Genomic DNA, 115,343 nt, shown 5'->3' with positions numbered 1-115,343 from the left:
GGAAGAAGACCACGACGCTCGCGACGAGCGCCCCGCCGAACGCGAACCACACGTAGCCGTACAGCGAGGCCACCCCGAACACCCCGACCGCCACGACGATCGCGAACGACGCTCCCGCGCTCACCCCGAGAATTCCCGGGTCCGCGAGGGGATTTCGGGTCAGGGCCTGCATCAGCGCACCGGACAGACCGAGCGCGGCGCCCGTCGTCAGACCGAGCAGCGTGCGGGGCACGCGCACCGACCAGATGACGTTGTCGACGAGACGGCTGGGCGGATGCCCGAGCACCGAGCGCACGACCTGGTCGAGCGGGACGCTGAGCGCGCCGAGAGCGACCGACAGCAGGGACAGCAGGACGAGGAGGGCGACGATCACCGTCACCAGCACCGTGGTGCGAAGCCTTCTGCCTGAAGCCACGTGCCGGTCTCCATGTCGTCTTCCGGGTCATCTTCCGTGCTCTGGAGCCCTGTTGGCGGACCACCGGACAGCCCGGCCAGCAGCTTAGGTGAGCATAACCTCAGTGGCTGTGACATGGGCCTGTGGTTCCGGGGGAGGTCTATCAAGTAAGGCAATGCTTACCTTACTATGCGAGCGGTCGCGGCTCCGCTGAGCCGTTCCATACGCATGGGGAGGCACGGGCAGCTGTGGCGGGCAACACGCTTTCTTCCGCACGGGCAACGGAGACGAACGACTTCTGGCGACGGCGGTTCGCGTCACCGGTACCGGAGACGTCCCTGCCGCTGGACTTCCCCCGTCCGCCGCGCCAGGACGGCACGGCGCCCCGCGCACGACGCGCGACCGTCCTCGCCGTGACAGCCGACGAGGCCACCCAACTGACCGCCTTCGTCGCCCTGTTGCACCGCTACGGCGGCACCACGGCCACCGAGACGGCGGTGGCCCACGAAGGCCTCCCGCTCCGCGTCACGATCGACGGCGACACCCCGTTCGCCCAACTCCGCGACCAGATCACGGCCGTTCGCGCGGAGGCCGCCGCCCACCACCTCCCGACCACCGATCTGCTACGGCTGCTCGCCCCCGAACCCTTCCGCGGCGGCGGCCTGTTGTGCGCCACGGGCTTCGGCCCCGCCCCCTGGGACGAGACCGGCCCACTGGACCTGGCCCTCACGGTGACCGACGGCGAGGTGTCGGCCGACTACCGCACCGACCTCTTCTCGCCCGCCACGGTCGACCTGATCCTCGGCCACTACGGAACCCTCCTCGCCGACGCCGTCGCCCGCCCGGACACCCCGGTCGCCGACCTCGAACTCCTCGGCGCGGACGAACGGCACCGCATCCTGCGCGGCTGGAACGACACCGAGCACGACGTCTCCGCGCTCACCTGGCCCCGCATGTTCGCCGACCAGGTCGCCGCCCGCCCGCACGAGATCGCCCTCATCCACGAGGACGTCCGTCTCACCTACGCCGAACTCGACGCCCGCTCCTCGAAGTTGGCGCACGCCCTGGTGGCCCGGGGTGCCGGTCCCGAGCAGGTCGTGGCGCTCGCCGTACCGCGCTCGGCCGACATGATCGTCGCCGAGGTCGCCGTCCTGAAGTCGGGCGCCGCCTATCTGCCGGTCGACACCGACTACCCGGCCGACCGCATCGCGTACATGCTCGCCGACGCCCGCCCGGTCTGCCTCGTCACCACCGCCGAGATCGCCCCCGACCTCCCGCCGGACCTCGACCCACTCGTCCTCGACGCCCCGGAGACGGTCGCCGAGCTGACCGCGTACCCGTCCCAAGGCCCGTCCACCGCTGACGAGTTGACGACCGCGCACGCGGCCTACGTCATCTACACGTCCGGCTCCACGGGCCGCCCCAAGGGCACGGTCCTTTCCCACGCGGGCGTCGCGAAACTGGTCGCCACCCAGAAGGAACGCTTCGGCATCGGCCCGCACAGCCGGGTCCTGCAGTTCGCCTCGCCCAGCTTCGACGTCGCGTTCTGGGACCTCTGCCTCGGCCTGCTCTCCGGCGGCCGCCTGGTCGTCGTCCCCGCCGACCGCCGCGTCCCCGGCGCCCCCCTCGCGGACTACGCCGACGAGCACGGCATCACCTTCATGATCCTGCCGCCGGCCCTGCTCGCCGCCATGCCCGAGGACGTCCAACTCCCGCCCAAGGCAACCCTGTTGGCGGGCACGGAACGCGTCTCGCCCGAGCTGGTCGGCCGGTACGCGCGCGGCCGGATGATGTTCAACGCCTACGGCCCGACCGAGGCCACCACCAACTCCACCCTCGGTCTGTGCGACCCGGACACCCCGGCCGGCACCATCGTGCCCATCGGCATCCCCGACCCCGGCACCCGCGCATACGTCCTCGACGACCGACTGCGCCCTGTCCCCGCCGGTGTCACGGGAGAGCTCTACCTCGGCGGCGCCGGCCTGGCCCGCGGCTACCTCGGCCGCCCCGCCCTCACCGCCGAACGCTTCGTCGCCGCCCCCGCCGACATGACCGCCGCACCCGGCGAACGCCTTTACCGCACCGGCGACTTGGTCCGCTGGAAGGCGGACGGCCGCCTGGAGTTCCACGGCCGCGTCGACACCCAGGTCAAGATCCGCGGCTTCCGCATCGAGCCCGGCGAGATCGAGTCCGTCCTGCGCTCCCACCCGTCCGTCGACCAGGCCGCCGTCGTCGTCCGCGAGAACCGCCCCGGCGAACGCCGCCTCGCCGCCTACGTCGTGCCCTCGCTGGACGCCGAGCCGAGTCCCGACGAGGGGGTGGCCGAATGGAAGGACCTGCACGAACTCCTCTACTCCGCCGCCGGATCGGACGGATTCGAGGAGAACTTCGCCGGCTGGAACAGCATGTACGACGGGCTGCCCATCCCGCTCGCCGACATGCGCGAGTGGCGCGAGGCCACCCTCGACCGCATCCGCGCGCTACGACCCCGGCGGGTGCTGGAAATCGGTGTCGGTTCAGGCCTGTTGCTGTCACGGCTCGCCTCCGACTGCGACGAGTACTGGGGCACCGACCTCTCCGAGGAAGCCGTACGCGCCCTGGACGCCCAGGTGTCCGGCGTCCCCGAACTCGCCGACCGCGTCACCCTGTTGGCCCGCCCCGCACACGACCTCACCGGACTGCCCGAGGGCCACTTCGACACGATCGTCGTGAACTCCGTCATCCAGTACTTCCCCGGTGGGGACTACCTCACGGGCGTACTGCGTGACGCGGCCGCCCTTCTCGCCCCCGGCGGCGCGGTGTTCGTCGGCGACGTACGCAACCTGCGACTGCTCCGCACCCTGAGCGCGGCCGTCGAGAGCGGACGGGTACGGGACGAGGGAGACGAGACGGGCGCGGACAAGGAGGCATTGCGCGCCGCCGTGGACCGGGCGGTCGCCTGGGAGGGCGAACTCCTCGTCGACCCGGACTACTTCACGAGCCTCGACGGCCTCAGCGCCGACATCCGCGTCAAGCGTGGCACGCACCACAACGAACTCACCCGCTATCGCTACGACGTTGTTCTTCGACCCCAGCTGGATGCCTCCGAGGAGATCCCCGAGTCGCCCTGGCCCGCGCTCGGTTCGGTCCAGGCGCTGGACGAGCTGCTCGCCGGCCGTCCGGACCGGTTGCGGATCACCGGTATCCCCAACTCCCGCCTCGCCGACGACCTCGCCGCGCTCGGCGCCCTCGACGACAGCAGCAGGCCGGCCGCCGGGTCGTACGGTGTCGATCCGGAGGCCCTGTACGAGGTCGCCGCGCGGCACGGCTACGAGGTGGCACTGACCTGGAACGGGGGTGCGGAGGATGGCAGTTTGGACGCCGTGTTCGCGCCCGAGGGGGACGGGCGGGCGCCAGTCCACTACCGCCCCGGCGGCGGTCACCCGCTCACCAACCGCCCCGCCCCCTTCCGCAACGTCAACGCCCTGATGTCGACCCTGCGGACACACGCCACCGAATACCTGCCCGACTACATGGTCCCGGCCGCGTTCGTGCCGCTGGACCGGCTGCCCGTCACCCCCAGCGGCAAGCTCGACGCCGCCGCGCTGCCCGTCCCGGACCTCACCCGCCTGCTGAGCGCGGGCCGGGCGCCCGAGACGGCCCGCGAGCAACTGCTGTGCGACCTGTACGCACGGGCGCTCAAGGCGCCCTCGGTCGGCGTCGACGACGACTTCTTCGCACTCGGCGGCGACAGCATCGTCGCCGTCCAACTCCTCATCCTGGCCCGCCGCGCAGGCCTGGAACTCACCCCGCGCGACGTCTTCCGCCACCGTACGGTCGCCGAACTCGCCACGGTCGCCCGCACCGGTACGGCCGACCTCACGGAGAACACCCCGTGGCAGGCGCCGCTGAGCGATGACGAACTCGCGGCTGCGCAGGGCGAGTTCCCCGTCACCGTCGAGGAGGTACTGCCTCTCGGCCCGCTCCAGGAGGGCTTCTTCTTCCACGCGCTGGTGGACGGCGCCGAACTCGACGCGTATGTCGTCCAGCAGGTCATCGAGCTGTCCGGACCGGTCGACGGCACCCTGCTGCGCGAGGCCGCCCAACGGCTCGTCGACCGGCACGCCCCGCTGCGTGCCTGCTTCCGTCAGACGCCCGACGGCCGCCCGGTCCAGCTCATCGCGTCCGGCCTCGAACTGCCCTGGCACGAGGTCGACTTGTCCGCGCAGGACGACACCACGGTCCGCCGCGCCCTCGCCGAGGCAGTCGCCGCCGACGAACGCGCCCACCGCTTCGACCTCGCCCGCCCGCCGCTGATCCGGTGCGCCCTCATCCGCTTCGGTGAGGACCGCAGCCGCCTCGTCCTGACGTTCCATCACATCGTCGCGGACGGCTGGTCCTTGCCGGTCCTGCACCGCGAACTCCTCGCCCTCTACGGCGAGAACCCGACGCCCCTTCCTGAAGTCGCCCCGTACCGCGGCTATCTCCGCCGCATCGCCGGCGCCGACCGCGAGGCGGCCCGTGCCGCTTGGAGCGCCGCGCTTGCCGGGGTCGACGAGCCCACCCGACTGGTGGAGACCCCGGCGCCCGCCGGACCGGTCGAACCCGCCCAGATCCGCGCCGAGTTGACCGAGCGGGTCACCTCCCGGCTCGCCGCCCGTGCCCGGGAGCGCGGAGTCACCCTCGGCACGCTCGTCCAGGGCGCCTGGGGTCTGCTCGTCGGTCGTGTGACGGGCCGCGAGGACGTGCTGTTCGGCACCACGGTCGCCGGACGTGACGCCGCGGTCGACGGCATCGAGTCGATGATCGGCCTGTTCATCAACACCCTGCCCACCCGCCTGCGTTGGGCTCCGAGGGACACCCTGGGCGGCCTTCTCGACCGGCTCCAGGACGAGCAGAGCGCGCTTCTCGACCACCAGCACCTCGGCCTCGCCGACATCCAGCGCGCCACCGGGCACGCGGGCGACGGTGAACTCTTCGACACCCTCGTGGTGTTCGAGAACTACCCCGGTGGCGAGGGCGCCACGGGCATCACCGACCCCACCGGCACGATCGCCGTCGCCGGACATGCCTTCCACGATGCCGTGCACTACCCGCTGGCCCTCATCGTCAAGCCCGGCCGCCGCCTCGACCTGCGCCTCAAGCACCACGCCCGGCGCCTCGACGCCGACGCCGTGCAGTCCCTCGCCGACCGGCTCACCCTCATCCTGCACGCGATCGCGGACGACCCCGGCGCCCGCGTCGCGGACCTTGACCTGCTGACCCCGGAGGAGTTGGCGGACGCGCATCCGGCGGGGGAGACCCGGCCGGTTCCGGCCACCACGCTCGCCGCCGCGTTCGGCGCGCAGGTCGCGCGCACTCCGGACGCGACGGCTGTCGTCCACGACGGCACGACCACGCTCACCTATGCCGAACTGGACGCGCGAGCCGAGGAGTTGGCAGCGAGGCTGCGGGCCAAGGGCGCGGGCCGGGAGCGGTTCGTCGCCGTCGCCGTACCCCGCTCGGCGGAGCTGATGGTGGCGCTGCTGGGTGTCCTGAAGTCGGGGGCCGCCTATCTGCCCCTCGACCTGGACTATCCGGCGGAGCGGCTCGCGTACATGCTGGCCGACTCGGGGGCGACGACGGTCGTCACGACGGAACGGGACGCGCACCGGCTGCCGTCGGCCGAAGGCCTGGATGTGCTGCGCGTGGACGCGGAGGGCGAAGAGGCCCTGTTCGGCGGAGTTCCCGACCCCGCCCGCCCCGACGACCCCGCCTACCTCATCTACACCTCCGGCTTCACCGGCCGCCCCAAGGGTGTCGTCGTCACCCACCGCGCCATCGGCAACCGACTCGCCTGGATGCAGGGCGAGTACGAACTCACCGCCGACGACCGGGTGTTGCAGAAGACGCCGTCCAGCTTCGACGTGAGCGTGTGGGAGTTCTTCTGGGCGCTGTGCGAGGGCGCCGCAGTCGTCCTCGCCTCCCCCGACGGACACCGCGACCCCGCCTATCTGTCCCGCCTGATCCGGTCCGAGGGCGTCACGACGACGCACTTCGTGCCGTCGATGCTGGAGGCATTCCTCGCCTCCGACGAGGTCACCGCCGACCCCGCCTGGGCGGGCAGCCTGCGCCGCGTGTTCAGCAGCGGCGAGGCCCTGTCCGGGTCCGCCGCCCGCCGCTGGCACGAACTGACCGGCGTCCCGTTGCACAACCTCTACGGCCCCACCGAGGCTGCCGTGGACGTGAGTCACCACGCCTACGACGGCTCGCCCGACACCACCGTGCCGATCGGCCGACCCGTGTGGAACACCGGCCTGCGCGTGCTCGATTCGTGCCTGCGCCCGGTGCCGGACGGCGTCCCCGGCGAGCTGTACCTCACCGGTGTCCAGCTGGCCCGCGGCTACCACCGACGCCCCGCACTCACCGCCGACCGCTTCGTCGCCGACCCGTACGCCACCGAACCCGGCGCCCGCATGTACCGCACCGGCGACCTGGTACGCCGACGCCCCGACGGCGCGATCGACTACCTCGGCCGCACCGACCGCCAGGTCAAACTCCGCGGCAACCGGGTCGAACTCGGCGAGATCGAGGCCAAGTTGACGCGAGTGCGGGGTGTGGCGCGGGGCGCGGTGGTCATCCGCGACCAGCGGCTCGTCGCCTACGCGGTGCCGGTATTCGGAGCCTCGCTCGACCCCGCCGACCTGCGCGCGGCCCTCGCGGACACGCTCCCCGCGCCCCTGGTCCCGGAGGCGTACGTCGTCCTCGACGACCTCCCGCTCACCCCGAGCGGCAAGCTGGACCAGGCCGCACTGCCCGCCCCCGAGGCAGAGCGTGCCGAACGCCGTTCGCCCGCAGGGCCGTTGGAGCGACGGCTCACCGAGATCTTCGCGGCCGTCCTCGGCATCGAGGACGCGGGACCGGACGACGACTTCTTCCGCCTCGGCGGCGACAGCATCAGCTCCATCGGCGTCGCCAGCCGGGCCCGCGCGGCCGGCCTGGACCTGAACCCGCGCGACGTGTTCACCCACCGCACCCCGGCCGCCCTCGCGGCGGCAGCCGGCATCGCAACGGCCATGCCGAACCCCCGAGTTGAGGCATTCACCCTCACTGAGACCGAGCACACCCGCATCCGCGCCGTCGCCGCCCCGGCGGAGGTCGCCGACGTATGGCCGCTGGCCCCTCTCCAAGAAGGCCTGTTCTTCCACTCGGCGTACGACGAGGGCGCGTTGGACGTCTACACCGTCCACGAGACCTTCGACTTCGCGACCCGCCTCGACACCACCCGGCTGCGCGCGGCCGTCCGCACCCTCCTCGACCGCAACCCCGGCCTGCGCGCGGGCTTCACCAGCGACGGCCTCGACCAGCCGGTGCAGTTCATCGTCGAGGACCCGGACATCCCCCTCGAAGAGGTCGACCTCTCCCTCCTCCCCGTCGCCGAACAGGACGTACTCCTACGGGAGTTGACGGACGCCGAACGCAACCGCCGCTTCGACCTCTCCGCACCCCCGCTCTTCCGCCTGCTCCTGCTCCGCCTCGGCACGGAACGCGGCGACCGCCTCGTCATCGGCCGCCATCTGATCCTCTGGGACGGCTGGTCGGCATGGCTGTTCCTCGACGAACTGTTCGCGCTCTACGAGACGGGCGGCGACGCCAATTCCCTGCCCGTACCCGGCAGTTACCGCGACTACCTGACCTGGCTCGATGAGCAGGACGACTCGGTCGCCACGGCCGCCTGGCGCACCGCGCTCGCCGGTCTCGACGAGCCGACGCTGCTCGCGCCCACCGCCACCGACGGTCTCGAACCGGTCATCCCCGCCCAGCTCGACACCATCCTCCCCGCTGAACTCGGCGACCGGCTGCGCGAGTTGGCCCCTGCCCACGGCCTGACCCTCAACACGATCCTCAACGCGGCCTGGGGACTCACCCTCGCCTCCGCGACCGGCCGCGCCGACGTCGTGTTCGGTACGACCGTCGCCGGCCGGCCGAGCGAGGTCCCGGACGTCGGCAACATCATCGGCCTGTTCCTCAACACGGTCCCGACCCGTATCGCCCTCGACCCCGCCGAGCCGGTCCTCGACCTGCTCCGCCGCATCCAGGGCGAACGCCTTGACCTCATGCCGTACGAGCACTTGAGCCTCGGCGTGCTCCAGGCCGAGACCGGCCACCGCAAGCTCTTCGACACGCTGTTCGTGCTGCGGAACAGCGACACCGAGGAGCGGCTGGCGGACCTGAAGACCCGGCACGGCGCCACGGCCGTCGCCAACGTCGACGCCACGCACTACCCGGCCAACCTCGTCATCACCCCCGGCCGCGAGATCGCCGTCACCCTCACCCACCGCCCCGACCTCGTCCCGACCGACCGCGCCCAGGCCCTCCTCGACCGCTTCGCGCTCCTCGTCGACCGCCTCACCGCCGACCTCACGGCACCGGTCGGCTCCCTCGACCCGCTCCTGCCCGCCGAACACGAGGCGCTGCGGCGGGAGTCGGCCGCCAGCCGTGTCCCGGATCCCGAGGACACCATCGCCGACCTGCTGGCCGCGCAGGCCGAACGCACCCCGGACGAACGGGCCCTCGTCTTCGGCGAGCGCGGCATGACGTACGCCGAACTCGACGCCGCCGTCAACCGGATGGCCCGCCTGCTGATCGACCGGGGCGCCGGCCCCGAGAAGGTCGTCGCCCTCGCCCTGCCGCGCTCCCTCGACATGGTGGTCGCCCTCTTCGCGGTCCTGCGCACCGGAGCGGCCTACCTCCCCCTGGAGTTGGACCACCCGGCCGACCGCCTCTCCCTGATGCTGGCCGACGCCCGCCCTCTCCTGCTGCTCAGCACCACGGCCGTATCGGCCACGCTGGACGGCGAGATGACCCGCGTCCTGCTCGACGACCCCGAAACCAAGGGGGAGTTGGCGGGTCAGTCGGATGCTCCGGTCCGGCGGCGCTTCAGCCTCGAACACCCCGCCTACGTCATCTACACCTCCGGCTCCACCGGCCGCCCCAAGGGTGTCGTCACCCCCTACCGGGGCCTGACGAACATGCAGTTGAACCACCAGAAGGAGATCTTCGAGCCCGCCATCGCCTCCGCCGGCGGGCGGCGCCTGCGCATCGCGCACACCGTGTCCTTCGCCTTCGACATGTCGTGGGAGGAACTGCTCTGGCTGGTCGAAGGCCACGAAGTGCACGTCTGCGACGAGGAGTTGAGGCGTGACGCCGAGGCGCTGGTCGCCTACTGCGAGCAGCACCGCGTCGACGTCGTCAACGTCACGCCCACGTATGCGCGGCTGTTGATCGAGCAGGGCCTGCTGGAAGGCCACGTCCCACCACTCGTACTCCTCGGCGGTGAGGCCGTCCCGGAGATTGTGTGGACGGCACTGCGCGACACCGAGGGCACGTACGGCTACAACCTCTACGGGCCGACCGAGTACACCATCAACACCCTCGGCGGCGGCACCCTCGACAGCGACACCCCGACCGTCGGCAAGCCCATCCGCGGCACCCGCGCCCACATCCTCGACGCCTGGCTGCGTCCGGTGCCCGACGGTGTCTCCGGCGAGCTGTACATCGCCGGAATCGGCCTGGCCCGCGGCTACTTGGGCCGTCCCGCGCTGACCGCCGAACGCTTCGTCGCCGACCCGTTCGGCGAGCCCGGCGAACGCATGTACCGCACCGGCGATTTGGTGCGCCGCAACCCCGACGGCAACCTCGACTTCCTCGGCCGCACCGACGACCAGGTCAAGATCCGCGGCTATCGCATCGAACCCGGCGAGATCGAAACCGCCCTCAGCCGCCACCCGTTGGTCGCCCAGGCCGCCGTCGTCGTCCGCGACGAACGCCTCGTCGGCTACGTCGTCCCCTCCGGCGCCGACTCGGCCGAACGCACCGCCGCCGAGGCCGCGCAGGTGGGGGAGTGGCAGGAGATCTACTCCGACGAGTACGAGGAGATCGGCACCGCCGTCTTCACCGAGCAGTACGACGGCTGGGACAGCTCCTACGACGGACAGCCCATCCCCTTCGAGGAGATGCACGAGTGGCGCGAGGCCACCCTCGCCCGCATCGGCGCCCTCAAGCCCCGCCGCATCCTCGAAATCGGCGTCGGATCAGGCTTGTTGCTGTCCCGGCTCGCCCCCGACGCGGAGGCGTACTGGGCAACCGACTTCGCCGCGCCCGTCATTCGCAAGATCGGCGAGGAAGTACGGCGCGACCCGGCCCTCGCCTCCAAGGTCGAACTGCGCTGCCGCCCCGCCGAGGACCTGAGCGGTCTGCCGTTCGCCTACTTCGACACGATCGTCATCAACTCCGTCATCCAGTACTTCCCGAGCATCGACCACCTGACCGCCGTACTGCACGGCGCGATGGAGCTACTCGCGCCCGGCGGCGCCCTGTTCGTCGGCGACGTCCGCAACCTGCGCCTCGCCGGCACCTTCCACACCGAGATCCAGCGCACCCGGGGCACCGCAGAGGCGGACCTGGAGCGGGCGGTGGAACGCGGCCTGCGCCTGGAGAAGGAACTCCTCGTGGACCCCGACTACTTCACCACCCTCGGCTACGGCGTCGACCTGCGCACCAAGCGCGCCCACCACCACAACGAACTGTCCCGCCACCGCTACGACGTCGTCCTCTACGCCGACGAACCGGACGTACGCCTGGACAACACTCCGTCCGTCGACTGGGCCACCGGCAACACCATCGGCGAACTCCTGCGCGGCGACTGGTCGTCGGCCGAGGCGATCGGTGAACTCCTGCGCGGTGGCTGGACCGCGACCGGCGCCATCACCGAACGCCCGCGCGGCGAACGCCCCGAGGCGCTCCGTTTCACCGGCATCCCCGACGGCCGCACGACGGAGGCCGGTGTCGACCCCGAGCACCTGCACGAACTCGGTACGGCGGCCGGATACCGGGTGCTGACGACCTGGTCGGAGCAGGAGGGCACGTACGACGCCGTCTTCCTGAAGTCCGCCGAACCGCGTCTGACCGGCGGGCTGTTCAGGCCCGGCGGCGGTACGCGCCCCTACGCCAATGACCCCACCGCCGCCCGTGAGGCGAGCGCGTTGGTGCGGCGGCTGCGCGAGGACCTGGGCCGTGAACTGCCCGACTACATGGTCCCGTCGGCCTTCGTCACCGTCGACGGCCTGCCCATGAACGCCAACGGCAAGCTCGACGTCCGCGCCCTGCCCGACGCCGAACCCGCCGTCGCCCTCGGCGGCGGACGCGGCCCGCGCACCCCGCGGGAAGAGGTGCTCTGCCGCCTGTTCGCCGAGGTGCTGGGACTCCCCGAGGTCGGCGCCGAGGACAACTTCTTCGACCTGGGCGGCCATTCACTCCTCGCCACCCGCCTGGTCAGCCGCGCCCGCACCGAACTGGGCGCCGAACTCGCCATCCGCGACCTCTTCGAGGCACCCACACCCGCCCTCCTCGCGGGCCGTGCGGACACGGCGAGCCCGGCCCGCCCGGCGGTCACTCCCGTCACCGACCGGCCCGCCCGCATCCCGCTTGCGGCCGCCCAGCGACGGCTGTTGCTCGTCGAGGAGATCACCGGCAGCGGAGTCGCCTACAACTTCCCGCTGGTCTTCCGACTGCGCGGCGCCCTCGACACGGAAGCGCTGTCTGCCGCCCTGCGGGATGTCGCCGGACGCCACGAGGCGCTGCGGACCGTCTTCCCGACGCACGAGGGCGAGCCGTACCAGCGGATCGTCCCGGCCGCCGACGCCCATCCCGTCTTCACGGCCGTCGACTGCACCGAGCACGAACTGCCCGCGCTGATCGAGTCCGCCCAGCGCCGCCCCTTCGACCTGACCACCGAACTCCCATTGCGCTGCGAGGTGTTCAGGCTCGGCCCGGACGAGCACGTGATGGCCGTCGTTCTGCACCACATCACCACCGACGAGTGGTCCGACCGTCCCTTCCTCGCCGACCTCGACACCGCCTACGCGGCCCGCCGCGAGGGTCGTGTACCCGAGTGGGCCCCGCTGCCGGTGCAGTACGCCGACTACACCCTCTGGCAGGACGACCTGCTGGCACGCACCGGCGAGGCCCAACTCGCCCACTGGGCCCACGCGTTGCGTGGCCTTCCGGACGAACTCGCCCTGCCCACCGACCGACCGCGCCCCGCCGAACCGACCGGCCACGGCGGCAAGGTCCGCCTGGAACTGCCCACGGCCACCGGCCACGCCCTGCGCGACCTCTCCGGCGCGACCGGCACCAGCATGTTCATGCTGTTCCAGGCGGCCACCGCCGCGCTCCTGAACCGGCTCGGCGCCGGCGACGACATCCCGCTCGGCGCCCCCATCGCCGGTCGCACCGACGAGGCGCTCGCCGACCTGGTGGGCTTCTTCGTCAACACCCTGGTGCTGCGCACGGATGTGTCCGGCGACGAGCTGACCTTCCGCGAACTCCTGGGCCGGGTAAGGGAGTCGTCCCTCGCCGCCTTCGAGTACCAGGACCTGCCCTTCGACCGGGTCGTCGAGGCCCTCAACCCGCCCCGCGTGGCCGGCCGCAACCCGCTCTTCCAGGTGATGATCGGCTACCACCACCGCCCCGACGGTGACCCGGACGTGCTCGGCCTCGCGACCGAGTGGTTCGACATGGACACCGGTATGGCGAAGTTCGACCTGCACTTCACCTTCGTCGACGAGACGGGCAGCGACCGGGTGGTCCTGCTCCTGGAGTACGCGACCGACCTCTTCGATCACGGCACCGCCGAGCGAATCGCCGGTCGCATGGCACGCCTGCTGGACCACGCGGCGGCCGAACCCGACCGCGCCGTAAGGGACTTCGACCTTCTGGCGGGCGCCGAACGCGCGCTGGTCCTGGGGGAGTGGAACGACACCGAGCACGTCGTCCCGGCCACCACCCTCCCGGAACTCTTCCGCGCCCAGGCGGCCCGCACCCCCGACGCCACGGCACTCGTCTTTGAGGGGCAGGAGCTGACATACGCGGAGCTGGACGCCCAAGTCGAGCGCACGGCAAGGGTGTTGGCAGCACTCGGTGCGGGCCCCGAACGGACGGTGGCCGTAGCCCTCCCGCGCTCACTCGAACTCGTCGTCGCCCTCCTCGCCGTACACCGAGCCGGAGCCGCCTACCTCCCCCTCGACCCGGACTACCCGGAGGACCGCCTCGCCCTGATGGTCGAGGACGCCCGCCCCGTATACGTCATCCGCGACACGCTGCCGACCGGTCCCGAGGGCCAACTCCCCACGTCCTACGACCCGTCGAGCCCCGCGTACGTCATCTACACGTCGGGTTCCACCGGCCGTCCCAAGGGCGTCGTCGTCCCGCACGAGGGCATCGGCAACCGGTTGCTCTGGATGCAGGACGCGTACGGCCTGACGGCAGCCGACCGGGTGCTCCAGAAGACGCCGTCCAGCTTCGACGTGTCGGTGTGGGAGTTCTTCTGGCCGCTGATCACCGGCGCCACGCTGGTCGTCGCCCGGCCCGAAGGCCACCGTGACCCGGCCTACTTGGCTGGGCTGATCCGCGAACAGGGCGTCACCACCGTCCACTTCGTGCCCTCCATGCTCCAACTCTTCCTGGAGGAACCGGCCGCGGCCGACTGCACCGGCCTGCGCCGAGTGATGTGCAGCGGCGAGGCCCTGCCCGTCGCCCTCACCCACCGCTTCCACGACGTCCTGACCACCGCCGAACTCCACAACCTCTACGGCCCGACCGAGGCCTCGGTCGACGTGACTGCCGTAGAGATCGGACCCGACGCGACGAGCGTTCCGATCGGCCGCCCGGTGTGGAACACCCGCATCTACGTCCTCGACGCCGGCCTGCGCCCCGTACCGCCCGGCGTCCCGGGCGAGTTGTACCTCGCGGGCATCCAGCTCGCGCGCGGCTACCTCGACCGGCCCGGCCTGACCGCCGAGCGGTTCGTCGCCGACCCGTACGGCGCCCCGGGCACCCGTATGTACCGCACCGGCGACCTGGCCCGCTGGAACGCCGACGGCACGATCGAGTACCTGGGCCGCACAGACGACCAGGTGAAGGTACGCGGCTTCCGTGTCGAACCCGGTGAGATCGAGAGCGTGTTGGCCGCGCACCCGACCGTCGCGCGCGCCGTGGTCGTGGTCCGGGAGCAGAGTCTGGTGGCGTACGTGGTCCCGGCCGGGGACGGCGGACTGGTGAGCGCGGAGGCGACCCGCGCTCGCGCGGCCGCCGGTCCGCAGGACGCGACGGCGATTCGCGCCGGTGCGGCGGGCGGGCCGGCGGACGTGACCGCGCCCTGCACCCGCACGGCCGCAGCCGGGTCGCTCGACGTGACGGCGCTCCGCGCCCACACCTCCGCCGCCCTCCCCGCCCACATGGTCCCCGCCGCCTTCGTCACCCTCGACGCGCTGCCCCTCACCCCCAACGGCAAGCTCGACCGCGCCGCCCTGCCCGCCCCCGACTTCACGACCGTCACCGGCACGGACGCGGGCGTGGGGGGTCCGCTCCGCAGCCCGCGCGAGGAGATCCTCGCCGGACTCTTCGGCGACATCCTCGGCCTCGAACACGTCGGCGCCGACGACGACTTCTTCACCCTCGGCGGCCACTCCCTGCTGGCCATGCGCCTGGTCAGCCGCGTCCGCACGGTACTTGGCGCCGACCTCACCGTCCGTACCGTCTTCGAGGCGTCCACGCCGGCCCTCCTCGCGGCCCGCCTCGACGACCGAGCCGGCGGACTGCCCGCGCTCGTCCCCGCCGAGCGCCCCGACGAACTCCCGCTCTCCTACGCCCAACAGCGACTGTGGCTGCTGCACCGGATCGAGGGCCCTGGAGCCACGTACAACATCCCGGCTGCCTGGCGACTCACCGGCTCACTCGACCGGGACGCCCTGTCCGCCGCCCTGAACGACCTCGCCATACGACACGAAAGCCTGCGCACGGTCTTCCCCGAACGGGACGGCCGTCCCCACCAGGTCGTGCTGGACGAGGCCTCCGTGCCCCTCCACCACAGGCGCGTCACCGAGACCGAACTGGCTGCCGGGCTCGCCGAGGCCGCCGCGCGAGGCTTCGCGGTCGACGGTGAACTCCCCTTGCGTGCCCACGTGTTCGAGGTGAGCGAGGACGAACACGTCCTACTGCTGGTGCTGCACCACATCGCCGGCGACCAGTGGTCCGACGGCCCGCTGTGGCGGGACCTGGCCACCGCGTACGAGGCGCGCCGCGAGGGGCACGCACCCGAGTGGGCCCCGCTGCCCGTGCAGTACGCCGACTACGCCCTCTGGCACCGCGAGGCACTCGGTGACGCCGACGCCCCGGACAGCCGCCAGTCCCGCCAACTCGCCTACTGGCAGGACACCTTGGCGGGCCTGCCGGACGAACTTGCGCTGCCCACCGACCGCCCCCGCCCACTGGAGAGCAGCCACCAGGGTGGCGCCGTCGGACTGACCCTCGACCCCGAACGGACCCGACAGTTGCGGGCGTTGGCCCGCCGCCACGGCGTGAGTATGTTCATGGTCACCCAGGCCGCCGTGGCCGCGCTGCTGCACCGGCTCGGCGCGGGGGACGACATCCCGCTCGGCGCACCCATCTCCGGTCGGGGCGACGAACACCTCGAAGACCTCGTCGGCTTCTTCGTCAACACCCTTGTCCTGCGCGCCGATCTGTCCGGTGATCCCACGTTCGCCGACCTGCTCGCCCGCGTCCGGGACATCGACCTCGCCGCCTACGAGCACCAGGACCTGCCCTTCGAGCGGCTGGTGGAGGCGGTGAACCCGGCCCGTTCGCTGTCCCGGCACCCGCTGTTCCAGGTGATGGTCGTCCACCTCGACGACGAGGGCGCCACTCCCGCCCTGCCCGGACTCACCGCACGCCGTGAGGAACTCGGTCAGCAGGGCGCCAAGTTCGACCTCAGCTTCGACTACGTCGAGCGGGGCGAGGACGGCATGCGGTGCTGGATCGAGTACAGCGCCGACCTCTTCGACGAGCCGACCGCCGAACTCCTCGCCCAGCGGCTTGAGTCACTGCTCGCTCAGGTCGCCACGGACCCGCACCGACGCGTCGGCGCACTCGACGTCCTGCGCGACGACGAACGCTCCCTCGTCCTCACCGACTGGAACAACACCGCACGCACTGTCCCCGACCTCACCCTCCCGGAACTCTTCCGCGCCCAGGCCGCCCGTACCCCCGAGGCCACGGCGGTCGTGTGCGAGGACACCGTCCTCACCTACGCCGAACTCGACCTGCGCGTCGAACGGTTGGCGCACGCGCTCGCCGCGCGGGGAGCGCGTGCCGAGGCGGTCGTAGCCGTGGCGCTGCCCCGCTCGCTCGCCCTCGTGGTGTCCCTCCTCGCGGTCCACCGCGCGGGCGCCGCCTACCTGCCCCTCGACACCGGCTACCCCGCCGAACGGCTCGCCCACACACTCACCGACGCCCGTCCGGTCTGCCTGATCACCGACCGGAGCGTCACCCTCCCCGCCAGCGACGTACCCACCGTCACGGTGGACGCGGACGGCGCCCCCGACCAACCGGCGTACGCGCCGCTGCCCACCGCCCATGACCCCCGCCACCCCGCCTACGTCATCTACACCTCCGGCTCCACCGGCCGCCCCAAGGGCGTCACCGTCCCCCACCAGGGCATCACCAACCGCCTGTTGTGGATGCAGGACGCATACCGCCTCGACGCCGACGACCGGGTGCTGCAGAAGACCCCGGCCGGGTTCGACGTATCCGTGTGGGAGTTCTTCTGGCCGCTGATCACCGGCGCCACGCTCGTCGTCGCCCGCCCGGAAGGCCACCAGGACCCGGTCTACCTCGCCGAACTGATCCAGCGTCAGCACATCACCACAGCCCACTTCGTGCCGTCGATGCTGCGCGCCTTCCTCGACGAACCCGCCGCCGCCCGCTGCACCGGCCTGCTCCAAGTCATGTGCAGCGGCGAGGCGTTGCCCGCCCAGCTGACCGCCCGCTTCCACCAGGTCCTCCCGGGCAGCCGCCTGCACAACCTGTACGGCCCGACCGAGGCATCCGTCGACGTCACCGCCCACGAGGTCCCCGCCGCCCCGGCCACCGTGCCGATCGGCCGCCCGGTGTGGAACACCCGCACCTACGTCCTCGACGCCGGACTGCGCCCGGTACCGCCCGGCGTGGCCGGCGAACTGTATCTGGCGGGCCTCCAGTTGGCGCGCGGCTACCTGGGCCGGTCCGCCCTCACCGCCGAACGCTTCGTCGCCGACCCGTACGCCACCGAGCCCGGCGCCCGTATGTACCGCACCGGCGACCTGGCCCGCTGGTCCCGGGACGGTGAACTGGAGTACCTCGGCCGCGCCGACGACCAGGTCAAGCTGCGCGGCTTCCGTATCGAACTCGGCGAAATCGAGAGCGTGTTGGCCGCCCACGAGAGCGTCGCGCACGCCACCGTCGTCCTCCGGGACGAACGCCTCGTCGCGTACGTCGTGGCGGAGGGCGCTGCGGACCCGGTTCAACTCCGTGCCCACACGGCCCAGTCGCTGCCCGACCACATGGTCCCGGCCGCCGTCGTCACGCTCGACGCCCTCCCGCTCACCCCCAACGGCAAGCTCGACCGCCGTGCCCTGCCCGCCCCCGACTTCGCCGCCGAAGTCACCGACACCCGGCCGCGCACACCGCTGGAGGAGACCCTCTGCGCCCTCGTCGCGGACGTGCTCGGTCTCGAACGCGTCGGTGTCGAGGACGACTTCTTCTCGCTCGGCGGCGACAGCATCGTCGCCATGCAACTGGTCGCCCGGGCTCGCGCCGCCGGACTCGCCTTCAGCCCGCGTGACGTGTTCCGCCACAAGTCGGCGGCAGGGCTGGCCACAGTGACCGCCTCCACGGTCACCACCGCCGAGCGCGACGACGTCATCCTGCTCGACCTCACCGACGACGAGCGCGCCGAACTGGCCGCCCTGCCCGCCGGAACCGAGGTCCTGCCCGTCTCCCCGCTCCAGGCCGGCCTGCTCTTCCACGCCGCCCTCGACTCGGGCGACGACGGACCGGACGTGTACACCGTCCAGGTCTCCTACGACCTCGAAGGCCCCCTGGACGCCGACCGGTTGCACACCGCGGCCCAGTCCGTGCTCGACGCGCACGAGAACCTGCGCAGCGGCTTCCGGCACCTGTCCTCCGGGCGGCCCGTGGCCGTCGTACCGCGCACGGCCGTCCTGCCCTGGCGGCAGCTCGACCTGACGGACGACCCGGAGGAGTGGGAGCGGCTGCTCGTACAGGAACGGCGCCGGTTCGACCCCGAACGGCCGCCGCTGCTCCGGCTGTTGCTGGCCCGGCTCGGTCCGGACCGGCACCGGCTCGTGCTCTCGCACCAGCATCTCCTGCTGGACGGCTGGTCGTTGCCGCTGCTCACCGCCGAACTGTGGGCGCGCTACGAGGGCCGTAGGCCCCCCGCTCCCGCTCCGTACCGCGAGCACCTGCGGCTGCTGGCCGCCCAGGACCCGGCCGTGTCCACCGCCGCGTGGGCCGAGGCCCTCGGCGGACTGGCGGAGCCGACGCGCCTCGCGCCCGTCGACTCCGACCGTGCCGCCGTCGTACCGAGCACCCACACCGTGGAGTTGGACCCGGACCGCACGACGGAGCTGGAGGCGTTCGCGCGCCGGCAGGGCGTCACCGTCAACACCCTTGTCCAGGCCGCCTGGGGCGTGCTGCTCGGGCGGCTCACCGGCCGGGACGACGTGGTGTTCGGTGCCACCGTCGCCGGTCGTTCGCCCGAACTCACCGGCGCGGAGTCGATGGTCGGCCTGTTCATCAACACCGTCCCTGTACGGGTCCGGGTCCGCCCGGAGGAGAGCACGGCCGCGCTGCTGGCCCGCCTCCAGGACGAGCAGTCCCGGCTCATCGCCCACCAGCACCTCGGCCTCGCCGACATCCAGCGGGCCGCCGGACTCGGCGAACTCTTCGACACCCTCGTGGTGTTCGAGTCGTACCCGGTCGCCGACGACGAAGAGGGCGGCGACGGACCGCGCGTCACCGTGCGCGACCACGAGGACTCCACCCACTACCCGTTCGCGTGGGCGGTCGAGCCCGCCGAACGGCTGCGGCTCACCGCCGAGTTCAGGCCCGACCTCTTCCAACCGGCCGTCGTGCGACGGATCACGGACGCCCTGACCGCCCTGCTCGACGGCATGGCTGCCGACCCCGACCTTCCCGTCGGCCGGCTCGACCTGCTCGATTCCGCCGAGCGGCACACGGTCCTGGAGTCCTGGAACAACACCGCGTTGCCCGCGCCGGAGACCGAACGGCTCGGCACCGTACCGGCGTTGTTCGTCGCGCAGGCCGCCGCCGACCCCGGCGCGGTCGCCGTCACCGACGGCCGTACGACGTGGACGTTCGCCGAACTCGACGCCCGCACGGACCAGTTGGCCCGCGTCCTCGCAGGGCACGGCGTCGGACCCGAGCGGATCGTGGCCCTCGCGCTGCCCCGCACCGCCGACCACATCGCCGCGATCCTCGCCGTGATGAAGGCGGGCGCCGCCTATCTGCCCCTCGACCCGGACCTCCCCGAGTCACGCCTCACCGGCATGCTCGACGACGCCCGCCCCGTGCTCATCCTGGCCACTGTGGAGACGGCCGCCACGCTGCCCCCAACCACCGTGCCCGTACTGCGACTTGACGCCCCGACCGACGGACTGCCGGAGGCCGAACCCGTCGCCCCCGGACCCGACCACCCCGCCTACGTCATCTACACCTCCGGCTCCACCGGCCGCCCCAAGGGCGTCGTCGTCACCCAGCGAGGCATCGCCAACCTCTTCCACAGCCACCGCCACGACCTGCACGAGGTCGCCAAGCGGCGCACCGGCCTGCGGCGCCTGCGCGTCGGGCACGCCTGGTCGTTCGCCTTCGACGCGTCCTGGCAACCGCAGTTGTGGCTGCTGGACGGGCACGCGCTGCACATCGCCGACGACGAGACCCGGCGCGACCCCGAACTCCTCGCCGCGTTCATCCGCGACCGGGGCATCGACTTCATCGAGGTCACTCCCTCGCTGCTCGCGCAGATGGCGGACAGCGAGCTGATCGGGGACGAGGGCGACTGCCCGCTCTCGGTGGTCGGCTTCGGCGGCGAGGCCGTACCCGAGTCGCTGTGGACACGGCTGGCCGCCCTGTCGGACACAGAGGCGTTCAACCTGTACGGCCCCACCGAGGCCACCGTCGACGCGCTCGTCGGCCGGGTCCGCGACAGCGCCACCCCGGTCGTCGGACGCCCGGTCCACGAGTCCCGCGCCTACGTCCTCGACACCGCCCTGCGCCCCGTACCGCCCGGCGTCACAGGGGAGTTGTACCTCTCAGGCCCTGGCCTGGCCCGCGGTTACCTCGGCCGGCCCGAACTCACCGCCGAACGCTTCGTCGCCGACCCGTACGCCACCAAGCCCGGCGAGCGCATGTACCGCACCGGCGACATGGCCCGCTGGACCGAGGACGGCCGGCTGGAGTTCGCAGGCCGCACCGACGACCAGGTCAAGATCCGCGGCTACCGCATCGAACTCGCCGAGATCGAGGCCGCGTTGGACACCCACCCGGCCGTCGCGCAGACCGTCGTCGTCGCGCGTGAACACCGCCCCGGCGTACGGCAGTTGATCGCCTACGCGGTCGCCCGCGAGGCGGACGGGGCCGAACTGCGCGCCCACGCCGCCGCCACGCTGCCCGACTACATGGTCCCGGCCGCCGTGGTCGTCCTCGACCGGCTGCCACTGCTGTCCAACGGCAAGCTCGACCGATCCGCCCTGCCCGCACCGGATTTCACCGCTCAGGGCGGCGCCGGCCGGGCCCCTTCGAGCGACACCGAGCGCACCCTCCGCGACCTGTTCGCGGACGCCCTCGGACTGCCTGCCGAGGCCGTCGGCACGGACGACGACTTCTTCACCTTCGGCGGTGACAGCATCGTCGCCATGCAACTGGTCGCCCGGGCCCGCGCCGGTGGCCTGCGGGTCACGCCCCGGCAGGTCTTCCAGCACCGAACTGTCGCCGCCCTCGCGGCCGTTGCCGTCCCGCTCGGCACCCACGAACGGAACACCGTCCACGACGACGGTACCGGCACCGTCCCGCTCACCCCGATCATGCGCGGCCTGCTGGAGCGCGGCGGCCCCATCGCCGCCTACCACCAGGCGGCTCTGGTCCAGACCCCGGCCGACCTGACCGAACCCGGCCTGCTGACCGTGCTCAAGGCGCTCGCAGACCGGCACGACATGCTGCGGGCCCAACTCGTCCGCGAGCCCGAGTGGTTGCTGCGGGTGCCGGCCGCACGGGACACCGACGTCAGCACCTGGCTCACCCGCGCCGACGTGCGCGGGGCGGACGACGACGCACTGCGCGCCGCCATCTCCCGCCACGCCGAAACGGCCCGGGCCGGGCTCGACCCGGACGGGGGCGCGATGGTGCGGGCGGTCTGGTTCGACGCAGGCCCCGGACAGCCCGGCCGACTCCTCGTCCTCGTCCACCACTTGGTGATCGACGGCGTCTCCTGGCGCGTCCTGCTCCCCGACCTCGCCACCGCCTGGGCGGCGGTCAGGGGTGGCCGTACGCCCGAACTCGCCCCCGTGGAGCTGTCGTTCGGCCGCTGGTCCCGGCTCCTCGGAACCCGCGCGACCGACCCGGCCACCGAGGACGAACTGCCGTGGTGGACCTCCGCTCTCGCCGAGGGCGCCGAACTCCCGCTGGCCCGCCCGCTCGACCCGGCCCGGGACACGGTCGCCGCGACCCGGTATGTCTCCCTGTCCTTGCCCACCGATGTCACCGGACCCCTGCTGAGCCGGGCCCCGGCCGCGTTCGGAGCGACGGTCAACGACGTGCTGCTCACCGCGTTCGCACTGGCAGTCGGTGACTGGCGGACCCGCATCCTGGGTGCCGAACAGCCGGGCGGAGGGCCAGTGTTGGTGGACGTGGAGGGGCACGGCCGCGAGGAGCGACTCGCGGGCGACGCCGACCTGTCCCGTACGGTCGGCTGGTTCACCAGCGTCGTACCCGTACGGCTCGACCCGGGTAAGGCCGACTTGGCGGACGCCTTCACGGGCGGACCCGCGCTGGACACGGCCCTGGCCCGCGTCCGCGAGCACCTCACCGCGCTGCCCACCGCCGGTATCGGACACGGTCTGCTGCGCCACCTCAACCCGGAGACGGGCGCACGGCTCGCCCGACTCGGCGAGCCACAGATCGAGTTCAACTACATGGGCCGCTTCGACCGTCCGGCGGCGGCCGACTGGTCCTACGCCCCCGAGGACGACGACGCCGACCTCGACGCCGACCCCGGTCAGCCGATGTCCCACGCCCTGACCCTCAACGCCATCACCGAAGACCGCCCCGAGGGACCGGAGTTGAGCGCCCACTGGGCGTACGCCGCCGAACTCCTCACCGAGGAACAGGTGCGGGACCTGGCCCGCACCTGGTTCCGGGCGCTGGAGGCGGTCGTACGACGAGCGGCCGTACTCGACAAGCCCTGAGACAGGCCCCCGAACAAGACCTGACCGAACCGCACTCACCCACCCGACCGCATTCAGAGAGGCAAGGAACCCCCGACATGAGCAACCCGTTCGAGAACCCCGAAGGCGTCTACTCCGTCCTCGTCAACGACGAGGGCCAGCACAGCCTTTGGCCCGATTTCGTGGACGTACCGGCGGGCTGGACGGTCGCGTACGGACCGGCCGCGCGGCAGGAGTGCCTCGACCACATCGAGGCCAACTGGACGGACATGAGGCCGAAGAGCCTGGTCGAGGCCGACGGGGGCTGAGCACACGAAAGGGGGGCGGGTCCGAAGTACCTCGGACCCGCCCCCCCTTTCACGTTCCCGTGGTTCAGGACGCCGGCTGCTCCACCTTCGTCGACGTCTTGCCGTCCACCGCCGCCGCGAGCTGCGGCACCATGCGGTCCAGGACGTAGGGGATGCTCAACACGGTGGACAGGGATACCGCGTTGCCGTAGTCGCTGGTCTCCTTGATGAAGACCTCGCGGCCCTGCTTGACCACGTTCAGGTCGCCGTAGATCTTGTCGCTGTGCAGCTTGGTGACGGCCGTGGTGGTGTCCGGCACGATCCAAACGGCGACTTTCTGGTCGAGGAGGTCGTAGCGCTCCTTGCTGATGTTCGCGCCGAACGTGTCACCGATGACCTTGTCGAGGTCCTTCGGGAGCGAGAAGCCCAGGTCCGAGAGGAGGCGGGAGCGCGGGTCCTGGCTGCCGTAGACGAACACGCCCTCGTACGGGGTCGCCATGACGGCCGACGCCCCGGCGAAGCCGGGGTTGGCCTTCTTGGCCGCCGCGAACCTGGCCTCGACGCCCGACACCAGGGTCTTGGCCTCGGCGGCCTTGCCCATCGCCTTGCCGATCTCCTCGGTCTGCTGCTGCCACGGCACGCCGTAGTCGTTGTACTGCTTGGGCTGGGCGACGACCGGTGCGAACTGCGACAGGCTCTGGTACTGCGCCTTCGTCAGACCCGAGTAGACCGCGAGGATCAGATCCGGCTTCAGGGCGGCGATCTTCTCCACCTGAGGACCGGTACCGGTGTCCTTGAGGACGGTCGGCGCCGCCGCGCTGCCCAACTTGTCCTTCGCCCAAGGGCCGATCGCGCCCTTGTAGCCGCCGAGCCACTCGGTCGTGCCGACCGGCACCGTGCCCAGGGCTAGGACCGCGTCCTGGTCGGTGAGACCGACGGTGACGATGCGCTTGGGCTCGGACTTGATCGTCGTACTGCCGAACTTGTGGGCGATCGTCACGGGGAACGCGTCCGCGGAGGCCTTCGCCCCCGAGCCCGACGTGTTCGAACTGGACGACGTGGAGCCGGAGTCGGAGGAACCGCAGCCGACCGCCGTGACGGCCAGCAGGAGTACGGAGGCGAGCAGGCCGGACAGCCGTGAAGCTCTGGTGGCGCGGGGCATCGGATGATCCTTCTGTTCGTCGCGGTGGGGTCGGCGGGGGGTGACAGGTCTCAGCGGGCTAATGGGCGTCGGAGGCTGCCTCGGCGGAGCGGCTGTCGGACCAGGCGTGCCACAGGGCGGCGTACTGGCCCTGGGCGGTGAGGAGTTCGTCATGCGTGCCGTTCTCCACGACCCGGCCGTCGCTCAGGACGATCACCCGGTCCGCGGAGGCGGCCTGGCTGAGCCGGTGCGCCACGACCAGCGCGGTACGGCCGCGCAGCGCCTGCTCGGCGGCCTCGTCGAGCTGCCGCGCACCCGAACTGCCCGCCTCCGCCGTGGCTTCGTCGAGTACCACGACCGGTGGATCGGCCAACAGGAGCCGGGCGAGGGCGAGTTGCTGCGCACGGTCGGCGGTCAGCCGATGACCACCGTCACCGACGACGGTGTCCAGCCCCTCCGGCAACGCCTCGACCCAGCCGAGCGCGCCCACGGTTTCGAGCGCCTCCCGGAGTTCCTCGACGTGCGCGTCCGGCCGGGCCAGCCGCAGATCCTCGGCGAGCGGCCCGGCGAAGACATGCACCTCCTGTGTGACGAGCCCGACCAGCTGACCGGCCTCGTCCGGCTCGGCACCGCCGACGTCGATCCGGCCCGACTCCGGGCGGTGCAGCCCCGCGACCAGCTTGGCCAGCGTCGTCTTGCCCGCACCGGTCGTACCGACCAGCGCGACCCGCTCCTTCGGCCGTATCTCCAGGTCCACGTCGTGCAGCACCGGGCGGCCCGGCACATACGCGTGGGAGACACCGGTCAGCGTCACGGACGGGGGACCGGCAGCGGTCGTACGGTCGTCCGCGCGGTCGGCGACCACGGGCGCGGGCTCGTCCACCACACCAACGAGCCGTGCCAGTCCGGCCGTTGCGGACTGGGCGTCGCCCAGCAGCACCAGCGCGGTGTTCACCGGGCTGAAGAGACTGTGGAAGTACAGCGCGGCCGCGGTGGCCGTACCGACCGACGCCGACCCGTCGCGCACCAGCAGGAACCCGGTGACCAGGACGGCGGACAGCCCCAGGTACTCGGCGATGTGCAGCCGGCTGTAGAACCGGAGCATCAACTGCACGCCGCTCATGGTCAGTTCGACCGCCGAGCGCGAGCGTTCGGTGACCCGCCGGGTGTGGCCCTTCTGCAGCCGGTACGCCCGTACGGTCCGCGCCCCGCCGATGGTGTCCAGCAACTGCTGCTGCTGCGTCCCGGTGGCGATGCGCTCCTTGGCGTACAGGGGAACGGCGTTGCGCACATACCAGCGGGCGGTGTGCGCCTGCACCGGCACGGCGATCAGCGCCGCGATGAGGAACCGCCAGTCCAGCAGGGCGAGCGCGCCCAGCGTCAGCACGATCGACAGCGCGGACCGCGCCAGCTCGGGCAGCGCCCCGCGCACGGCGTCCGCGACCCGCGAAACGTCGCGCGTGACACGGGCGTTGAGGTCACCGGACCCGGCCTTCTCCACCCGGTCGAGGGGGAGCGACAGGGCACGCTCGACGAACAGTTCGCGCAGCCGCGCGAGCGCGGTCTCGCCGAGCCGCGACACGAGGGACATACCGAGCGCGGTGGTCACGCCCTGGACCAGGGCGACCCCGGCCAGCGCGACCACCGGGAAGGTGAGCGCGTCGGGGGAGCGGTGCTCGGTGACGACGTCGACGATATGGCCCAGCAGCGGCTGGGTGAGCAGTCCGACGGCCGTGGCGAGCACCATCAGCCCGAATCCTGCGGCGGCCAAACCCCGCTGGGGGCGTAGGAGTTCACGTACTGCGGCGCGAGTGCGGGCTGGGGTGGCGGTCGGGAGGAGGGTGCGGGCGGGGTCGGACTGGTCGGGGTTCGATGGGTCGGCCGGCGTCCGCTCGGCACGCGGCTGTCCGGCGTCGACCGGTTCGGCGTGCGTCAGCCCGGCACCCACCTGCTCGGCGTCCACCCGCTCCGCGTCTGTCCCTCGCGCGTCCACCCGTCCGGCCCCCGCGCTCTCAGCTCCCGTCGTCATGCCAGCACCGCCGTCCGGTAGGTCGCGTCGGTTCGTACGAGGTCCGCGTGGGTGCCCTGGGCGCCGACGCGGCCGGCGTCGAGGAGGATCACGTGGTCGGTGACGGCGAGCAGGGCGGGGCTGTTGGTCACCACGATCGTGGTGCGGCCCTGCCGGAACTCCCGCAGGCCGCCGGCGATACGGGCCTCGGTCACCGTGTCGACAGCGGTGGTCGGATCGTGCACGACCAGAACGGGCGGCTCGGCACGCAACGCCCTTGCCAGCAACACGCGTTGGCGCTGACCGCCGGACAGAGAGCGCCCGCCCTCACCGACACCGGTCGCGGCGCCGCGCGGCAGGGAGCCGGCGACTTCGTCGGCGCGGGCGGCGGCCATGGCACGCTCGGTGAGGAGATCGGCCTCTCCGCTGTGAGAGCCGTCTTCCGGTGTCACGTTCGCCGCCAACGAGCCCTCGAACAGCGCCGCGTCATGCGCGGCGACCAGCACAGCGGCCCGAAGTCCCGCCGGATCAAGCCGAGTCAGCGGCACGCCGTCCAGCTCGACGGACCCCGCCTCCGGATCGGTCTCCCGCCCCAGGCACCGCAACAGCGCCTCCGCGCCGGCCGGGTCCGTCACCGCGATGCCGGTCAACTGCCCGGCGGGCAGGTCGAGATCGACACCGTCGAGCCCACCGAGCCGTACGCCACGCAGGCGCAGTTCCCCGCGAACGGGCTCGGCGACCGGGTCGACGCCGTCGACCACGGCGTGCCCGGTGGCGAGCACCTCGGCGACGCGGGCGGCCGAGGCACGGCCCTGCGCCAGCTCGGCGTTGACCCAGGCGAACGTCTCCAACGGCCCCAGCAGGAACAGCGCGAGCCCCACCGCCGACACCAACTGCCCCAGAGTCAGCGACCCGTTGAGCGCCAGCCCGCCGCCCACGAGAGCGATGAGCGCGATGAACCCACCGGTGAGCGCGAGCACGAGCCCGGTCTGCCAGGACTCGGCACGCGCCGAACGCAGCGTGGCGGCAAGGGAGATGCGACTCGTCCGGCGATACCGCTCGACGGCGGCGTCCTGCGCACCGAGCCCCTTCAGCACCCGCAGCCCGGCCACCAGGTCGGCGGCCACGCCCGACGCATGCGCGGCCTTGTCCTGCTCGGCCTCGCTGCGCCGCTCCAACGGCTTGCTCAGCAGATGCCCCAGCCACAGCAGAACGGGCGTACCCAGCAGCACGATCAGCCCGAGCGTCACGGACGTCAGCAGCAGCGCGACCGCGCTCACAGCGACACCCGAGACGGCCCAAGTCCCGGCCATCAGCGCCATGTTGACCGCGCCGACCCGCTTGGCGTCCTCGGTGGCGACGTTGGCCAGTTCCCCGGGCAGCCGTCCCTCCTCGGCACCGCCACGGGCGTCGAGCACCCGCCCCACGATCGCCAACCGCAGCGTGTGCGCGGCCTCTTCGGCACCGCGCTCACCGGCTTTCGCACCCAGCCGGAAACTCCACGACAGCGTCACGTACATGACGGCGAGTACGCCGAGCCAGAGCGCCAGACGTCCGGCGTCCTGACCGGCGACAGCCTGGTCGATGACGACACCGATGAGCACCGGCACCAGGGCTTCCCCCAGTTGGTGCACGCTTCCGAGCGCCGAGCCGAGTGCGACGCGCCGTGTCTGTCCCTTGACCGAGCGCGTCAGGACGTCCCGCCCCGACAGTTCCCCTGCTCCCACCAGCCACCCTCCGGAAACCGGCCAACTTAGGCAAGGCTACCTTAAGTGAATCTCGGGTAGGTGATGCCCTTTCGGTCCGCCTGGGACGTAACGGAGCGGTTTCGATGCGGTCGTCCGAGGGGCGTCGGCGTGTGACGCCGGGCGGTAGGCTTCCCTGAGTGCGCCCTTTGTTCGGCTTGTTCGGCGCACGCCGGCAAGACAGACAGTCCGCGCATTCAGGAGGACCGGCGTTGCACGTCCAGGAATGGCTCGACTCGGTTCCGGCGGTGGCCGTCTACGCCCTGGTGGCACTCGTCATCGGGGTGGAGAGCTTGGGCATCCCGCTGCCGGGTGAGATCGTCCTGGTCTCCGCGGCCCTGCTCTCCTCCCAGCACTCGGGCATCAACCCGATCGTCCTGGGCGCCTGCGCGAGCCTGGGCGCGGTGATCGGCGACTCCATCGGCTACGCGATCGGCCGCAAGGGCGGACGCCCCCTGCTCGCCTGGCTCGCGAACAAGTTCCCGAGACACTTCAGCGAAGGCCATGTGGCCACCGCGGAACGGTCCTTCGAGAAGTGGGGCATGTGGGCCGTCTTCTTCGGCCGCTTCATCGCCCTCCTCCGCATCTTCGCCGGCCCCCTCGCAGGCGTACTCCGCATGCCCTACTGGAAGTTCCTGATCGCCAACCTCCTCGGCGGAGTCATCTGGGCCGGCGGCACCACAGCGGTCGTCTACTACGTAGGAATCGTCGCCGAGGACTGGCTCAAGCGCTTCTCCTACTTCGGCCTGGCGGCAGCGGTACTGGTCGGCCTGGCCTCCATGCTGATGGTGCGCCGCAAGGCGCAAAAGATGACGGCCGAGAAGAACGAGCCCGAGCCAGTAACCGCCGGCGAGTAACGAAGGGGCGCGAGGCTGTGCTCAATATGCGGCTCCGCCGCGTGGTCGCGACCAGCCACGGACGACGGAAAGCCGCCCGACGACCTACTCGTGCACCCCACGATGCGCCTTGGCCAACTCCGCGTACATGGTCCCGTTGAGGCTCAACCCCTCCCGCTCCTCACCGCTCAGCCCGCGCCGCACCTTCGCAGGCACCCCGGCGACCAGTGAACCCGGCGGCACAACCATCCCCTGCGGCACCAACGCCTGAGCCGCAACAAGCGAACCCGCCCCGATCACCGCCCCGTTGAGCACCGTAGCCCCCATCCCGATCAGGCAGTCGTCCTCAACGGTCGCCCCATGCACAACGGCGTTGTGCCCAACGGAGACCCGCTCCCCGACACTGACCGGAAACCCCGGATCGGCATGGAGCGTGCAGTTGTCCTGGATGTTGCTGCTCGCGCCCACCGAGATCCGCTCGACGTCACCGCGCAACACCGCCCCGTACCAGACACTCGCCCCCGCGGACAGCGTCACATCCCCGATCACGGACGCCGTAGGAGCCACAAAGGCCTCCCCATCGACCTTCGGCTCCCGCCCACCAATACCCACGATCAACGCCCTGTGCGTCATAAGAACCTCCCAGCCGTCGAAGACACCCGCACGGTACGACATCGGTGGGGCGAAGATCACAGCGGCCGGACCTCATGGGTGCGGCTCACGCTGAGTACGGTGGCCGGGTGCCCAACCGCAAGAACACGTTCTCAAAATGGCGGAGCCACCTCGTGCAGCGCGCCGTCCACGCGGGCTGGGCCTGGGTGCAGCGCACGGGGTCGGTGACGGCCGAGAACCCCGGCCGCTTCCGGTTCGGCTCGATCGGCGAAGCCACCCGGCTCGCCTTCCCCCTGGGCACGGTCTTCGGCGAACCCTGGATCCACCTCGGCTCCCACTGCATCGTCGGCGAACAGGTCACGCTCACGGCGGGCCTGATGCCGGACCTCGACCTCGGCCCCGACCCGATCCTGCGCCTCGGCGACGGCGTGGTCCTCGGCCGCGGCAGCCACGTGATCGCCGACACGACGGTCACCATCGGCAGCGACTGCTACTTCGGGCCGTACGTCTACGTCACGTCCACGAACCATTCCTACGACGACCCGCACGAGCCCATCGGCAAACAGTGGCCGCGCATGGAGGCCGTCGAGATCGGCCCCGGCTGCTGGGTCGGCACCGGCGCGGTGATCCTGCCGGGTGCGCGGATCGGCCGGAACGTGGTGGTGGCGGCCGGTGCGGTGGTCCGCGGCACGGTGCCCGACCACGCGGTGGTGGCGGGGGCGCCCGCACGGGTCGTACGCCGCTGGACGCCGACGGAGGGCTGGCAGCCGCCGCTCCGGACCCCGGCGCCGGTGCCGATCCCCGCGGATGTGACCCCGGATCAGCTCCGGGCACTCGCGGGCCTGGACGAGGCGAGCGCGGCCCGGCTGGCCGAACTGGACGAGAACGTGATCGCCCACCTCGCGGAGCTGGACGCGGAGGCCTGAGCGGCACGCGTGTCGAGGTGTGATCCGGCATGCGAGTTGAGGCCTGATCCGACACGGGTGCCGAAGCTCGACCCGGCATTCATGCCGAGGCCCGACCTGGCACTCATCCCGAGACGAGCCCAGCGCTCGACGTCTTCGGCACCCCAGCTGGCAGCCGGCGCCTGTCGGCTGTGCGCCGAGGCGTGATCCGGTGCTCATGCCGAGGCCTGACCTGGCATTCACGCCGAGACGAGCCCAGCGCTCGACGTCTTCGGCACCGCAGCTGGCAGCCGGCGCCTGTCGGCTGTGCGCCGAGGCGTGATCCGGTGCTCATGCCGAGGCCTGACCTGGCATTCACGCCGAGACGAGCCCGGCACTCGACGTCTTCGGCACCCCAGCTGGCAGCCGGCGCCTGTCGGCTGTGCGCCGAGGCGTGATCCGGCGCTCATGCCGAGGCCCGACCTGGCATTCATGCCGAGACGAGCCCGCCACCCGACGCCCCCGGCACCTCACCCGGTGCCCTCCCGCCACCCCCCAGCATCCGGCGCCCCCAGCACACCCCCCCGCCTCCACTCTCCTTACCCCGTAGCCAGCAGCAACGTCCCCACCAACGCCAGCCCCGCTCCCGCCGCCTGGATCCCCCGCAACCGCTCACTCAGGAACCCGCGCGCGGCCAGTGCGGTCACCACCGGATACAGCGATGCCAGGACCGCCGCCACCGTCACCGGCCCATGCTGCGCGGCGATCGAGTACGTTCCGTTGGCCGCCACATCGGCCAGTCCCACGAAGGCCAGCGCCGGCAGCGAACCCCAGGGGAATCCGCCCGCCGGGAGCGCGACCCCGCCCCGCCGTACGGAGACGTAGAGCGCGGCCCCACCCGTGGCCACGTTCGTCACGCGCTGCACGAACAGCGCGAGGAAGAGGCCGGTCACGCTGCTGGACGCCTCCGCGATCAGTGCGAACACCGTGCCGAAGCCGAGCGCGGCGATCAGCGTCAGCAGGATCGTCTGGCGCTGCACGGGCGCGCCCCGCCACTGCGGACCGCCCGCGAGGACGACCCCGGTGACGGCGACCGCGATCCCCGCCGCCTGCATCAGACCGGGCCGTTCGCCGAGAAAGAGGCCCACCCCGACCGGTACGGCCACGCTCAGCGTCGCGAGCGGCGAGACGACGCCCATCGGGCCCAGCGCGAGTGCCTTGTAGAAACTGAACAGCGCGACCGGCCCGACCACCCCCGCCGCCAACGCGAACCACAGCCGCGGCCCGGCCTCGCTCCAGCCCCCGGTGGCCACCACGACCACGCCGAGCACGGCCGCCGCGATCCCCTGCGAGACCACGACCACCGTCAGCGCCGGGGTCCGTCGGGTCAGCAGCCCGCCGCCGAAGTCGGCTACTCCCCACAGGAGGCTGGTGGCCAGGGCGAAGAATGCTGTCGCGGGGTGCCTCGCAGTACAGTTCGGTGAACGATCGGGTGCACCACACCGTAGTTCGATCCATTGCACTCTGTCATCCATAATATTGAACCGAAGGTATGGGCGGAACGTGTCGGACCTCGACCTGCTGAACCAGTCCCTGGCTCGCAACGTCAAGCACTGGCGCTCGGTGCGCGGCTTCACCCTGGACGTGCTCGCCGCCCGGGCCGCTGTCAGCCGGGGCATGCTCATCCAGATCGAGCAGGCCCGGACCAACCCCAGCATCGGCACGGTCGTCAAGATCGGCGACGCGCTCGGCGTCAGCATCACCACCCTGCTCGACTACGAACAGGGCCCGAAGGTCCGCATCGTCCCCGCCGACCGCGCCGTGCGGCTCTGGCACACCGACGCCGGCAGCTACAACCGCCTCCTCGCCGGCACCGAGGCCCCCGGACCGCTGGAGATGTGGGACTGGCGGCTGATGCCGGGGGACTCCAGCGCCTCCGAACCCCACCCCACCGGCACCGTCGAACTGGTCCATGTCACCACCGGCGAGCTGACCCTCACCGTGGACGGGGAGGACCACCGCGTCCCGGCCGGCGCGAGCGCCACCTTCGAGGCCAACACCCCGCACACGTACGGCAATCAGGGCGACGTACCGATGGAGATGGTGATGGCGGTGTCGGTCCCGCCCGTGCACCGGGACACCCCGTGAGCCGCCGCCGTACGCCTGTTAGCGTGCCGTCATGCGCGCACCCATCGGACACTTCGACCACGCCACCCCGGCCCCCGACTGCCTCGACGAGCTGACCCGCCCGGTCGCCGACGCCGTGCGCGCCTGGCAAGGCAGTGTCCCCGCCGACCAGTTCGTCTACGTCGACACCGATCCCGCGTGGGCCGACACCGCCACCTTCGTCGAGCACTACGGCCGCGAGTTGCTGGAGCGGTCCGCGAACTGCGTGGTCGTGGCCGGGAAGCGCGGCGGCGCGACCATGCTGGCCGCGTGCGTGGTCCTGTCCACCACCCGCGTCGACGTGAACGGCGTCGTCCGCCGCCAACTCGGCGCCCGCAAGGCCTCGTTCGCGTCGATGGACACCGCTACCGGTGCGAGCGGCATGGAGTACGGCGGCATCACCCCCGTCGGACTCCCCGCCGACTGGCCGGTGTTGGTCGACTCGGCCGTCGTCGACCTGCCGTACGTCCTGGTCGGCAGCGGACGCCGCCGCGGCAAACTCCTCGTCCCGGGCAAGGCGTTCGCGGAACTCCCGGGCGCGGTGGTGCTGGAGGAGCTGGGCGTCGCCTGAGCCCCGAGCCGTAGAGATCCAGACTCACGCCATGGCGTGGTGGTGGGCCAACTCTCCATGCGGGTCGGCCTCGCCGGGCACCGGCGCCGGGTCGGCGTGCACGAGGGCAGCGGTGAGCCGCGGCACCGCGTGCAGCAGCGCGTGCTCCGCCGCTACGGCGACGGCGTGGGCCTGCCGTACCGTCGCCTCCCCGTCCACGACCACCGCTACCTCGGCGCGCAGCCGGTGCCCGATCCAGCGCAGCCTCAACTCGCCCACCCCGCGCACCCCTTCGACCTCCCGCACGGCGTGCTCGGCCCGGTCCACCAGGTCCGGATCGACGGCGTCCATCACGCGCCGGAACACCTCGCGCGCCGCGTCCCGCAGGACCAGCGCGATGGCGGCCGTGATCGCCAACCCCACGATCGGGTCCGCGAGTTGCCACCCCAGCGCCGAACCGCCGGCCCCGAGCAGCACGGCCAGTGAGGTGAACCCGTCGGTACGGGCGTGGAGTCCGTCGGCGACGAGTGCGGCCGACCCGATCTCCCGGCCGACCCGCATCCGGTACCGGGCCACCCACTCGTTGCCCACGAACCCGACGAGCGCCGCGACGGCGACCACCGGGACATGGGTCATGGGACGCGGATCGAGCAGCCTGTCCACCGCCGCCCAGGCCGCGAAGACGGCGGACGCGGCGATCGTCAGCACGATCGCGATCCCGGCGAGGTCCTCGGCGCGCCCGTAGCCGTACGTGAACCGGCGGGTCGCGGCCCGGCGGCCGAGCACGAACGCGATGCCGAGCGGTACGGCGGTCAGCGCGTCCGCCGCGTTGTGCACGGTGTCGCCGAGCAGCGCGACCGACCCGGACACGACCACCACGACCGCCTGCACGAGCGCGGTCACCCCGAGCACCGCGAGCGAGACCCAGAGCGCGCGCATGCCGCGGGCCGAGGACTCCAGGGCGGAGTCGAGTTTGTCGGCCGTCTCGTGGGAGTGCGGGGTGAGGAGGTGGCCGAGGCGGTGACGGATGCCTGTGGGGGAGTGGTCATGGGGATGCGGGTGGTCGTGGCCGTGGTCGTCGTGCGGGTGGGCGTGTTCGTGTTCGTGGTGATGCCGGTCGCTCACGTGGGTCCCCTTCCGGTGCGCGGGTGGACGTACGGCGCCCACAGGACCATTATGTGCGTATGAGCGCACGCATGCACCTATCAACTGCGCATGATGCGCACCCGCGCACCCCCGGCGAGGAACAGTTCGCGCTGGCCGCCGAACTCCTGGCCCTCCTCGGCGACCGCACCCGCCTGACCCTCCTGCACGCGCTGACGGCGGGCGAGTCCGACGTCAGCACCCTCACGGAGGCCTGCGACGCGGCCCGCCCGGCGGTCAGCCAGCACCTGGCGCGGTTGCGTCTGGCCGGTCTGGTCACCACGCGCAAGGAGGGCCGCCGGGTGATCTACGCCTTGAGCGACGGCCATCTGCGACGGCTCGTCGACGAGGCGTTGAACGTGGCGGACCACCGCCTCACCGACCGCCCGCCGCACGACTGACCGCCGTACAGCTGACGGCTGTACAACTGACGGCCGTAGCTCAGGAGTTGGGGTCCTCGCCCAGGTAGTTCTCCGCGAACGCGAGGCCCGCGGCCGGGGATTCGAAGACGCGGCGGAGGCGGGCGAGGGTGGTGCCCGCGCGGTACGGGTCGCCGGACGAGGTGCCGTGGTACACCTCGGAGAGCCACTGGGAGAACTCCTGGTAGTCCCATACGCGGCTCAGGCAGGCCTCCGAATAGCCGCCCAGGCCCGCGGAGTCGCCCTTCGTGACATACGCGACGAGCGCGTCGCCGAGCAGGAACGCGTCGTGCAGGGCGAGGTTCATGCCCTTCGCGGCGATGGGCGCGGTGAGGTGGGCCGCGTCGCCGGCGAGGTAGAGCCGGCCGAACACCATGGGTTCGACAACGTAGTTGTGCATGTCGAGCACGCGCTTCTCGATCAGCCGGCCCTCGGTCAGCGGCGGGGCGCCGGTCGCTGCGAGGCGGTGCTGGAGCTCTGACCAGACGCGTTCGTGGGGCCAGTTGCCGGGGTCGTCGCCGGGCGGGCACTCCAGGTAGTAGCGGGTGACCTCGGGACTGCGCGCCATGTGCCCGGCGAACCCGCGCGGATGGACACCGAACACCACACAGTCCGACGACGGCGGCGCCTCCGCGAGCAGCGCCAGCCAGCCGATGCCGTAGTCGTGCCGCGCGATCCGCGCCCGCTCCGGCGGCAGCGCGGCCCGGGTCACCCCGCGCGCACCGTCGCAGCCCGCCACGAAGTCGCCCCGCACGAGCTGCCGTTGACCGGTCTCCGGGTCGGTGTACGACACCGCCGGGCGATCGGAGTCGAGATCGTGCAGCTGGACGTCCTGGACGCCGAAACGGATCGCGCCGCCCCGCACGTCCGCGTACTCCCGCACCAGGTCCGTCACCAGCAACGGCTGCGGATAGACGAAGTGGTGATGCCCCGTCAACTCCGTGTAGGACAACCGGTGTCGCTGCCCGCCGAACCGGAACTCGCACTCGGTGTGCAGCTGCGCCCGCTCCAACAACCGCTCGGCAAGGCCCCGTTGTCGCAGCCCACGGACGGCCCACTCCTCGATGACGCCGGCCCGCGGCCGCTGTTCTATGAACTCCCGGGTCTCGCTCTCCAGCACCAGGCAGTCGATCCCGGCGGCGCGCAGGATGTTGCCGATGGTGAGTCCGGCGGGTCCGGCACCCACGACGACGACCGGAAAGTGGTGTGGGGAGGCGGAGTCGGGGTGGGGGGAGGCGAAGGTCACCGGACCATTATGACGGTGTCCAGACAGCCGAAAACCGGCCACCTGGACGACGGTGGCCGGTTCGGATTTCGCGGGGGAGGGTGCGGATCAGTGCGCGGGTGCGTCCGTGATGACGACCTCGTCGATGCTGCGCTCGATCTCCTCGGCCCGCGACGCGGTGGCCTTGGCCCAGTAGTAGATGACGAGGGAGAAGACCGCGACCACCGCGATGTCCCACCACAGTGCGATGTGACCCTGACCGCCGAAGCTGCCCTGCCACGAGATGACTCCGAGGCCCAGCAGATAGACCGGCAGCCACTGCGCGGCCTTCCAGTCCAGCCGGGGCGCGTCGGGCCGCTCGCTGGCCGTGGCGTACCAGGCGTAGGTGCCGAGCAGCATGTAGCCGAGGACAATGGCGACGCCGAGCCGCCACAGGGTGTCCCAGCCGGCCCAGTAGATGATGAGGTTGGCCACCACGAACGACAGCGGCGAGAGCACCTTGCCGAAGGGGAGCCGGTAGGGGCGCTCCAGTTGCGGCAGCCGGTCGGCGAACACGCCGTACGCCAGCGGGGCGCCGGCGTACATCAGGACGCTCGCCGAGGTGATGAACCCGACCAGCTCCTGCCAGCTCGGGAACGGCAGGAAGCAGACCACGCCGGTCACGAAGGAGATGATCAGGCCGAACCACGGCACGCCCCGCTTGTCTGTGTCGGCGAAGACCTTGGGCGCGTAGCCGTTCTTGGACAGGCCGTAGGAGACGCGTGAGGTGGCGGTGGTGTAGATCAGGCCGGTGCCACCGGGGGAGATGATGGCGTCGAGGTACAGCACGACGCTCAGCCAGCCGAGGCCCACCAGGGTCGCGAGGCCCGCCCAGGGGCCGCTGATGCCGGCGTACGCCAGCTTGGCCCAGCCGTGTGCGAAGGAACTGCCCGGGAGCGCGCCGATGAACACGACCTGGAGCAGGACGTAGATGGTCGCGCCGATGGCCACGGAGCCGAGGGTCGCGCGCGGCAGGTCCCGCTTGGGGTCGCGGCTCTCGCCGGCGAGCTGGATGGCCTGCTCGAAGCCCAGCAGGGCGAAGATGATGCCGCTGGAACTGATCGCGCTCAGCACACCCTTGGCACCGAACGGCGCGAAGCCGTGCGAGGTGAAGTTGCCCGGGTGGAAGTTGCCGACCGCGATGATGAATATCGTGGCGAGCGGCACAGCGATCTTCCACCAGGTCGCGGCGCTGTTGGTGTGTGCCAGGACCCGGACGCCCAGGAAGTTGACGACGACGAACACGGCCATGAGGAGGACGGCGACGAGGATCCCGCTGCCCGTCAGGGTCCCGTCGGTGTGCTGGAAACCCGTCGCCCAGGACCAGTGACCGGCGTAACCGATCATCGCCTCGACCTCGACCGGTGCCACGGTCGCGGCCTGCAGCCAGGAGAACCAGCCGAAGGACATACCGGCCAGGCCGCCGAAGGCGTAGTGCGGGTAGCGTGCCGTACCGCCCGCGACCGGGAACATGCCGCCGAGTTCCGCGTGGACCAGGGCCAGCAGCACGATCGCGACCGTGCCGATCAGCCAGGAGATGATCGCCGCCGGACCGGCCACCACCACGGCCTTCTCGGCGCCGTACAGCCACCCGGAGCCGATGATCGAGCCGACCGAGGCCCACATCAGTCCGATCAGTCCGACGTCCCGCCGCAGGCCGCTCGGATCTCTGGTGGCCTCTGGGATGGACTGGTCAACACTCACCATGTCAAGGGGCCTCTCGAAGTCAGCACGCATGCTTAACGGGCAAGAGGCCCCAGGCTAGGAATGAATGAAATAATTACAGAAGTCCGTTGCCTGAAATTTGACTTGGGCTGGAGAGCTTCTTTTACACAGTGATCGCACAGGTCTGCGCAGGTCAGCCGAGTCGCGGAATCTCGATCGCCGGGCAGCGGTCCATGACCATGTCGAGACCGGCGGCGCGGGTCCGGTCGTACGCGCCCTCGTCGATCACCCCGAGCTGGAACCAGACGGCCTTCGCACCGACGGCCACCGCCTCGTCGGCGACCGCGCCCGCGAGGTCGCTGTTGACGAACACGTCCACGACGTCGACCTCGAAGGGGATGTCGGCCAGGGAGGCGTAACCCTGCTCGCCGTGCACCGTCTCCGCCTTCGGGTGGACGGGCACGATGCGCTTGCCGTAGCGCTGGAGGACGTCGGCCACGCCGTGTGCCGCACGCCGTTCGTTCGACGACAGCCCCACGACGGCCCAGGTGTCGCCGGACTCGGTGAGGATCTTGCGGATCGTTGCTGAGTCGCCGTACATGCTCGGCCTCCTTGGGAATCGTGCGCGCCCGCTGCTCCCTGGGACAACAGCGGGCGGAGCACCGTGATTCCTCAGTCCGTGACGACGGACGTGTTGAGGCCCTTGTCGTAGTGGTTGTGCGCGACACGGATGCCCGAGCTGCCGTGGAAGACGAACAGCGGGGAGGTGTACGGCGGTTGGTCCGCCGGGGCCAGGCGGCGGACCGTGTTGCCGGTGAACGTGAAGCCGCCGACGCTCTTCGCGTCGACGACCGTCACGTCGCTGATGTCGAAGGAGTTGTGCTCGACCTTGATGTCGTGGTGGACCGGGTGCGCCGGGTCGACGACCTGGTTGGTCGGCTCGACGAAGATGACCGGGCCGGTGGGGCGGGTGAAGGTGTTGTCGCGGATCGTGAGGTCGGCGACCGGGCCGGACTCGTACCACTGGTAGGCGTCGGCGGAGACGTAGATGCTGGCCATGGACATCGCGTCGAAGCGGTTGCCGCTGATCAGGACCGGCTTGCGGGTGGTGACCAGGATGCCGCGCGTCGGTACGTCGCGGAACGTGTTGCCCGAGATGACGACCGACGGGGTGGCCGTGATGTTCTCGACGACCGTGCCGCCGATCTCGACCCCGGCGGGGACCGGCCGGTCGAAGGTGACGTTCATCGTGGTGAGGGACTTGGTGTGGTCCATGCCGCTGGGCCCGTCGACCGCCGTGACCTTCGCGTGCGGGTCCGCGACCGGGGTCATCGTGCGCTGCGTCGTGAACTCGACCTCGTCGCCGGGCGCGAACTGCGGGAAGCCCGCGGTCTGCGGGTGCTCGTAGGCGAGGGTGAGCGTGTTCGGCCCGGGCTGCCCGACGACCTCCAGGTAGGTGCCGTGGATGTTGATCGGGTCGTCGTGCGGGCCGTCGAAGAGGCTCCGGGTGATCGAGACCTTGCCCTTGACGCCGGACATCTGCACGAAGTCGGCGAACGAGGCCGTCGACCGGCCGGACCTCGGATCGGGCGCGAAGTTCACCTTGTCGATGGAGATGTTCTCGCTGAACTGGCCCACCACGCCGAAGGATTGGAGGTAGTAGGCGTTCATCGAGCGCATCGTGACGTTCTTGGACTGCCAGATGAAGGCGCCCGGTTCCGTCCGCTCGATCAGGCGCATCTGGTAGACGAGCCCGGCGTCCGTCGGCTGCGTCGCGGTGGTGTAGTCGATCCGGATCCGCCGGTCGCCGAGGTCGGTGACCGAGGAGACGTCGTCGAAGAGCGGGTTGTCGCCGCGCCAGGTCCGTTGCGCCTCGGGATCGTGGATCTGGGTGTACTGGAGTCCGTCCGTGCCCGACCAGTACGGCTGTCCGGTGGCCGGGCTCTTCTCGCCGAGCCAGGTGATGTGCGTGCCGTTCACCTCGTACGGGCTGCCGGCCGGGATCATCAGGACGCGGTAGGCGTGGGCGTCAGTGCCTACGGTGACCCCGGCGGTGGCGACGGTCGCGTCGATGACCTCGGGCGCCGCGTAGTCGAAGGAGAAGTTCTGGAACGTCACGTTGGTCGAGCGGATCGACGCGAACGCGGTCTGCAGACCGTGGTAGACGAGCTTCGCCCCACCGCCGTCGACGGTGACGTCGTGCATGTCCTCGACGAGCAGCCCGATCTTCTTGTCCCGGTAACGCTGGTCCGCGCCAACGGTGTTGGAGACGTACAGCTCACGCGTCTCGGCCCGCTCGGGGTAGAGCTGGTAGGTGCCCTTCGAGAACTCGATGCGCACCGCCCGCCCGTGATCGACGCTCTTGGCGTGCCGCAGCGCCGCGACGACCGCGGGCGTGGAGTCCGTCCGGCCGGAGGGGTCGGCCCCGAACGCGTCCACGTCGACCACCGCCACCGGCGTCGTTCTCTGCGCCGCGGCGACACGACCGCCGCCGCCCACGAGCAGCGCGAGCGCCACCCCGACAAACACGAACCGAGACCGAGACATAGCCCCTCCGAAGCATTCGTGATGCACGACCATGAGCCGCAAAACACCCGATGAATATACGGAGTTGCCGCCTATCGCCCGGCCGTAACTCCGACTGGAGTGTGCTTAGATCCGACCTCTAGGTCAATGGTCTGGACGAGTAGCCGGACGAGTATCCGGACGCGCGAGGGGAACTCAGGCCTTCGGCGCCCCGGTGCTCGCGCGGATCACCAGCTCGGGATCGAAGAGGAGCTCGCCGACGGGGACATCGCGATTGCCGACCAGGGCGAGGACGCTGCGGCCCGCCTCCGAGGCCAGCCGGTCGGCCGGCTGGCGGACCGTGGTGAGCGGCGGATCGACGAAGTCCATGATCATGGAGCCGTCGTAGCCGACGACCGACACATCACCCGGCACGTCGTACCCCTGCCGGCGCGCGCCGCGGATCGCGCCCAGCGCCATGTAGTCGCTGGCCGCGACGATCGCCGTGGCACCGCGCCCGAGCAGCGAGATCGCGGCGGACTGGCCGCCCTCCACGGTGTACGACTGCCGGACCACCCACTGCTCCGCGTCCTCGACACCACGCCTGGAGAGCGAGGCGACGAAGCCGCTGACGCGCCGGTCGGCCGGACGGTTGCCGACCGGGCCCGACGCCATGCCGATACGGCGGTGCCCGAGCCGGTGCAGATGGTCGACGGCCAGTTCGGCGGCGAGCAGATCGTCCGTGGAGAAGACCGGCGCCTCGCTCACACCCTCGAACCGGCCGTTGATCCCGACGAACGGGATCCTGCGCGACCGCAGCAGTTCGTACGCCGAAGGGTCCGCGCCCTCAAGGGTGTTGCTGGCCGAGAGGAACACGACGGCCGCGACGCCGCGGTCGGCGAGCGAGGTCACGAAGTCCAACTCCTGTACCCCGCCCGGGAAACACGGGCACAGGACCGTCTTCAGACCGTGCGGGGCGAGCACGGACTCGATGCGCTCGGCGACATCCGCGAAGAACGGATTGGAGACCAACTCCGTGACGACCGCGACGAGTTGCCCCCGGGTCTGCCGCTCGTACCCCAGGTCGGCCATCGCCTGCTCGACCGCCTCGCGGGTCTTGCGGGACACGCCCTGACGGCGGTTGATGACCCGGCTGACCGTGGCCTCGCTCACCTCCGCGCGCTCCGCGACCTCGGTGATGCCGACCTTCATGCGGTTCCCTCCGACCCTGACTTGCAAGAAGAGGATGAAAACTTCCAGCACATCCTGCCGTGCAAAGTAGCAGCAGAACTGCGTGTCTTCCATGTTTCTCGCGCATGACCATTGAATCGCCACTTCCGCCCCTGCTAGCTTTCCGGCCACCACGCGGCCCCCACCCCGCAGTGACCGAAGACCGGGAGACCCGATGAAGCCCTCAAGGCTCATGCTGCTCACCGCTGTTGCCCTGCTCGCCCCGATGGCTCCCGCTCTGTCGGCCACCGCGTCCGCCGCACCCCGCCCTCAACTCACCATCCCCGACCCGGGGTTCGAGAACGGCGGCACGGGCTGGACCTTCACCTCGGGTGCCGGCGTCGGCACCGGCAACAAGCACGGCGGCGAACGCTTCCTCTACCTCGACGCCGGAGCCGGCAAGAGCGCCCAGCTGACCATCGTCGCGCCCAGGAACGGGAGTTACGACTTCTCCGCGTGGATCGGGAGCGCAGGCACCGGCGGCACGTACACGATCCGGCGCAACGATGAGACCGTCCAGACGATCACCCTGCCGCAGCACCCCGGGTACGCCCGGTACACCATCAGCGACGTCGCGTTGAAGACCGGCGACCGGCTCCAGATCGAATTCGGCTCCGGCAGTGCCTGGGTCAACGCCGACGACCTGATGATCTCGCCCGCCGCGCCCGCCGACCCGAAGGTCACCTCGTCCGACCCCGAGGTCGTCGCGATGTTCGACTGGGCGCAGAAGAAGGCCAACAGCTGGGTCCAGCTCCCGGGCACCGTAGGCCCGATCAACGTCGACGAGTACCAGACCGGCGGCACCGGCACCGCGGCGTACGAGCCCACCTACTGGGCCGGATACGCCAACCGCAGCGCCTACTACTCCCGCGACATGACCCACCAGCTCGCCGGCGCCCACCTCATCGGGCTCGACGCCGAGAACGAGACGATGCTCCGCTCGTACGCGCGGTCGGCCACCGCCGAGCACAAGTACTTCCCGGTGTGGTCCCTCAACTTCGACGCCAAGACCTACCTGAGCATCGACTACAAGAGCCCGGACAATTTCGTCCGCGAGGTGCCGGCCACGTTCGAGCTCGTCGAGAAGGCGGCCCAGGCGTACCTGTGGACCGGCGACCGCAGATACGTCGACGACCCGGTGCTGTGGGACTTCTACCGGCACGCCACCGAGCAGTTCATCGACCTGCACAACTCCGCCAAGGACAACGGCAGGGTGAAGGTCGCCGAGGGCACGGGCCAGGGCATCTTCCAGGGCGCCGCCAGCTACAACGAGCAGGACGGCGACGGTCTCGCCGAGGCCGGGGACGGCATCGCCTCCGAGTACCAGGCCTACCTGGCGATGGCCGTGCTCGCCCGCGGCAGGGGCGACACCGCGCTGGCCAGGACCTACGACAAGCGTGCCGCCGACCTGAAGACGTACTTCAACGACGACTGGAGCGGCACCGGCAGCGGGGCCGACATGGTCCGCGCGTACACCACCTCCGGCACCCCGGTCACCGGCTGGGGCAAGGAGAACAGCGTCTTCATGCCGATGAAGCAGATCATCGACCCCGGCCCGCGCAACGACGCCTACCTCGACTACATCCAGGCGCAGGAGCTGGGACCGGACGGTTCGCCCAACATCGAGTCGACGACCTATCTGCCGGACATGTTCTTCAAGAACAACCGCCCCGACACCGCCTGGCAGTGGATGAAGAAGATCTACGGCGAGCGGGAGACCCAGCACGTCAACTCCAGCCAGGGCCCCGACGGGGACTACCCCGAGGTGTCGTTCACCCTGGTCAGCCAGACCGTGCAGGGCCTGATGGGAATCACTCCGGACGCGCCGAACCACAAGGTGACCACCCAGTCGCAGCTGCCGACCGGCATGAAGTGGCTCCAGGCGGCGGACGTCCCCATCGGCACGGGCACGGGCACGGTCACCGTCCGCCACGACGGCGCGACCAGGACCACCCTGACGAACAACTCCCGCAAGGGTTCCTACAGTTGGGAGGCCCGATTCCCGGGCGTCCACAAGAAGATCAAGGTCAACGGCGTTCCGCAGCACGTGCGCACCAAGGTGGTCAACGGCGTGACCTACACGTACGCGACGCCGACGGTACGGGCGGGGGCGACGGCGGTGGTGCAGGTGACCGACTGACGCGGGCACCGGGTCACCGAGGGCTCCGTAGCGCGACGGCGAGATCGTCGAGGTACCGCGCGACCGGGCCCAGGGTGAGCAGGCCGCTGCCCGCTCCGGCCGACTCGGCTGCGGCGGGCGTCAGTCCGGTGAGTGCGCGCTCCATCGTCGCCCGGTGGTCGACGGTGATTGCGGCGCGGGCGGCCAGGCACCAGAGGGCCTCGAAGAGGAGGTCGCGGGGTGGGTCCGGGAGTGAACTCAGGGCCGTCAGGGCTTCGTTGGGTCGGTCGTGGGCGAGCAGCACCAGCGGGCGAGCCCATGGCTCGTAGGGTCCCCAGTCGACGTTGGCGTCGGTCTGTGCGGGCTGCCCGTTCCGCAGCCGCAGGCACAGCAGGGCCAGTGGCAGCAGCCCGTGCTCCAGCCCGGGCATACCGGCTCCGTCCAGCCGAAGTGCCGCGCGCTGGTAGGCAGTTGCCACCTCGGTCCCGTGTGGGCTGCCGGTCGCGGAGAGCCGTAGAACCCGGTACCACTCGGTGAACACGCCCACCAGCGGCAGTTCATGACGCTCCGCCAGCCGGTCCGCAGCCGCCGCGTGTTCGTCGGCTCCGGTGAAGTCCGCGAGGGCGCTGCGGGACTGGAGCCGGATGAGATGCCCGAGCACCTCGTACGTGACCATGCCGTGCCGGGCCGACAGGGCGATCAACTCGGCGCCGATCGCATCCCGTTGAGGGGCCAGGCCAGCGCGGTGGAAGGTCTGCATGAACGTGCCGTTGAGGGCGAAGGCGAGCAGTGCGGGGTCGTTCAACCGGCGGGCGATGTCTTCGGCCTGGCGCGCGGCCTGGGGTCCGCGGGCGGAGCGGGTGCCGCGTGACTCCAAGGCGATCGTGGCCAACAGGCGGGCCCGCGTGGCGAGATGGGCCTCCGGTGGGAGCGCGGCCAGGGTGTGCTCGGCCGCGGCCACCGTGTCCGCCGCCTGCTGCGGGTCGTCGACGCGGGTCCAGATCGCGGGGACGTCGTAGGCGCCGATGACGCGGGCGGTGAGTTCCGGGTCGCCCAGTTCCCGCGCCGCCGTGATCGCCGCGAGGCGGTGTTGGCGGGCCGCCTTCAGGCCGCCGCCTCCGGTCACCGCGAGGTTGCGGAGGAGTCCCACTGTCGATTCCAGGCGGGCCGGGGCGCCGGATGCGACGGTTCGGTCATAGGCGGCGGTTGCGTCGGCCCATACGCGGTCGGCTGGACCGCTCGGATCTGACACGGGGCCGGGGCGCGAGGCATGGGTGGGCGAGGGCGCGTGGTCATGATGGGGGCCGAGGTCCAGGTGCGGCGCCTGATCGATGGGCGGACCGGGGTCCAGGTGCGCCGCATGGTCCAGGATGTCCGCCTCCAGGCGGCGCAGCGTCGGACCCGGGTCCGCGCCGAGTTGTTCTACGAGGAGGGTGCGTGCCCGGCGCAGTACCGCGAGCGCGTCGCCCTGGCGGCCGGTGCGGTAGAGGGCCAGCGTCAGCAGGCGCCAGGCGTCCTCGCGCCAGGGGTGCTCGGCGACGTGTGCGTCCAGGTCGGGAACAGCCTCCGCGGCCCGGCCCAGGGTGAGTTGGGTCTCGGCCCGGCGTTCGACGGCGTGCAGGCGGAGCTCGGTGAGGCGGGAGCGTTCCGCGCGGGCCCAGGTCTCGTCGCCGAAGTCGGCGTAGGCCGGGCCCCGCCACCAACTCAGCGCCTCCTCAAGCAGGTTGAGCGCGTGCGGGGCCGGCAGGGTCGCGGCGGCGGTCACCGCCCGTTCGAAGCGCCAGGCGTCCACGGCCTCGGGCCCGGCGCGCAGCGCGTACCCCGGGCCCTCTGTGACGAGCAGCCGGGCCGGAGTCCGCGGCGGGCGCTCCGGTTCCAGGGCCCGGCGCAGCGCGGCGACGAAGGTGCGGACCGCGCCCACCGCGTCGGCGGGCGGCTCGTCCTGGCCTGCCCACAGGTCGGCGACAAGGCGTGTCACCGGTACGACCCGACGCCGGGCGACCAGCAGCCGGGCCAGCACAGCCGGGTGCCGCGGGCCCTTCAGGGCGATCGTGTCCCCGGCGCCGTCCCAGGCCGCGACCGGCCCCAGCACCCCGAACGCGACCTCCATCGCCGACCACCCTTTCCGGGGCATCGCCCCAGGTCACCGTAGCGCGCTCATTCGTTGCTCATCGGCGCGCGGCAGGCTCGGCGGCATGTCAACGACCATCCCCGGCTTCACCTACCACCGCGTCCCCGTCGCGGACGGCGTCACCCTCAACGCCGCCGTCTCCGGCTCGGGCAGCCCGATCGTGCTGCTGCACGGCTTCCCGCAGACCCACCTGATGTGGCGCCATGTCGCCGCCGACCTCGCGGCCGACCACACCGTGATCTGCCCCGACCTGCGCGGCTACGGCGCGAGCGACAAGCCCGCCGAGACCGACGGCTCCGGTTACGCCAAGCGCACCATGGCGGCGGACGTCGTCGCGCTGGCCCGCGCCCTGGGCCACGACCGTTTCGCGCTCGCCGGGCACGACCGCGGCGCCCTGGTCGCCTTCCGCGCCGGACTCGACCACCCCGGCACGATCAGCCACCTCGCCTGCCTCGACGTACTCCCCACGCTGGACATGTGGGACGTCATGCACGGCGTCACCGCAGCCGTCGGCTTCCACCTCTACCTGATGGCCCAACCCCCGGGCCTGCCCGAGCAGTTGATCGCCGCCGCGCCCGACGCGTTCTTCGGTCACTTCCTCGACCTCTGGACCAACGACCCGTCGGCGGTCCCCGCCGGCATCCGCACCGCCTACCTCGACGCCTGCCGCGCCGCGGTCCCCTCGATCGTGGCCGACTACCGCGCCTCCGCCGGCATCGACGTCACCCACGACCGGGCCGACCGGGACGCCGGCAACCGGCTGCGGATGCCGGTCGCCGTCCTCCAGCAGGACTGGGGCGCGGCTCTCGGCTTCGACGCGGCGGCCCTGTGGAGCGCCTGGGCACCGGACCTGCGGCACGAGACCGTGACCTGCGGCCATTTCATGGCGGAGGAGGACCCGGCCGGCGTGGCGAAGACACTGCGGGAGCTTGTCGCCGCCCGCTGAACCGGTGCGCCTCAGGGGGTCCTCGCGGTCACGGTGAAGTCGACGTCCTCGCCGACAGCCGAGACCCCGTGGAAGGCGGCGCCGGCGTGCAGTCGGTTGGCGCCCGCCGGGAGGGGGGTGTCCGGCGTGCACGACCAGGTGCCGTCGATGCGCGCGACCTCCGCGCACACCGTGCGCTCTGCGGCGTCAAGGACACTCACCCGCGCCCCCGGATAGGAGGTCCCGGCGAGCCGCGCCGCGCCGGACACGAACGTGCCGCCCGCCGGTTCGGTCAGCGTCGGCACGGGCATGCCCACGGTCACGGTGCACCTGCCGGACGCGCGACGGGCTCCGCCCGCGTCGGTCAGCACGACGGCGCACCCGGGCAGCCGCGTCCCCGGCACCGCCCGCGCGTCCACGGCGAGCGCGAACGGATACCCGCCGTCCTTCCACGAACCGGGCCCCGAGTCACGGACGTAGGTGTACGTGCCGCTCGTACCGTCGGCGGTCACCTCGCCCTGGAACCGTGCCGTGTCGGCGAGGGGCGTACCGGTGACCCGGGCCCCGGCGGGCGCGGTCAGCCGCAGCGAGGACCCGGCCGGCAGGTCGGCACCGTCGTACCCGCTGATCTCCACCAGCCCGGACCGCCCCGGCACGATGGTCACCCCGCCACCCAGACCCCGTGCGGAGAACTCCCCGGAGTCGGCGCGGAGCGGCGCGGCCGTGGCGGCGGCGACACCGGTCGGGAGGAGCGCGACGGTCAGCAGGAGAAGCAGCAGCCGACGTCGGACGGGCATCGGCGACAGGGATCCGTGGGGGAACGTACGGCGGTCGGTCATCGGAACTCTCCGGGATCGTCTCGGCGGGCTGCTGGTCGGTGCTCCCACCCCACACGCCCCACCGGCCTCGGCGAAAGGCGGGATGGGCGAACGGGCGAACGCCGACGGGGTCACGCACCTCGGTGTACCGGACAGACCGGGGTGAATCCCGCCAGCTCAGCCGGAACAGAGCGAACATGCATGCGTACGGCCCTCCGCCCGCCTACGCTCAGGCCGTGCTGCGCATCACCGACGCCCGAACCGGCGAGCCCGTCGAAGCCGCCCCCGCCCGCCGTGGCCTGACCAGGGTCGAGGCGCACGCGTCGGGCCTGGCACCCACGACACTACGAGTGCTCCTCATTTCGGACCTCCTCGTACGCGCCCTGGAACTCGGCGGCACCCCCGTGTGGTCGCTCCTCACCGGCGACCACCAGCAGGCCGAACTCCGCGCCGCGGCACGGGCCTTGGGCATACGGCCCTTCGAGGACGGCGGAGACCTCGGCTCCGGACTGGGCGAGGCCCAGGTCCTCCACGTGGCGACGGAGGGCGTCGAGACACCCGGGGGAGTCCTGGTGGCCGTGGCACCCGTCGATTCCCCCACGGCCGCCGCGCCCGGCCTCTCCGACCCGGGCGCGCTCCGCCTCGCCCTGCTCTCGCACCCCCGTGACCTGCCGGTACGGCTCGACGCGGACGTCCTGGAGGAGGCGCGGCGGACGCTGGCGCACTGGCGCGGTTCCGTCGCCGACTGGGCGCGGCGGCCCTCGCGGCCGGTGCCCGACGAGGTGCGTGCGGAGCTGCGGACCGCCTGGGAGGACGACCTGAACGTGCCCGAAGTCCTGGACGTGCTGCGCCGGGTGGAGGCCTGGCCCGATCTGGCGGACGGCGCCCGCTTCGAGACGTACGCCTACGCGGACCGGCTCCTCGGGCTCGAACTCACCCGTGACATCGGGTCGTTGGCGTGAACGCCCGCGCCGGGGCCCGTCCGTTGCGCCGCCTCGTCGTGCTGCGGCACGCCAAGTCCGCCTGGCCGGAGGGCGTTCCCGACCACCAGCGCCCCCTCGCCCCGCGCGGGCGCCGCGACGCCCCGGCCGCCGGTATCGCCCTCGCCGAGACCGACTCCCTGCCGGACCTCGCCCTGTGCTCCACGGCCGTACGGGCGCGCCAGACCTGGGAGTTGGCGTCCGCCGAGTGGGGCACCCCGCCGCCGGTGCGGTACGAGCCGGGGCTGTACGCGGCCGACGTACCGGAACTTCTCGACGCCGTCCACCAAGTGCCGCCCGAGGTCGAGACGTTGCTCCTGATCGGGCACAACCCCGGCCTGGAGGAACTAGTCCTCGACCTCGCCGGCGACAGCCTCGACGACGCGCTCGACGAGGTCCGCGTGAAGTTCCCGACCTCGGCGATCGCGGTGCTGGCCTGGCACGGCAGCACGTGGCAGGAACTCGCCCCGGGCACAGCCCTGTTGACGGGCATGACCGTGCCGAGGGGCAGGAAGAGGTGAGACTTCAGGGCCGCACCGGGCAGTCGCCGTGCTCGATCCTCACCCGCGGGGTGGAGAGCCGGGTGCCGCCCACCGCCCAGCGCTACGGCATGGGCGTGCTGACCTTCGGGCCGCTCAACTCCGGCGGGCTGTCGGGGCGTTCGGATCCCACCGCCGGGCACCGCAGCGCCGGCGCGGGGGCGAAGATGTTCGACCTCAGCCGGCCGGGCGTGCGGGCCAAGGCCGACGCCGCGCGCGAACTGGCCGCGCCGGCCGCCGAGGCCGGACTGCCGCTGCCCATCTGGCGACCGCCTTCGTGCGGACCCATCCGGCGGTCTCCGCGGTACTCATCGGCCCGCGCCGCCCCGACCAGCTGACCGACCTCCTCGCCGCGGCCGGCGTGGAACTCGGCGACGACGTCCTCGACCGCATCGACGTGAATCCTGGCGACTTCTACATCGACCCCACCCCGCCGATCACCGACAAACGCCTGCGCCGCCGCTGGCTCACTGCCGCTGACAGTCGACGTCCTTGCCGTGAGCGGCCGTTCAGCCGACGTGGACGCGCGGCCGCCGTTCTGGGTCCGGTTCCGCGCGGCGCAGGACCTCGCGGGTCACCGGTGCCACCTCGCCGTCGCCGAAGACGAGGAAGCGGATCAGGTGGCTGACCGGGTTGCCCTCGGTCCAGGTGAAGTAGGCGTGCGGGACCTCGTCGGTGCGGTCGCGCAGCGAGAGGAGGACGGCGGCGATCGCGTTGGGGACCGTGGGGCCCTCGACGCGGAGTCGGCGTACTCCGTACTTCTCGTCGCCGTGCACGGAGATGTCCGCGGAGAAGTCCGAGGAGTCGCGGAGGAACACCTCCAGGAACAACACCGGCCCGCCGTCCGGGATATGGGTCTCCTCGCGCTGGCTGTACTCCTTGGCGCGGTACTCACGGGTGCTGTGTTCCTGAGGCTCGTTCGCGATCAGCCGGAGCGGACCGCGGCGTGCCGCCTCGTCGATGAAACGGGACGCCTTGTCGTCGAACGTGATCTCGGCGGCGCGGAGTTCGAAGGCGCGGTGCACGCGTGAACCGAACGACGTCACCAGGATCAGCACGATGAAGATGCCCGCGATCTTGATGCCGTCGGGCCGTTCGATGACGTTCGTGACGAGTGTGTACGCGAACACGGCGGTGATCACGCCGAACCCGAGCGTGGCCTTCCGATGGCCCCGCTTGTGCACGGTGACCGTCGAGGCGAAGGCCGCGGAGAGCATCAGCACCAGCACACCCGTCGCGTACGCGCCGCTCTGCGCGTCGACGCTCGCGTGGAACCACAGGGTGATCAGGACGGCCGACACCATGAAGACCAGGACCAGGGGGCGCACCGCCCCCGTCCACTCCGGCGCCATGCCGTAGCGCGGCAGATAGCGCGGTACGAGGTTCAGCAGGCCGGCGAGTGCGGAGGCGCCCGCGAACCACAGGATCGCGATCGTCGAGACGTCGTAGAACGTGCCGAAGACCTGGCCCAGATGCTCGTGCGCGAGATAGGCGAGCGCACGGCCGTTCGCCGGGCCGCCCGCCTTGAACGCGCTCTGCGGGATCAGGATCGTCGTCGCCAGGCTGGACAGCAGCAGGAAGCCGGACATGATCAGGGCGGCCGTGGTGAGCAGCTTCCGGGTCTCGCGGATCCGGCCCGTGGGCTTCGCCCAGGTGTCCGTGTCATCGCCCTTGACCTGCGGCATCACCGCCACACCGGTCTCGAAGCCGGACATGCCGAGCGCGAGTTTCGGGAACACGAGCAGCGCGACCCCGACCATCGCCAGCGGTGAGGAGTGCGCGGCCGTCATCGCGTCCGTCCAGTCGCCGATCTTCACCGGATGGCTCAGCACCTCCCAGGCGGACACCGCGAGCACCACCACGTTGAGCGTGAGATACACGCCCACCAGCACCACGGCGATCCCGATGGCCTCCCGGAACCCCTTGAGGAAGACCGCGCCCAGCGCCCCGACGAGCACCAGCGTGATCCACGTGTTCCCGCCGTGCATCCAGCCCGGCGCGAACGGGTTCTCCACGACGTGCGCCGCCGCGTCCGCCGCCGACAGGGTGACCGTGATCATGAAGTCAGTCGCCGCGAAGCCCAGCAGCACCAGGACGAAGATCTTCCCCGACCACCACGGCAGCAGCCGTTCCAGCATGGCGATCGACCCCTCGCCGTGCGGGCTCTCGTGCGCCACCCGCCGGTAGACCGGCAGCGCCCCGAGGAGGGTCAGCCCGATCAGTACGACGGTCGCCAGCGGGGACAGCAGTCCGGCCGCGAGGGCGGCGATGCCCGGCTGGTAGCCGAGGGTGGAGAAGTAGTCGACGCCGGTCAGACACATGACCCGCCACCAGCGGTGACCCTCGTGCTCCGGGTTCGGGGTGGCGTGCGGGCCCGGATGCCGGGCGCTCTGCTCGCTCAGACCGTCCAGGAGCCAGGCCCGGCAGCGCTCCGCGGCGGACCCGGAACCGCCGGACGCCGTGGTCTCCGTAGGGTCCACCTGCGCGCCGGTCATGCTGGGGACTCCCTGTGATCGGACGAACCTGCCCGGTGCCCGGGCAACGAGGAGCGAGTATCCACCACATCCTTGCCCGTACCCGGACCGGGGGCGACCTCCGATCCTGCGCATAGGCTGGCCGGATGCAGGACGAGTACCGCACAGTGGCCCGCCCGGGCGTGCACGAGACCGAGGTCAACCGCTCCCGCTTCCTGTGCGCCCTCGCCCCGGCGGCCACCGAACAGGAGGCCCAGGACGTCATCGCCCGCATCCGCAAGGACCACACGGACGCCTCCCACAACTGCTTCGCCTACGTCATCGGCGCCGACGCCGCGATCCAGAAGGCGGGCGACGACGGCGAACCCGGCGGCACGGCAGGCGTCCCCATGCTCCAGATGCTGCTGCGCCGCGACATGCGGTACGTCGTCGCCGTCGTCACCCGCTACTACGGCGGCGTCAAGCTCGGCGCGGGCGGCCTCATCCGGGCCTACGGCGGCTCGGTCGGCGAGGCCCTCGACTCCCTCGGCACGATCACCCGCCGCCGCTTCCGCCTCGCCACGGTGACCGTCGACCACCAGCGCGCGGGCAAGATCCAGAACGACCTGCGCGCCACCGGCCGCGAGGTCCGGGACGTCCGCTACGGCGAGGAGGTCACCATCGAGATCGGTCTGCCGGACGCCGAAGTGGACGCGTTCCGGGGGTGGTTGGCGGATGCGACGGCGGGGACGGCGGGGCTGGAGCTGGGCGGCGAGGCGTACGGGGACGCATGAGGGGCTTGGGGCCTTGACGGTACGTCAGGGAGATCCGCAGCTGATGGCGCGTCAGGAGGCCCAAGCCCAGACCTGGTTGGAGTTGCCCGCGCAGCCGAAGGTCTGGACGGTCTGACCGTCCCTGCCCGACTCGGAGGCCTCCGCGTCCAGACAGAAACCGTCCGGGGCGCTGACCAGGGTCCCGGCGCCGCCCAGTCGCCACCGCTGCGCGCTCAGCCCGTCGCAGCTCCTGACCCGGATCTTCGAGAAGTTCTGGCCCACCGTGCTCGCGTCGGCGTCCAGGCAGGCGTGGTTGCCCTGATTGACCACCAGGTACTGGGAGGTGTGCCCGGGCACCCGGAACAGCGCCCACTTCTGCGGTGCCGTGCCGTTGCACGCCCACACCTGTACCGCGGTGACGTGCGCGTCGAGGCACCGGGCGGCATCGGCCGTGTGGACGCTCTCGGTCACTGTCACCGTGCCGGCGCGGACCGGCCCGCGTTCCGTGCCGTACAGCAGCTTCGCGGTCTGCGCGTCGACCGTGCCGCTGGCGGTGGTCCCGGCCTCGGTCTGGAAGACCTTCAGCGCGTCGACCGTCGACTTCCCGAACTCGCCGTCGACCGTGACGTGCAACCCGTAACCGGCGAGCAGGAGTTGGAGCGCCTTGACGCAGTCGCCGTGGGAGCCCGAGGTGAGTTCGGTGACGCAGGAGGAGAGCCGGATGTCGAGGTTCGCGGGATCGCGGGTGACCGGCGCGCTCGTCGGGCTCTGCGACGCCCCGCCCTTCGTCGCCGACGCGGAGGCGGCCGTACTCGGCGAACTGCCCGGCCCCGAGGGAGAGTTCTCCGGTACGGCGAGTGCCGGGGGCGTCCCCGGTCCGGGACCGGCCGACGTCCCGCTGCCGTCGTGGTGCAGCAGGAGCAGCGTCGCGGTGATGCTGCCGGCGACGAGAAGGGCGGCCCCGGCGACGGCGGCCGCGATCAACTTCCCGCGTTTTCCAGGAGTGTTCGCGTGTTTCCGGGACGTGGTGGGCGGGTCCGGGGGTGCCGCCGAAGGGTGGGCCGCGGGTGGCTCGACGGGGGAGGACCTGCGCTGGGGGGTGACCCGTGGAGGACCGCCGGCCGGTGCGGACAGCTGATGCCCGATGGCCGTTCTGAACACCGCCTCGGGTAACGGCCGCAGCTCGGGGTCCTTGTCCAGGCAGGTGCGGATGAACGCGGCCAGCTCCGCGTCGACGCCCGCGACCTTGTCGAGGACGTCCTTCCGGGGCGGGTCGAACGCCACCCGGTGCAGCACGTCGACGCCCGTGCCGTCGCCGAACGGGGCCTCCCCGGCGACGGCGTAGGTGAGCGTGGAGGCCAGCGAGAAGACGTCGGAGGCGGCGGTGACCTCCTGGCCGCGCACCTGCTCCGGGGACATGTAGGCGGGGGTGCCGACGTTCTGGCCGGTGACGGTGATCGAGGTGCCGTCGCCGGCCTGGACGACACCGAAGTCGATGACGCGGGCGCCGTCGGCACCCAGGATGACGTTGGACGGCTTGAGGTCGCGGTGCACGATCCCCGCGCGCCAGATCGCCTCGATCGCCCGCCCCACGTCGGCCAGCAGCCGCCAGGCGGCCGCCACGTCGACCGGCCCGCGCGCGTCGACCAGCTCCGCGAGGGTGGGCCCGGGTATGTACTCGGTGGCGACCCACACCAGGTCCTCGTCGCAGCCGCTGCCCAACAGCCGTACGATGTGCGCCCCTTGGATCCGGCCCAGCGCGCCGACCTCGCGCTCGAAGCGCTTGCGGAACAGCGGGTCCTCCGCGTACTCGGGCCGGATCACCTTCACGGCGGCCGGGCCCGTGGCGCCGGTGGCGTCGCGGCCCAGATAGACCCGGCCCATCCCGCCGCTGCCGAGCACCGACGTCAACCGGTACGGACCCGCCTGGCGCGGGTCGCTCTTCCGCAGGGGCACCACGGGAGGCGGCTCCATCCCCGCCGCCGCATAGGCCATCGTTTCGGACCGACCGCGGAACTCGACTGGCATGGGAACCCTGTGTCTCTCGCGTGGTGCGTGTGACGTGAGATTAGCGCAGCACATGTGTGCGACAAGGGAGTTGGGATTTTCCACAGCGGGCGCCAAGCCGCGTCGGCCGCACGGTCGCCTTCAGCGTCGTGACGTCGGTCACTGATCCGCGTATGGGGCATATTTCCTGCCATAAGGTCCCGAATGCGTGGGAACTCCGAGGTCAATGGTGGTTCAGGGGCCGACAGGCGCTAGCGTGGTGGACCGATGAGACTGCTGCACACTTCCGACTGGCACCTGGGCCGGGCGTTCCACCGCGTGAACATGCTCGGGGCCCAGGCCGACTTCGTGAGTCACCTCGTCGCCACCGTGCGTGAGCGCGATGTGGACGCGGTGGTCGTGTCGGGAGACGTGTACGACCGGGCGGTGCCGCCGCTGGCCGCGGTCGAGCTGTTCGACGCCACCCTGCACCGGCTCGCCGACCTGGGCGTGCCCACGGTGATGATCTCCGGGAACCATGACTCGGCCCGCCGCCTCGGAGTCGGCGCCGGTCTGATCGACCGCGCCGGCATCTACCTCCGCACCGAACCCTCGGCCTGCGGGACGCCCGTGGTCATTTTGGACGCGTTCGGCGACGTGGCCTTCTACGGACTGCCGTACCTCGAACCCGCCCTGGTGAAGGCCGAGTTCGGGGTGGAGAAGGCCGGCCACGAGGCGGTCCTCGCCGCCGCCATGGACCGCGTCCGGGCCGACCTCGCCGACCGCGCGCCCGGCACCCGTTCCGTGGTCCTCGCGCATGCCTTCGTCACCGGCGGCGAGGCCAGCGACAGCGAGCGGGACATCACCGTGGGCGGGGTCGCCGCCGTACCGGCCGGGGTCTTCGACGGCGTCGACTACGTGGCACTCGGGCATCTGCACGGCTCCCAGACCATCACCGGCCGAGTCCGCTACTCGGGCTCCCCGCTGCCGTACTCCTTCTCCGAGGCCGACCACCGCAAGAGCATGTGGCTCGTCGACCTGGACGCCGACGGGAACGTCACCGCCGAGCGCCTCGACTGCCCGGTACCGCGCGAACTGGCCCGGATCCGGGGCCCGTTGGAGGACCTCCTGCACGACCCCGGCCTCGCGCGGCAAGAGGAGGCGTGGGTCGAGGCGACACTCACCGACCCCGTGCGCCCGGACGACCCCATGGCCCGCCTCACCGAGCGCTTCCCGCACACGCTCACTCTCGTCTTCGACCCCGAGCGCGGCCCCGACGACCCCGACGTGTCGTACGCCCGCCGCCTCGCGGGCCGCGACGACCGCGAGATCGCCGACGACTTCGTGGCCCACGTACGCGGCGCCGGTCCCGACGAGCACGAACAGGTAGTTCTCCAGGAGGCGTTCGACTCGGTGCGCGCGGACTCGGTGGTACGGGAGGTGGCGCCGTGAGCGTGCGGCACGCGGGAACAGGGGGCGCCCGATGAGGCTGCATCGGCTCGACATCACCGCCTTCGGGCCCTTCGGCGGTTCCCAGACCGTCGACTTCGACGAGCTGTCCTCCGCCGGGCTGTTTCTGCTCCACGGCCCGACCGGCGCCGGCAAGACCTCCGTCCTCGACGCCGTGTGCTACGCGCTCTACGGCTCGGTGCCCGGCGTACGTCAGTCCGGTCAGGGGCTCACCCTGCGCAGCGACCACGCGGCGGCCGGCACGCGCACCGAGGTGCGGCTCGAACTGACCGTCGCCGGGCGGCGGTTGGAGCTCACCCGGCAGCCGCCCTGGGCGCGACCCAAGAAGCGCGGCACCGGCAGCACGCTGGACAAGGCGCAGAGCTGGCTGCGCGAGTACGACGCGTCGGCCGGCACCTGGAAGGACCTCAGCCGCTCGCACCAGGAGATCGGCGAGGAGATCACCCAGCTGCTCGGCATGAGCCGGGAACAGTTCTGCCAGGTCGTGCTGTTGCCCCAGGGCGAGTTCGCGCGTTTCCTGCGGTCCGACGCCGAGGCGCGCGGCAAGCTGCTCGGGCGGCTCTTCGACACGCACCGCTTCGCCGAGGTCGAGAAGCGGCTCGCGGAGCGGCGCCGCGCCACCGAGGCCCAAGTCCGCGAGGGCGACGCCGAGTTGCTCGCCGACGCGCACCGCATGCAGCAGGCCGCCGGTGACGCCATGGAGCTGCCGGAGCTCGCCCCGGGCGAACCCGGCCTCGCCGACGCGGTGTTGGGCGCGGCGGCCGTCGCCCGCAGCACCGCACGCGAGCAGCTGACCGTCGCGCGGAGTGGGCTGACCGCCGCCGAGTCCGCCCAGGTCGCCGCCGATCGTGAACTGGCCGACGCCCGTGAACTGGCCCGCCTGCAACAGCGGTTCGCGCAGGCGCGGGAGCGGGCCACCCTCATGGAGGAGCGGGCCGACGGCTACCGGCAGGCGCAGGCGCGGATGGAGCGGGCCCGGAAGGCGGAGGCGGTGGCGCCGGCGCTGGACCTGCGCGAGGCCGCCGACGCCGAGCACCAGGATGCCGCCCGGGCCGAGACACGTGCGCGTGACCTGCTGCCGGACACCTTCGCGGGCGCCGGCGCGACCGGGCTCGCCGCCGCCGCACGCCGGGCCGCCGAGGAACTGGGCGGACTGGAATCCGCCCGCCGCGCCGAACAAAGGCTCACCGAACTCGGCGTGGAGCGCGCCGAGTTGGACCGCCAGGAGCGCGCCGACGAGGACGTACGCCAGGAGGCCGAGGCCTGGCTCGCCGGGTGGGACGCCACCCGTGCGGGACTTCAGGCGCGGATCGAGTCGGCTCAGGAGGCCACCGCGCGGGCCGAACAGCTCGGCATCCGGCGCGAGCCCGCCGAGCGGCGTCTCGGGGCGGCCCGGCAGCGGGACCAGTTCGCCGGTGACACCGAGGACGCCCAGCGGCAGGTGCTCGCCTCCGCCGAACGCGCCGTCGAGGCCCGCGCCCACTGGCTCGACCTCAAGGAACAGCGGCTGAACGGCATCGCCGCCGAACTCGCCGCCCACCTCACCGACGGCGCCCCCTGTGCCGTCTGCGGAGCCACCGAACACCCCGCCCCCGCACGTAAATCCGCCGGGCACGTCGACCGCGCGGCAGAGGAACAGGCCCTCACCGCCCACCAGCGCGCCGAGGAACAGCGCACCGAGGCCGAGCGCCGCCTGGGCGTCGTACGGGAAGCCCTCGCCGCCGCCACCGCCGAGGCGGGTGACACGCCGACCGGTCAACTCGCCGACGAGGTTGCCGAGTTGGAGCGGCTCTACGAGCAGGCGCGCCGGGACGCGTCCTGGCTGCACCCCGCGACCGAGGAGCTGCGCCGGGCCGAGCAGGAGCACGAGCGGCGGACCGCGATCCAGCAGCAGGCCGCGCTCCGAGCCGCCTCCCGTACGACCCTGCGCGACACCCTGGACCGCGAACGGGCCTCCCTGGAAGGGGAGTTGGCGCAGTCCAGGGGCGCCGCCGACAGCGTGGCCGCGCGTGCCGCCCAACTGGAGCGGCAGGCCGCGCTGCTCACCGACGCGGCCGACGCCGTCCGTACCGCCGAGGACACCGCACAGCGCCTCAAGGACGCCGACGCCCGGCTCGCCGACGCCGCCTTCCGCGCCGGGTTCGACACCCCGCAGGCCGCGGCCGCCGCCCTTCTCGACGACACCGCCCATCGCGAACTCCAACGGCGCCTGGACGCCTGGCAGTCGGAGGAGGCCGCCGTACGGGCCGTCCTGACGGAGGCCGACACGGCGGCAGCCGCGCAGCTGGCGCCCGCCGACCTCGACGCGGCGGAGCGCGCCGCGGCCGCGGCCGTCCAGCGGACACGGCACGCGGCCTCCGCGCGCGACGCGGCTGCCCGGCGCTGCGCCGAACTCGACCGGCTCTCCGCCCGATCGGCCGCCGGAGCACGTCAACTCGCCCCGCTGCGCGAGGAGTACGACCGGGTGGCCCGCCTCGCCGCCCTCACCGCCGGCACCTCGGCCGACAACGAACGCCGGATGCGCCTGGAGTCGTACGTTCTCGCCGCCCGCCTGGAACAGGTGGCCGCCGCCGCGACCGTACGGTTGCAGCGCATGTCGTCCGGGCGTTACACCCTCGTGCACTCCGACGACCGGGCCGGGCGCGGCCGTAGCGGACTCGGGTTGCATGTCGTCGACGCGTGGACCGGGCGGGAGCGGGACACCGCGACGCTGTCCGGCGGCGAGACGTTCTTCGCGTCGCTCGCCCTCGCGCTCGGGCTCGCGGACGTGGTCACCGACGAGGCCGGCGGGGTCCGGCTCGACACCCTCTTCATCGATGAGGGCTTCGGCAGCCTCGACGAGCAGACCCTCGACGAGGTCCTCGACGTCCTCGACTCCCTGCGCGAACGGGACCGCAGCGTCGGCATCGTCAGCCATGTCGCCGATCTGCGACGGCGGATCCACGCGCAGCTGGAGATCGTGAAGGAGCGGGACGGGTCGGCCGTACGGCAGCGGGGGCAGTGAGGTCGGTCGGGCTCGCGAGGTCAGTGGGCCGTGGGGTCAGTGGCCCAGGGGGCGGCGGGGCAGCGGTGAGGAGTAGACGACGCTGGTGGTGACCGAGCCCAGGGCGCCGATCTTCCCCGACACCTCCTCCAGGTGGCGCATCGAACGGGCCGCGACCTTGATCATGAAGCAGTCGTCGCCCGTGATGTGATGCGCCTCCAGGATCTCCGGCGTTACCGCGACCAGGTCGTGGAAGGGCTTGTAGTTGCCGTTCGGATAGCGCAGCCGCACGAACGCCAGGATCGGCAGGCCCAGCCGCTCAGGGTCCACGACCGCCGCGTATCCCTGGATCACCCCCGCCTCCTCCAGCCGCCGCACCCGCTCGGTCACCGCGCTCGCGGACATGGAGACGGCCCGGGCCAGCTCGGCGAAACTGGCGCGCCCCTCCCGCTGGAGGACGTCGAGGATGCGCCAGTCCGTGGCGTCCGGGGTGTACGTGGAATGAGCGGTCATACCCGAGGAATAGCAGGGGAATCCCCGGCCGATCAAGGGGTACGGCGGGGATCGTCCCTTCAGTGGACCGGTCGGCGACCGTAGATTTCTCGACGTAGAGATCTGGAGATGTAGGGATCCAGAGACGTGTAGGCACCTCGGTGAAAGGCCGGATCATGAGCAGCAGTACCGTCGCCAACCCTGTTCTGCGGGTAGCCCCCGCCGCTCCCTCCGCGGCGGCCGCCCACTTCCGCGCGAGCCTCGCCTTCCACGCCGACGTGTCCGACGTGGCCGCCGCGCTCGCGGCCGGCGGCGACCCCGGTTTCCCCGGTTTCGTCGTCCTCGACTCACGCTCCACCGAGTCATGGGACCAGGGCCACGTCCCTGGAGCGGTCCACCTCCCCACGGCGCTCATCCCGGTGCAGGCAGAAGATCTCCTCGACAAGTCCGTGCCGGTCGTGACGTATTGCTGGGGTCCGGGCTGCAACGGCGCCACCCGGGCCGCCCTCGCGCTCGCCGAACTCGGGTACCAGGTCAAGGAGATGCTCGGTGGCTTCGAGTACTGGGTGCGTGAGGGCTTCGCGTTCGAGACGTGGGAGGGGAGTGAAAGGCGTGCGGTCGATTCGTTGACGGCGCCGGTGGGGGCGGACGACTGCGGCTGTTGACTCCTGGTCGGTGTTCCTTCAACTCGGCGCCACGGAGGGCGAGTTCGTACGCCGACCGTCGACGCGCCGGGTCTCTTGAACCCTCAACATGTGGGATCGCTGTGCGTGTAGGTTCTGCCCATGGCGCGATACGCGGAGCCGGGAACGGCGGTGCAGTGGGTGGAGTCGGGCGGCGGACCGCTCATAGCGGTGCCGACGACGGTGTTGCCGTTCTGGACGGGAGCCGACGGCGACGAACTGGCCTCGGACTACGACCGGGCCTGCGAGGTCGGTGGATACGCCGGCCTGCTGCCCGTGGGGGACAGTGCGGCGCTGGTCCTCGGGGACGACCCCGCGTCGACCTCCTTCCTCCCGGAACACGGCACGTTCGTACGGTGGTGCGCCGCGAACTCCGAGGACGAGGTCCTGTCCGTCATCCCCGCCGCGCTCGCCGGCGCGACCTGGGAGAACGAGGTGCACTGGGACGTACCTGGCCCTGTCGTCCTGTTCGACTCGGCGTGGCCCGGACGGGAGTCGGAGGGCACGGAACACCTGAAGGTCGACCTGGAGCCAGGGCGTTATGCCGTGCGGGCGGGGCAGGCGCAACCGGGTCCGGAGACGTGGCTGGGGCTTGTTCAGCTGCGACGGCTTTCTGGCTGACGGGTGTAGGGCGGGGCTTTGGTGCCGGTGTCGGACACGGGGGCGACCGGGGCCTGAACTGGCGGGTGGCTAAGGGGACGTCTCGGCCCTGGCGTCGGATACGGGCGGCGATCGCATCCCGGAATCAGCGGTTGGCTGAAGGGGACTCCGTTGCCCGGCTTCAGACACGGGCGGTGCGACCTCGGTCCGAACTCGCGTGCGGCTGAGGGGACTTCGGCTCCGGTGACGTACACGGACGGCGGTCACGGCCCGGAACTGCCGGTCGGTGAACGGGACGTCAGCCACCGGCGTCCGACGCACACGGCGGCCGGGTCCCGAACTCCGGGACCCGGCCGCCGACATGTCGCACCGTGCGTCACCGCACCCCGCGTCAGAGCTGTGACAGCTCGTCCACCAGGTCGTCCAGGCCCAGCGAACCCTGGGACAGCGCGGCCATGTGCCAGGCCTTCAGGTCGAAGGCGTCGCCGTGCCGCGCGCGGGCGTTCTCGCGGCCCGACAACCAGGCCCGCTGGCCGAGTTTGTAGCCGATGGCCTGGCCCGGGATCGTGAGGTAGCGGGTCAGTTCGCTCTCGACGAAGTCCGCGGGGCGGCTGCTGTGCGCCCCGAAGAACTCCTGGGCCAGCTCGGGCGTCCACCGCTCACCGGGGTGGAACGGCGAGTCCGCCGGGATCTCCATCTCCAGATGCATGCCGATGTCGACGATGACCCGGGTGGCCCGCATCATCTGCGCGTCGAGGTAGCCGAGCCGCTGCTCCGCGTCCTCCAAGTAGCCCAGCTCGTCCATCAGTTGCTCCGCGTACAGCGCCCAGCCCTCGGCGTTGGCGCTGACCCCGCCGATGGTGGCCTGGTAGCGGGAGAGGTTCCCGGCGACGTGCGCCCACTGCGCGAGCTGGAGGTGATGACCGGGGACGCCCTCGTGGTACCAGGTGGAGACGAGGTCGTAGACCGGGAAGCGGGTCTGGCCCATCGTCGGCAACCAGGTCCGGCCCGGACGCGAGAAGTCCTCCGACGGCGGTGTGTAGTACGGCGCCGCCGCGCTGCCCGGAGGCGCGATGCAGGACTCCACCTTCCGTACCCGCTCGGCGAGTTCGAAGTGCGTGCCGTCTAGTTCCTCGATCGCCTTGTCCATCAGGCCCTGCAGCCAGACGCGGACCTCGTCGACGCCCTCGATGTGCCGGCCGTGCTCGTCGAGGTGCGCGAGCGCCACCCACGGAGTCTCCGCGCCGGGCAGGATCTTCTCGGCCTCCTGCTTCATCTCGGCGAGCAGCCGGTGGTACTCGGACCAGCCGTACGCGTACGCCTCGTCGAGATCGAGGTCCGTACCGTTGAAGTAGCGCGCCAGACGTCCGTACCGCTCCCGGCCCACCGTGTTCGGCGCGCCCTCGATGGCCGGCGCGTACACGTCGCGCATCCAGTCCCGCAGTTCCACCACGGCCGCGGTCGCCGCACGCGCGGCCTCGTCCAGCTCGGCGCGCAGGGAATCGGGGCCCGCCGAGGCGAAGTCCTCGAACCAGCCGAGCCCCTGGCCGTCCGTGTCCGACCACTCGGTGAGCTGGCCGATGAAGGTGTCGGTCGGGCGCGGACCCGCGAACAGCTTGCGGTCCAGGCCCAGTTGGAGGGACTCGCGGTAACCCGCCAGCGCGGTCGGCACGGCGCGCAGCCGCTCGGTGATCGCCACCCAGTCCTCGTCGGTCCGGGCCGGCGTCACCGTGAACACCTCGCGCACCGAATGTGCGGGCGTGGCCATGTTGCCGACCGCGCGCAGGCTCTCCTCGGCCTCGTGCACGCCGAGTTCGGCGTTGAGCCGCTCGCGCAGCAGGCGCGCGCAACGGCGCTCGCTGTCACTGTCCGCGCCGGGTCGGCGCTCTGCCTCGTCGAGCTTCGCGAGGGTCGCCCGCTGAAGCTCGGCGAGTCGTTCCTGACCTGCGGGGGAGAGATCGGGCAGCCGGCTCGAACTCTCCTTCACGCCGAGATACGTGCCGGTGACCGGGTCGAGGGTGATGAGGTCGTCGACGTAGGCGTCGGCGACCTGCCGGGGCAGCGGAGTGTTGGTCTGCGACATGGGGACCATCCTCATACGCGGGGCTGGGACCCGTCACCCCGATTCAGCTGTGGGCGTGGCAAGCGGCAGCAAAGGCCCGCAGTCCCACTGCTGGAAGATCAACCGGGTCTCCACCCGGGCCACCTCGCGCTGTGACGTGAACTCGTCCAGCACCAGCCGCTGCAGGTCCGCCATGTCCGCCACGGCCACATGGACGACATAGTCGTCGGGACCGGTCAGATGGAACACGGTCCGCGACTCCGGCAAGGCCCGGATCCGCTCCACGAACGGCCCCACCAGCTCCCGCCGATGCGGCCGCACCTGCACCGACAGCAACGCCTCAAGACCACGCCCCAACTTGGCCGGATCGAGCCGCAGTTGATGCCCGAGGATCACCCCGGCCCGGCGCAGCCGCGCCACCCGGTCCAGACACGTCGACGGCGCGACCCCCACCTGCGCCGCGAGCTCGCGATACGTCGCCCGGGCGTCGTTCTGCAGCAACCGCAGCAGATGGAGATCCACCGGATCCAGTACGGCAGATTCGGTCATGGGCCGAACGTAACACGGTGTTGTCCGCTTGAGGTCCGGTCGATGTTCACCCTTCCCTCCATGGACACCACGAGCCCGCACCCCGCCCCGGCCCCACGCGCCCTGGCCACCGAAGCCGTGCACGCCGGCCGCGACGACCTCGCCCGGCAGGGCCTGCACGCCGCGCCCATCGACCTGTCGACCACCTACCCGTCGTACGACAGCCGTGGCGAGGCCGCCCGCGTCGACGCCTTCGCCGCCACCGGCGCCGAACCGGACGGCCCGCCCGTCTACGGCCGCGTCGGCAACCCGACCGTCGCCCGCTTCGAGACCGCCCTCGCCCGCCTCGAAGGCACCGAGAGCGCGGTGGCGTTCGCCAGCGGCATGGCGGCCCTGACCGCCGTCCTCCTGGCGCGGGCCGCGGCGGGGCTGCGGCATGTGGTGGCCGTACGGCCCCTCTACGGTTGCAGTGACCACCTGCTCACCGCCGGGCTGCTCGGTTCCGAGGTGACCTGGACCGACCCGGCCGGGATCGCCGACGCGCTGCGCCCGGACACCGGCCTGGTCGTCGTCGAGTCCCCGGCCAACCCGACCCTGGCCGAACTCGACCTGCGCGCCGTCGCCCACTCCTGCGGCTCGGTCCCGCTCCTCGTGGACAACACCTTCGCCACCCCGGTCCTGCAACGCCCCGCCGAACACGGCGCGCGCATCGTCCTGCACAGTGCCACCAAATACCTCGGCGGACACGGCGATGTGATGGCGGGCGTGGTGGCCTGCGACGAGGAGTTCGCCGGGCGGCTGCGCCAGGTGCGGTTCGCGACGGGCGGCGTGCTGCACCCGCTGGCCGGCTATCTGCTGCTGCGCGGCCTCGCGACCCTTCCGGTACGGGTGCGGGCCGCGTCCGCCACCGCCGCTGAACTCGCCCGCCGCCTCACCGCCGACCCGCGCGTCGCCCGCGTCCACTACCCGCGCATCGGCGGCGCGATGATCGCCTTCGAGGTCCACGGCGACCCCCACGAGGTCACCGCCGCCGTCCGCCTCATCACCCCGGCCGTCAGCCTCGGCAGCGTCGACACCCTCATCCAGCACCCGGCGTCGATCAGCCACCGGGTGGTGACCGAGGAGGACAGGAGGCGTTCGGGCGTGAACGACCGCTTGCTGAGGCTGTCGGTGGGACTGGAGGACGTCGATGACCTGTGGGCGGATTTGGATGGGGCGCTTGCGCCCCTCTCAAGGGGCGCGGGGAACTGCGCGACAAGCCACGACGCACCCGCAGTGGCAGGCCAAACCGCAACCGCTACGGCGCTTCGGCCCTCCCGAACTCCGTAACCTCCGCAACCTCCACGGCCGCACTCAGCCGAGCCGTGACCACCAACGTCCCCTCCTCGATCTGATAGTCGAGCGGCAGCTCAAGCCCCCGCATCGCCGCGACCATCCCCGTGTTGGACGCCTGCGTCACCGCGTACACGCTCTCGCACCCCGCCTCGACAGCCATCCCCACCAGCCGCCCCAGCAACTCGCTCCCGATACCCCGCCGCTGCCAGTCGTCCTCGACCAGCAGCGCGACCTCCGTCTCGTCCCCGTCCCACAACAGGTGCCCGAGCCCGACGATCCGCCCCGACGCCGTCTGTACGGCGAGCGTCCGCCCGAAGCGCGGAGAGAGCAGGTGGTTGAGATAGCGGTCGGCGTCACCGACCGGCCCGTGGTACCGCATACCGAGCGTCCGCGCCGAGCACCGCTCGTGCATCTCCCGCGCCGCGTCCAGATCACCGGTGTCCGCGCGCCGCACGGTGATCGCGTTGCCCTCGGGCAGCGTCAGTACGTCCTGGCTGCGCGGGATGCGCGGACCGAGCCGGGCGTCCAGCTCGACCAGCGCCCGCGCCCGGGCGAACTCGGTGGGCGTGAACGGCAGATACGGCCGCTCCACTGTGATCACTCCGCCTTCCGGCGCCCGCAGCCGCATGACCGTGTCCTCCAACGCCCCTTCCACCGGCACCGACTCCGGCTCGCGTCCCTTGCCGGCGACAACGTTGGCGGGGAGCGAACGGATGGTGCACCGGCCCAGCAACTGCCGCAGCGCGAGCGGCAGTTCGGCCGCGTCCAGGGCCGTGCGCGTGGCCAGGCCCAGGACACGGGTCGGCGCGTCCACCAGGTCGTGGGCGTCGGCGCGCTCGATCCAGGTGCCCGAACCGCCGGCCGACGACACCGCCCGGGTGATCTCGGACGCGGCGACCTCGGTCGGCGCCCGCAGCAGGAACTCGTCCACCGTGCCCTCGGCCAGCGGATGCGTCTGCAGGCTCAGGATGTCGACCCGCCGGCCGGCCAGCGCCGTGCACAGCACCGCCAGCGACCCCGGCGCGTCCTTCACCGTCGTCCGCATCCGCCACAGCGCGGCCGCCTCGGCGACGGGGTCGGCCGACGCGGAGGACTGCGCGGACTCGGAGGCAGAGGTGGACGCGGACTCGGGCTCCGCCCCGGTCAGTCCGGTCCGCTCGGTCGGCCCGGCCTGCCGCAGGTCCGCGGTGGGCCGGGCGCCGGTATCGCCGGTCGGCGGCGCATGACCGTGGCGGCGTGACCACCACGTGTGGAACCCCGCCGTGGCGATCAGCGCCAGCGCGGAGATCGCCAGCAGCACCGGACCGTCGGGCCCGTGCCCCACCAGATCCGCCACGACGTCCGCCACCGCGACCGCCGTGAACAGCGCGGCCAGCTCCACCAGGTCCCGCCGCCAGTGGTGCACCGGACGCCCGTGCTTCGTGCGCGTCACGTCAAACATGTCTCGACTCATGCACCCACTGTGAAGGAAGGGTGTTGCGTGATCACGAACGCTCTGTGACCTACCGGTAAAAGCGTGGTTCTGTACCTTTTGCCGTTCTTTTGGTGAGTGCGGAGTACCGGAGGTCAGCCCTGTCGCCCTACGTCATGCGGCCACCTCCTCCACCAGCGCACTGCGCAGCCGACGTGCCTGCGTGACCAGCCGGGACGAGCCGCCCCGGGCCGCCGTCTGCGCCAGATGCGGCAGTTCACCCCGCGCCCCCGACCGCTCTGCGCACTCGGCGGCCACGGCCAGGAGGTCCCCGAGCCCCCGCGTGTGGGCGGGCTTGGCATCAGCGTCGAGGTCGGCGAGCAGCGCGGCCAGGGTGTGCCGGAGGATCCCCCAGATGGTCGCGTTCGCCCCGGTCGCCGCCCCTGTCCGCACCGACTCGGCGAGCCGCGACGGCTTCACGGCCCCGCTCCGCACCAGCTCCCCGAGATCCGCCCCCAGCCGGGCCCCGTCCAACTGCCCCCGCGCCGCGAGCACCAGCAACGCGTCTACGGCGGCGAGCCGGTCCTCGGGGTGCCGCGCGCCGAGCCCGTACGCCAGACACAGGTGCGTGGCCTGACCCGCCATCCCCTCGGACTCGGCCAGCAGCGGGAGTACGGCTGCTGCGCCGCGGGTGTCGTCCAGCGCGGCGGTGGATACGTCCCGCACCAGCCGAGCCGCCACCAGTTCACGACGCTCGGGGAGTATCGCGAGCCAGTGCCGCTGCATGTCCTGGTTCCAGTGGTAGCAGTACCAACGGTCGCCGTAGGCGGTCACCGGCTTGCCCAGCGCGCGGAACTCCGCCGGGAAGTCCTCCTGAAGATCGAGGAGTTCACCCAACTCCACCACGACGCGCGCCCCGGACGTCCGGCGTCTGCTCAGCGGCAGGGTGGGGCTCTCGGACGTCAGCCGGCGCGCGAGCCGGGTGCCCTCCGCCGTGCCGAGAGCCTCCGCCCGCTCGGCGGCTGCGGCTGCCGCCACCCGGTCCTCGCGGCGCACCCGCAGCAGAGCCTGCGCGAAGTCGGCCTCCGAGACCGGCGCGCCGAGACGACGGTATGTCTCCAGCCGGTCCACCAGCTCCTCCGGCTCCAGCAGCCCCGTGCTCCAACTCGGCGTCGACAACAGGAACGGCACCGGCTCCGCGCGGAGCCGGTACGCCACCTCCCACACCCGGGCGTCGAAGGCCCGCGTCAGTGCGCTGTGCCCGCACTCCCGGCCCCGATGACCGCGCCGCATCCCCTCGTGGAGGGTGACGGTGCGCACCTTGTCCAGGAGGGTGGCCAGCAGGAGGTCGAACCCGTACGACCCGCTGCCGAAGCTGTGGTGCGACCTGCTGAAGTGGTCGTCCGGACGCTGGACGTGCCCGGGGCCGTCACCGGCCCACCAGCGGCGCGCGACCACCGGCCCCAACGCCTCCAAGAGGGCGTCCCGGTCCTGATACGCATGGCGGACGAGCCCGTCCAGCGCGCGCTCGAACGCCGCCACATCGCCCTCGGTGGCCAGCAACGCCCCGAGTTCCTCGGCGAGTTCGACCGCGGACTCGGGTGCCGGTGCGAGGCGCGCCGGCTCCGGTGCGGGCGGGAGAACCTCCTCGTACACCAGCGACGCCGCCGTGACCGGCGCGGCGCCCAGCGTCTCGACCGCGCGTGCGCGCAGGACGGGGGTCAACTGGGCGGCGGATGCGGCGAGTTCGGACCGTACCTCGGGGGAGCCCACCTTCTTGAGATGCCGCTCGACCAGCTTCAGTGCCCGCTCCTGTACGTCCGCGTCCTCGTGCCCGAAGGCCTGCGCGAGGGTGGGCAGCACGTCGTCGGCGGCCGACGCGTCGCGCCCCAACACCTTGCCCAGCAGCACGAGTTGGGCCCGGACGAGTTTCTTCTCGGGCCGGAACAGCACGGCGTCCGACATCTCCGCCAGCCGGCGCGGCGTCAACTCCCCGTCCAGGGCCAGGGAACCGAGCACCGACTGGGCGTGCGAGGCCACCGTGGGTACCGCGTCCGAGGTCAGCGCCAGCCAGTCGGCGATCCGCTCCCGCTCCTCGTCGCGGGTCAGGGCGAGGGCCTTCAACACACGCAGGAACACCCGGTTGTCGAGGGTCGTACCGCCCCGCAGCAGCCGGGACGCACACGCGTCCACCGTGCGCTTCCGGTCCAGGACACCTTCGGTGGTGAGCTGGGCGAGCGCGTCGACCCAGCTGTTCGGTCCCTCGGCCGAGGTCCATTCCAGGGGGCTGCCGATGTCCTCCGTCTCGAAGACCGCGTCCACCAGCTCCGCGAGATGCGGATCCTTGCGCAGCCGGTCGAGCAGGGTGTTCCCGAGCTGCCGCAGGTTGCCGATGTGCTCCACCCAGCCCCGCACGTAGGCGTCCGTCGTCGGCACCGGGCAGCCGGAGAGCCGTACCAGACCGGCCATCAGCTCGTACGGCACGTCGGCGGAGGCCGGGCGTCCGGCGAGACGGTGCGTCACGTCGGCGAGCCAGGCGGTGTCGCGGTCGCCCAGGATGTGGATCAGCAGCGCCGGTGACGACTGCGACCAGCGCATGTCGGTGGCGGCGATCCAGGTCGCCGCGGCCGCCGCACCGGTCTCGCAGGCGGCTCCGGCGGCGTGCAGAGCCGGATAGGCGCGGCGGGCCGGCTCCTCCCAGGGCGCCTTGCGCAGCTCCTTGCGGAGTTCCTTCAACTCCGGGAGAAACGCCCGCCGTTCGGCGTCCGTCAACCCGTCGAGCAGTCCCATCGCCTCGGCCGTCCGGCCCGCCCGCACCGCTTCCATCAGCGAACTCATCGCACACCCCCGTCGACCCGCACCATGTTCTGATCCGCGTTCCGGACCGTGTCCCGCTCCGGCGCGGTGCCCCGCCGCACCATCCGCACCGCCAGCGCGTGCTTGCACGGCCCACGCCCGCCCCGGTACTTCGCCCACCACACGCAGCTGCAACTCAGCACCCCCGCCTCGTCCCGCACCCGGTGCACATGACCGTCCTCGGCGGTCACCGTCCCGAGCGCGCCCTCCAAGGTCACCGCCCCCGCGTCCACCAGCGCGCGGGCCGAACGCAGCCGGGGATTGTGACGCTCCACGCGCTGCGCGTCGTACGGCAGTTCACGGTGGAAGTAGGCCGCCTCCGCCGTGTCGTAGCCGACGCGCCCCGAGGTGCCCAGCCGGGTCAGCGCGGCGCGGACCCGCTCGGGGGTGAGTCCCGAGGAGGCGGCCATGTCGGCGACGTCGATGCGGGGCTCCCAGGCCAGCAGTACGGAGATCAACTCCGCGTCCTCGCCCGCCTCGTCGGCGGCGAGCGCGTCCAGGACCCCGCCTTCGCCGGAGAACCCGCGTGACGCGTCCGGCGACAGGGTGAGGGTGAGCCGCATCCCCGGCAGGACGGCCTCCCAGGCACCGGCCGTCGCCGAGGCGCCGATGACGGAGGGGCCGTAGATCCGCAGGGCCGTCGCATGGCGCAGGACGCGCTGGAGTGCGATCAGGCGCTCCGGGCCCGGGAGGCAGACCGCGCCCGGTACGGGGCGGGTGGTGGGGCGGAGGCCGCGTCCCGACGGCACGACCCAGCGCGGGCCGCTCGTGGTGCCGCGCGCGCCGCTCTTCGGGAGTGAGCGCAGGAAGCGGACCGCCTCCGCCGCGGGCAGCTCGGCGCGCAGGTCGAAGCCGGCCGCTATGACCTGGGCCTCCGCGAAGCCGCGGAGCCACCGGTCCGGGAGCGGCACCTTCTTCTCCACGACCGGGCCGTCGAGCGTGGTCACGGCCAACTCCTCGGGGCCGACCCGGAGATGGAGCGGGTCGTCCGTGCCGATCCGGGACAGGGCCTCGCGCAGCGGGTTGTTGACGTCGACGTTCGTCGTGCCGTGTCCCACCTCGTCGCTGTCGAGTCCGGGGGCGAGGACGTCCAGCCGCGCGTACACCCCGCCGCAGCCGGAGAAGGACTCGAAGCGCAGCCGGTCGCCGCCCGCCGTCACCACCGGGTCGAGGGAGGCGGCCAGTTGGCGCTGGTAGTAGCGCGTGGCCGCCACGTCCGCCACCGCCAGCAGCGCTGCCGAGGCCACCTGAGGCGAGGTCAGGAAGCCCGCGAAGAAGCGCGGATGGTCGGTGACACCCGAAGGAGTCGCACCTCGTGAGGTCTCCAGCCCGAGGCGCCGTCCGTCCGCCGACGACTCCAGCACGGAGGGTCGGGGATAGGTCACGGCCTGCAAAGATCGCGTCATGGGAAAACCGTAGAGGCGACCACTGACAGTCACTCTGACCTGCGAATACGTCCATTCTGGCGGGGAGCTGGCAGGCGTCGTCTCGCGCCGCGCACCGGGGGATGACGCCGGTGCGCGGCTCAGGTACGAGGGTAGTGGAGTTACTGGCCGACCCGTCCCGGCTGAAGGGTCTTGGTGAACAGCACGGTGCCGTCCTGCTCACGCAGACGCACCGTCAACTCCCCGCTGTGGCCGTCGATGTCGACCTCGCCGAAGAACTGGTAGCCCTCGGCCGGCGACACGTTCTGCGCGGTCGGCGCCTTCACGAACACCCGCTCGGGACCGAAGGTGTTGTCGAGGGCGCTGGCCGGGAAGGCGCCCGCGTTCAGCGGACCGGAGACGAACTCCCAGAACGGCTCGAAGTCGGTGAACGCCGCCCGCGAGGGCTGGTAGTGCTGGGCGGAGGTGTGGTGCACGTCGGCCGTCAGCCACACCGTGCCGGTGATCCGCCGGTGCTTGATGTACCGCAGCAGTTCGGCGATCTGCAGCTCACGCCCCAGCGGCGCGCCCGGGTCGCCCTGCGCCACCGCCTCGATGTTCGCCTTGCCCTCGGTGGCGTCGGGCACGACCAGGCCGAGCGGCATGTCGGCGGCGATCACCTTCCACACCGCACGCGAGCGCGACAACTCCCGCTTGAGCCACTCCAGTTGCTCCCGGCCGAGGATGCCCTGCGGGTCCACGGTCTGGTTGTCGGGCGAGTTGGCGTTGCGGTAGGTCCGCATGTCCAGGACGAACACGTCGAGCAGCGGACCGTGCCGCATCACGCGCTGGACCCGGCCCGCCTTCGCGCCCGGCCGCAGCGTCGAGACCGGGAAGTACTCGCTGAACGCCCGCCGGGCCCGCACCGCCAGGGCGTCGACGCTCTTCTCCGTGTAGCGGGTGTCGGAGGCGGCGATCACCTCGCCCGGGTACCAGTTGTTGCGCACCTCGTGGTCGTCCCACTGGATGATCGACGGGACCTGGGCGTTGAACCGCTTGAGGTTCTCGTCGAGCAGGTTGTAGCGGAAGTTCCCGCGGAACTCGGCCAGGGTCTCGGCGACCTTGGACTTCTCCTCCGTGGTGACGTTCCGGTAGAGGCTGCCGTCGGGCAGCGCCTGGGTCGCCGTGATCGGACCGTCGGCATAGATGTTGTCGCCGCTGCACACGAAGAAGTCCGGGTCCAGCTTGGCCATCGCGTCGTAGATCCGGTAGCCGCCGAGGTCGGGGTTGATGCCCCAGCCCTGCCCCGCCAGGTCACCGGACCACAGGAAACGCACGCCGCGCCGCCCGGTCGGCACCGTGCGGAACGTGCCGTCGACCGGCTCGCCCGTACGGCGCGGGTCGTCGGGGTCGGCGAGCAGGACCCGGTAGTGGATCTGCTGCCCCGAAGGCAGCCCGCGCAGCCGGGTGGTGCCGGTGAAGTCCGTGTCGGCGCCGAGCAGCGGACCGTGCCACCGGTGCGGATTGCGGAACGACTCGGTGGCCGAGGTCTCCACGATCATCCGGGCCGGGCGGTCCGAACGCACCCACACCAGACCGGAGTCGGAGGTCACGTCTCCCGCCTGCACGCCCCAGCCCGCCTTGGGACGCCCGGACAGGGCGAAGGCCGGGGCGGCGCCGAGGGCGGCGGGCACGGTCAGGGCCGCCGACGCGGCCAGGGAGCCGCGCAGAACGCTACGGCGGGCGGGGAACGGACGATGTGACATGGGGTTGCGCCTCCACGGACGGGATGCGGTCAGGGTGCACTGCCACAACTACTGGTGCGCCACAGCGCACACGCAAACCAGGGGTGAACAACGGAACGCGGTGACATGGGAGCCCGCGTGCGACACCAGAGGCTCTCTACGGGTTCACGGCGCCGGCCATCAGACCCACACCCGCACGAATCCGCCCGGGCGACAGATGCGCGTACCCCAGGACCAGCCGTACGGCCGCGTCGTCCACGCGCGCGTGTGCGTAGGCGCTGAGCGGGCGCACCGCGACACCGGCGGAGGCCACGCGTTGGAGGAAGTCCTCCTGAGGGCCGTATTTCTCCGGCAGTTCGGCGATGACGTGCAGTCCCGCCGCGATGCCGGTCACCCGCGCTCCGGGGAAGTGCTCCTCCAGGGCGGCGACGAGGGTGTCGCGGCGCTGCCGGTAGGCGCGCTGGCAGCGGCGCAACTGGCGGTCGTAGTCGCCGCGTTCCAGGAAGCGGGCGAACAGTGCCTGGTCGAGCGTCGGGTGGCCGAGGTCCATGGTGCGCTTGCGTTCGACGACCTCGTCGGCCAGTGACTCGGGCACCAGCAGCCAGCCGAGCCGCAGCCCCGGGGCGAGGGACTTGCTGACCGAGCCCGCGTAGGCGACATGCTCCGGGTCGAGTCCTTGGAGTGCGCCTACGGGGGCCCGGTCGTAGCGGAAGTCGCCGTCGTAGTCGTCCTCGAAGACCAGGCCGTCCACCGACCGCGCCCAGTCGAGGAGTTGGGCGCGCCGCCGCGCGGAGTAGGCGATGCCGGTGGGGAACTGATGGGCGGGTGTGGTCACTACGGCCCGTACGCCCGACGCCCGTAGCGGCCCGACCGCGAGACCCTCCTCGTCCAGGGGCAGCGGTACGGTGCCGACGCCCGCCGCGGCGTACAGGGCGTCGTGCTGGGGGCTGCCCGGGTCCTCGACGCCGACGGTGCGTGTCCCGCGCGCGTGGAGCACGAATCCGAGCAGCGCCGTCGCCTGCGCCACTCCGGAGACCACGATGAGCCGCTCCGGGTCGGCGACCACACCCCGGCGGCGCGCCAGGAGTTCCGCCAGCGCCGTACGCAACCGGGGCAGCCCGCGCGGATCGGGATAGCCGAGCATCTCGTGCGGCGACTCCACCAGCACGCCGCGCTGTGCCGCGGCCCAGGCGGCACGCGGGAACAGCGACAGGTCCGGGGTGCCGGGCACGAAGTCGGCGCGGGCGCCGGGGGAGCGCGGCGCGAGGTCACGCGCGCGTGGCCGCGCAGCCCGTACGGCACCGCCCACCCAGGTGCCCGCACCCCGGCCGCTGCGCAGATAGCCCTCCGCCGTCAGCTGCTCGTACGCCTCCGTGACCAGGCCTCGCGACACCCCGAGGTCGGCCGCCAGGTCCCGGCTCGACGGCAGCCGGGTGTCCGGCGCCAGCCGCCCCGAACGCACCGCCTCACGCAGCGCCGCCTGGAGGGAGCGGCCACGCGCGCGTGCCGGTGCCGACACGGCGGGCAGCAGCAACTCCCAGGCGGCGGAGCCCGTCAGACTCTCCGGACCGGTCGGCCCCTCCGGATTGGTCCGCGATGGCGTCATGGAAGTGGACCTTAAACCGGACCGCGGCTCTCCTTAGCGTCGCTGCCATGAACGCCACCACTGCCCGCGGCACCCCGCTCGCCGCCTTCGCCTGCGTCCTCGTAGGCGCGTCCTTCACCGCGAACAGCGTCCTGGGCCACTACCCGTACGCGGGCGGCCAGTTCCTGCGCTACGGCCTCGCCTGCGTGCTCCTCGTCCCGTTCACCGGCAAGGACCTGAGGGCCCGGCTGCGGGGGCTCACCCCACGCCAATGGGCCCGTCTCGCACTGCTCGCGGCCGTCGGCATGGTCGGCTTCAACCTGGCCGTCATCGCCGCCGAACGCAGCGCCGAACCGGCCGTCCCAGGCGTCTTCGTGGGCTGCGCTCCGGTAGCCGTCGCGGTCCTCGTCCCCCTCCTGGAGGGACACCGTCCGCGCCGGATCGTGCTCTACGGGGCGTCGCTCGTCGCCGTGGGGGCGTTCACGGTGCAGGGGTGGGGCCGCACGGACGGTGCCGGAATCGCCTTCTCCGGGTGCGCACTCGCGGGAGAGGTGGGCTTCGCGGTGCTCGCGGTTCCCGTACTGCGGCCCCTGGGACCGCGGTTGCTGTCGGCCACCGTGTGCGGTATCGCCGCGGTCGAGGCCGCGACGGCCGGGCTCGTCCTCGACGGGACCGCCTGGCTGCGGCGGCCCGACGGCACCGAGGCCGCCGCGCTGCTGTGGCAGGCGGCGGTCGTCACGGTCGTCGGCTTCGTGTGCTGGTACATGGGCATGCAGCGGATCGGCGCGGAGCGCGCCACGCTCTTCTCCGGCCTCATCCCGGTCGCCGCCGCCGCTACCGCGCCGCTCGTCGGAACGGGCTCCTACGGGGCCGCGCAGGCCGTCGGCAGCGCCCTCGTCGGCGCCGGAGTCGCCCTGGGATCGGGCGCGTTGGGGCTGCTGCCGCGCCGGTCAGCGGCTGCCGTCGAGGATGACGCGCGCGACCAGGGCCGGGTCGTCGTTCATCGGGCAGTGCCCGCAGCCGGGCAGCCGCACCAGCCGGGAACGGGGGATCATCTGCTTGGCGCGGACGCCCTGTCGGCGCAGCAGCAGCCGGTCCTGCGTGCCCCAGGCGACGGTCACCGGGATACCTGGGATGTCGTCGGTGAACCGGACGCTCGTACCGGTCCGGAGCGTGTCGTCGAACCCGGGGGCGTTGACCAGCGCGAGCGTCTCGGCGACCACGGCCTCGGGTGAACGGCGGCCCGGACGGGCGTAGATGGTGCTGGTAAGCGCGGTGCGGCCGGCCGTCGTGCGGGCCAGCTTCTCGACCAGCGGGAGGGGCATGCTGCGGGCGATCCGCCGCATGGTGAGCAGCACACCGAAGGCGTAGCGCCGCTCTGCCTGGGACCAGAACCCGGCGGGGGAGAGGGCGGTGACGGACCGTACGACCTTCTCGCGGCCCAGCTCCAGGGCCATCAGGCCGCCGAGCGAATTGCCCGCCACATGCGGGCGTTCGAGCCCCAGCGCCTCGCAGAAGGACCTGAACACGGCGGCCGTCGTGGGCAGGTCGTACGCCAGCCCCTCCGGGAGCGCGGGCGAGGCGCCGAACCCGGGCAGGTCCACGGCGATCACATCGCGCTCGGTCGCGAGGATGTCCACCACCGGGTCCCAGGCCTGCCGGTGATGACCTATGCCGTGCAGCAGGAGCAGCGGTTCGCCGCTGCCCACGCGCGCGTAGGACACGGTCACGGTCTTCGGGCCCCGCGGGGTGGGGACCGGGAAGGAGACGGTGGCGGACATGGGGGTGCTCCTCGTCTGGGACGCGCTGACAGACGCCGTACAGGCCGTGTAGACAGCTTGTCAGCAACTGCTACCGACCGGTAGCCCCAGGGGCCGGGGACCTTGAGACGCGCGGATTTCTGCTGGACAGGGCCACGCTCAACGCATGGGATGGAGGGGTGACCACCGACACCTCGACCGATGCCTTCGAAGAGCACCGCCCCGTCCTCATGGGAGTCGCCTACCGCATGCTCGGGCGGGTGGCCGACGCCGAGGACGTGGTCCAGGACGCCTGGCTGCGCTGGTCCGCCGCCGACCGCGCCGAGGTCCGCGAACCGCGCGCCTATCTGGTGCGCGTCACCACGCGCCTCGCCATCGACCGACTCCGCCAGGTCAAGGCGCGCGGCGAGGCCTATGTGGGCCCGTGGCTGCCGGAGCCGTACGTCACCGACTTCGGGGACACCGTCCCCGACACGGCAGAGCGTGCCGTGCTCGCCGACTCCGTCTCCCTTGCCGTACTCGTCGTCCTGGAGTCGCTGTCCCCGCTGGAACGCGCCGTGTTCGTCCTCAGGGAGGCGTTCGGCTACCCGTACGCCGACATCGCGGCCATGCTGGACCGCGGCGAGCCTGCGGTGCGCCAACTCGCCGGACGGGCCCGCAAGCATGTCGACGAACGGCGCCCGCGCTACGAGGTCGACCCTGCCGAACGCCGCGATCTCACCGAGCGGTTCCTCGCCGCGGCGGCCGAGGGAGACCTGGCGGGCCTCATGAAGATGCTCGCACCGGACGTCCGTCTGATCGGCGACAGCGGCGGCAAGTCCAAGGCGCCGCTGCGGATCCTGGAGAGTGCCGACAATGTGGGCCGCTTCCTGGTCGCCGTCGCCGGGAAGGGCATCCCGGAGATGTCGTTCCGCTTCCTGGAGCTCAACGGCGGACCCGCGGTACTGATCCTTTCGGGTGACACGCCCGACAGCGTCTTCCAGGTGGACGTATCCGCCGGACGCATCCGGTCTGTCTACATCGTCCGCAACCCCGACAAGCTTCGATCACTGGCTTCCGCTTAGCCGCGGCCCGGACAGAGCCCCCGTTTCGCGACGGGGGCTTTGCTGTTACGTCACGAAGAACACCCAGTACGAACGCCCTGTGAACGCTCTGCGGCAGACGCTCTGTGCATTGCGTATGACATGGAGGATTGGTCTTGACCAAGGGTGGGGGCCGTCCTATGGTCGCAGATAAGTGAAACAACCTTTAATAAACAAGGGCGCTAAAACGCCGCCGGAACACGGCGATTGCGGAGGACAGGGTGGGGACCACGCAGTTGGAATCGGTGCCGGAGCCGAAGTACTGGCATCTCAAGACAGTGCTGAGTGAGGCACTGGACTCCGAGTTCTCCGTGGGCGAGATCCTGCCCAACGAGCGCGACTTGGCGGCCCGCTTCGGCGTCGCCCGGGCCACGCTCCGGCAGGCTCTGGAACAACTCGAACTGGAAGGCCGGCTGCAGCGCCGTCGCGGAGTCGGTACGACCGTCGCGCCGCCGCGCGTGGGTGTCGCCGTCGGCACCGAGCAGCACGCCTGGCCGGGCGCCGGGGAGGACGCCTGGCAGTCCGTCGACTGTGTGCTGGCGGCTCCGCCGGCGGCCGTGGCGGACGTCCTGGAGACCGGTTCCGAGGAACTGGTCCACACCGTGCGGCGCTCCCGGGTGAGCCACGGCCAGCCGGTCGCCGCCGAACTGCTCTACATCCCGGAGTCGTCGGTGCCCGACCTCTCCGCCATAGACACTCCCTCAGCGACGGCACGCGCGCGTGCCGTACTGCGCGAGTTGCAGCGCCTCGAACTGGAGGGCCAGGACCGCGCCGTGGAACTCGGCTCGGCCCGCGCGGACGACGCCAAGGAACTGGACCGCCTCCCCGGAGCCCCGGTCCTTGTCGTCACCACCCGCTTCTTCGCCGAGGGCCGCACCGCCGCGGTCTCCGTCGCGACCTACCGCGCGGACACCTGCCGCCTGACCTTCGCCGACTCCGGAGGCGTGGAAATCCACCACGGCCCAGAACGCCAGGCCTCCTGACCGAGATCACGGCTCACGCGTAGCGCCCCGGAACTCCACCGGGGCGCGCCGCGTTCCTTCCCAGCACCGGTCGCGGTTCAGGGGCGCGGGGAACTGCGCGCCCAGCCACGACGGACCCGCACCCGACAAACGACCACCGCGCCCAGCCACGACGGACCCGCACTGGACAAACGACCACCGCGCCCAGCCACGACGGACCCGCACCCGGCACACGACCGACGCCGCCAAGCTAGCGCCGCGTCACCGTGCCCTCGACCGCGAACAGTTGCTCCTCGACATGGTCAAGAGCCAACCGCAGCGCCCCAGTCGCCGCAGCCGCCTCCCCGAGCAACGACAGGGCAACCTTCGGCGGCCGCAGGCAATACCGCGCCAACTCCCGCCGCAACGGCTCCAGTACACCGTCCAGCCCGGCAGCCCAACCACCCACGACGACCAACTCGGGATCGAGCGCCAGCACCAGCGCGGCGACATCGTGCACAAGGCGCTGGATGAACCGGTCGACGGCTGCCATCGCCCGCTGGTCACCGTCCCGCGCCAGCGCGAAGACCTGCGCCACAGCCTGCTCGTCCAACGGATGCAGCGGCTCGTCCGTGGTGGACAGCAGCGTCTCCGGAGTCACGTCCCGCCCCAGCAGATGCAGCGCGCCGATCTCACCGGCGGCTCCGCGATACCCCCGGTGCAGCCGCCCCCCGATCAGCGAACCGGCGCCCGGACTCAACCCGGCCAGCACCATCACCATGTCGTCGGACTCGGTCGCCGCACCCTTCCAGTGCTCGGCGACCGCCGCCGCGTTGGCATCGTTCTCGACCAGCACCGGGCACTTGAAGGACCGGCTCAGCCGCTCGCCGAGGTGCAGCCCCGTCCACTGGGGCAACGCCGTGCCCAGTCGTACGGTGCCGTCCGCCTCGACGATGCCCGGCGTGGCGACGCCCACCGCGCGCAGCGAGCCGCGTGCGACCCCGGCCCGGCGCAGCAGCTCGGCGACCGCGGTGCGCAGCCGCTCCAGGCGCTCGTCCGCAGAAGCCGTCTCGTCGACGTCCTTGGCTATCGCGCCGAGCACCCGGCCGTCCAGGTCGGCGAGGAGCACGGCGACGCGATGTGCGCCGATCTCCAGGCCCAGCAGATGCCCGGCCTCGGCCCGGAACCGGAACCGCCGCGCGGGCCGCCCCTGCCGCCGTACAACGCTCTCGTCGGCCGCCTTCTCGACGACCAGCCCGGCCTCGATCAGTCCCTCGACGACGCCCTCGACGGTCGGCCGGGACAGACCGGTCACCCGGGTGATCTCCGTCAGCGTGGCGCAGTCCGTGGCACGCAACGCGTGCAACACCACCGCGGAGTTGATCCTCCGCAGCAGCGAGGGGTCCCCGCCGGTCAGCCCCGCCAAGGTCTGTCCTCCCAGCTCGTGCGCGTGTTGGGCGGATCGTACTCGGCGCGGCGGACCGCGGCGAGAGCCGGGCGCCCCCGACCCACTCGCCCCACTGATTCACCCCGGCGCCACGAACCCCGACTCGTACGCCGCGATCACCGCCTGCGTACGGTCCCGCGCCCCCAGCTTCGCCAGCACGGCGCTCACGTGCGACTTCACCGTCTCGGTCCCGACGACCAGCCGGGCGGCGATCTCCGCGTTCGACAGGCCCCGTGCCATCAGCCGCAGCACCTCGGCCTCACGCTCGGTCAGTTGGGCGCGCTCCATGACCGCGCGGGCCGCCCGGTTCCCGCCGTCGTCGCCGTACTCGGCGGCCAACTGCCGTACGGAGGCCGGGAACAGCAGCGAGTCGCCCTCGGCCACCAGCCGTACCGCGTGCACGATCTCGGCCGGCCGCGCCCGCTTCAGCAGGAACCCGTCGGCACCGGCCCGCAGCGCCTCGTACACGTACTCGTCGTTCTCGAAGGTCGTGATGACCAGGATCTTCGGCGGATCGTCGACCGTGCGCAGCACCGCGCGCGTGGCCTCGATGCCGTCCAGGAGCGGCATCCGTACGTCCATGGCGACCACGTCCGGCCGTAGCCGCCGCACCAGCGGGATCACCGCCGCCCCGTCGGCGGCCTCCCCGACCACCTCGATGTCCGGCTGCGCCTCCAGCACGGCCCGCAGACCCGCGCGTACGAGGGGTTCGTCATCGACCAGGAGAACGGTGACCGGCATCCGGCCAGCCTAGATCAGCCCAGCGGCAGCACCGCGTGCACCTGCCAGTCACCCTCGTCGGGCCCGGTGTGCGCCCAGCCTCCGAGCAGGGCGGCACGCTCGCGTATGCCCCGCAGGCCACTGCCCCGGCCCGGGCCCGGTATCGCCGCCGTCAGCGGATTGCGGACCTCCAGATCGAGGGTGCCGTCGGCGACGCCGATACGGACCCGCACGGGGACGGATCCCGCGTGCCGCAGCACATTCGTCAGCGCCTCCTGCAGAATCCGGTAACCCTCCCTGGAGACCGGCCCCGACACCGTCTCCAACGGCCCGGTCACCTCCGCGTCGACCTTCGCCCCGGAGGCCCGCGCCGACTCCAACAGCCGGTCGGCGTCCACCAGCGTCGGCCGGCCGCTCACCGGCCGCTCCGCCTCCCGCAACACGCCCAGCACCCGCTCCAGGTCCTCAAGCGCGGCCCGCCCGGTCTCCTCGATGGCACCCAGCGCCCGCTCGGTGAACTCCGGATCACCCGCCGCCCGGGCCGCACCTGCCTGCACCACCGCGACCGTCAGCGCGTGGCCGATGGAGTCGTGCAACTCCCGCGCGATACGCGTGCGTTCCAGCAGCTGCTCGGTGCGCTCCTCCAGGGCGGCGAGTTGCTCCGCGCGCGAGGGGCCGAGCAACTTCCGGGCCAGCAGCGTGGCCAATTCGCCGAGGCCGACGACGGCGGCGTACGTCGCGATCAGGGGGAGCAGTGCCAGGACAGCGTATCCCCAGTGCGGTTGAGCGTTGCTCAGCACGGGGACGCCGTCCGGTACTTTGCCGATCGCCAACCCGACGAGCGTGACGGACAGGAGCGGCCCCCAAATGGTGCTGAACGAAGCCAGCACGCTCAGCGCCATCCGTGTCTCCAACCACAACACGGTCCGGCCCCGGTCCCGCCAGGTCGCCGCCGGCGCCACGGAGATGCCCGCGTCCTGCTTGCCCGGCGTCAGCAGCAGCCGTGCCTGCACCCCCTCACCCGTACGCACGGCCGGGATCAGGCCGACCGGGAGGAGGATGAGCGCGGGCACGTAGGGCGTCGACATGTCGATGAACAGCCAGACACTCACGATGAGCATCGGCACCCAGAGGTGCAGCAGACGCGTGTACGTCGTCCCCCGGAGCAGCGGGCGCAGGAAGCGGGCCATTCCGACATCGTGACATCCGGCACTGACAATCGGCCTCCCCCGGGCGGGGGAGACGATCTCCACCGGCGGGGGAGGCCCCAACCCCCGTGCACGGCCAGGCTGTTGGTCATGACCAGCATCGACGTACGAGACCTCACCAAGGAGTACGGCACCCGGCGGGCCGTGGACCACGTCACCTTCGACGTCCGCCCCGGCAAGGTCACCGGCTTCCTCGGCCCCAACGGCGCCGGAAAGTCCACCACCATGCGCCTCGTCCTCGGCCTCGACCGCCCCACCTCCGGAACCGCCACCATCGGCGGCAGCCCCTACGCCGCGCTCGCCGAGCCGCTGCGCCACGTGGGCGCCCTGCTCGACGCCCAGGCCGCGCACGGTTCCCGTACCGCTCGCGACCATCTGCGCGCCCTGGCGGCGAGCAACCGCATTCCGGCCGCCCGGGTCGACGCGGTGCTGGAGGAGACGGGACTCGCGTCGGTCGCGCGGCACCGGGTGAAGACGTACTCCCTGGGCATGCGTCAGCGGCTGGGCATCGCCGGTGCTCTCCTGGGTGACCCCGAAGTGGTCCTGCTGGACGAGCCGTCGAACGGCCTCGACCCCGAAGGCATCGTCTGGATCCGGGAGTTGCTGCGTCGGCTGGCGGCGGAGGGCCGCACGGTCCTGGTCTCCAGCCACCTGATGAACGAGACCGCGTCCTTCGCCGACCACCTCGTGGTACTCGGCCGCGGCCGCCTCCTGGCCGACACCCCGATGCGGGACTTCATCGACGCGCGCGTGCAACCCCACGTACGCATCCGTACGACGGACGCCGGCGCCCTCAAGAACGCGCTCGCCGGACACGGGCTCGACGGCGCGGAACACGAGGAAGGGCACTGGACCGTGGCGCACGCACGCGTGGACGAGATCGGCACCCTGTTGTCCGCGGCCGGCGTACCGATCCTCGAACTGACCGCCGTCGAGGGCACGTTGGAGCAGGCCTATCTCGATCTGACCGCCACGGAGACCGAGTTCACCGCACCGCACCAGGAGGCCTGACCATGACATTCACGCCCGTGTTCCACTCCGAGTGGATCAAGATCCGCACCCTGCGCTCACAGCTCGCGGCCCTCGCCATGATCCTCGCGGTGACGGTGCTCTTCTCCGTGCTCGCCTCGTCCGACACCGGAGGCGACGACTTCGACCCGCTGTTCGCGGTCTTCTTCGGCGTGACCTTCGGCCAGATCGCGGCGATCGCCTTCGGCACGACCGCCGTGTCCTCCGAGTTCCAGGGCGGAGCGCTACGGCTGTCACTGTCCGCGGTGCCGCACCGGGGGCGCTGGTTCGCGGCCAAGGCGACGGCCATCGCCGTGCCCGTCTTCGCCGTCGGCCTGGTCACCGGCGTGGTGACGCTGGTGACCGGCAAGGCGGTGCTGGGCGCCGAGGCCGACGGGCTCGGCTGGGCGGAGCAGGTGCGCGGTGTGGTCGGCTGCGCCGTCTATCTCACGCTGATGGCCCTGCTCGCGGCCGGTCTCACCGCGGTGCTGCGCAGCGGGGTGGCGACGCTGAGCATCGTCATACCGTTCCTGCTCATCGTGTCCTTCGTGGTCGGCGACGCGTCGAGCGGCATCGCGGACCTCCTGCCCGACCGGGCCGGCCAGGTCGCGCTCCACCAGACCTGGGCCGGGGCGACGGGGCCGTGGACCGGACTCGGGGTGACGGCCCTGTGGGCTACGGCGGCGCTGGCGGCGGGGGCATGGAGCGTGCGGCGCCGGGACGCCTGACATCTGACGTTGGACGTGCCGGAACGTTTAACCCCAAGCGGGCACTGACGCCCCGTCAATTGTCAGTGGTGGCCGGTCTACTGGAGGCATGAACATCACGCACTGGCTGGCGACGATCGACCTGCTGTGCACCCGGGCCTTCCCCGCGGAGCACGGCAGGACGGACGTGGGTACGGGAGGACCCGGGTATCACATCGCCGAACTGCAGACGAGCGGCGACCTCTGGGAGGACGACGGGACGGAGCGGGAGAAGGCAGAGGCGCAGTACGAGTTCGACCGGGACGGACTCGGCGAGCGGCTGGTCGAACGCTGGAGTGCGCCCCATGTCATCAGCCTGGAGAGCGCGTTCGGGCGGTCCCAGGGCGGCGAGGACATACCGGAGCCCTGGGCCTCGCTCAGCGCGCACGTGCCGGACGTACACCTGTGGAAGTCGCCGGAGACCGGCCGGTGGATCGCCCTCGGCGTGTCCCAGTGGGACAAGGAGTTCCCGTTCCAGCTCCTGGCCGTCGTAACGGAGATGGACCCGCCCTGAGGGTCTAGTCCTGCGCCGCCGCCCGCAGCCGCCCGAACTCCTCGGCCATCGTCGCCGCTGTCCAATGCGCGTTCAATCCGCTCGGATTCGGCAGCACCCACACCCGCGTGTCCCCGAACATCCGCTCCTGCGGGCCTACTTGGGCCTTCTTGTCGTCGAACGCGGCCCGGTACGCGGTCACTCCGAGGACGGCCAGCCAGCGCGGCTTCCACCCCGTCAGCTTCGACGCGAGGAGTTGTCCGCCCTCGCGGTACTCCTCCGCGCTCAGCTCGTCGGCCCGGGCCGACGCCCGTGCCACCACGTTCGTGATGCCGAGCCCGTAGGACAGCAACTCCCCCTGCTCCGCGGGCTTCATGAGCCTCGGGGTGAAGCCGGACAGGTGCAGCACGGGCCAGAAGCGGTTGCCGGGACGGGCGAAGTGGTGGCCCGTGGCCGCCGTCATCAGACCGGGATTGATACCGCAGAACAGCACGGCGAGGCCGTCCGCGACGACGTCCGGTACGAGACGGTCGTGGGCGGCCTCCAGCTCGGCCTGGGTGAAGCGGGTCAGAGGATTGCCCCCGGGGTGTAACCCGCGGCCTCCGGGTGCTGCTTCGCGAGCTCCTCGACACGGGCGACGACGATGGCGACCTGGTCGGCCGCGGCGCCCGTGAAGGACAGCTTGTCGGCCATCAGCGCGTCCAACTGGGCGCGGTCCAGCGGGATGCGCTCGTCGGCGGCGAGCTTGTCCAGCAGCTCGTTGCGCTCGGCGCCCTGCTCGCGCATCGCCAGCGCGGAGGCCACGGCGTTCTCCTTGATGGCCTCGTGCGCGACCTCGCGGCCGACACCCGCGCGGACCGCGGCCATCAGCACCTTGGTCGTCGCGAGGAACGGCAGATAGCGGTCCAGCTCACGCGCCACGACCGCCGGGAAGGCGCCGAACTCGTCGAGGACGGTCAGGAAGGTCTCCAGCAGACCGTCGAGCGCGAAGAACGCGTCGGGGAGGGCCACCCGGCGCACCACCGAGCAGGACACATCGCCCTCGTTCCACTGGTCGCCCGCCAGCTCGCCGGTCATCGAGGCGTAGCCGCGCAGGATGACCATGAGGCCGTTGACGCGCTCGCAGGAGCGGGTGTTCATCTTGTGCGGCATCGCGGAGGAACCGACCTGGCCCGGCTTGAAGCCCTCGGTGACCAGCTCGTGCCCGGCCATCAGCCGGATCGTCTTCGCGAGCGACGAGGGCGCCGCCGCGACCTGCACCAGCGCGGTCACGACCTCGTAGTCCAGCGAGCGCGGGTACACCTGGCCGACCGAGGTGAAAGCCTGCGAGAAGCCCAGGTGGGAGGCGATCCGCTGCTCCAGTTCGGCGAGCTTCGCCGCGTCGCCGCCGAGCAGGTCCAGCATGTCCTGCGCCGTGCCCACCGGGCCCTTGATGCCGCGCAGCGGGTAGCGGCCGAGCAGCTCCTCCACCCGGCCGTAGGCCACGAGCAGCTCGTCGGCGGCGGTCGCGAAACGCTTGCCGAGGGTGGTGGCCTGCGCGGCCACGTTGTGCGAGCGGCCGGCCATGACCAGCTCGCCGTACTCACCGGCCAGCTTGCCGAGACGCGCCAGAACGGCCACCGTACGGTCGCGCATCAGCTCCAGCGAGAGCCGGATCTGCAGCTGCTCGACGTTCTCCGTCAGGTCCCGGGACGTCATGCCCTTGTGGACCTGCTCGTGCCCGGCGAGGTCGTTGAACTCCTCGATCCGCGCCTTCACGTCGTGCCGCGTGACCTTCTCGCGCTCGGCGATCGAGGCCAGGTCGACCTGGTCGAGCACACGCTCGTAGTCCGCGATCGCCGCGTCCGGCACCTCGATCCCGAGGTCCTTCTGGGCCCGCAGCACGGCGAGCCAGAGCTGCCGCTCCAGCTTCACCTTCTGCTCGGGAGACCAGAGCGTGGCGAGCTCGGCGGATGCGTAACGTCCGGCGAGGACGTTCGGGATGCGGGGCTTGGCGGGAGCGGAAGTCACGTGTACGGAGTTTACCCGGCGTCTTTGCGGGGTCCGGACCGTCCGTTCACCCCAGGGATCCCAGGTCAAGGACTCTCCGGACAGCGGACGGCGACGGAGCCGTCCGGGAGGCCGGACATCTGCCCCGACACGAATGGGTGAATCCCCCCAGTAGGCAGCAACCACATGCTGTGTTTACAAGTCACACATCTCGCATTTACCAGCGAAGACCTCAGGGGGACACATGAGCAACCAACCGCCCTACCCGCCACAGCAGCCGGGGTGGGGCAATGGTGGTCAACAGCCTTACGGGCAGCCGCCGTTCCAGCCGCAGCCCCCGAAGAAGCGCTCCGTCGGGAAGGTCGTCGGCCTCGGGTGCCTCGGTATCGTCGGTCTGTTCGTCGTCATCGTCATCATCGTCGCCGCCATCGGAGGCGGTGGTAGCGGCAACAACGACTCCAGCGGCAGCTCGAAGAGCGCGGCGCCCGCCGGCAAGAGCTCCGACAAGGCCGCCAACGATACGAAGAAGAACGGCACCAAGAAGGACGCCACCGACGGCAAGGTCGTCTTCAAGGTGTGGGGCACCGCCCCCGCAGGTGCCCTCGGCGGTCTCGACATCGGGTACGGCTCCGACTCGGACACGCGTAAGGGCACGTTCAAGGACGGCAAGTTCGAGGCGACGCTGACCCTCGACAAGGACGCCCTGTACTACGACGTGCACGCGCAGCTCCAGGGCTCCGGGGACATCAACTGCTCGGTCACCGCGGACGGGAAGACGAAGGAGGGCCACGCGTCCGGCGGCTACAACATCTGCAACGCACAGCTGAGCAGCAACTTCACCGGGGGCTGGTCATAGCCGGTTCTGCGGGCGTGGGGGCGTTCGCGCCGGAACACGAACGGAACGACTGTCCCTGGGGGGACCATGACCGACACCAGCGTGCCGCCGATGCCGTCCATGCCGCCGAACGAACCGTCGCCACCGGCGAAGAAGCCGCGCACCGACCTGGTCATCATCGGCTCGGCCATCGCCGTCATCGCTGCCATCGTGGCCACCGGTGTCGTGGTCGTGCAGTCCACGAACGACGACAGCAAACCGGCCGCCACGGCCACGTCGACCGCACACGACGAGGACGCCGTCCCCGCAGAGCAGCCGACTCCGGAGCCGAACTACAGCGAAGTCGACGCCGACAGTTTCGCGATCGGGCTCAGGACCACCGCCCGGCATTGCTTCGGGTCGGCGGGCTGCAACGTGACGGTCGAGCCGGACCTGACCTATCTGGGAGACAGCGAGGAGATCGATCCCGACGCCGTGTACGAGATCACCTACGAGATCCACGGCGATGAGTCCGGCCCGGTCATCGAGACGGCCGAGTTGTCGGACGAGACGAGCCTGAACTACACGCCGTCCATGATCAGTACTGCTTCGGCGGGCACAGAGGTGTCAGCGGAGATCACGGACGTCTCGGTTCAGGGGGCATGAGGCCCCGCAGGCCGAGCGGGCACGGCCCCGCTCCCGGGCGATCCCCGGCGGGGCCGGCATCAGACCCACGTCACGGTCGGGATCTCCGGGCACGGGACCCACATCACGGCCCGCAGTCGCCGCCATCGGCAAGCTCTGCCAACACCCCCGCATGACAGGCCAACGGCGCACACCAGCAAGCCAGCACCCGTCCGCGCAGCGGCGGAATCAGCTCCAGCAGATAAGGCCGCTCCAGCAGGTACCCCCGGTACTTCGCCATCACCTCCGCGCGTGTGCCGTCCCGGCGGCGCGTGGGGGTGTCGTAGGCGAAGGGGTTGTAGAGCGGGTGGCGGGGGAGGTCCCAGCCGCCGAGGGTCCAGCGGCGGCCTACGTAGGTGATGTCGTCCGGGGCGAGTTCCAGGCGGGGGCCGTACTCGTGGATGTGGCCCCTGATGTTGATCACCCGCGTGGTCATGGGGAGTTACGCCGCCGGCCCCTCGTAGGGGAGCAGGTCCGGGCGCTTGGGTGAGAGGCCGTCCCCCGAGGAGCGGCCCGTGAGGCGGCGGCCGATCCAGGGGAGGAGGTACTGGCGGGTGAAGCGGGCGTCTTCGACGCGGCGGGCGGTCCAGTTCGGGGGCGGGGTCGGCGGCATAGGGGTGCGCCACTCCGGGTCCTCCGCCTCGTAGCCGAGGGTCTGCCAGACCGCCTCGGCGACGCGGCGGTGGCCCTCATCCGTGAGGTGGAGGCGGTCGACGTCCCACGCGCGCGGGTCGGCGAGCGAGGGGGCGCCGTACAGGTCGACGACGAGGGCGCCGTGGCGGGCGGCGAGGTCGTCGACGCAGGCGAAGAGTTCCTCCATGCGAGGGCGGAAGCGCTCCAGGACCGGGCCCTGGCGGCCGGGGCTGCGCATCAGGACCAGGTGTTTGCAGGCCGGGGTGAGGCGTTCGACGGCCTCCTCCAGCAGGGCGCGGACGCGGCCCATGTCGCACTTGGGGCGCAGGGTGTCGTTCAGGCCGCCGACGAGGGTGATCACATCGGGCTGCATGGCGGCCGCCGGGCCGACCTGCTCGTCGACGATCTGCGCGATCAGCTTGCCGCGCACGGCGAGGTTGGCGTACCGGAAGCCGGGCGTCCGGGCGGCCATCCGGCCGGCGAGGAGGTCCGCCCAGCCCCGGTAGGTGCCGTCCGGGAGCCGGTCCGACATGCCCTCGGTGAAGGAGTCGCCGATCGCGACCAGGCTGGTGTGCGTGGGATTCGTCTGCATGGCGACGAAGATGATATCCCGCGTCCATACCCGCCGGTAGGTCGGCCTCCACCAGCCTCCAGCGGCACCCACCCGCCCTTCACCGAGCCCGCTCAGCCGTCAGCCGCGCCTGCCCGGTCTCCGCCGGTATCCGCTCAGCCTGCAGCTGTGTCCGACCGGCCTTCAGCCGCGCTCGCCCGGTCTCCGTGGGCGTCCGCCCGGTCTCCGCCGAGCCCGCTCAGCCTTCAGCCGTGTCCGACCGGCCTTCACCGGGCCCGCCCGGTCTCCGCGGGTGCCCGCCCGGCCTCCGCCGGTACCTGTTCAGCCTCCAGCTCCGCCCGCCCTGGCTTCCACTGGCATCTGCCCCGTATCCACCGGCACCCGCCCCGGTATCCACCGGCACCCGCCCCAGTTTTCACCGGCGCCCGCCCCGGCTACGCCCGCTGCCCGAACAGCTCCCGCAGTACGTCCTCCATGGTCACCAGTCCGGTCAGGCGCTCCTCCTCGTCGAGGACCGCCGCGAGATGCGTACGGCTGCTGCGCATCGCGGTGAGGACGTCGTCGAGCGGGGTGCTCTCCTTCACGTTGGCGATGGAGCGCATGTCCTCCACCTTGAACGGCTCGTTGCGCGGCGAGGCGTCGAGCGCGTCCTTGACGTGCAGGTAGCCGATGATGCGGCGCTCGCCGTCCACCACGGGGAAGCGGGAGAAGCCGGACTCGGCCGACAGCACCTCCAGCTCCGCGGGGGTGATGCCCGCGACCACGTAGTCGACGCGCTCCAGGGGGAGCACGACGTCCCGCACGGGCCGCCTGCCCAGCTCCAGCGCGTCGTTCAGCCGCTCCAGGGCCCGTTCGTCGATGAGCCCCGCCTCGCCGGAGTCCCGGACGATCCGGGCGAGTTCGGCGTCCGAGAAGGATGCCGTGACCTCGTCCTTGACCTCGACCCGCAGCAGCTTGAGCAGGGTGTTGGCGAACGCGTTGATCGTGAAGATCACCGGACGCAGCGCCCGGGACAACGTCACCAGCGGCGGTCCGAGGAGCAGCGCGCTGCGGACCGGCTCGGCCAGGGCGATGTTCTTCGGCACCATCTCGCCCAGCAGCATGTGCAGGTACGTCGCCGCTGCCAGCGCGATCACGAAGGACACCGCGTGCCCCGCGCCCTCCGGCACGCCGACCGCGTGGAACACCGGTTCCAGCAGATGGGCGATCGCCGGTTCCGCGACGATGCCGAGCACCAGGGTGCAGAGCGTGATGCCGAGCTGGGCCGCGGCCATCAGCGCCGACACGTGCTGCAGCCCCCACAGCACGCTCTTGGCGCGCCGGTCGCCCTCCTCGGCGTGCGGCTCGATCTGGCTGCGGCGCACCGAGATCAGCGCGAACTCGGCGGCCACGAAGAAGGCGTTGACGACCAGCGTCGCCAACCCGATCAGCAGTTGTACGGCGGTCACAGCTCCCCCTTCGCGGAGTCGGAACCGGTGTCGGAACCGGCGTCGTCGAGCGGCGCGTGCAGCAGCAGCCGCGCGGCCCTGCGCCCCGACGCGTCCACCACGTCGATCCGCCAACCGGCGACCTCGACGACGTCCCCGACCTCCGGAATCCGCCCCAGCTCACTGGCCACCAGACCGGCCAGCGTCTCGTACGGCCCCTCCGGCGCCCGCAGTCCCACGCGCGCGAGCTGGTCCATACGGGCGGCGCCGTCCGCCGAGTACAGCGTGCGGCCGTCGTCGTCCGTCCCGGCCGGAGCCAGGTCGGGTGTCTCGTGCGGATCGTGCTCGTCCCGCACCTCGCCCACGACCTCCTCGACGATGTCCTCCAGGGTCGCGACCCCCGCCGTACCGCCGTACTCGTCGATGACGACCGCCATCGTGCGCTTGCCCGACAGCCGGTCCAGGAGGCGGTCCACGGTCAGGGACTCCGGGACGAGGAGGGGTTCGCGCATCACCTCGGAGAGGGGGAAGCGGGCCCGCCGGTCGGCCGGCACCGCCAGGACGTCCTTGATGTGCACGGTGCCGACGACCTCGTCGAGGTTGCCCCGGAAGACCGGGAACCGGGACAGCCCGGTCGCCCGGGTCGCGTTCGCCACGTCCTCGCAGGTCGCCTGGGCGTCGAGGGCGACGACCTGGACGCGGGGCGTCATCACGTTCTCCGCGGTGAGATCGGCGAGGTTGAGGGTCCGTACGAACAGCTCGGCCGTGTCCGGCTCCAGGGCGCCCTCCCTGGCGGAGTGCCGGGCCAGCGCGGCCAGCTCCTGCGGCCCGCGCGCGGAGGCCAGTTCCTCGGCAGGCTCCAGACCGAAGGCCCGCACGACATGGTTGGCCGTGTTGTTCAGATGGCTGATGAACGGGCGGAACGCGGCACTGAACCACCGCTGCGCGTTCCCCACCCGCTTCGCCACGCTGAGCGGCGACGAGATCGCCCAGTTCTTCGGCACCAGCTCGCCGACGACCATCAGGAACACCGTCGACAGCGCCGTACCCAGCACCAGCGCCACGGACTTCGACGCCGAGTGCGAGATGCCCAGCGATTCCAGCGGGCCCGCGATCAGCGCCGCGATCGACGGCTCGGAGAGCATGCCGACGACCAGATTGGTGACGGTGATGCCGAGCTGCGCCCCGGAAAGCTGGAACGTCAGATTCCGTACGGCCTTCAGGGCACCCGCGGCGCCCCGCTCGCCGCGCTCGACCGCGCGCTCCAGCTCGCCGCGCTCGACGGTGGTCAGCGAGAACTCGGCCGCGACGAAGGCACCGCAGAGGAGCGACAGCAGGATCGCCACCAGCAGCAGAAGCACTTCGGTCATCGGGTCACCTCCGTCCCATGATCGGACAGGGCAGGGAGGTTCGCGCGATGTCGCGCGCCGGGACTGGGGGGCTCGCCCATGGGCGGACGCTCACACCTTTCGAAGAGATTCAGAAGTTCGGAGTGGTCCGCCAATGGTAAAGGATGAGCAAAGCGTTCAGGTGGTGAGGTGCTTCACCCAGCGCCGCCACTGCTCCTCGGGTGCGTACCCCGCCGCGCGCCACGCATGCCGGCCGGTCTCGTTGCGCTCCAGCACCATCGCGTCCCCGCGACGCCCGCCCAGCGCCACGAACCGCTCCTCGGCCGCGGTGAGGAGCGCCGAGCCGATGCCCTGTCGGCGGTGCTCCGGGTGTACGGCCAACCGGTACAGGTGGCAGCGCCAGCCGTCGAACCCGGCGATCACGGACCCGACGAGCCGCCCGTCGCGTTCCGCGAGGATCAGCGCGTCCGGGTCCCTGGTGAGGAGCCGGGCCACGCCGTCACGGTCGTCGCTGATGCTCGTGCCCTCGGCGGCCTCGCGCCAGAAGGCCAGGACGGCGTCGATGTCGGAGAGGGCCGCGCCACGGATATGAAGATCACTCATGGGGTGAGCCAAGCAGAGGGCGGGCGTTCGGGGCGACCGGGTTTCGCCGGAGTTCCGCCACGACCGGAGCGAATGCCTCCAGGTGCGGTTCCAGCACGGTGAGATACGAGAACCCGTGCCGGTCGCGCAGCGCCCGCAGCTTCGCGGTGATCTGTTCCAGGGTGCCGATCAGCATGACGGGGAGATCGATGACCTGTTCCAGGGACAGGTCCGGCCGGCGGTCCAGCAGGGGCTTGAGCGCGCTCGCGGGGTCGTCGGTCACCGCCACCTGCTGGATCAGCAGGTTCAGTTCGGCGGGTTCCGTGCGACCGGCCGCGAACTCCCGGTAGCGGGCGACCCGTTGGCCGAACTCGGCGGCGTCGACCGGTGTCAGCCTGCCCGTCGTGCTGCCCGGCTCCAGGCTCGCACCCGTGAACGCCGCGATGTCCGCGTGCCCGGCGGTCAGGCGCAGCATGCGATCGCCGTTGCCGCCGAGCAGCAGCGGTACCCGGCACTCCGCGGCGTCCAGCAGCCGCTCCAACTCCTGGACCGTGTACCGCAGATGGTCCACCCGTTCGCGCGGCGATCCGAAGGGCAGCCCCGCCATGTCGTGCTCCGCCTGCACGTAGCCGGTACCCAGCCCGAGTTCGAGGCGTCCACCCGTCAGGTCGTTGGTCGTGGTCACCTCGCGGGCCAGCAGGGCCGGGTTCCAGAAGCCCGCGTTGAGCACGAACGTGCCCACCCGTGGCCGCTCGGTCGCCTCCGCCGCCGCGACCAGCGCCGGGAACGGCGCGACCATGCCCAGATGATCGGGGACCAGGATCACGTCGTAGCCGAGTTCCTCGGCCCGTCTGCACTTGGCGCGCCACTCGTCGGCGGGCGCGGACGTGAGCAGACTGACCCCGAAGCGGAACGGGCGCGGCATGAACTCTCCTCCACGGAAGGCGACTTGAGTGTCCACCGCGATTCCATCACTCGTGCGCGATCGCCGCCAGCACGTTCATGCGCGACGCACGCAGCGCCGGCAGCAGTGCCGCCACGATGCCGACGACCGCCGAGCCGATCACCACCGCGACGATCGTGGTCCAGGGAATCGCGAGCGCCTTCATGCCCTGGAGGGCCAGGACCTGCTGCGCGCACACGCCCCACACCAGGCCCAGCCCGAGCCCGAGTACCGCGCCGAACACGGCGATCACCACCGACTCCAGGCGGATCATCCGCCGCAGTTGGCGCCGGCCGAGGCCGATCGCCCGGAGCAGGCCGATCTCGCGGGTGCGCTCCACGACCGACAGGGCAAGGGTGTTGACCACCCCGAGCACCGCGATGACGATGGCCAGCCCGAGCAGCGCGTACACCAGATAGAGCAGTACGGCGATCTGGTCGTGGACGAGTTTCTTGTAGTCGGCCTGGTCGCGGACCTGCACTTGCGGATAGGGCTTCAGCGTCGTCTCAAGGGACTTGCGGAGCTGGTCGGCGCCGGTGCCGGACGAGGCGTTCACGTACAGCGAGGAGTCCTGGCCGTTCGGGACGTACTTCTCGACCGTGGCGATCCCGAAGAACAGCCCGCCCTGCGTCCCGAACCCGCCCGAGGAACCCTGGTCGCTGAGGGCGCCCACCGTCAGCTTCGTGATGCGGCCGCCCGGGAACTCGACGGGGAGGACGCTGCCGAGCCGTACGCCGTGCTTCTTCGCGAAGTCGGCCTCCATGGCGAGGTGTCCGGCGGCGAGCGCCGAACTCGTGCTGCCCTGCGCGTACTTGATGTGGGCGACGTCGTCGAGCGGGGTGTCGTAGCCGGCCGCCGTCGTCTCCACCCGCTTGCCGTCCGGCAGCCGGACCGCGAGGGGCGCGAAGCGGGCCCGTACGACGAGACCGACGCCCTCGGTGGCGCGCACCTGGTCCGTGACCTCCTTGGAGAACGGCAGGAAGTTGCCGTTCTGGATCACGAAATCGGCGCCCAGAGTCTTGTCGATCTGCTGGTCGAAGGACTTGGACATGGACGCGCTCGCCACCGACATCCCGCCGACCAGCGCGAGCCCCACCATCAGGGCCGCCGCGGTGGCACCCGTACGGCGCGGGTTGCGCAGGGCGTTGCGCTGGCTCATCCGGCCGACCGAACCGAACAGGGCCGGGAAGGCGCCGCCCAGCACCCGGATCATCGGGCGGACCAGGAGCGGTCCCGCGATCACGGTCGCGATCAGCGTGAGGACGATGCCGAGGCCCAGGAGGGAGGAGGAAGAGGCCGTGCTCGTCGCGGCGGCGCACCCCGCGAGTGCGGCCACACCGATCGCCCCGACGATCGACCCCACGACCGCACGCACCTTCAACGGCCGCCCCACGCCCGCGACTTCGGCATCCGCGAGAGCCGCCATCGGGGAGACGGCCGCCGCGCGCCGGGCCGGGAGATACGCGGCGACGAACGTGACACCGACCCCGACGACGTACGCAGCCACCGGAGTCGGCCAACCGACCACCATCTCCGTAGTCTTGAGGTTCATCCCGAACGCGGTCATCAGCTTGATCAGCCCGGCCGCGAGCCCGATCCCGGCCGCCAGACCGAGAGTCGATCCCACCAGCCCGAGCAGCAGCGCCTCGGTGAGGACCGACCGCCGCACCTGCTTCCGGTCCGCGCCCAGGGCGCGCAACAGGCCCAGTTCGCGGGTGCGTTGGGCGATCAGCATCGAGAACGTGTTGACGATCAGGAAGACACCGACCAGGACGGCGATCCCGGCGAAGCCGAGCATCACGTACTTGATCACGTCGAGGAAGCCGCCCAGATCGGCGGCGGCCGACTTCGCCTGCTCGCCTGCGGTCTTGACGTCGTACGTACCGGAAGAGCCGATCGCGGCGGTCACCCGCTGCTTCAGTACTGCGTCGTCGACACCCTTCGCCGCGTCCACCGAGATGCTCGTGGCGCGGTCGGACGAGCCCAGCAGTTGGGACTTCGCGGTGGCGGGGTCCAGGAAGACCAGTGCGGCGCCGGGGTTGGTGGTGGTGAAGGTGGCGATGCCGACGATCTTGACGTGGAAGGTGCCCGGCTGCGCCTGGACCGCCAGGGTGTCACCGATCTTCACGTGTTTGTTGTCGGCGGTGTCCGCGTCCAGGAGGGCCTCGTCGGCGCCCCGCGGGGCGTGGCCCGAGGTCAGTTTCACCGGGCTGCGGTCGGTGAGGTACCAGTCGGTGGCGATGGTGGGGGCGCCGGTGGTCGGGCCGACGGACTTGTTGTCGCTGTCGACGACCACGATGTTCTCGACGGACACGTCGGCGTGGGCCGAGGCGACCCCGGCCACCTTCGCCACCCGCCCGGCGAGCGAGGCGGGCACGGTCTCCGTCGCGCCGGTCGGCACCGAGGACTTGAGGTCCTGCTTCGGCTCGACGGTCACGTCGGCGGACGTGGAGGCGAAGAGCCGGTCGAAGGTACGGGTCACCGTGTCGGAGAAGATCAGACTGCCGGCCACGAACGCCACCGACAGCACGACGGCGAGCGCCGAGAGCAGCAGCCGTCCCTTGTGCGCGAGGAAGCTCCGGAGGGTTGCCTTCAGCACGGGGTCAGTCCTTGTCGAGGGTTACGTCGGACGGGCTCGCGGAGGGGCCGTCGAATTGGCCACGGGCGTGGTCGAACCGCTTCATGCGTTCCAGCACCGCCTCCGCCGTGGGGCGTTCCATCTCATCGACGATCCGCCCGTCCCCGAGGAAGAGCACCAGGTCGGAGTGGGCGGCGGCGCCCGGGTCGTGGGTGACCATGACCACGGTCTGGCCGAGATCGTCCACGGCGTCGCGCAGGAAGCCGAGGACCTCCAGACCCGCCCGTGAGTCGAGGTTGCCGGTCGGCTCGTCCGCGAAGATCAGTTCGGGGCGGGAGGCGAGCGCCCGAGCACACGCCACGCGCTGTTGCTGGCCCCCGGACAGCTGGGACGGCCGGTGTTTGAGCCGGTCCCGCAGTCCGAGCGTGTCGATGACCTGGTCCAGCCATTTCTGGTCCGGCTTCTGGCCGGCGATGTCCATGGGCAGCGTGATGTTCTCGGCCGCGTTGAGGGTCGGGATGAGGTTGAACGACTGGAACATGAACCCGATCCGGTCCCGGCGCAGCCGCGTCAGCTCCCGGTCCTTCAGCCCCGTGATCTCGGTGTCGCCGAGCCACACCTCCCCGGCCGAGACGGTGTCGAGCCCCGCCAGGCAGTGCATCAGCGTCGACTTCCCGGAGCCCGACGGGCCCATCACCGCGGTGAAACGGCCGCGCGAGATGTCCACGTCCACCGAGTCCAGGGCGAGCACGGCCGTCTCGCCCGAGCCGTACGCCTTGGTCAGACCGCGGGCGCGGGCCGCGATCCCGCCGGCCGAGGCCTGGCCTGGAGCGTGCTCCGCAGCAGATGTGGACAAGACAGCCCCCTGTGATTCCCTCGCTCGTCGTCTTCGCTCGCTGTTGTTCCGACGCCGTTGTTCCGGCGCCTTCGTCGCGGGCCGAGCCTAGTGTGACGCGCCACACACCCGATATCCCCCGTGCGGCCGAGGCGGTCTCCACCCCAGGTCGGGCCCCCGATACCGGTGTAAGGGGCACTCTCCACCCAGCGGACGAGCACTTGCCGGTGCTAGCAATCCGGCGCTAGCGTCTAGGTATGGCGAAGACCCAGCTGAACGTACGCGTGGACGAGGGCACCGCCCGCGCGGCCCGTGAACGTGCCCTCGCGCGTGGCATGAGCGTCAACCGCTACATAGAAGAGCTGGTCAGACAGGACACCGGCGAGGTCGGCCACACCTTCGTCGAGGCCGCTGCCGACTTCATGAAGCAGTACGAGTCCGTCTTCGCCGACGAGTTCGGCGCCGACGGGAAGAGCACCCGCGAAGGTAGCCGCTGATCCCTTGAACAACCTCAGGATCGACCTCGCCTGGCTGCTCATGCTCGCCGAACACAACACACCCGGAGACCCCCAGGTCACCGACTGGGGCGCGCTCGTCGCCGCCGTCGCGCGCCACCAGGCCGACATATTCGACGTCCCCGTCTACGACAGCCCGCACGCACGCGCCGCCGCCTTACTCCAACTCCTCATCCACGTCCCCGCGTTGGAGCGCTCCAACGCCCTCTTCGCCTCGGCTGTCGCCTACGCCTACCTCGTCGCCAGCGGCCTGAAGGTCGTCACCTCGCCCGAACAGGTCCGCGATCTGGCCCGGTTGGTCAAGGGCGGCGAGGCGTCGGTCGACGAGATCGCGCACGAGCTGCGCCAGTGGAGCCTGTGATCACTCGTCCGCGGCAGGGCGCCACGCGGTGCCCAGGACGCAGTACGAGCTGGGCAGCGTCGGCCCCTTCTCTGGGATCAACACCCGCCGGTACGGCCCGAGTTCGAACCCCGCGTCGCGCAGCGCGGCGACCGGGTCGCGGGCCAGATGGCAGCCGCCGTTCAGCGGCGGCCACAGCGTGCGGTCCAGGGCGCGCTGGGTGAACGCCATCGCCGGTCCGCCGCCCCGGCCGTGCTCGAAGAACCGTACGACTCCACCGGGACGCAGCACCCGCCGTGCCTCCGCGAGCGCCCGCGGTACGTCGCGCACACTGCACAGCACCAGGGACAGCACGACCGCGTCGAAGGCCTCGCTCTTGACGGGCAGCTTCTCCGCCGCGCCCGGCACCACGTCGACGGGTACCTCGGCGCGGAGCGCGGACTCCACGGCGAGCTGCCGCAGAGTCCGCTCGGGTTCGATCGCGACGACCTCCGAGACGGCGCTCGGATAGTGCGCGAAGTTCAGGCCGTTCCCGGCCCCGATCTCGATCACCCGCCCGGAGAGCCCCGCGAGCAGCCGGTCCCGCATCCCGGCGAGGCCGAACCGCGACTCGGCGCTCACGCTGAAACGGGCGTAGTAACGGGCGAACAGCGGGTGGTGGACGGCGTCCCGCGGCACTGTGCCGGAGCCTGCGGACCGTAGCGGCATGGCGACCTCCCGGACCGGACCGGGCCGAAGCCGGTCCCTACCGGGATTGTCCCCCCTGCCGCCCTTGACCACCCCCGCTGCCGCCGGGGAAGGAACAGGGCCAGGGTCAGGAGATGAAGTCCCGGACCTGCTCGTAGACGCCGTGGTCGTTGTTCATGTCGGTGTGCGAGATGCACCCGACGTCGACATTGGTCGCGCCGCTCAGCTCGGCCGAGGTGTCCGGGTTGATCGCCTCGTCGCAGTCCGACCAATAGGCGGCGTACGACACGCTGCCGGGCGTCTCGTCACCGGAGTTGAGCGCCGTGAGGAACGAACTTCCCGTCTGCATCTCCTTGCAGGACGTGTACAGCCAGCCGCACAGCGAGGCGATGCTCGTCCCGTGGTTCACCCCGGCGACCGACACGAAGTCATCGACGTACGAGGTCCCGCCGAGGTTCTTGAGGTAGTAGCGGCTGTTGAGCGCGCCCATGGAGTGGACCACCAGGTCGACCTTCGAGGCGCCGGTGCTGGCGAGGACGGACTTGATGTAGGTCGACAGTGTCGAAGCGGTCGTGACGTTCGACTTCGTCCAGTCGTACGAGATCGCGTACAGCTCGGAGGACGAGTAGCCGTCCGCCTCGAAGTCCGCGATCCAGTCGTCCCAGCTTGTGGAGTCGCTGCTCAGACCGTGCACGAACACGATCGGGTCGTGGCTCGCCGCGTGAGCGGGCGTCGAGGCCAGGGAGAGTGACAGAAGGAGCGAGGTGGTCACGGCCGACAGGGCCGCGGCGATGCGACGCTTGTGGCGCTGCATGATGCCTCCTGATACGGGTGGGGTTGTCAGGAGTGTCAGCGCGGGTCTACGCGCGCCGCATCGGCGAAATCGCCGGTCTTTACGGGTGAATTAACTCGCCAGTAACGTCAGTTGTGTGCTGACTCCGGTGAACCCCACTTCCCTAGACCGCACTTCGCCCCCGTCGCGCACCGACACCGGGCGAACCCTCGATCCCGCGCTCCCCGAAGGGGTCCGCATCCGCATGCTGCGCGCGGTCCACGGCGATCCGCGCGCGGCTGCCGAACTCCTCCCGCGCCTGACCCCACGCCAGGCCGCGGGCCTCGACCCCCTCCCCACCGAACCGGCGTCCCTGGCACCGGAGTTGCTGACCCGGCACCGCCGGGAGATCCGTGCCCTGCCCGACGACACGCGCCTGCTGTTGCTGCTCGCGGCGGCGGATCAGTACCCGGTCGCCACGCATGCCTTCCTGCGGGCCGTCGCGGCCGGGCGGCTCGACACCAGGCCCCTCGAAGCCGCCGAGACGGCCGGGGTCGCGCACGCGACGGCCGGCGGGGTCGTCTTCCGCGACGCGTGGACGAGGATCGCCGCGTACGAGACCGGGTCACCGGCGGACCGGCGGGACGTCCACCGGTTGCTGGCACGGGTGTTGCGCGCCGAGGGTGAGACTCCGCGACGTTCCTGGCACCGGGGCGCGGGAGCGCTCGGCCCCAGCGCGCGGCTCACCGCTGAACTCCGTACGGCCGCGCAACTGGCACGCGACGCCGGTGAACACCCCCTCGCCTGCGCCCTCGTGGAACGCGCCGCCGCCCTCTCCAGCGACCCGCGTGAACAGTCCCGCCTCCTCGACCGGGCCGCCGGTGACGCCTGGCAGTCCGGGGAGGGCGACCGAGCGCGAAGGCTCGCGGCCGCGACGGACAGCGACGCCTTGAACGGGGTGTTCGCGTTGCGGGCGGGCAACGCGGCCGAGGCGTTCGACGCGTTGCTGATCGCGGTGGCGAGATGGGAGGTGGGGGAGCCGGCGGCCTCCTTGAGCGAGAGACCCCGGTCGTCCGAGGCGACCCGAGTGACTGAGGCACCCCGATCGACCGGAACCCCGCAGACGGCCACGCCACCGTCGGCCGCGGCACCTCGAACGGCCGGGACACCCCGCATCGCCATCGCCGCCGTACCCCGAACTCCCGCTCCCCACCACGCCGTTCACCTCCTGGCCCGGGCCACCGAGGCCGCCGTCTACACCGGGGACCTGAGACGGTGCCGGGAGGCGGCCGCTGTCGCCTCTCGGGTCGGGATCGTGCCGCACGGGACGCTGGGGGGACTGGCCGCCGCGTTCGAGGGGCGGTACGAGGACGCGCGGGATCTGCTCAAGGCCGCCGCCGGGCGGTGTGGGCCCGGAGGGGACCCCACTCTCCTCATCCATGCCGGGATCGCCGCGTTGATGCTCGGTGATCACACCCGTGCCACCACCGCCACCGTGCGGGCGGCGGCCTCGGCGCGGGCGCGGGGTGCGACCGTGGTCGTGGCGCAGGCGATGGAGTTCCGGGCGTACGCCGAGTTCTGGACCGGGCATCCGCGGGCCGCCGAGACGGCCGTGGCGGACGCCCTGTGGCAGGCCCACGCCACCGGGCAGGACAACGGGGCCTGCCATCTGCAGGCCGCGCTCGCCATGTTCGCGGCGCTCACCGGGGACGGCGAGGTCTGCCGGGAACGGGCCGCCGCCGCCCGCTCGTACGCCCTCGGCCGCGGGCTGGGGCTGCCCGCCGCCCTCGCCCAGTGGGCGCTCGCCTACCTCGACCTCAGCAGTGGCCGGTTCGCCGCCGCCGCGGCCCGGCTGCGCGCGCTCGCCGGGTTCGGGCCGGGCCACGGCCACCGGGCGATACGACACCTCGCCACCCCGCACTACGCCGAGGCCGCCGTCCGCAGCGGCGACACCCGTATCGCCCGTGCCGCACACGCCGACTACGACCGCTGGGCACGTGCCGTCCGCAGCCCCGACGACCTTGCCCTGAGCGCCCGTTGCCGGGCCCTGCTCGCGCCCGGCGACGAAGCCGTCGAGCACTACCGCATCGCCCTCGACCTCCACGCGCACGGCACCCGTGACTTCGAACGGGCCCGCACCGAGCTGCTGTTCGGCGGTGCGCTGCGCCGACTGCGCCGGCGTACCGAGGCCCGTGACCGCCTGCACACCTCGCTGGAGGCCTTCGAGTCCTTCGGCGCCCCGCACTGCGCCGCCCAGGCCCGCGCCGAACTCCGCGCCCTCGGCACCCCGGTGGCCGCGACCGTCCTCCCCGCACCGGGTGCCCTCGACCCGACCACCCGCCTGACCGCCCAGCAACTCATGGTCGCCCGCATGGCCGCCGACGGCGCCACCAACCGCGAGATCGCCGTCCGCCTCGCCCTCAGCCCACGCACGATCGACCACCATCTACGGGGTGTCTTCAGCCGGTTGGGCATCCGGTCGCGGATCGAACTCGTACGGCTGCTGGCCGAAGGGGAAGCCTCCTAGACCGCGCCGGTCGAGCGGGAGTTCCAGGACGGCGGCGCCTCCCGCCCCCCGAACCCCTCCGCGTCCCACACCCCGTCAAGCCGCGGCGCCACCCAACTCGGCGCCGCAGCGCGGAAGTCCGCCGGGGCCAGTGCCCCCGCACCCTCCGGCAACGCCCCGAGCAGCGGTGCCCCCGCCACCTCCGGCAGGTCGGCCACATTGCAACGCGACGCCAGGTCAGGTGAGTTGGGCCAACTGCCGATCACCACGCCCAGCAGGTCGAGCCCCTGGGAACGGAGTTCACGGGCCGTCAGTTCCGTCGTGTTCAGGGTGCCGAGGCCCGCCGACGCCACGACCAGGACCGGCGCCCCCAGCAGCCGTGCCGCGTCAGCCAGCGTGCCGCCCTCCGCGTCGAACCGTACGAGCAGCCCGCCCGCGCCCTCGACCAGCACCAGGTCGTGCTCGGTGGCCAACTTCTGGGCGGCTTCGGCGACTTCGTGCGGGCGTACCGGTGCCAGACCGGACCGGCGTGCGGCCGTGCCGGGTGCCAACGGCTCGGGATACCGGGCGAGTTCGGTCGCCGTGACCGCACCCGCGAGCCTCGCCACCTCGTCGGCGTCCCCGCGCTCCTCCGGCCGTAGACCCGTCTGGGCGGCCTTCAGGACGGCCACCGTACGGCCCGCTGCCACCGCCGCTGCCGCGACCGCGGCGGTGGTGATCGTCTTGCCGACCTCCGTGCCCGTGCCCGTGATCACCAGGACCGGCATGTCATCCCTCCCGCGCCGCCGCGCAGACCGCGCGGGCGATCCGAGCCAGGTCGGTGTCGCCCGTGACGTACGGCGGCATCGTGTAGACGAGGTCGCGGAACGGCCGCAGCCAGACGCCCTCGCGTACGGCCGCGTCCGTCGCGGCCTTCATGTCGACGGCGTGGTCGAGCTGGACCACGCCGATGGCGCCGAGGACGCGGACGTCCCGGACGCCGGGGATCTCCGACGCCGGGGCCAGGCCCTCCCGCAGGCCCGTCTCGATGCGCTTGACCTCCGTCAACCAGTCCTGGTTCAGGAGGAGTTCGAGCGAGGCGCAGGCCACGGAAGCCGCCAGCGGGTTGCCCATGAAGGTCGGGCCGTGGGCGAGGACCGGTACCTCGCCCCGCGAGATGCCCTCGGCCACGCGTGACGTGCACAGCGTCGCCGCCATCGTCATGTATCCGCCGGTCAGCGCCTTGCCCACGCACATCACGTCGGGGGTGACGGCCGCGTGCTCCGCCGCGAAGAGCGCGCCCGTGCGGCCGAAACCCGTCGCGATCTCGTCGAACACCAGCAGCACGTCGTGCGCGTCGCACGCCTCGCGCAGCACCCGCAGATATTCGGGGGAGTGGAACCGCATTCCACCCGCGCCCTGCACCACCGGCTCCACGATCACGGCGGCCAGTTCGTGCGCGTGCCGCTCGATCGCCGAGCGCAGTCGGTCGGCGTACGACTCCTCGTACTCGGCCGGAGGCGCGTCCACGAACACCTGCCGGGGCAGCACGCCCGACCACAGCTCGTGCATCCCGCCCTCGGGGTCGCACACCGACATCGGCTGCCAGGTGTCACCGTGGTAGCCGCCGCGCCAGGTCAGCAGGCGCTGTTTCGCGGGGCGGCCGAGCGAGCGCCAGTACTGGAGGCACATCTTCACCGCGACCTCGACCGACACCGAACCCGAGTCGGCGAGGAAGACGTGTTCCAGGCCGTCCGGAGACATGTCGACAAGGAGCTTCGCCAGGCGTACGGCGGGCTCGTGGGTGAGCCCGCCGAACATCACATGGCTCATCCGGCCGAGCTGCTCCCGCGCGGCCTCGTTGAGCACGGGGTGGTTGTAGCCGTGGATTGCCGACCACCAGGACGACATCCCGTCGACCAACTCGCCCCCGCCGTCCGCCAGTCGGAGCCGCACCCCGCTCGCCGACTCCACGACGAGCGGGTCGGCACGGCCGGGCATCGGACCGTACGGATGCCAGACGTGCCGCCGGTCCAGCTCCAGCAGCTCCGGGACGGGCAGGCGGCCGGTCGGGTCAGGCATTGGGCGCGATGTCCGTTCCGGCACCTCGGCGGCGTACGGAGACCAGGTCGCGGCGGACCTCGTCGACCTGCGGCGCGGGGGCGGGCGCAGACGCGGCAGCGGGAGCGGAACCGCAGACACCGGCACCCTCGTGCCCGCCGCAGCTCCCGCCGCATCCGGCGTCCTCGTGCGATCCGCAGCCGGCCGCCGTCACCCGGTGCTGCGGCAGCGTCACCTCGCCCGCGCCCTCCACCTCGAAGCCCGCGTCCGCGATCATCTCCAGGTCGGCGTGGCCGGCCTGGCCCTCGCTGGTGAGGTAGTCACCGAGGAAGATCGAGTTGGCGAGGTTCAGGGCGAGGGGCTGCATCGTGCGCAGGTGGACCTCACGGCCGCCCGCGATACGGACCTCGACGTCCGGGCAGACGAAGCGGACCATCGCGAGGATGCGCAGACAGCGCTGCGGGGTGAGGTGCCACTCGGCGGCGAGCGGGGTGCCCTCCATCGGGATCAGGAAGTTCACCGGCACCGAGTCGGGGTCCAGGTCGCGGAGGGAGAAGACGACGTCGACCAGGTCCTCGTCGCTCTCGCCCATGCCGGCGATCAGGCCGGAGCAGGCGGACAGACCGGCCGCGTGCGCCTTCTGGACGGTGTCGACGCGGTCGGCGTACGTGTGGGTGGTCGTGATGTCGCCGTACGTCGACTCGGACGTGTTGAGGTTGTGGTTGTAGGCGTCCGCGCCGGCCTCGCGCAGCCGGTCGGCCTGGCCGTCGGAGAGCAGGCCGAGGCACGCGCACACCTCGACGCCCTCGTTCTGGTCCTTGATCGCCTTGATGGTGCCCGCGACCCGGTCCACGTCCCGGTCGGTCGGACCCCGGCCGGAGGCGACCAGGCAGACGCGCTTGGCACCTCCCGCCACACCGGCCGCCGCCGCCTTCGAGGCAGCGTCGGGTTTCAGCCACGTGTACTTCAGGATCTCGGCCTTGGAGCCGAGCCGCTGCGAGCAGTACGAGCAGTCCTCGGGGCACAGGCCGGACTTCAGGTTGACGAGATAGTTGAGCTTCACCCGTCGGCCGAACCAGTGCCGGCGCACCTTTCCGGCCGCGGCCACGACATCCAGCAGGTCGTCGTCCGAGGTGGCGAGGACGGCGAGTGCTTCCGCGCGGGTCGGCAGCTCGCGCCGAAGCCCCTTGTCCACGAGCGTGTTCAGCAGGTCCATGAGATCCGATCCTGTCCTACGGGACCGCCCGCGGCCAAGGAGAGAATGCACAAGACATGGCCCCGGGCATGTGGGTATCACCACACCATGGGCGGCTCGTCGTCCGATTAGTGTCTGTGCACTGCCTACAAAAGCCCGGAGGGACCATGGCGTTCGGCTGGATCGACGAGCAGGCGGAGCAGCGCCGTCGCGCCGGGCTCGTACGGACGCTGCGGCCCCGTCCCGCCGACTCGCCGCTCCTCGATCTCGCGAGCAACGACTACCTGGGTCTGGCCCATCACCCCGAGGTCGTCGAGGGTGCCGCCGATGCGGCGCGGACCTGGGGCGGGGGGTCGACCGGGTCGCGGCTCGTCACCGGTACGACCGAGCTCCATGCCCAACTGGAGCGCGAACTGGCCGAGTTCACCGGGTTCGAGGCCGCCCTCGTCTTCTCCTCCGGCTACGCGGCCAACCTCGCCGCGGTCACCACGCTCGCGCCGCACGGCTCGCTGATCGTCTCCGACGCGGGCAACCACGCCTCCCTCATCGACGGCTGCCGGCTGGCCCGGGGTGCGACTCAGGTCGTAGGCCATGCCGACCCGGACGGGGTGCGCAAGGCGCTGCGGACGCACGACGGACAGGCCGTGGTCGTGTCCGACTCGGTGTTCTCCGTCGACGGGGACGCGGCGCCGGTGGGGGCGCTCGCCGAGGCATGCCGGGAGTTCGGGGCGGGGCTGCTGCTCGACGACGCGCACGGGCTCGGGGTGCTGGGCGAGGGTGGGCGCGGGGCGCCGTACGAGGCGGGGCTCGCGGGGGCGGAGGACGTGGTCGTGACGGTCACGCTGTCCAAGTCGCTCGGCAGCCAGGGCGGTGCCGTGCTCGGGCCGGCGCGGGTCATCGACCACCTGGTCAACGCGGCGCGGACGTTCATCTTCGACACGGGACTGGCGCCCGCGGCGGCCGGTGCGGCCCTGGCTGCGCTCACCCTGCTGCGGCGCGAGCCCGAGCGGGCTGCCCGGGCCCGCGCCGTGGCGGGTGACCTGCACACACGCCTGACCGTCGCGGGTCTGGAAGCGGTACGTCCGGACGCCGCCGTGGTCTCGGTGCGTGCGCCGTCCCCGGAGGCGGCCGTGCGGTGGGCGGCCGACTGCCGTACGGCAGGGCTGGCCGTGGGCTGCTTCCGTCCTCCTTCCGTGCCCGACGGCATCTCACGGCTCAGGCTGACCGCCCGAGCGGACCTCTCCGGGGCCGAGATCGAACGCGCTGTACGTGTGATCGGCGAAACGCGACCATGAGTCGGCGTGACACGGCCGTGCGTCGCTGACAGGCGGAACGGTCAGTGGAACGTGGCGAGGAAGCCCGTCCAGCTCGCGGGGGAGAAGAGCAGGGCGGGTCCTTGCGGGTCCTTCGAGTCGCGTACGGCGAGCAGCCCCGCGCGGGGGCCTGAGCGCGGACGAGCCGCCTCGACGCAGTTGTTCGCTCCCGTGCTGTAGCTGCTGCGCAGCCACCGCACACCGGACAGTTCAGAACTGGAAGGTACGTTCCGAGGCAGTGCAGACATGGTGCCTCCTTACGCGCCGTCACCTATCCCGGCGATGTAATCCGACGAATCCTCGGGCGAAAGGGCGTGGAACTGAAGGGCGTTGAAGGCCTCGCTGTAGGCCTCTAGGTCTTCTTTCCGTTCGAGGTAGAGGCTACTCGTCAAGTGGTCTAGAACAACCACGTCCAGATCAGAAGTGCTCGGAAAGGAGAAGATAACGAAAGGTCCGGTGATGCCGATGTGTGCTCCTGCGGCGAACGGCAGTACCTGAAGCCTCACTTGGGGCAGCTTGGCCGCCTCCACGAGCCGGTCCAGCTGACGTGCCATCACCCCCGGCCCGCCGACCTCGCGCCGCAGCACCGCCTCGTCGAGGACCACGCTCAGGGCCAGCGGCGGATCCGCGCGCAGCACGTCCTGCCGGGCCAGCCGCACCTGCACCAGCGCGTCGAGCCGCTCGGGGCCGTCGTCGTCGAGGCCTCCCACGGCGGCCCGGGTCACCGCGCGGGCGTACTCAGGTGTCTGCAGCAGCCCGGGGACCACCGAGGTCTCCAGGGTGCGGATCGCGCTGGCCTGTGACTCCAGACTGATGAAGTCCCGGTAGGCGGGCGGCAGTACACCGCGATAGGCGTGCCACCAGTGGTGCCGGCCGCCCCCGTCGTCGGAGCCGGCCAACACGAGCAGCATGTCCCGAAGTTGTGGGTCGCCGACCTGGTAGGCGTCCAGGAGTAACCGGACGTCGGGTGCTTTCACGCCACTCGCGCCCGTCTCGATGCGGCTCACCTTCGACTGGTGCCAGCCGACCAGCCGGGCCGCCTCACCGCTGGTGAGCCCCGCCTCCGCACGCAATGCGCGCAGTTCCGCGCCCAGTTTCCGGCGGCGCACCGCGGGACCGTACTGCATGGGTTTCTCCTTACTCCTTCCGAGCCGCCCAAATACGGTCTGGGGTCGCAGAGTTCACCGCTTCGAGCGACAGATATATGCATATCTTGGTGGATCGCCACCGTTACCGACGCGGTAATGGCAGTCTGGCGAAGAAGCACCAGTCCGGGACCGTACTCGAACCATCCGCTCCGTGTCGGACACCGGTCCCGCGGGAAAGGGACGACCGCGCCATGGCAGACCATCTGGAAGCATCCGTCACTCTGCCGAGCGATCCCGCCTCGGTCTCCACCGCCCGCACCTACGTCGTCGGGACCCTGGTGGAATGGGGACTTCCGGCGGACACGGAGGTCGCCGACACCATCCGCCTCATCGTCTCCGAACTCGCCACCAACGCCGTACAGCACACCTTCGGGCAGTCACCCACCTTCACGGTGGACATCGAGCTGGAGCGTGACGAACGGCTGCACATCGGGGTCACCGACAGCCATCCTCGGTTCCCGAAACGCCTGCCGGCCGCCGTCCAGCAGGACAACGGCCGGGGCATGGTGATCATCCGCTGGCTGACCGCGGAGTGCGGCGGCAAACTCAAGGTCCGGCCCACCCTGGAGGGCGGCAAGACGGTCTCCATCGAGGTGCCCTGGACGGTACCGGCCCGGCCGGTGACCGCCGCGGGCCAGCAGGAGCCGTAGGACAGCGTTGTGAACGTCCCTGGACACCCGAGGGGGTGGCGGCCTGTCAGGTGGCCACCACCCCCTCGGGAGATTCGGACAGGTCTTGGCTCTTAGCTGACCCGGCCGTACCAGACGCTCTTGGTCCAGATCTTCTGCAGCCTCACCACGTCCCCCGTCTTCGGGGCGTGCCAGATCTTTCCCTTGCCGGCGTAGATGCCGACGTGGTAGACGCTGGAGCCCGAGTGGAAGAAGACGAGGTCCCCGGCCTTGCGGCTCTTGGCCGAGATGTGGTGGGTCTTGTTGTACTGCTGGGCCGCCGTACGGGGCAGTTTCTTGCCCGCCTTCTTGTACGAGTACAGCGTGAGCCCGGAGCAGTCGAAGCGGCCCGGTCCGGTGGCCCCGTACCTGTACGGGGCGCCCTTCTTGGACGCCGCGACCTGGAGCGCCTTCGTCGCGGGTGTCGCGGCCGCGGCGTCGGATGCGACGCCCGGTATCACGACGGAGCCGCCAACAGCGGCGATGGCGAAGGCCGAGGCCGTACCGGCCCTGACCATCAGCGACGGGACACGATTGAGCGCAGTCATGCGCAACCCTTCGTCAGCCGCCTGTGAAGGATGACCTGTCGGATTCGGGCTGGCGAAGTTGCCCGGCCGCTGACGCGGCTTCACCCCAAGGGCTGCTCGACCCGGTCATGGCGTGACCGTCCCGGCGACCCGTCGTGCTTGGGTCCTCCACTCCTGCCGATGCAATCCTGTCGACCTGTCATCCGGGCGGCGGCAGGACTCGGCGTCCGCCCGGATCGCCCCGCCGCTGCGGCGGGGTCTTGTCGTCAGACAGGGATCTTCACCTATGAATCTCCGAAAAGCCCAACGGAACCGGGGATTTGTGGGGTTACTCACCACTCACCCGTTCGGGTGGACACCCCCGTGTTCGAAGGGGCGTCGAGGGGTGTCAGGCCCCCGGACCAGCACCGGAACACTTCAGGCGGCCCTCGGGCTACGCGTGTTGCGCAACCCGGACGGCCGCATGGACGGAGAAGTGACTACGCCGATCAGGGGTACGTCGTTCGGCCGGTTTGGACGCCGCCCGAGGCGGCTGTGTCTCCGTCAACTGTCGGAGGGCGCGGGCAGGGTGACGCGCGCCGTGCGGCGCTCCCCGTCCAGCACGCGCAGCGCCCGCGCGAGGGTGGGAGCGTGCAGTTCGGTCTCACCCCGCTGGTGCATCAGCGCCAGCGCGTCCCGCAGCTCGGCGGCCTTGGCGACCAGTGCCTGAGCGGCCCTCAGACCACGGTACGTGTCACCGTTGTGCGCCGGGTTGATACGGCCGAGAAGGTCGGCCACATCCAGGTAACGGTCGATCAACTCGCCCTCGGCGCGCGTCAGTGCGGGCAGTGGAGGCAGTTCCGGCGGCAGCATCGTCGGCTCACTCCCCGCCCGGCTCGGTGAGCGAGGTCTTGCGGGTGGTCACGATCCGGTCCACCAAGCCGTATTCCAGGGCCTGTTGGGCATCCATGATCCGGTCCCGCTCGATGTCCGCGCTCACCTGCTCCACCGTCCGGCCCGTGTGCAGAGCGAGCAGTTCCTCCAGTTGGACCCGCGTACGCGCCAACTCCTCGGCCTGGATGGCGAGATCACTCGCCTGACCCTGGACCGGCTCGGTGAACGAGGGCTGGTGGATCAGTACCCGCGCACCCGGCAGCGCCGACCGCTTGCCCGGCGTGCCCGCCGCCAGCAGCACCGCCGCGGAGGTGCCGGCCTGGCCGAGGCAGATCGTCTCCACGTCACACGTGACGTACTGCAACGTGTCGTAGATCGCCGACATCGCGGTGAACGATCCGCCGGGCGAGTTGATGTACAGCGAGATGTCCCGGTCCGGCGCCTGGTATTCGAGGTGCATGAACTGGGCCATCACATCGTTCGCCGAGATGTCGTCGATCGGCGTCCCGAGGAAGACGATCCGCTCCTCCAGCAGCTTCGAGTACGGGTCGAGGGTCCGGTGGCCCGCGCTGGTGCGCTCGGTGAACTCGGGCAGGACGTGGCGGGCGGACGGTCGGGTCATGGGTACCCCTCCTTCGGCATCTGTAAGAAATGTACAGGACGTACATGACGTTATGATGGGGGTATGGCCTACGAGATTCCGGTGACGCAAGCCAGGGCTGAGCTCGCCGACCTGATCAACCGGGTGGTGTACGGCGGTGAGCGCGTCGTCGTGACGCGGCACGGCAAGCCCCTGGTCGCCCTGGTCTCCGCTGCCGACCTGGAGCGACTCGACGAACTCGACAAGCTGGACAGGCTCGACGCGAACGCCGAGGAACAGGTGATCAGTTCCGTCTCGCGCGTCCGCGAGGTCGCGTCCGCTCCTCGCGAACACCATCGGTTCGGTATCGCGGCCGAACATCGGGGGCCGAATCCCTCATAGCGGGAGGTCGTGCGCGGGGCCGCTCTACGGGCGTAGATGTGATTGTCCTGATCACAGCTCGGTTAACTTGCTTGAAACTCGGTCCAACTAACCTGCCGATCCACGCCACCAGGGACTTTGCCCTGGGGGCTGAGCGGGTCCGGCGAGATTCGCTGCGGTTCGGCAGCGCCCCGAAGGGGCGCGGGGAACCGCGCGACCAGCCTCGACGGGCCTTCGGACGACGTCCCGCACTCCGAGCGGAGCGTTTAGGCGGCAGCCGGACCCCGCACGGTCCGGAGCGAGGACTGTGAGGTGGGACGTGCAACTGACCCCGCACGAGCAAGAGAGGCTGCTGATCCATGTGGCGGCCGACGTGGCCGAGAAGCGCCGGGCCCGTGGTCTGAGGCTGAACCACCCCGAGGCGGTCGCCCTCATCACGTCGCACATCCTCGAAGGCGCCCGTGACGGCCGGACCGTCGCCGAGCTGATGGCCTCCGGGCGCAAGCTGCTCACCAGGGACGACGTCATGGAGGGCATCCCCGAGATGATCCACGACGTACAGGTCGAGGCGACCTTCCCGGACGGCACCAAGCTCGTCACCGTCCACGACCCGATCGTGTAGGAGGCCTCGATGATTCCCGGCGAGATCCTGTTCGCGGACGACCCGATCGTCTACAACGCGGGCCGCGAGGTCACGCGGATGACCGTCCTCAACGCCGCCGACCGGCCCGTCCAGGTCGGCTCCCACTACCACTTCGCCGAGGCCAACCCCGGCCTTGAGTTCGACCGCGCGGCCGCGCGCGGGCAGCGGCTCAACGTCGCCGCCGGTACGGCCGTGCGCTTCGAGCCGGGCATCCCCGTCGACGTCGAACTCGTCCCCCTCGCCGGCGCCCGGATCGTGCCCGGACTGCGCGGGGAGACCGGAGGTGCCCTCGATGCCTGAGATCTCCCGCGCCGCGTACGCGGACCTGTTCGGGCCGACCACCGGCGACCGCATCCGGCTCGCCGACACCGATCTGCTGATCGAGATCGAGGAGGACCGCAGCGGCGGTCCCGGACTCGCCGGTGACGAGGCCGTGTTCGGCGGCGGCAAGGTCATCCGCGAGTCGATGGGCCAGGCGCGTGCCTCCCGCGCGGAGGGCACCCCCGACACCGTCATCACCGGTGCCGTGATCGTCGACCACTGGGGCATCGTCAAGGCCGACGTCGGCATCCGCGACGGCCGCGTCACCGGCATCGGCAAGGCCGGCAACCCCGACACCATGGACGGCATCCACCCCGACCTGGTGATCGGCCCCGAGACCGAGGTCATCGCCGGCAACGGACGCATCCTCACGGCCGGTGCCGTCGACGCGCACGTCCACTTCATCTGCCCGCAGATCGCCGACGAGGCGCTCTCCGCCGGTGTCACCACCCTGGTCGGCGGCGGCACCGGACCAGCCGAGGGTTCCAAGGCCACGACCGTCACGCCCGGGCCCTGGCATCTGGCCCGGATGATGGCGGCGATGGAGCAGTACCCGCTCAACATCGGCTTCCTCGGCAAGGGCAACACCGTCTCGCACGACGCGATGATGTCCCAGATCCGAGGGGGAGCGCTGGGACTGAAGCTCCATGAGGACTGGGGCTCGACTCCCGCCGTCATCGACGCCTCGCTCACGGTCGCCGACCGTACGGGCATCCAAGTCGCCATCCACACCGACACGTTGAACGAGGCCGGGTTCGTCGGCGACACCCTCGCCGCGATCGCCGGACGCGGCATCCACGCGTACCACACCGAGGGTGCGGGCGGCGGGCACGCGCCGGACATCATGACCGTGGTCTCCGAGCCGCACGTGCTGCCCAGCTCCACCAATCCCACCCGGCCGTACACCGTCAACACCGCCGAGGAACACCTCGACATGCTGATGGTGTGCCACCACCTCAACCCGGCGGTGCCCGAGGACCTGGCCTTCGCCGAGTCCCGCATCCGCCCGTCGACGATCGGCGCGGAGGACATCCTCCACGACCTCGGCGCCATCTCGATCATCTCCTCCGACGCGCAGGCGATGGGCCGGGTCGGCGAGGTCATCATGCGGACCTGGCAGACGGCGCATGTGATGAAGCGGCGGCGGGGGGCGCTGCCCGGGGACGGGCGTGCGGACAATCGTCGGGTACGGCGTTACATCGCCAAGTACACGATCAACCCCGCCCTCGCGCAGGGCCTCGCCCGCGAGATCGGCTCCGTCGAGAGCGGCAAGCTCGCCGACCTGGTGCTGTGGGAACCGGCGTTCTTCGGCGTCAAGCCGCACCTCGTCATCAAGGGCGGCCAGATCGCGTACGCGCAGATGGGCGACGCCAACGCGTCCATCCCGACGCCTCAACCCATCCTGCCGCGGCCGATGTTCGGGGCGATCGGACGGGCGCCGGCCGCCAACTCCTTCAACTTCGTCGCCCAGTTGGCGATCGAGGACGGGCTGCCCGAACGGCTCGACCTCGGGAAGAAGTTCGTCGCCATCGAGTCCACGCGTGGGGTCACGAAGGCCGACATGCGTGAGAACGATGCCCGGCCTCGCGTCCAGGTCGATCCCGACAGCTTCGCCGTGCACATCGACGGGGAGCTCGTCGAGGCGACTCCGGCGGCCGAACTGCCCATGGCCCAGCGGTACTTCCTCTTCTGATGACCAGGGGAGCATTGCTGGTTCTGGCCGACGGGCGCTTTCCCGCCGGAGGGCACGCGCACTCCGGCGGGGCGGAGGCCGCCGTCAAGGCCGGGCGGGTCACCGGGGCGGCCGGCCTTGGTGAGTTCTGCCGGGGGCGGTTGCACACGGCCGGTCTCGTGTCCGCCGCGTTGGCCGCTGCGACTGTACTCGGCGCCGATCCGGGGGAGTTGGACCTCGCCGCGGATGCGCGGACTCCGTCGCCCGCGTTGCGGCTGGCCTCGCGGAAGCTGGGGCGGCAGTTGATGCGGGCCGCGCGGGCCACCTGGCCGTCCGCCGAACTCGACGCCCTGGCTCGGGAGTTCCCCAAGGGGGCTCACCAGCCGGTGGTGTTGGGGCTGGTGGCTCGGGCGGCTGGGCTGGGGGCGGAGGATGCGGCGTACTGCGCGGCCTACGAGAGTGTGAGTGGGCCGACTTCCGCGACGGTGCGGTTGCTGAGTCTTGATCCGTTCGACGCTACGGCTGTACTGGCTCGGTTGGCACCGGAGTTGGACCTGGTCGCCGATCGGGCGGTGGAGGCGGGGCGGCGGGTTCTTGCCGAGGGGGTTGACGAACTGCCTTGTGCGTCGGCGCCGTTGCTGGAGATCGGGGCGGAGGCGCATGCGGCTTGGGCTGTGCGGTTGTTCGCGTCGTAGGGGTTTTCTCGCCCCCGCCGCCCCTACCCGTCCCATCCCCAGGGGCTCTGCCCCTTCGACCCCGCCAGGGGGCTCCGCCCCCTGGACCCCCGGTCGGCCTGAACGGCCTCGTCCTCAAACGCCGGACGGGCTGAGTGGTGCCGGCCCGGGCTGACAAGGGTCCGGAGCCCTACAACGCCATAGCAAACAAGGCCCGAAGCCGCAAGGCCCCGAAGCCGCAAGAGCCCGAAGCCGCAGGGCCCCTGAAGTCGCAAGTGCCCGCCGCGAGGCCCAGAAGTCGAAAGAGCCCGAAGCCGACAGGACCCGTAAGAAACCAGAAGGAGCCGCCTCATGCACCTCGACCACAACCACGACGGCCCCGCCGCCGTCAGTGCCGACGCTCACCGTCCCGACGGGACCCACCGTGCCCTGCGGATCGGGCTCGGTGGGCCTGTCGGGTCGGGTAAGACCGCTACCGTCGCGGCGCTCTGCCGGATTCTGCGGGACGAGCTCTCGCTCGCTGTCGTCACCAATGACATCTACACCCGGGAGGACGCCGAATTCCTGCTGCGGGAAGCCGTGTTGCCGCCCGAGCGGATCACCGCTGTGGAGACCGGGGCCTGTCCGCACACCGCTATCCGGGACGACATCTCCGCCAACCTCGAAGCTGTCGAGGATCTGGAGGACGAGGTCGGGCCGTTGGATCTGATCCTGGTCGAGTCGGGTGGGGACAATCTCACCGCCACCTTCTCCAAGGGGCTTGTCGACGCGCAGATCTTTGTGATCGACGTGGCCGGTGGGGACGACATTCCGCGCAAGGGTGGGCCCGGTGTCACCACTGCCGATCTGCTGGTCGTCAACAAGACCGACCTCGCGCCCTACGTCGGGTCCGATCTGGGGCGGATGGCTGCCGACGCCAAGGCTCAGCGGGCCGAACTGCCCGTCGTCTTCCAGTCGTTGAGGAGTGAGGCCGGGGTCGCCGACGTCGTCGGCTGGGTGCGGGAGCGGCTTGCCGCGTGGACGGCGTGATCGTGAGCGGGGTGCGGGCCACCGCTCGGATCGTGGCCCGGGAGGACGGGCGGGGCGGTACCGCGCTGCCCGTCCTGGAGGGGGACGGGCCGCTTGCGTTGCGGCGGACCCGGGGGAGTGGGGCCGAGGCTCAGGTCATGCTCGTCGGGGCCATGAGCGGGCCGCTCGGCGGGGATCACTTCGCCGTCGAGGCGGGTGTCGAACGGGGGGCCCGGTTGCGGGTCGGGTCCGCCGCCGCGACCATCGCGCTGCCGGGGCAGGCGAAGGGGGAGTCTCGGTACGACGTTCGGCTCAGCGTCGCCGAAGGTGGTGAACTGCACTGGTTGCCCGAGCAGTTGATCTCCGTGCGCGGTAGTGATCTGCGTGTCACGACGCGCGTCGATCTCGCCGACTCCGCCCGGCTCGTGTTCCGCGAGGAGCAGGTGCTCGGGCGGGTCGGGGAGGAGTCCGGGCGGCTCACCAGTCGGCTCTCGGTGCGCGTCGCGGGGGGCACCGTGCTCGATCAGGAGTTGGCCTGCGGGCCCGGAGCGCCGGGCGGCTGGGACGGGGCCGCCGTGCTCGGTGGGCATCGTGCTGTGGGGCAACTCCTCGTCGTACGGCCGGAGTTCACCCAGGAGCCGGTCGCGGCGCGCATGCTGGGGGAGTGTGCGTGCCTCGTGCCGCTCGCCGGGCCCGCCGTGCTGGTGAGCGCGATCGCCTCCGACGCGCTGCGGCTGCGGAGGGTGCTGGACGAGGCGATGTCGATCCTCGGGTGAGTATCCGCTGAGCGGGACGGATGTTTCCGCTTATCGGATTGGTAAAGAAGGTCAACCGCCTCTGTTCTCAGGCGGTTCACAGCCGAGAGGATCCTCCGAGACCATTTCGCAACGATGTACGGGGAGGGGCCCACTTGAGGCACAACAGACCGAAGAGCCGGGTGATGGCGTTCGGTTCGGCCGGATTCGCGGCGGCGGCACTGATAGCCGGCGCCGTGGTGGCACCCGCGGCCAACGCGCAGACCGGTCAGACGGCGGGGCACAGTCAGGATCGTGCGGCCGCCGAGGGCGCCGCGCTCACCGCCGCCCGCGCCGCCAAGGCCGGGATCGACTGGCAGGACTGCCCCACCGACTGGGGCTTCGCGAAGCCGGTCCAGTGCGGGTGGGTCACCGTGCCGATCGACTACACCAAGCCCAACGGCAAGAAGATCAAGCTCGCTGTCGACCGCGCCGTCAGCACCGGCACGAAGGCGGAGCGCCAGGGCGCGCTCGTCTACAACCCCGGCGGTCCGGGCGGCTCCGGGATGCGCTTCCCGCTCCGGGTCACCACCAAGAACCCGCTGTGGGTCAACACGTCCAAGGCGTACGACTTCGTGGGCTTCGACCCGCGCGGTGTCGGCCACTCGGCGCCCATCTCCTGCATCGACCCGCAGGAGTTCGTGAAGGCGCCCAAGGCGGACCCGGTACCGGACAGCACCGCCGACAAGAACGCGCAGCGCAAGCTGGCCCGTGAGTACGCGGACGGCTGCGCCGAGCGCACCGGCCGCACCATGCTCGCGCAGATGACCACGCCGAACACCGCGCGCGACCTCGACGTCATCCGCGCCGCCCTCGGCGAGAAGAAGCTCAACTACCTGGGCGTCTCCTACGGCACCTACCTCGGCGCGGTCTACGGCACCCTGTTCCCGTCCCACCTCCGCCGGATGATCGTCGACAGCGTCGTCAACCCGGCGCAGGACAACATCTGGTACGAGGCCAACCTGGGCCAGGACGTCGCCTTCGAGGGCCGCTGGAAGGACTGGGAGGACTGGGTCGCGAAGAACGACGCGGCCTACCACCTGGGGACCACGCGTGCCGCCGTCCAGGCCAAGTGGCTCGAACTGCGCGCCACCGCGAAGAAGAGCCCGCTCGGCGGGGTCGTCGGTCCGGCCGAGCTGCTCGGCTTCTTCCAAGGGGCCCCGTACTACGACTCCTCGTGGGTGCCGGTCGCCACCGCGTTCAGCAAGTACTTCGCCGGTGACCCGCAGCCGCTGATCGACGCGGCCTCGCCCGACATGTCGGACACCGTGGGCAACATCTCCTCGGAGAACGGCAACGCCGTCTACACGGCCGTCGAGTGCACCGACGCCAAGTGGCCCACCAGCTGGGCGAAGTGGGACAAGGACAACACGGCGCTCAACAAGCAGTACCCGTTCTTGACCTGGTCCAACGCCTGGATGAACCTGCCGTGCGCCACCTGGCCGGTCAAGCAGCAGGCCCCGGTCAAGGTCAAGACCGGCAAGGGCCTGCCGCCCGTCCTCATCGTGCAGTCGCAGCGCGACGCCGCCACGCCGTACGAGGGCGCGGTCGTCCTGCACAAGAGCTTCAAGGGCTCCCGGCTCATCACCGAGAAGGACGCCGGTTCGCACGGTGTGACTGGTCTGGTCAACCCGTGCATCAACTCCCGTGTCGACGCCTACCTGTTGACCGGCAAGCTCGACGCCGCCGACTTCACGTGCACCCCGCACGCGACGCCGGTGCCGTAAGCCGTTGTACGTGAGTGAGGGGGGGGGGGGGGGGGGGCCGCCCCCCCCCCCCCCCCGGTGGGGGGGGGGGGGGGGGGGGCCACAACCACGGCGGGGCGGGGGCGTGGGGTGCGTCGGCGCCGGCGGCCCCCCCCCCCCGGGGGGCG

86 protein-coding genes, 1 pseudogene and 1 riboswitch (1 of these 88 only partly in view) are annotated in these 115,343 nt (G+C 71.5%); of the genes and pseudogenes, 39 read left to right on the top strand and 48 right to left on the bottom strand.

Features of this window, described 5'->3' with window-relative positions; all coding sequences use genetic code 11:
• Positions 1–385, bottom strand: the 5' end (the start) of a protein-coding gene (locus tag ACGFY9_RS13150; protein ID WP_393753891.1) for a FecCD family ABC transporter permease. 611 nt of this gene lie to the left of the window's left edge; only the first 385 of its 996 coding nucleotides appear in the window; its start codon is at positions 383–385; its stop codon lies beyond the left edge, outside the window.
• Between the two features lie 257 nt (positions 386–642).
• Here ACGFY9_RS13150 and ACGFY9_RS13145 point away from each other — a divergent pair, with 257 nt between their 5' ends.
• Positions 643–22,731: a non-ribosomal peptide synthase/polyketide synthase gene (locus ACGFY9_RS13145; protein WP_393753799.1), complete on the top strand. Its 22,089-nt coding sequence runs from the start codon at positions 643–645 to the stop codon at positions 22,729–22,731.
• A 77-nt stretch (positions 22,732–22,808) separates the two neighbouring features.
• Positions 22,809–23,018, top strand: coding sequence for an MbtH family protein (locus ACGFY9_RS13140; RefSeq protein WP_393753798.1), 210 nt, complete (start codon positions 22,809–22,811; stop codon positions 23,016–23,018).
• A gap of 64 nt (positions 23,019–23,082) precedes the next feature.
• Here the strand turns inward: ACGFY9_RS13140 and ACGFY9_RS13135 are convergent, their stop codons facing one another.
• From ACGFY9_RS13135 to ACGFY9_RS13125, 3 genes are read right to left on the bottom strand one after another with little or no spacing between them, the layout of a single operon-like run.
• A complete protein-coding gene (locus tag ACGFY9_RS13135; RefSeq protein ID WP_393753797.1) occupies positions 23,083–24,159 on the bottom strand; it encodes an iron-siderophore ABC transporter substrate-binding protein in 1,077 nt (358 codons plus the stop codon).
• Between the two features lie 58 nt (positions 24,160–24,217).
• Positions 24,218–26,167: an ABC transporter ATP-binding protein gene (locus ACGFY9_RS13130; protein ID WP_393753796.1), complete on the bottom strand. Its 1,950-nt coding sequence runs from the start codon at positions 26,165–26,167 to the stop codon at positions 24,218–24,220.
• Positions 26,164–27,873 (bottom strand): ABC transporter ATP-binding protein, encoded by a 1,710-nt coding sequence (locus ACGFY9_RS13125; RefSeq protein ID WP_393753795.1) that lies wholly within the window; start codon positions 27,871–27,873, stop codon positions 26,164–26,166. The genes ACGFY9_RS13130 and ACGFY9_RS13125 overlap by 4 nt, the downstream gene beginning before the upstream one ends.
• Before the next feature lie 230 nt (positions 27,874–28,103).
• Between ACGFY9_RS13125 and ACGFY9_RS13120 the strand changes: the two genes are divergently transcribed.
• Positions 28,104–28,748 (top strand): DedA family protein, encoded by a 645-nt coding sequence (locus ACGFY9_RS13120; RefSeq protein ID WP_393753794.1) that lies wholly within the window; start codon positions 28,104–28,106, stop codon positions 28,746–28,748.
• A gap of 84 nt (positions 28,749–28,832) precedes the next feature.
• Here the strand turns inward: ACGFY9_RS13120 and ACGFY9_RS13115 are convergent, their stop codons facing one another.
• A complete protein-coding gene (locus ACGFY9_RS13115) occupies positions 28,833–29,360 on the bottom strand; it encodes a gamma carbonic anhydrase family protein (protein ID WP_393753890.1) in 528 nt (175 codons plus the stop codon).
• 107 nt (positions 29,361–29,467) lie between these two features.
• On the opposite strand from ACGFY9_RS13115, the gene ACGFY9_RS13110 reads away from it, so the two are divergent.
• Positions 29,468–30,265, top strand: coding sequence for an acyltransferase (locus tag ACGFY9_RS13110; RefSeq protein ID WP_393753793.1), 798 nt, complete (start codon positions 29,468–29,470; stop codon positions 30,263–30,265).
• A gap of 557 nt (positions 30,266–30,822) precedes the next feature.
• On the opposite strand, the gene ACGFY9_RS13105 is transcribed toward ACGFY9_RS13110, so the two are convergent.
• A complete protein-coding gene (locus ACGFY9_RS13105) occupies positions 30,823–31,737 on the bottom strand; it encodes a DMT family transporter (RefSeq protein ID WP_393753889.1) in 915 nt (304 codons plus the stop codon).
• A gap of 49 nt (positions 31,738–31,786) precedes the next feature.
• Between ACGFY9_RS13105 and ACGFY9_RS13100 the strand changes: the two genes are divergently transcribed.
• Positions 31,787–32,371 (top strand): helix-turn-helix domain-containing protein, encoded by a 585-nt coding sequence (locus tag ACGFY9_RS13100; protein WP_393753792.1) that lies wholly within the window; start codon positions 31,787–31,789, stop codon positions 32,369–32,371.
• 31 nt (positions 32,372–32,402) lie between these two features.
• The gene (locus ACGFY9_RS13095; protein WP_393753791.1) at positions 32,403–32,960 is read left to right on the top strand and encodes a YbaK/EbsC family protein; all 558 of its coding nucleotides are present in this window, start codon (positions 32,403–32,405) and stop codon (positions 32,958–32,960) included.
• A gap of 24 nt (positions 32,961–32,984) precedes the next feature.
• On the opposite strand, the gene ACGFY9_RS13090 is transcribed toward ACGFY9_RS13095, so the two are convergent.
• Entirely contained in the window at positions 32,985–34,064 is a 1,080-nt protein-coding gene (locus tag ACGFY9_RS13090) for a cation diffusion facilitator family transporter (RefSeq protein WP_393753790.1), read from the bottom strand.
• A gap of 59 nt (positions 34,065–34,123) precedes the next feature.
• On the opposite strand from ACGFY9_RS13090, the gene ACGFY9_RS13085 reads away from it, so the two are divergent.
• Positions 34,124–34,483 (top strand): ArsR/SmtB family transcription factor, encoded by a 360-nt coding sequence (locus ACGFY9_RS13085; RefSeq protein ID WP_393753789.1) that lies wholly within the window; start codon positions 34,124–34,126, stop codon positions 34,481–34,483.
• Between the two features lie 40 nt (positions 34,484–34,523).
• On the opposite strand, the gene ACGFY9_RS13080 is transcribed toward ACGFY9_RS13085, so the two are convergent.
• From ACGFY9_RS13080 to ACGFY9_RS13060, 5 genes are all read right to left on the bottom strand, one after another.
• Positions 34,524–35,747, bottom strand: a complete 1,224-nt coding sequence (locus ACGFY9_RS13080; protein WP_393753788.1) for a 4-hydroxybenzoate 3-monooxygenase — start codon at positions 35,745–35,747, stop codon at positions 34,524–34,526.
• A gap of 87 nt (positions 35,748–35,834) precedes the next feature.
• On the bottom strand, positions 35,835–37,472 hold the full coding sequence (locus ACGFY9_RS13075; protein WP_393753787.1) for an APC family permease: 1,638 nt from the start codon (positions 37,470–37,472) through the stop codon (positions 35,835–35,837).
• Between the two features lie 151 nt (positions 37,473–37,623).
• Positions 37,624–38,031: a CoA-binding protein gene (locus tag ACGFY9_RS13070; RefSeq protein WP_393753786.1), complete on the bottom strand. Its 408-nt coding sequence runs from the start codon at positions 38,029–38,031 to the stop codon at positions 37,624–37,626.
• Between the two features lie 71 nt (positions 38,032–38,102).
• On the bottom strand, positions 38,103–39,977 hold the full coding sequence (locus ACGFY9_RS13065) for a right-handed parallel beta-helix repeat-containing protein (RefSeq protein ID WP_393753785.1): 1,875 nt from the start codon (positions 39,975–39,977) through the stop codon (positions 38,103–38,105).
• 174 nt (positions 39,978–40,151) lie between these two features.
• Entirely contained in the window at positions 40,152–41,147 is a 996-nt protein-coding gene (locus ACGFY9_RS13060) for a LacI family DNA-binding transcriptional regulator (protein ID WP_393753784.1), read from the bottom strand.
• 193 nt (positions 41,148–41,340) lie between these two features.
• Between ACGFY9_RS13060 and ACGFY9_RS13055 the strand changes: the two genes are divergently transcribed.
• Positions 41,341–43,305: a hypothetical protein gene (locus ACGFY9_RS13055; RefSeq protein ID WP_393753783.1), complete on the top strand. Its 1,965-nt coding sequence runs from the start codon at positions 41,341–41,343 to the stop codon at positions 43,303–43,305.
• Between the two features lie 13 nt (positions 43,306–43,318).
• On the opposite strand, the gene ACGFY9_RS13050 is transcribed toward ACGFY9_RS13055, so the two are convergent.
• On the bottom strand, positions 43,319–45,394 hold the full coding sequence (locus tag ACGFY9_RS13050; RefSeq protein ID WP_393753888.1) for a BTAD domain-containing putative transcriptional regulator: 2,076 nt from the start codon (positions 45,392–45,394) through the stop codon (positions 43,319–43,321).
• An 85-nt stretch (positions 45,395–45,479) separates the two neighbouring features.
• On the opposite strand from ACGFY9_RS13050, the gene ACGFY9_RS13045 reads away from it, so the two are divergent.
• On the top strand, positions 45,480–46,361 hold the full coding sequence (locus ACGFY9_RS13045; RefSeq protein ID WP_393753782.1) for an alpha/beta fold hydrolase: 882 nt from the start codon (positions 45,480–45,482) through the stop codon (positions 46,359–46,361).
• 11 nt (positions 46,362–46,372) lie between these two features.
• Here the strand turns inward: ACGFY9_RS13045 and ACGFY9_RS13040 are convergent, their stop codons facing one another.
• Positions 46,373–47,137, bottom strand: a complete 765-nt coding sequence (locus tag ACGFY9_RS13040; RefSeq protein WP_393753781.1) for a carboxypeptidase regulatory-like domain-containing protein — start codon at positions 47,135–47,137, stop codon at positions 46,373–46,375.
• Between the two features lie 218 nt (positions 47,138–47,355).
• Here ACGFY9_RS13040 and ACGFY9_RS13035 point away from each other — a divergent pair, with 218 nt between their 5' ends.
• The 3 genes from ACGFY9_RS13035 to ACGFY9_RS13025 are packed head-to-tail and all read left to right on the top strand — an operon-like array spanning position 47,356 to position 49,015.
• Positions 47,356–48,120 (top strand): hypothetical protein, encoded by a 765-nt coding sequence (locus tag ACGFY9_RS13035; protein WP_393753780.1) that lies wholly within the window; start codon positions 47,356–47,358, stop codon positions 48,118–48,120.
• Complete coding sequence (locus ACGFY9_RS13030; RefSeq protein ID WP_393753779.1) at positions 48,117–48,659, top strand: SixA phosphatase family protein; 543 nt, start codon at positions 48,117–48,119, stop codon at positions 48,657–48,659. Before ACGFY9_RS13035 ends, ACGFY9_RS13030 begins: the two co-directional genes overlap by 4 nt.
• Positions 48,656–49,015, top strand: coding sequence for a hypothetical protein (locus tag ACGFY9_RS13025; RefSeq protein WP_393753778.1), 360 nt, complete (start codon positions 48,656–48,658; stop codon positions 49,013–49,015). The genes ACGFY9_RS13030 and ACGFY9_RS13025 overlap by 4 nt, the downstream gene beginning before the upstream one ends.
• 171 nt (positions 49,016–49,186) lie before the next feature.
• Here ACGFY9_RS13025 and ACGFY9_RS13020 read toward each other — a convergent pair whose 3' ends face one another.
• A complete protein-coding gene (locus ACGFY9_RS13020) occupies positions 49,187–51,172 on the bottom strand; it encodes an amino acid transporter (RefSeq protein ID WP_393753777.1) in 1,986 nt (661 codons plus the stop codon).
• A gap of 125 nt (positions 51,173–51,297) precedes the next feature.
• On the opposite strand from ACGFY9_RS13020, the gene ACGFY9_RS13015 reads away from it, so the two are divergent.
• Positions 51,298–51,924, top strand: a complete 627-nt coding sequence (locus ACGFY9_RS13015; RefSeq protein ID WP_393753776.1) for a YigZ family protein — start codon at positions 51,298–51,300, stop codon at positions 51,922–51,924.
• A 51-nt stretch (positions 51,925–51,975) separates the two neighbouring features.
• Here the strand turns inward: ACGFY9_RS13015 and ACGFY9_RS13010 are convergent, their stop codons facing one another.
• Complete coding sequence (locus tag ACGFY9_RS13010) at positions 51,976–53,862, bottom strand: protein kinase (RefSeq protein WP_393753775.1); 1,887 nt, start codon at positions 53,860–53,862, stop codon at positions 51,976–51,978.
• A gap of 315 nt (positions 53,863–54,177) precedes the next feature.
• Between ACGFY9_RS13010 and ACGFY9_RS13005 the strand changes: the two genes are divergently transcribed.
• The gene (locus ACGFY9_RS13005; protein ID WP_393753774.1) at positions 54,178–55,341 is read left to right on the top strand and encodes an exonuclease SbcCD subunit D; all 1,164 of its coding nucleotides are present in this window, start codon (positions 54,178–54,180) and stop codon (positions 55,339–55,341) included.
• Between the two features lie 31 nt (positions 55,342–55,372).
• Positions 55,373–58,363 (top strand): AAA family ATPase, encoded by a 2,991-nt coding sequence (locus ACGFY9_RS13000; RefSeq protein ID WP_393753773.1) that lies wholly within the window; start codon positions 55,373–55,375, stop codon positions 58,361–58,363.
• Positions 58,364–58,399: 36 nt separating this feature from the next.
• Here the strand turns inward: ACGFY9_RS13000 and ACGFY9_RS12995 are convergent, their stop codons facing one another.
• A complete protein-coding gene (locus tag ACGFY9_RS12995; protein ID WP_365610262.1) occupies positions 58,400–58,855 on the bottom strand; it encodes an Lrp/AsnC family transcriptional regulator in 456 nt (151 codons plus the stop codon).
• A gap of 155 nt (positions 58,856–59,010) precedes the next feature.
• On the opposite strand from ACGFY9_RS12995, the gene ACGFY9_RS12990 reads away from it, so the two are divergent.
• Both ACGFY9_RS12990 and ACGFY9_RS12985 read left to right on the top strand, forming a co-directional pair.
• Complete coding sequence (locus tag ACGFY9_RS12990; protein WP_393753772.1) at positions 59,011–59,499, top strand: rhodanese-like domain-containing protein; 489 nt, start codon at positions 59,011–59,013, stop codon at positions 59,497–59,499.
• A 120-nt stretch (positions 59,500–59,619) separates the two neighbouring features.
• Positions 59,620–60,138, top strand: a complete 519-nt coding sequence (locus ACGFY9_RS12985; protein ID WP_393753771.1) for an immunity 21 family protein — start codon at positions 59,620–59,622, stop codon at positions 60,136–60,138.
• Positions 60,139–60,508: 370 nt separating this feature from the next.
• Here ACGFY9_RS12985 and ACGFY9_RS12980 read toward each other — a convergent pair whose 3' ends face one another.
• On the bottom strand, positions 60,509–62,200 hold the full coding sequence (locus tag ACGFY9_RS12980; RefSeq protein ID WP_393753770.1) for a DUF885 domain-containing protein: 1,692 nt from the start codon (positions 62,198–62,200) through the stop codon (positions 60,509–60,511).
• A 33-nt stretch (positions 62,201–62,233) separates the two neighbouring features.
• A complete protein-coding gene (locus ACGFY9_RS12975; protein ID WP_393753769.1) occupies positions 62,234–62,728 on the bottom strand; it encodes an Lrp/AsnC family transcriptional regulator in 495 nt (164 codons plus the stop codon).
• 42 nt (positions 62,729–62,770) lie between these two features.
• Here ACGFY9_RS12975 and ACGFY9_RS12970 point away from each other — a divergent pair, with 42 nt between their 5' ends.
• Positions 62,771–64,036 carry a trans-sulfuration enzyme family protein gene (locus ACGFY9_RS12970; RefSeq protein ID WP_393753768.1) on the top strand — a complete coding sequence of 422 codons (1,266 nt, stop codon included), beginning with the start codon at positions 62,771–62,773 and terminating at the stop codon, positions 64,034–64,036.
• On the opposite strand, the gene ACGFY9_RS12965 is transcribed toward ACGFY9_RS12970, so the two are convergent.
• The 5 genes from ACGFY9_RS12965 to ACGFY9_RS12945 all read right to left on the bottom strand — a co-directional run bounded on the left by ACGFY9_RS12965 (position 64,005) and on the right by ACGFY9_RS12945 (position 73,024).
• Complete coding sequence (locus tag ACGFY9_RS12965; protein ID WP_393753767.1) at positions 64,005–65,483, bottom strand: GNAT family N-acetyltransferase; 1,479 nt, start codon at positions 65,481–65,483, stop codon at positions 64,005–64,007. The genes ACGFY9_RS12970 and ACGFY9_RS12965 overlap by 32 nt on opposite strands.
• A gap of 144 nt (positions 65,484–65,627) precedes the next feature.
• Positions 65,628–68,291, bottom strand: coding sequence for a DUF6493 family protein (locus ACGFY9_RS12960; protein ID WP_393753766.1), 2,664 nt, complete (start codon positions 68,289–68,291; stop codon positions 65,628–65,630).
• Positions 68,288–69,715: an SWIM zinc finger domain-containing protein gene (locus ACGFY9_RS12955; RefSeq protein WP_393753765.1), complete on the bottom strand. Its 1,428-nt coding sequence runs from the start codon at positions 69,713–69,715 to the stop codon at positions 68,288–68,290. The genes ACGFY9_RS12960 and ACGFY9_RS12955 overlap by 4 nt, the downstream gene beginning before the upstream one ends.
• Before the next feature lie 140 nt (positions 69,716–69,855).
• Positions 69,856–71,439, bottom strand: coding sequence for an alkaline phosphatase D family protein (locus tag ACGFY9_RS12950; RefSeq protein ID WP_393753764.1), 1,584 nt, complete (start codon positions 71,437–71,439; stop codon positions 69,856–69,858).
• Positions 71,440–71,575: 136 nt separating this feature from the next.
• Positions 71,576–73,024 (bottom strand): PLP-dependent aminotransferase family protein, encoded by a 1,449-nt coding sequence (locus ACGFY9_RS12945; protein WP_393753763.1) that lies wholly within the window; start codon positions 73,022–73,024, stop codon positions 71,576–71,578.
• Between ACGFY9_RS12945 and ACGFY9_RS12940 the strand changes: the two are divergent.
• A pseudogene (locus ACGFY9_RS12940) lies at positions 73,015–73,908 on the top strand (DMT family transporter); the annotation flags it as partial. The gene ACGFY9_RS12945 and the pseudogene ACGFY9_RS12940 overlap by 10 nt on opposite strands.
• A 45-nt stretch (positions 73,909–73,953) precedes the next feature.
• Here ACGFY9_RS12940 and ACGFY9_RS12935 read toward each other — a convergent pair.
• A complete protein-coding gene (locus tag ACGFY9_RS12935) occupies positions 73,954–74,784 on the bottom strand; it encodes an alpha/beta fold hydrolase (RefSeq protein WP_393753762.1) in 831 nt (276 codons plus the stop codon).
• Between the two features lie 158 nt (positions 74,785–74,942).
• Between ACGFY9_RS12935 and ACGFY9_RS12930 the strand changes: the two genes are divergently transcribed.
• The gene (locus ACGFY9_RS12930) at positions 74,943–75,827 is read left to right on the top strand and encodes an RNA polymerase sigma-70 factor (RefSeq protein ID WP_393753761.1); all 885 of its coding nucleotides are present in this window, start codon (positions 74,943–74,945) and stop codon (positions 75,825–75,827) included.
• Between the two features lie 239 nt (positions 75,828–76,066).
• The gene (locus ACGFY9_RS12925) at positions 76,067–76,828 is read left to right on the top strand and encodes a GntR family transcriptional regulator (RefSeq protein ID WP_033283475.1); all 762 of its coding nucleotides are present in this window, start codon (positions 76,067–76,069) and stop codon (positions 76,826–76,828) included.
• Between the two features lie 229 nt (positions 76,829–77,057).
• Here ACGFY9_RS12925 and ACGFY9_RS12920 read toward each other — a convergent pair whose 3' ends face one another.
• The 3 genes from ACGFY9_RS12920 to ACGFY9_RS12910 form a co-directional block, all read right to left on the bottom strand.
• Positions 77,058–78,212: an ROK family transcriptional regulator gene (locus ACGFY9_RS12920; RefSeq protein ID WP_366497229.1), complete on the bottom strand. Its 1,155-nt coding sequence runs from the start codon at positions 78,210–78,212 to the stop codon at positions 77,058–77,060.
• A 99-nt stretch (positions 78,213–78,311) separates the two neighbouring features.
• Positions 78,312–78,974: a response regulator gene (locus ACGFY9_RS12915; protein ID WP_393753760.1), complete on the bottom strand. Its 663-nt coding sequence runs from the start codon at positions 78,972–78,974 to the stop codon at positions 78,312–78,314.
• 14 nt (positions 78,975–78,988) lie between these two features.
• Positions 78,989–80,143, bottom strand: coding sequence for a sensor histidine kinase (locus ACGFY9_RS12910; RefSeq protein ID WP_393753759.1), 1,155 nt, complete (start codon positions 80,141–80,143; stop codon positions 78,989–78,991).
• A 108-nt stretch (positions 80,144–80,251) separates the two neighbouring features.
• On the opposite strand from ACGFY9_RS12910, the gene ACGFY9_RS12905 reads away from it, so the two are divergent.
• The 3 genes from ACGFY9_RS12905 (at position 80,252) to ACGFY9_RS12895 (ending at position 82,429) form a co-directional block, all read left to right on the top strand.
• Positions 80,252–81,172 (top strand): ABC transporter ATP-binding protein, encoded by a 921-nt coding sequence (locus ACGFY9_RS12905; RefSeq protein WP_393753758.1) that lies wholly within the window; start codon positions 80,252–80,254, stop codon positions 81,170–81,172.
• 2 nt (positions 81,173–81,174) lie between these two features.
• Positions 81,175–81,897, top strand: a complete 723-nt coding sequence (locus ACGFY9_RS12900; protein ID WP_393753757.1) for an ABC transporter permease — start codon at positions 81,175–81,177, stop codon at positions 81,895–81,897.
• A gap of 88 nt (positions 81,898–81,985) precedes the next feature.
• Positions 81,986–82,429 (top strand): hypothetical protein, encoded by a 444-nt coding sequence (locus ACGFY9_RS12895; RefSeq protein WP_393753756.1) that lies wholly within the window; start codon positions 81,986–81,988, stop codon positions 82,427–82,429.
• 4 nt (positions 82,430–82,433) lie between these two features.
• Here the strand turns inward: ACGFY9_RS12895 and mug are convergent, their stop codons facing one another.
• Positions 82,434–82,979 (bottom strand): G/U mismatch-specific DNA glycosylase, encoded by a 546-nt coding sequence (gene mug / locus ACGFY9_RS12890; protein ID WP_393753887.1) that lies wholly within the window; start codon positions 82,977–82,979, stop codon positions 82,434–82,436.
• Positions 82,976–84,418 carry an adenylosuccinate lyase gene (gene purB, locus ACGFY9_RS12885; protein ID WP_393753755.1) on the bottom strand — a complete coding sequence of 481 codons (1,443 nt, stop codon included), beginning with the start codon at positions 84,416–84,418 and terminating at the stop codon, positions 82,976–82,978. Before purB ends, mug begins: the two co-directional genes overlap by 4 nt.
• Positions 84,419–84,641: 223 nt before the next feature.
• Between purB and ACGFY9_RS12880 the strand changes: the two genes are divergently transcribed.
• Together ACGFY9_RS12880 and ACGFY9_RS12875 are read left to right on the top strand one after the other, a co-directional pair.
• Entirely contained in the window at positions 84,642–85,253 is a 612-nt protein-coding gene (locus ACGFY9_RS12880; RefSeq protein WP_393753754.1) for a hypothetical protein, read from the top strand.
• A gap of 66 nt (positions 85,254–85,319) precedes the next feature.
• Positions 85,320–85,877 carry a hypothetical protein gene (locus ACGFY9_RS12875; RefSeq protein WP_393753753.1) on the top strand — a complete coding sequence of 186 codons (558 nt, stop codon included), beginning with the start codon at positions 85,320–85,322 and terminating at the stop codon, positions 85,875–85,877.
• Between the two features lie 103 nt (positions 85,878–85,980).
• Here ACGFY9_RS12875 and ACGFY9_RS12870 read toward each other — a convergent pair whose 3' ends face one another.
• From ACGFY9_RS12870 to ACGFY9_RS12835, 8 genes are all read right to left on the bottom strand, one after another.
• Entirely contained in the window at positions 85,981–86,331 is a 351-nt protein-coding gene (locus ACGFY9_RS12870) for a DUF4326 domain-containing protein (RefSeq protein ID WP_393753752.1), read from the bottom strand.
• A 6-nt stretch (positions 86,332–86,337) separates the two neighbouring features.
• Positions 86,338–87,120, bottom strand: a complete 783-nt coding sequence (locus ACGFY9_RS12865) for an SGNH/GDSL hydrolase family protein (RefSeq protein ID WP_393753751.1) — start codon at positions 87,118–87,120, stop codon at positions 86,338–86,340.
• 413 nt (positions 87,121–87,533) lie between these two features.
• The gene (locus ACGFY9_RS12860) at positions 87,534–88,547 is read right to left on the bottom strand and encodes a hemolysin family protein (protein ID WP_393753750.1); all 1,014 of its coding nucleotides are present in this window, start codon (positions 88,545–88,547) and stop codon (positions 87,534–87,536) included.
• Positions 88,544–89,896, bottom strand: coding sequence for a hemolysin family protein (locus ACGFY9_RS12855; RefSeq protein WP_393753749.1), 1,353 nt, complete (start codon positions 89,894–89,896; stop codon positions 88,544–88,546). The genes ACGFY9_RS12860 and ACGFY9_RS12855 overlap by 4 nt, the downstream gene beginning before the upstream one ends.
• Positions 89,897–90,052: 156 nt before the next feature.
• Positions 90,053–90,478: a GNAT family N-acetyltransferase gene (locus ACGFY9_RS12850; RefSeq protein ID WP_393753748.1), complete on the bottom strand. Its 426-nt coding sequence runs from the start codon at positions 90,476–90,478 to the stop codon at positions 90,053–90,055.
• Positions 90,471–91,382: an LLM class F420-dependent oxidoreductase gene (locus tag ACGFY9_RS12845; RefSeq protein WP_393753747.1), complete on the bottom strand. Its 912-nt coding sequence runs from the start codon at positions 91,380–91,382 to the stop codon at positions 90,471–90,473. The genes ACGFY9_RS12850 and ACGFY9_RS12845 overlap by 8 nt, the downstream gene beginning before the upstream one ends.
• 46 nt (positions 91,383–91,428) lie before the next feature.
• The gene (locus ACGFY9_RS12840) at positions 91,429–93,999 is read right to left on the bottom strand and encodes an ABC transporter permease (protein WP_393753746.1); all 2,571 of its coding nucleotides are present in this window, start codon (positions 93,997–93,999) and stop codon (positions 91,429–91,431) included.
• A gap of 4 nt (positions 94,000–94,003) precedes the next feature.
• Complete coding sequence (locus tag ACGFY9_RS12835; protein WP_393753745.1) at positions 94,004–94,834, bottom strand: ABC transporter ATP-binding protein; 831 nt, start codon at positions 94,832–94,834, stop codon at positions 94,004–94,006.
• 236 nt (positions 94,835–95,070) lie between these two features.
• Here ACGFY9_RS12835 and ACGFY9_RS12830 point away from each other — a divergent pair, with 236 nt between their 5' ends.
• Both ACGFY9_RS12830 and ACGFY9_RS12825 read left to right on the top strand, forming a co-directional pair.
• Positions 95,071–95,310 carry a toxin-antitoxin system HicB family antitoxin gene (locus ACGFY9_RS12830; RefSeq protein WP_393753744.1) on the top strand — a complete coding sequence of 80 codons (240 nt, stop codon included), beginning with the start codon at positions 95,071–95,073 and terminating at the stop codon, positions 95,308–95,310.
• Between the two features lie 4 nt (positions 95,311–95,314).
• Positions 95,315–95,689 (top strand): fic family toxin-antitoxin system, toxin component, encoded by a 375-nt coding sequence (locus ACGFY9_RS12825; protein WP_393753743.1) that lies wholly within the window; start codon positions 95,315–95,317, stop codon positions 95,687–95,689.
• Here ACGFY9_RS12825 and ACGFY9_RS12820 read toward each other — a convergent pair whose 3' ends face one another.
• Positions 95,690–96,376: a class I SAM-dependent methyltransferase gene (locus ACGFY9_RS12820; protein WP_393753742.1), complete on the bottom strand. Its 687-nt coding sequence runs from the start codon at positions 96,374–96,376 to the stop codon at positions 95,690–95,692.
• A 106-nt stretch (positions 96,377–96,482) separates the two neighbouring features.
• Positions 96,483–97,169 (bottom strand): esterase/lipase family protein, encoded by a 687-nt coding sequence (locus ACGFY9_RS12815; RefSeq protein ID WP_393753741.1) that lies wholly within the window; start codon positions 97,167–97,169, stop codon positions 96,483–96,485.
• Positions 97,170–97,284: 115 nt separating this feature from the next.
• On the opposite strand from ACGFY9_RS12815, the gene ACGFY9_RS12810 reads away from it, so the two are divergent.
• Positions 97,285–99,654: a LuxR C-terminal-related transcriptional regulator gene (locus tag ACGFY9_RS12810; protein ID WP_393753740.1), complete on the top strand. Its 2,370-nt coding sequence runs from the start codon at positions 97,285–97,287 to the stop codon at positions 99,652–99,654.
• Here ACGFY9_RS12810 and bioD read toward each other — a convergent pair.
• From bioD to bioB, 3 genes are read right to left on the bottom strand one after another with little or no spacing between them, the layout of a single operon-like run.
• A complete protein-coding gene (bioD, locus tag ACGFY9_RS12805) occupies positions 99,651–100,400 on the bottom strand; it encodes a dethiobiotin synthase (protein WP_393753739.1) in 750 nt (249 codons plus the stop codon). The two genes, ACGFY9_RS12810 and bioD, sit on opposite strands and share 4 nt — an antisense overlap.
• A gap of 1 nt (position 100,401) precedes the next feature.
• Positions 100,402–101,694 carry an adenosylmethionine--8-amino-7-oxononanoate transaminase gene (locus ACGFY9_RS12800; protein WP_393753738.1) on the bottom strand — a complete coding sequence of 431 codons (1,293 nt, stop codon included), beginning with the start codon at positions 101,692–101,694 and terminating at the stop codon, positions 100,402–100,404.
• Positions 101,687–102,889 (bottom strand): biotin synthase BioB, encoded by a 1,203-nt coding sequence (bioB, locus tag ACGFY9_RS12795; protein WP_393753737.1) that lies wholly within the window; start codon positions 102,887–102,889, stop codon positions 101,687–101,689. Before bioB ends, ACGFY9_RS12800 begins: the two co-directional genes overlap by 8 nt.
• A 146-nt stretch (positions 102,890–103,035) precedes the next feature.
• Between bioB and ACGFY9_RS12790 the strand changes: the two genes are divergently transcribed.
• Positions 103,036–104,163 carry an 8-amino-7-oxononanoate synthase gene (locus ACGFY9_RS12790; protein WP_393753736.1) on the top strand — a complete coding sequence of 376 codons (1,128 nt, stop codon included), beginning with the start codon at positions 103,036–103,038 and terminating at the stop codon, positions 104,161–104,163.
• A gap of 41 nt (positions 104,164–104,204) precedes the next feature.
• On the opposite strand, the gene ACGFY9_RS12785 is transcribed toward ACGFY9_RS12790, so the two are convergent.
• Both ACGFY9_RS12785 and ACGFY9_RS12780 read right to left on the bottom strand, forming a co-directional pair.
• Positions 104,205–104,429, bottom strand: coding sequence for a DUF397 domain-containing protein (locus tag ACGFY9_RS12785; RefSeq protein WP_393753735.1), 225 nt, complete (start codon positions 104,427–104,429; stop codon positions 104,205–104,207).
• Between the two features lie 9 nt (positions 104,430–104,438).
• On the bottom strand, positions 104,439–105,308 hold the full coding sequence (locus ACGFY9_RS12780) for a helix-turn-helix domain-containing protein (RefSeq protein ID WP_393753734.1): 870 nt from the start codon (positions 105,306–105,308) through the stop codon (positions 104,439–104,441).
• A gap of 212 nt (positions 105,309–105,520) precedes the next feature.
• Between ACGFY9_RS12780 and ACGFY9_RS12775 the strand changes: the two genes are divergently transcribed.
• The gene (locus tag ACGFY9_RS12775) at positions 105,521–105,979 is read left to right on the top strand and encodes an ATP-binding protein (RefSeq protein ID WP_393753733.1); all 459 of its coding nucleotides are present in this window, start codon (positions 105,521–105,523) and stop codon (positions 105,977–105,979) included.
• 92 nt (positions 105,980–106,071) lie between these two features.
• Here the strand turns inward: ACGFY9_RS12775 and ACGFY9_RS12770 are convergent, their stop codons facing one another.
• From ACGFY9_RS12770 to ACGFY9_RS12760, 3 genes are all read right to left on the bottom strand, one after another.
• A complete protein-coding gene (locus tag ACGFY9_RS12770) occupies positions 106,072–106,545 on the bottom strand; it encodes a C40 family peptidase (protein WP_033278230.1) in 474 nt (157 codons plus the stop codon).
• Positions 106,546–106,548: 3 nt separating this feature from the next.
• Positions 106,549–106,728, bottom strand: a riboswitch (cyclic di-AMP (ydaO/yuaA leader).
• Positions 106,729–107,067: 339 nt separating this feature from the next.
• Positions 107,068–107,376 carry a hypothetical protein gene (locus ACGFY9_RS12765; RefSeq protein ID WP_366437281.1) on the bottom strand — a complete coding sequence of 103 codons (309 nt, stop codon included), beginning with the start codon at positions 107,374–107,376 and terminating at the stop codon, positions 107,068–107,070.
• A 7-nt stretch (positions 107,377–107,383) separates the two neighbouring features.
• A complete protein-coding gene (locus ACGFY9_RS12760) occupies positions 107,384–108,019 on the bottom strand; it encodes an ATP-dependent Clp protease proteolytic subunit (RefSeq protein ID WP_393753732.1) in 636 nt (211 codons plus the stop codon).
• Between the two features lie 63 nt (positions 108,020–108,082).
• On the opposite strand from ACGFY9_RS12760, the gene ACGFY9_RS12755 reads away from it, so the two are divergent.
• The 8 genes from ACGFY9_RS12755 to ACGFY9_RS12720 all read left to right on the top strand — a co-directional run bounded on the left by ACGFY9_RS12755 (position 108,083) and on the right by ACGFY9_RS12720 (position 115,197).
• Positions 108,083–108,379 (top strand): type II toxin-antitoxin system Phd/YefM family antitoxin, encoded by a 297-nt coding sequence (locus ACGFY9_RS12755; RefSeq protein WP_393753731.1) that lies wholly within the window; start codon positions 108,083–108,085, stop codon positions 108,377–108,379.
• Positions 108,380–108,677: 298 nt separating this feature from the next.
• Entirely contained in the window at positions 108,678–108,980 is a 303-nt protein-coding gene (locus tag ACGFY9_RS12750; protein WP_037782101.1) for an urease subunit gamma, read from the top strand.
• Positions 108,981–108,989: 9 nt separating this feature from the next.
• Entirely contained in the window at positions 108,990–109,301 is a 312-nt protein-coding gene (locus ACGFY9_RS12745; RefSeq protein WP_328684781.1) for an urease subunit beta, read from the top strand.
• Complete coding sequence (locus tag ACGFY9_RS12740; RefSeq protein ID WP_393753730.1) at positions 109,294–111,015, top strand: urease subunit alpha; 1,722 nt, start codon at positions 109,294–109,296, stop codon at positions 111,013–111,015. Before ACGFY9_RS12745 ends, ACGFY9_RS12740 begins: the two co-directional genes overlap by 8 nt.
• Positions 111,015–111,689, top strand: a complete 675-nt coding sequence (locus ACGFY9_RS12735; RefSeq protein ID WP_393753729.1) for an urease accessory protein UreF — start codon at positions 111,015–111,017, stop codon at positions 111,687–111,689. The genes ACGFY9_RS12740 and ACGFY9_RS12735 overlap by 1 nt, the downstream gene beginning before the upstream one ends.
• Positions 111,690–112,019: 330 nt before the next feature.
• Positions 112,020–112,697 carry an urease accessory protein UreG gene (gene ureG / locus ACGFY9_RS12730; RefSeq protein WP_393753728.1) on the top strand — a complete coding sequence of 226 codons (678 nt, stop codon included), beginning with the start codon at positions 112,020–112,022 and terminating at the stop codon, positions 112,695–112,697.
• Positions 112,685–113,452: an urease accessory protein UreD gene (locus tag ACGFY9_RS12725; protein WP_393753727.1), complete on the top strand. Its 768-nt coding sequence runs from the start codon at positions 112,685–112,687 to the stop codon at positions 113,450–113,452. The genes ureG and ACGFY9_RS12725 overlap by 13 nt, the downstream gene beginning before the upstream one ends.
• A 164-nt stretch (positions 113,453–113,616) precedes the next feature.
• Positions 113,617–115,197, top strand: coding sequence for an alpha/beta hydrolase (locus ACGFY9_RS12720; protein WP_393753886.1), 1,581 nt, complete (start codon positions 113,617–113,619; stop codon positions 115,195–115,197).
• The last annotated feature ends 146 nt before the right edge of the window (positions 115,198–115,343 follow it).

Origin of the sequence: Streptomyces sp. NPDC048504 (assembly GCF_043200035.1) — a bacterium.
In the GTDB taxonomy this organism is placed as follows: Bacteria; Actinomycetota; Actinomycetes; order Streptomycetales; family Streptomycetaceae; genus Streptomyces.
The sequence above is the reverse complement of the archived record's forward strand: the minus strand, read 5'-3'. Positions and strand labels throughout refer to the sequence as shown.

Bases quoted from the DNA above. Each gene is read 5' to 3' on its own strand.
- ACGFY9_RS12790 (WP_393753736.1), top strand. From the start codon at position 103,036: ATGGCGTTCGGCTGGATCGACGAGCAGGCGGAGCAGCGCCGTCGCGCC.
- ACGFY9_RS13065 (WP_393753785.1), bottom strand. From the start codon at position 39,977: ATGTCTCGGTCTCGGTTCGTGTTTGTCGGGGTGGCGCTCGCGCTGCTC.
- ACGFY9_RS12985 (WP_393753771.1), top strand. From the start codon at position 59,620: ATGGCGCGATACGCGGAGCCGGGAACGGCGGTGCAGTGGGTGGAGTCG.
- ACGFY9_RS12875 (WP_393753753.1), top strand. From the start codon at position 85,320: ATGACCGACACCAGCGTGCCGCCGATGCCGTCCATGCCGCCGAACGAA.
- ACGFY9_RS13115 (WP_393753890.1), bottom strand. From the start codon at position 29,360: ATGACGCACAGGGCGTTGATCGTGGGTATTGGTGGGCGGGAGCCGAAG.
- ACGFY9_RS13020 (WP_393753777.1), bottom strand. From the start codon at position 51,172: ATGACCGGCGCGCAGGTGGACCCTACGGAGACCACGGCGTCCGGCGGT.
- ACGFY9_RS12995 (WP_365610262.1), bottom strand. From the start codon at position 58,855: ATGACCGCTCATTCCACGTACACCCCGGACGCCACGGACTGGCGCATC.
- ACGFY9_RS12965 (WP_393753767.1), bottom strand. From the start codon at position 65,483: ATGTTTGACGTGACGCGCACGAAGCACGGGCGTCCGGTGCACCACTGG.
- ACGFY9_RS12830 (WP_393753744.1), top strand. From the start codon at position 95,071: ATGGCGAAGACCCAGCTGAACGTACGCGTGGACGAGGGCACCGCCCGC.
- ACGFY9_RS12740 (WP_393753730.1), top strand. From the start codon at position 109,294: ATGCCTGAGATCTCCCGCGCCGCGTACGCGGACCTGTTCGGGCCGACC.
- ACGFY9_RS13045 (WP_393753782.1), top strand. From the start codon at position 45,480: ATGTCAACGACCATCCCCGGCTTCACCTACCACCGCGTCCCCGTCGCG.
- ACGFY9_RS12785 (WP_393753735.1), bottom strand. From the start codon at position 104,429: ATGTCTGCACTGCCTCGGAACGTACCTTCCAGTTCTGAACTGTCCGGT.
- ACGFY9_RS13095 (WP_393753791.1), top strand. From the start codon at position 32,403: ATGCGCGCACCCATCGGACACTTCGACCACGCCACCCCGGCCCCCGAC.
- ACGFY9_RS12755 (WP_393753731.1), top strand. From the start codon at position 108,083: ATGGCCTACGAGATTCCGGTGACGCAAGCCAGGGCTGAGCTCGCCGAC.
- ACGFY9_RS12865 (WP_393753751.1), bottom strand. From the start codon at position 87,120: ATGCAGACGAATCCCACGCACACCAGCCTGGTCGCGATCGGCGACTCC.
- ACGFY9_RS12895 (WP_393753756.1), top strand. From the start codon at position 81,986: ATGAACATCACGCACTGGCTGGCGACGATCGACCTGCTGTGCACCCGG.
- ACGFY9_RS12935 (WP_393753762.1), bottom strand. From the start codon at position 74,784: ATGTCCGCCACCGTCTCCTTCCCGGTCCCCACCCCGCGGGGCCCGAAG.
- ACGFY9_RS12770 (WP_033278230.1), bottom strand. From the start codon at position 106,545: ATGACTGCGCTCAATCGTGTCCCGTCGCTGATGGTCAGGGCCGGTACG.
- ACGFY9_RS12970 (WP_393753768.1), top strand. From the start codon at position 62,771: ATGTTCACCCTTCCCTCCATGGACACCACGAGCCCGCACCCCGCCCCG.
- bioD (WP_393753739.1), bottom strand. From the start codon at position 100,400: ATGCCGGTCCTGGTGATCACGGGCACGGGCACGGAGGTCGGCAAGACG.
- ACGFY9_RS12850 (WP_393753748.1), bottom strand. From the start codon at position 90,478: ATGAGTGATCTTCATATCCGTGGCGCGGCCCTCTCCGACATCGACGCC.
- ACGFY9_RS13085 (WP_393753789.1), top strand. From the start codon at position 34,124: ATGAGCGCACGCATGCACCTATCAACTGCGCATGATGCGCACCCGCGC.
- ACGFY9_RS12880 (WP_393753754.1), top strand. From the start codon at position 84,642: ATGAGCAACCAACCGCCCTACCCGCCACAGCAGCCGGGGTGGGGCAAT.
- ACGFY9_RS12975 (WP_393753769.1), bottom strand. From the start codon at position 62,728: ATGACCGAATCTGCCGTACTGGATCCGGTGGATCTCCATCTGCTGCGG.
- ACGFY9_RS13000 (WP_393753773.1), top strand. From the start codon at position 55,373: ATGAGGCTGCATCGGCTCGACATCACCGCCTTCGGGCCCTTCGGCGGT.
- ACGFY9_RS12760 (WP_393753732.1), bottom strand. From the start codon at position 108,019: ATGACCCGACCGTCCGCCCGCCACGTCCTGCCCGAGTTCACCGAGCGC.
- ACGFY9_RS12915 (WP_393753760.1), bottom strand. From the start codon at position 78,974: ATGCCGGTCACCGTTCTCCTGGTCGATGACGAACCCCTCGTACGCGCG.
- ACGFY9_RS13015 (WP_393753776.1), top strand. From the start codon at position 51,298: ATGCAGGACGAGTACCGCACAGTGGCCCGCCCGGGCGTGCACGAGACC.
- ACGFY9_RS12820 (WP_393753742.1), bottom strand. From the start codon at position 96,376: ATGCCGCTACGGTCCGCAGGCTCCGGCACAGTGCCGCGGGACGCCGTC.
- ACGFY9_RS12735 (WP_393753729.1), top strand. From the start codon at position 111,015: ATGACCAGGGGAGCATTGCTGGTTCTGGCCGACGGGCGCTTTCCCGCC.
- ACGFY9_RS12960 (WP_393753766.1), bottom strand. From the start codon at position 68,291: ATGAGTTCGCTGATGGAAGCGGTGCGGGCGGGCCGGACGGCCGAGGCG.
- ACGFY9_RS12855 (WP_393753749.1), bottom strand. From the start codon at position 89,896: ATGACCGAAGTGCTTCTGCTGCTGGTGGCGATCCTGCTGTCGCTCCTC.
- ACGFY9_RS12745 (WP_328684781.1), top strand. From the start codon at position 108,990: ATGATTCCCGGCGAGATCCTGTTCGCGGACGACCCGATCGTCTACAAC.
- ACGFY9_RS12720 (WP_393753886.1), top strand. From the start codon at position 113,617: ATGGCGTTCGGTTCGGCCGGATTCGCGGCGGCGGCACTGATAGCCGGC.
- ACGFY9_RS12955 (WP_393753765.1), bottom strand. From the start codon at position 69,715: ATGACGCGATCTTTGCAGGCCGTGACCTATCCCCGACCCTCCGTGCTG.
- ACGFY9_RS12765 (WP_366437281.1), bottom strand. From the start codon at position 107,376: ATGCTGCCGCCGGAACTGCCTCCACTGCCCGCACTGACGCGCGCCGAG.
- bioB (WP_393753737.1), bottom strand. From the start codon at position 102,889: ATGGACCTGCTGAACACGCTCGTGGACAAGGGGCTTCGGCGCGAGCTG.
- ureG (WP_393753728.1), top strand. From the start codon at position 112,020: ATGCACCTCGACCACAACCACGACGGCCCCGCCGCCGTCAGTGCCGAC.
- ACGFY9_RS13035 (WP_393753780.1), top strand. From the start codon at position 47,356: ATGCATGCGTACGGCCCTCCGCCCGCCTACGCTCAGGCCGTGCTGCGC.
- ACGFY9_RS12950 (WP_393753764.1), bottom strand. From the start codon at position 71,439: ATGTCACATCGTCCGTTCCCCGCCCGCCGTAGCGTTCTGCGCGGCTCC.
- ACGFY9_RS12800 (WP_393753738.1), bottom strand. From the start codon at position 101,694: ATGCCTGACCCGACCGGCCGCCTGCCCGTCCCGGAGCTGCTGGAGCTG.
- ACGFY9_RS13055 (WP_393753783.1), top strand. From the start codon at position 41,341: ATGAAGCCCTCAAGGCTCATGCTGCTCACCGCTGTTGCCCTGCTCGCC.
- ACGFY9_RS13075 (WP_393753787.1), bottom strand. From the start codon at position 37,472: ATGGTGAGTGTTGACCAGTCCATCCCAGAGGCCACCAGAGATCCGAGC.
- ACGFY9_RS12845 (WP_393753747.1), bottom strand. From the start codon at position 91,382: ATGCCGCGCCCGTTCCGCTTCGGGGTCAGTCTGCTCACGTCCGCGCCC.
- ACGFY9_RS12980 (WP_393753770.1), bottom strand. From the start codon at position 62,200: ATGTCGCAGACCAACACTCCGCTGCCCCGGCAGGTCGCCGACGCCTAC.
- ACGFY9_RS12905 (WP_393753758.1), top strand. From the start codon at position 80,252: ATGACCAGCATCGACGTACGAGACCTCACCAAGGAGTACGGCACCCGG.
- ACGFY9_RS12990 (WP_393753772.1), top strand. From the start codon at position 59,011: ATGAGCAGCAGTACCGTCGCCAACCCTGTTCTGCGGGTAGCCCCCGCC.
- ACGFY9_RS13140 (WP_393753798.1), top strand. From the start codon at position 22,809: ATGAGCAACCCGTTCGAGAACCCCGAAGGCGTCTACTCCGTCCTCGTC.
- ACGFY9_RS13070 (WP_393753786.1), bottom strand. From the start codon at position 38,031: ATGTACGGCGACTCAGCAACGATCCGCAAGATCCTCACCGAGTCCGGC.
- ACGFY9_RS12945 (WP_393753763.1), bottom strand. From the start codon at position 73,024: ATGACGCCATCGCGGACCAATCCGGAGGGGCCGACCGGTCCGGAGAGT.
- ACGFY9_RS12870 (WP_393753752.1), bottom strand. From the start codon at position 86,331: ATGACCACGCGGGTGATCAACATCAGGGGCCACATCCACGAGTACGGC.
- ACGFY9_RS13040 (WP_393753781.1), bottom strand. From the start codon at position 47,137: ATGCCCGTCCGACGTCGGCTGCTGCTTCTCCTGCTGACCGTCGCGCTC.
- ACGFY9_RS12780 (WP_393753734.1), bottom strand. From the start codon at position 105,308: ATGCAGTACGGTCCCGCGGTGCGCCGCCGGAAACTGGGCGCGGAACTG.
- ACGFY9_RS13060 (WP_393753784.1), bottom strand. From the start codon at position 41,147: ATGAAGGTCGGCATCACCGAGGTCGCGGAGCGCGCGGAGGTGAGCGAG.
- ACGFY9_RS13050 (WP_393753888.1), bottom strand. From the start codon at position 45,394: ATGGAGGTCGCGTTCGGGGTGCTGGGGCCGGTCGCGGCCTGGGACGGC.
- ACGFY9_RS12900 (WP_393753757.1), top strand. From the start codon at position 81,175: ATGACATTCACGCCCGTGTTCCACTCCGAGTGGATCAAGATCCGCACC.
- ACGFY9_RS13135 (WP_393753797.1), bottom strand. From the start codon at position 24,159: ATGCCCCGCGCCACCAGAGCTTCACGGCTGTCCGGCCTGCTCGCCTCC.
- ACGFY9_RS12815 (WP_393753741.1), bottom strand. From the start codon at position 97,169: ATGCAGCGCCACAAGCGTCGCATCGCCGCGGCCCTGTCGGCCGTGACC.
- ACGFY9_RS12775 (WP_393753733.1), top strand. From the start codon at position 105,521: ATGGCAGACCATCTGGAAGCATCCGTCACTCTGCCGAGCGATCCCGCC.
- ACGFY9_RS13005 (WP_393753774.1), top strand. From the start codon at position 54,178: ATGAGACTGCTGCACACTTCCGACTGGCACCTGGGCCGGGCGTTCCAC.
- ACGFY9_RS13130 (WP_393753796.1), bottom strand. From the start codon at position 26,167: ATGACGACGGGAGCTGAGAGCGCGGGGGCCGGACGGGTGGACGCGCGA.
- ACGFY9_RS12910 (WP_393753759.1), bottom strand. From the start codon at position 80,143: ATGGCCCGCTTCCTGCGCCCGCTGCTCCGGGGGACGACGTACACGCGT.